At 72.5% G+C, this 113,193-nt stretch carries 105 protein-coding genes (2 of these 105 running past the window's edge); 66 read left to right on the forward strand and 39 right to left on the reverse strand.

Annotated features, from left to right (window positions below):
• Positions 1–1,062 carry the 3' portion of a glycosyltransferase family 2 protein gene (locus BMZ30_RS02815; RefSeq protein ID WP_093374846.1) on the forward strand. Its footprint begins 357 nt before the window's first position, so 1,062 of the gene's 1,419 nt are visible here — the last part of the coding sequence; its start codon lies beyond the left edge, outside the window; the stop codon is at positions 1,060–1,062.
• A gap of 9 nt (positions 1,063–1,071) precedes the next feature.
• Here the strand turns inward: BMZ30_RS02815 and BMZ30_RS02820 are convergent, their stop codons facing one another.
• From BMZ30_RS02820 to BMZ30_RS02840, 6 genes are all read right to left on the reverse strand, one after another.
• Positions 1,072–2,124 carry a glucose 1-dehydrogenase gene (locus BMZ30_RS02820; protein WP_093374848.1) on the reverse strand — a complete coding sequence of 351 codons (1,053 nt, stop codon included), beginning with the start codon at positions 2,122–2,124 and terminating at the stop codon, positions 1,072–1,074.
• 7 nt (positions 2,125–2,131) lie between these two features.
• Entirely contained in the window at positions 2,132–2,299 is a 168-nt protein-coding gene (locus tag BMZ30_RS13660; RefSeq protein ID WP_177191254.1) for a hypothetical protein, read from the reverse strand.
• Positions 2,300–2,353: 54 nt separating this feature from the next.
• Positions 2,354–4,603, reverse strand: coding sequence for an LLM class flavin-dependent oxidoreductase (locus BMZ30_RS02825; protein WP_093374850.1), 2,250 nt, complete (start codon positions 4,601–4,603; stop codon positions 2,354–2,356).
• An 80-nt stretch (positions 4,604–4,683) separates the two neighbouring features.
• Positions 4,684–6,360, reverse strand: coding sequence for a carbohydrate-binding domain-containing protein (locus tag BMZ30_RS02830; RefSeq protein WP_093374852.1), 1,677 nt, complete (start codon positions 6,358–6,360; stop codon positions 4,684–4,686).
• Positions 6,357–7,190, reverse strand: coding sequence for a polyphosphate polymerase domain-containing protein (locus tag BMZ30_RS02835; RefSeq protein ID WP_093374854.1), 834 nt, complete (start codon positions 7,188–7,190; stop codon positions 6,357–6,359). The genes BMZ30_RS02830 and BMZ30_RS02835 overlap by 4 nt, the downstream gene beginning before the upstream one ends.
• A complete protein-coding gene (locus tag BMZ30_RS02840; protein WP_093374856.1) occupies positions 7,187–7,759 on the reverse strand; it encodes a DUF4956 domain-containing protein in 573 nt (190 codons plus the stop codon). Before BMZ30_RS02840 ends, BMZ30_RS02835 begins: the two co-directional genes overlap by 4 nt.
• A gap of 159 nt (positions 7,760–7,918) precedes the next feature.
• On the opposite strand from BMZ30_RS02840, the gene BMZ30_RS02845 reads away from it, so the two are divergent.
• From BMZ30_RS02845 to BMZ30_RS02865, 5 genes are all read left to right on the forward strand, one after another.
• On the forward strand, positions 7,919–8,656 hold the full coding sequence (locus BMZ30_RS02845; protein ID WP_093374858.1) for a response regulator transcription factor: 738 nt from the start codon (positions 7,919–7,921) through the stop codon (positions 8,654–8,656).
• Positions 8,653–10,119, forward strand: coding sequence for a sensor histidine kinase (locus BMZ30_RS02850; RefSeq protein ID WP_229828294.1), 1,467 nt, complete (start codon positions 8,653–8,655; stop codon positions 10,117–10,119). The genes BMZ30_RS02845 and BMZ30_RS02850 overlap by 4 nt, the downstream gene beginning before the upstream one ends.
• A gap of 115 nt (positions 10,120–10,234) precedes the next feature.
• Positions 10,235–11,788 (forward strand): GAF domain-containing protein, encoded by a 1,554-nt coding sequence (locus tag BMZ30_RS02855; protein WP_280513579.1) that lies wholly within the window; start codon positions 10,235–10,237, stop codon positions 11,786–11,788.
• Between the two features lie 113 nt (positions 11,789–11,901).
• Positions 11,902–12,390 carry a hypothetical protein gene (locus BMZ30_RS02860; RefSeq protein ID WP_093374860.1) on the forward strand — a complete coding sequence of 163 codons (489 nt, stop codon included), beginning with the start codon at positions 11,902–11,904 and terminating at the stop codon, positions 12,388–12,390.
• Positions 12,391–12,445: 55 nt separating this feature from the next.
• On the forward strand, positions 12,446–13,066 hold the full coding sequence (locus BMZ30_RS02865; RefSeq protein WP_093374862.1) for an L-threonylcarbamoyladenylate synthase: 621 nt from the start codon (positions 12,446–12,448) through the stop codon (positions 13,064–13,066).
• A gap of 14 nt (positions 13,067–13,080) precedes the next feature.
• Here the strand turns inward: BMZ30_RS02865 and BMZ30_RS02870 are convergent, their stop codons facing one another.
• Positions 13,081–13,539, reverse strand: coding sequence for a cupredoxin domain-containing protein (locus tag BMZ30_RS02870; protein ID WP_143073115.1), 459 nt, complete (start codon positions 13,537–13,539; stop codon positions 13,081–13,083).
• A gap of 59 nt (positions 13,540–13,598) precedes the next feature.
• Between BMZ30_RS02870 and BMZ30_RS02875 the strand changes: the two genes are divergently transcribed.
• Both BMZ30_RS02875 and BMZ30_RS02880 read left to right on the forward strand, forming a co-directional pair.
• Positions 13,599–14,669, forward strand: a complete 1,071-nt coding sequence (locus BMZ30_RS02875) for a Gfo/Idh/MocA family protein (RefSeq protein WP_093374866.1) — start codon at positions 13,599–13,601, stop codon at positions 14,667–14,669.
• On the forward strand, positions 14,666–15,196 hold the full coding sequence (locus BMZ30_RS02880; protein ID WP_093374868.1) for a heme-degrading domain-containing protein: 531 nt from the start codon (positions 14,666–14,668) through the stop codon (positions 15,194–15,196). The genes BMZ30_RS02875 and BMZ30_RS02880 overlap by 4 nt, the downstream gene beginning before the upstream one ends.
• A gap of 31 nt (positions 15,197–15,227) precedes the next feature.
• On the opposite strand, the gene BMZ30_RS02885 is transcribed toward BMZ30_RS02880, so the two are convergent.
• The 3 genes from BMZ30_RS02885 to BMZ30_RS02895 form a co-directional block, all read right to left on the reverse strand.
• Positions 15,228–16,544 (reverse strand): MFS transporter, encoded by a 1,317-nt coding sequence (locus BMZ30_RS02885; protein ID WP_093374870.1) that lies wholly within the window; start codon positions 16,542–16,544, stop codon positions 15,228–15,230.
• A complete protein-coding gene (locus BMZ30_RS02890; protein ID WP_093375699.1) occupies positions 16,541–19,195 on the reverse strand; it encodes a phosphoenolpyruvate carboxylase in 2,655 nt (884 codons plus the stop codon). The genes BMZ30_RS02885 and BMZ30_RS02890 overlap by 4 nt, the downstream gene beginning before the upstream one ends.
• A gap of 110 nt (positions 19,196–19,305) precedes the next feature.
• A complete protein-coding gene (locus BMZ30_RS02895) occupies positions 19,306–19,758 on the reverse strand; it encodes an HIT family protein (protein WP_093374872.1) in 453 nt (150 codons plus the stop codon).
• 79 nt (positions 19,759–19,837) lie between these two features.
• Here BMZ30_RS02895 and BMZ30_RS02900 point away from each other — a divergent pair, with 79 nt between their 5' ends.
• The 3 genes from BMZ30_RS02900 (at position 19,838) to BMZ30_RS02910 (ending at position 22,680) form a co-directional block, all read left to right on the forward strand.
• Positions 19,838–21,403 (forward strand): AAA family ATPase, encoded by a 1,566-nt coding sequence (locus tag BMZ30_RS02900; protein ID WP_093374874.1) that lies wholly within the window; start codon positions 19,838–19,840, stop codon positions 21,401–21,403.
• On the forward strand, positions 21,400–22,050 hold the full coding sequence (locus BMZ30_RS02905) for a hypothetical protein (protein WP_143073116.1): 651 nt from the start codon (positions 21,400–21,402) through the stop codon (positions 22,048–22,050). Before BMZ30_RS02900 ends, BMZ30_RS02905 begins: the two co-directional genes overlap by 4 nt.
• 135 nt (positions 22,051–22,185) lie before the next feature.
• Positions 22,186–22,680, forward strand: coding sequence for a flavodoxin domain-containing protein (locus BMZ30_RS02910; protein ID WP_093374878.1), 495 nt, complete (start codon positions 22,186–22,188; stop codon positions 22,678–22,680).
• A gap of 97 nt (positions 22,681–22,777) precedes the next feature.
• On the opposite strand, the gene BMZ30_RS02915 is transcribed toward BMZ30_RS02910, so the two are convergent.
• Together BMZ30_RS02915 and BMZ30_RS02920 are read right to left on the reverse strand one after the other, a co-directional pair.
• Positions 22,778–24,211, reverse strand: a complete 1,434-nt coding sequence (locus BMZ30_RS02915; protein ID WP_093374880.1) for a class II fumarate hydratase — start codon at positions 24,209–24,211, stop codon at positions 22,778–22,780.
• 15 nt (positions 24,212–24,226) lie between these two features.
• Positions 24,227–24,862 carry a carbonic anhydrase gene (locus BMZ30_RS02920; RefSeq protein ID WP_093374882.1) on the reverse strand — a complete coding sequence of 212 codons (636 nt, stop codon included), beginning with the start codon at positions 24,860–24,862 and terminating at the stop codon, positions 24,227–24,229.
• Between the two features lie 121 nt (positions 24,863–24,983).
• On the opposite strand from BMZ30_RS02920, the gene BMZ30_RS02925 reads away from it, so the two are divergent.
• The 4 genes from BMZ30_RS02925 (at position 24,984) to BMZ30_RS02940 (ending at position 29,479) form a co-directional block, all read left to right on the forward strand.
• Complete coding sequence (locus tag BMZ30_RS02925; protein ID WP_093374884.1) at positions 24,984–26,312, forward strand: extracellular solute-binding protein; 1,329 nt, start codon at positions 24,984–24,986, stop codon at positions 26,310–26,312.
• The gene (locus BMZ30_RS02930; protein WP_229828292.1) at positions 26,309–27,289 is read left to right on the forward strand and encodes a carbohydrate ABC transporter permease; all 981 of its coding nucleotides are present in this window, start codon (positions 26,309–26,311) and stop codon (positions 27,287–27,289) included. Before BMZ30_RS02925 ends, BMZ30_RS02930 begins: the two co-directional genes overlap by 4 nt.
• A complete protein-coding gene (locus BMZ30_RS02935; protein ID WP_093374886.1) occupies positions 27,286–28,134 on the forward strand; it encodes a carbohydrate ABC transporter permease in 849 nt (282 codons plus the stop codon). The genes BMZ30_RS02930 and BMZ30_RS02935 overlap by 4 nt, the downstream gene beginning before the upstream one ends.
• A 79-nt stretch (positions 28,135–28,213) precedes the next feature.
• Positions 28,214–29,479: an ABC transporter ATP-binding protein gene (locus tag BMZ30_RS02940; protein ID WP_093374888.1), complete on the forward strand. Its 1,266-nt coding sequence runs from the start codon at positions 28,214–28,216 to the stop codon at positions 29,477–29,479.
• A 4-nt stretch (positions 29,480–29,483) separates the two neighbouring features.
• Here BMZ30_RS02940 and BMZ30_RS02945 read toward each other — a convergent pair whose 3' ends face one another.
• From BMZ30_RS02945 to xseA, 3 genes are read right to left on the reverse strand one after another with little or no spacing between them, the layout of a single operon-like run.
• Positions 29,484–30,422 (reverse strand): carbohydrate kinase family protein, encoded by a 939-nt coding sequence (locus BMZ30_RS02945; RefSeq protein ID WP_093374890.1) that lies wholly within the window; start codon positions 30,420–30,422, stop codon positions 29,484–29,486.
• Positions 30,415–30,678 carry an exodeoxyribonuclease VII small subunit gene (locus BMZ30_RS02950; RefSeq protein WP_093374892.1) on the reverse strand — a complete coding sequence of 88 codons (264 nt, stop codon included), beginning with the start codon at positions 30,676–30,678 and terminating at the stop codon, positions 30,415–30,417. Before BMZ30_RS02950 ends, BMZ30_RS02945 begins: the two co-directional genes overlap by 8 nt.
• Positions 30,679–30,687: 9 nt before the next feature.
• Entirely contained in the window at positions 30,688–31,935 is a 1,248-nt protein-coding gene (xseA, locus tag BMZ30_RS02955) for an exodeoxyribonuclease VII large subunit (RefSeq protein ID WP_229828290.1), read from the reverse strand.
• Positions 31,936–32,127: 192 nt separating this feature from the next.
• Here xseA and BMZ30_RS02960 point away from each other — a divergent pair, with 192 nt between their 5' ends.
• Positions 32,128–33,150: a 4-hydroxy-3-methylbut-2-enyl diphosphate reductase gene (locus BMZ30_RS02960; RefSeq protein WP_093374894.1), complete on the forward strand. Its 1,023-nt coding sequence runs from the start codon at positions 32,128–32,130 to the stop codon at positions 33,148–33,150.
• Between the two features lie 50 nt (positions 33,151–33,200).
• On the opposite strand, the gene cysM is transcribed toward BMZ30_RS02960, so the two are convergent.
• Both cysM and BMZ30_RS02970 read right to left on the reverse strand, forming a co-directional pair.
• Positions 33,201–34,106 carry a cysteine synthase CysM gene (gene cysM, locus BMZ30_RS02965; RefSeq protein ID WP_093374896.1) on the reverse strand — a complete coding sequence of 302 codons (906 nt, stop codon included), beginning with the start codon at positions 34,104–34,106 and terminating at the stop codon, positions 33,201–33,203.
• Positions 34,103–35,407 (reverse strand): DNA recombination protein RmuC, encoded by a 1,305-nt coding sequence (locus BMZ30_RS02970; RefSeq protein ID WP_093374898.1) that lies wholly within the window; start codon positions 35,405–35,407, stop codon positions 34,103–34,105. Before BMZ30_RS02970 ends, cysM begins: the two co-directional genes overlap by 4 nt.
• Before the next feature lie 215 nt (positions 35,408–35,622).
• Here BMZ30_RS02970 and BMZ30_RS02975 point away from each other — a divergent pair, with 215 nt between their 5' ends.
• Positions 35,623–36,465: an ABC transporter ATP-binding protein gene (locus BMZ30_RS02975; RefSeq protein WP_093374900.1), complete on the forward strand. Its 843-nt coding sequence runs from the start codon at positions 35,623–35,625 to the stop codon at positions 36,463–36,465.
• Positions 36,447–38,012, forward strand: coding sequence for a hypothetical protein (locus BMZ30_RS02980; protein WP_093374902.1), 1,566 nt, complete (start codon positions 36,447–36,449; stop codon positions 38,010–38,012). Before BMZ30_RS02975 ends, BMZ30_RS02980 begins: the two co-directional genes overlap by 19 nt.
• On the opposite strand, the gene BMZ30_RS02985 is transcribed toward BMZ30_RS02980, so the two are convergent.
• Both BMZ30_RS02985 and BMZ30_RS02990 read right to left on the reverse strand, forming a co-directional pair.
• Positions 37,984–39,438, reverse strand: a complete 1,455-nt coding sequence (locus BMZ30_RS02985; protein WP_093374904.1) for an MFS transporter — start codon at positions 39,436–39,438, stop codon at positions 37,984–37,986. The genes BMZ30_RS02980 and BMZ30_RS02985 overlap by 29 nt on opposite strands.
• Positions 39,351–41,309, reverse strand: a complete 1,959-nt coding sequence (locus BMZ30_RS02990) for an HNH endonuclease signature motif containing protein (RefSeq protein ID WP_143073117.1) — start codon at positions 41,307–41,309, stop codon at positions 39,351–39,353. The genes BMZ30_RS02985 and BMZ30_RS02990 overlap by 88 nt, the downstream gene beginning before the upstream one ends.
• Before the next feature lie 112 nt (positions 41,310–41,421).
• On the opposite strand from BMZ30_RS02990, the gene ychF reads away from it, so the two are divergent.
• Positions 41,422–42,507: a redox-regulated ATPase YchF gene (ychF, locus tag BMZ30_RS02995; RefSeq protein ID WP_093375705.1), complete on the forward strand. Its 1,086-nt coding sequence runs from the start codon at positions 41,422–41,424 to the stop codon at positions 42,505–42,507.
• A gap of 6 nt (positions 42,508–42,513) precedes the next feature.
• Here ychF and BMZ30_RS03000 read toward each other — a convergent pair whose 3' ends face one another.
• From BMZ30_RS03000 to BMZ30_RS03015, 4 genes are read right to left on the reverse strand one after another with little or no spacing between them, the layout of a single operon-like run.
• On the reverse strand, positions 42,514–43,281 hold the full coding sequence (locus BMZ30_RS03000; RefSeq protein ID WP_093374908.1) for an SCO1664 family protein: 768 nt from the start codon (positions 43,279–43,281) through the stop codon (positions 42,514–42,516).
• Positions 43,281–43,835, reverse strand: a complete 555-nt coding sequence (locus BMZ30_RS03005; RefSeq protein ID WP_093374910.1) for a DUF3090 domain-containing protein — start codon at positions 43,833–43,835, stop codon at positions 43,281–43,283. The genes BMZ30_RS03000 and BMZ30_RS03005 overlap by 1 nt, the downstream gene beginning before the upstream one ends.
• Before the next feature lie 9 nt (positions 43,836–43,844).
• Positions 43,845–44,552 carry an MSMEG_4193 family putative phosphomutase gene (locus BMZ30_RS03010; protein ID WP_093374912.1) on the reverse strand — a complete coding sequence of 236 codons (708 nt, stop codon included), beginning with the start codon at positions 44,550–44,552 and terminating at the stop codon, positions 43,845–43,847.
• A 22-nt stretch (positions 44,553–44,574) separates the two neighbouring features.
• Complete coding sequence (locus BMZ30_RS03015) at positions 44,575–45,219, reverse strand: DUF1294 domain-containing protein (RefSeq protein WP_219810173.1); 645 nt, start codon at positions 45,217–45,219, stop codon at positions 44,575–44,577.
• A gap of 442 nt (positions 45,220–45,661) precedes the next feature.
• On the opposite strand from BMZ30_RS03015, the gene BMZ30_RS03020 reads away from it, so the two are divergent.
• The 8 genes from BMZ30_RS03020 to BMZ30_RS03055 all read left to right on the forward strand — a co-directional run bounded on the left by BMZ30_RS03020 (position 45,662) and on the right by BMZ30_RS03055 (position 59,253).
• Positions 45,662–47,479 (forward strand): ABC transporter family substrate-binding protein, encoded by a 1,818-nt coding sequence (locus BMZ30_RS03020; RefSeq protein WP_093374914.1) that lies wholly within the window; start codon positions 45,662–45,664, stop codon positions 47,477–47,479.
• A gap of 219 nt (positions 47,480–47,698) precedes the next feature.
• The gene (locus tag BMZ30_RS03025) at positions 47,699–49,216 is read left to right on the forward strand and encodes an ABC transporter permease (RefSeq protein ID WP_093374916.1); all 1,518 of its coding nucleotides are present in this window, start codon (positions 47,699–47,701) and stop codon (positions 49,214–49,216) included.
• 147 nt (positions 49,217–49,363) lie between these two features.
• Positions 49,364–50,305 (forward strand): ABC transporter permease, encoded by a 942-nt coding sequence (locus tag BMZ30_RS03030; protein ID WP_229828444.1) that lies wholly within the window; start codon positions 49,364–49,366, stop codon positions 50,303–50,305.
• Positions 50,305–52,020: an ABC transporter ATP-binding protein gene (locus tag BMZ30_RS03035; protein WP_093374920.1), complete on the forward strand. Its 1,716-nt coding sequence runs from the start codon at positions 50,305–50,307 to the stop codon at positions 52,018–52,020. Before BMZ30_RS03030 ends, BMZ30_RS03035 begins: the two co-directional genes overlap by 1 nt.
• 12 nt (positions 52,021–52,032) lie before the next feature.
• Positions 52,033–55,068, forward strand: coding sequence for an FtsX-like permease family protein (locus BMZ30_RS03040; protein WP_093374922.1), 3,036 nt, complete (start codon positions 52,033–52,035; stop codon positions 55,066–55,068).
• Entirely contained in the window at positions 55,065–57,665 is a 2,601-nt protein-coding gene (locus tag BMZ30_RS03045; RefSeq protein ID WP_093374924.1) for an FtsX-like permease family protein, read from the forward strand. Before BMZ30_RS03040 ends, BMZ30_RS03045 begins: the two co-directional genes overlap by 4 nt.
• Positions 57,662–58,582 (forward strand): ABC transporter ATP-binding protein, encoded by a 921-nt coding sequence (locus BMZ30_RS03050; protein WP_093374926.1) that lies wholly within the window; start codon positions 57,662–57,664, stop codon positions 58,580–58,582. Before BMZ30_RS03045 ends, BMZ30_RS03050 begins: the two co-directional genes overlap by 4 nt.
• Complete coding sequence (locus BMZ30_RS03055) at positions 58,579–59,253, forward strand: ABC transporter ATP-binding protein (protein WP_093375709.1); 675 nt, start codon at positions 58,579–58,581, stop codon at positions 59,251–59,253. The genes BMZ30_RS03050 and BMZ30_RS03055 overlap by 4 nt, the downstream gene beginning before the upstream one ends.
• On the opposite strand, the gene BMZ30_RS03060 is transcribed toward BMZ30_RS03055, so the two are convergent.
• Positions 59,250–60,206, reverse strand: a complete 957-nt coding sequence (locus BMZ30_RS03060; RefSeq protein ID WP_093374928.1) for an SDR family oxidoreductase — start codon at positions 60,204–60,206, stop codon at positions 59,250–59,252. The genes BMZ30_RS03055 and BMZ30_RS03060 overlap by 4 nt on opposite strands.
• Before the next feature lie 282 nt (positions 60,207–60,488).
• Between BMZ30_RS03060 and BMZ30_RS03065 the strand changes: the two genes are divergently transcribed.
• The 4 genes from BMZ30_RS03065 (at position 60,489) to BMZ30_RS03080 (ending at position 65,902) form a co-directional block, all read left to right on the forward strand.
• Positions 60,489–62,108, forward strand: a complete 1,620-nt coding sequence (locus tag BMZ30_RS03065; RefSeq protein WP_093374930.1) for a peptide ABC transporter substrate-binding protein — start codon at positions 60,489–60,491, stop codon at positions 62,106–62,108.
• 176 nt (positions 62,109–62,284) lie between these two features.
• Positions 62,285–63,211: an ABC transporter permease gene (locus BMZ30_RS03070; protein ID WP_093374932.1), complete on the forward strand. Its 927-nt coding sequence runs from the start codon at positions 62,285–62,287 to the stop codon at positions 63,209–63,211.
• Entirely contained in the window at positions 63,204–64,187 is a 984-nt protein-coding gene (locus BMZ30_RS03075) for an ABC transporter permease (RefSeq protein WP_093374934.1), read from the forward strand. Before BMZ30_RS03070 ends, BMZ30_RS03075 begins: the two co-directional genes overlap by 8 nt.
• The gene (locus BMZ30_RS03080; RefSeq protein ID WP_093374936.1) at positions 64,184–65,902 is read left to right on the forward strand and encodes a dipeptide ABC transporter ATP-binding protein; all 1,719 of its coding nucleotides are present in this window, start codon (positions 64,184–64,186) and stop codon (positions 65,900–65,902) included. Before BMZ30_RS03075 ends, BMZ30_RS03080 begins: the two co-directional genes overlap by 4 nt.
• An 11-nt stretch (positions 65,903–65,913) precedes the next feature.
• Here BMZ30_RS03080 and BMZ30_RS03085 read toward each other — a convergent pair whose 3' ends face one another.
• A complete protein-coding gene (locus tag BMZ30_RS03085) occupies positions 65,914–66,513 on the reverse strand; it encodes a PH domain-containing protein (protein ID WP_093374938.1) in 600 nt (199 codons plus the stop codon).
• 177 nt (positions 66,514–66,690) lie between these two features.
• On the opposite strand from BMZ30_RS03085, the gene typA reads away from it, so the two are divergent.
• From typA to BMZ30_RS03120, 7 genes are all read left to right on the forward strand, one after another.
• Positions 66,691–68,601, forward strand: coding sequence for a translational GTPase TypA (gene typA / locus BMZ30_RS03090; protein ID WP_093374940.1), 1,911 nt, complete (start codon positions 66,691–66,693; stop codon positions 68,599–68,601).
• Between the two features lie 9 nt (positions 68,602–68,610).
• Positions 68,611–69,558, forward strand: a complete 948-nt coding sequence (locus BMZ30_RS03095; RefSeq protein ID WP_093374942.1) for a PIG-L family deacetylase — start codon at positions 68,611–68,613, stop codon at positions 69,556–69,558.
• Complete coding sequence (locus tag BMZ30_RS03100; protein ID WP_143073118.1) at positions 69,555–69,995, forward strand: DUF6113 family protein; 441 nt, start codon at positions 69,555–69,557, stop codon at positions 69,993–69,995. Before BMZ30_RS03095 ends, BMZ30_RS03100 begins: the two co-directional genes overlap by 4 nt.
• Entirely contained in the window at positions 69,995–71,764 is a 1,770-nt protein-coding gene (locus BMZ30_RS03105) for a VanW family protein (protein WP_093374946.1), read from the forward strand. The genes BMZ30_RS03100 and BMZ30_RS03105 overlap by 1 nt, the downstream gene beginning before the upstream one ends.
• 62 nt (positions 71,765–71,826) lie before the next feature.
• A complete protein-coding gene (locus BMZ30_RS03110) occupies positions 71,827–72,687 on the forward strand; it encodes a hypothetical protein (RefSeq protein WP_093374948.1) in 861 nt (286 codons plus the stop codon).
• The gene (locus tag BMZ30_RS03115; RefSeq protein WP_229828288.1) at positions 72,684–73,613 is read left to right on the forward strand and encodes a prephenate dehydratase; all 930 of its coding nucleotides are present in this window, start codon (positions 72,684–72,686) and stop codon (positions 73,611–73,613) included. The genes BMZ30_RS03110 and BMZ30_RS03115 overlap by 4 nt, the downstream gene beginning before the upstream one ends.
• Complete coding sequence (locus BMZ30_RS03120) at positions 73,610–74,587, forward strand: prephenate dehydrogenase (protein ID WP_093374952.1); 978 nt, start codon at positions 73,610–73,612, stop codon at positions 74,585–74,587. The genes BMZ30_RS03115 and BMZ30_RS03120 overlap by 4 nt, the downstream gene beginning before the upstream one ends.
• Here BMZ30_RS03120 and BMZ30_RS03125 read toward each other — a convergent pair.
• Genes BMZ30_RS03125 through BMZ30_RS03155 form a run of 7 tightly spaced genes read right to left on the reverse strand, consistent with a single transcriptional unit; the run spans position 74,574 to position 81,054 of the window.
• Positions 74,574–74,867 (reverse strand): putative acetyltransferase, encoded by a 294-nt coding sequence (locus BMZ30_RS03125; protein WP_177191255.1) that lies wholly within the window; start codon positions 74,865–74,867, stop codon positions 74,574–74,576. The two genes, BMZ30_RS03120 and BMZ30_RS03125, sit on opposite strands and share 14 nt — an antisense overlap.
• A gap of 16 nt (positions 74,868–74,883) precedes the next feature.
• Positions 74,884–75,132 carry a lipopolysaccharide assembly protein LapA domain-containing protein gene (locus BMZ30_RS03130; protein ID WP_093374954.1) on the reverse strand — a complete coding sequence of 83 codons (249 nt, stop codon included), beginning with the start codon at positions 75,130–75,132 and terminating at the stop codon, positions 74,884–74,886.
• Positions 75,133–75,172: 40 nt separating this feature from the next.
• Positions 75,173–76,300 (reverse strand): uroporphyrinogen-III C-methyltransferase, encoded by a 1,128-nt coding sequence (gene cobA / locus BMZ30_RS03135; protein ID WP_093374956.1) that lies wholly within the window; start codon positions 76,298–76,300, stop codon positions 75,173–75,175.
• 11 nt (positions 76,301–76,311) lie between these two features.
• Complete coding sequence (locus BMZ30_RS03140; protein WP_093374958.1) at positions 76,312–77,619, reverse strand: sulfate adenylyltransferase subunit 1; 1,308 nt, start codon at positions 77,617–77,619, stop codon at positions 76,312–76,314.
• The gene (gene cysD / locus BMZ30_RS03145; protein ID WP_093374960.1) at positions 77,619–78,575 is read right to left on the reverse strand and encodes a sulfate adenylyltransferase subunit CysD; all 957 of its coding nucleotides are present in this window, start codon (positions 78,573–78,575) and stop codon (positions 77,619–77,621) included. The genes BMZ30_RS03140 and cysD overlap by 1 nt, the downstream gene beginning before the upstream one ends.
• Complete coding sequence (locus BMZ30_RS03150) at positions 78,572–79,372, reverse strand: phosphoadenylyl-sulfate reductase (protein ID WP_093374962.1); 801 nt, start codon at positions 79,370–79,372, stop codon at positions 78,572–78,574. The genes cysD and BMZ30_RS03150 overlap by 4 nt, the downstream gene beginning before the upstream one ends.
• Complete coding sequence (locus tag BMZ30_RS03155; protein WP_280513580.1) at positions 79,369–81,054, reverse strand: nitrite/sulfite reductase; 1,686 nt, start codon at positions 81,052–81,054, stop codon at positions 79,369–79,371. Before BMZ30_RS03155 ends, BMZ30_RS03150 begins: the two co-directional genes overlap by 4 nt.
• 202 nt (positions 81,055–81,256) lie before the next feature.
• Here BMZ30_RS03155 and fdxA point away from each other — a divergent pair, with 202 nt between their 5' ends.
• The 3 genes from fdxA (at position 81,257) to BMZ30_RS03170 (ending at position 84,218) form a co-directional block, all read left to right on the forward strand.
• Positions 81,257–81,577, forward strand: a complete 321-nt coding sequence (fdxA, locus tag BMZ30_RS03160; RefSeq protein WP_093374966.1) for a ferredoxin — start codon at positions 81,257–81,259, stop codon at positions 81,575–81,577.
• 3 nt (positions 81,578–81,580) lie between these two features.
• Positions 81,581–82,693, forward strand: a complete 1,113-nt coding sequence (gene dapC, locus BMZ30_RS03165; RefSeq protein WP_093374968.1) for a succinyldiaminopimelate transaminase — start codon at positions 81,581–81,583, stop codon at positions 82,691–82,693.
• Between the two features lie 226 nt (positions 82,694–82,919).
• Positions 82,920–84,218: a citrate synthase gene (locus BMZ30_RS03170; RefSeq protein WP_093374970.1), complete on the forward strand. Its 1,299-nt coding sequence runs from the start codon at positions 82,920–82,922 to the stop codon at positions 84,216–84,218.
• Positions 84,219–84,289: 71 nt separating this feature from the next.
• Here the strand turns inward: BMZ30_RS03170 and BMZ30_RS03175 are convergent, their stop codons facing one another.
• Together BMZ30_RS03175 and dapD are read right to left on the reverse strand one after the other, a co-directional pair.
• Complete coding sequence (locus tag BMZ30_RS03175) at positions 84,290–85,201, reverse strand: hypothetical protein (protein WP_229828286.1); 912 nt, start codon at positions 85,199–85,201, stop codon at positions 84,290–84,292.
• A 17-nt stretch (positions 85,202–85,218) separates the two neighbouring features.
• The gene (gene dapD / locus BMZ30_RS03180; RefSeq protein ID WP_093374972.1) at positions 85,219–86,166 is read right to left on the reverse strand and encodes a 2,3,4,5-tetrahydropyridine-2,6-dicarboxylate N-succinyltransferase; all 948 of its coding nucleotides are present in this window, start codon (positions 86,164–86,166) and stop codon (positions 85,219–85,221) included.
• A 105-nt stretch (positions 86,167–86,271) separates the two neighbouring features.
• Between dapD and dapE the strand changes: the two genes are divergently transcribed.
• From dapE to BMZ30_RS03205, 5 genes are all read left to right on the forward strand, one after another.
• Positions 86,272–87,366, forward strand: coding sequence for a succinyl-diaminopimelate desuccinylase (gene dapE / locus BMZ30_RS03185; RefSeq protein ID WP_093374974.1), 1,095 nt, complete (start codon positions 86,272–86,274; stop codon positions 87,364–87,366).
• Positions 87,367–87,405: 39 nt separating this feature from the next.
• Entirely contained in the window at positions 87,406–88,242 is an 837-nt protein-coding gene (locus BMZ30_RS03190) for an LOG family protein (RefSeq protein ID WP_093374976.1), read from the forward strand.
• Complete coding sequence (folP, locus tag BMZ30_RS03195; protein WP_177191256.1) at positions 88,242–89,162, forward strand: dihydropteroate synthase; 921 nt, start codon at positions 88,242–88,244, stop codon at positions 89,160–89,162. The genes BMZ30_RS03190 and folP overlap by 1 nt, the downstream gene beginning before the upstream one ends.
• A gap of 119 nt (positions 89,163–89,281) precedes the next feature.
• On the forward strand, positions 89,282–89,449 hold the full coding sequence (locus tag BMZ30_RS03200; RefSeq protein ID WP_093374978.1) for a DUF3117 domain-containing protein: 168 nt from the start codon (positions 89,282–89,284) through the stop codon (positions 89,447–89,449).
• Between the two features lie 3 nt (positions 89,450–89,452).
• On the forward strand, positions 89,453–91,051 hold the full coding sequence (locus BMZ30_RS03205) for a leucyl aminopeptidase family protein (RefSeq protein WP_229828284.1): 1,599 nt from the start codon (positions 89,453–89,455) through the stop codon (positions 91,049–91,051).
• Between the two features lie 4 nt (positions 91,052–91,055).
• On the opposite strand, the gene BMZ30_RS03210 is transcribed toward BMZ30_RS03205, so the two are convergent.
• Positions 91,056–91,688 carry an O-methyltransferase gene (locus BMZ30_RS03210; RefSeq protein WP_229828440.1) on the reverse strand — a complete coding sequence of 211 codons (633 nt, stop codon included), beginning with the start codon at positions 91,686–91,688 and terminating at the stop codon, positions 91,056–91,058.
• A gap of 99 nt (positions 91,689–91,787) precedes the next feature.
• Between BMZ30_RS03210 and sigE the strand changes: the two genes are divergently transcribed.
• The 7 genes from sigE to BMZ30_RS03245 are packed head-to-tail and all read left to right on the forward strand — an operon-like array spanning position 91,788 to position 97,122.
• Complete coding sequence (sigE, locus tag BMZ30_RS03215; protein WP_093374982.1) at positions 91,788–92,378, forward strand: RNA polymerase sigma factor SigE; 591 nt, start codon at positions 91,788–91,790, stop codon at positions 92,376–92,378.
• Complete coding sequence (locus BMZ30_RS03220) at positions 92,375–93,142, forward strand: anti-sigma factor family protein (protein WP_093374984.1); 768 nt, start codon at positions 92,375–92,377, stop codon at positions 93,140–93,142. The genes sigE and BMZ30_RS03220 overlap by 4 nt, the downstream gene beginning before the upstream one ends.
• On the forward strand, positions 93,135–94,421 hold the full coding sequence (locus BMZ30_RS03225; protein ID WP_093374986.1) for a S1C family serine protease: 1,287 nt from the start codon (positions 93,135–93,137) through the stop codon (positions 94,419–94,421). Before BMZ30_RS03220 ends, BMZ30_RS03225 begins: the two co-directional genes overlap by 8 nt.
• Positions 94,422–94,472: 51 nt before the next feature.
• Complete coding sequence (locus tag BMZ30_RS03230) at positions 94,473–94,835, forward strand: twin-arginine translocase TatA/TatE family subunit (protein WP_093374988.1); 363 nt, start codon at positions 94,473–94,475, stop codon at positions 94,833–94,835.
• A gap of 59 nt (positions 94,836–94,894) precedes the next feature.
• Entirely contained in the window at positions 94,895–95,917 is a 1,023-nt protein-coding gene (gene trpS / locus BMZ30_RS03235; protein WP_093374990.1) for a tryptophan--tRNA ligase, read from the forward strand.
• A complete protein-coding gene (locus tag BMZ30_RS03240) occupies positions 95,914–96,459 on the forward strand; it encodes a 2'-5' RNA ligase family protein (protein WP_093374992.1) in 546 nt (181 codons plus the stop codon). The genes trpS and BMZ30_RS03240 overlap by 4 nt, the downstream gene beginning before the upstream one ends.
• A 54-nt stretch (positions 96,460–96,513) precedes the next feature.
• Entirely contained in the window at positions 96,514–97,122 is a 609-nt protein-coding gene (locus BMZ30_RS03245) for an FMN-binding negative transcriptional regulator (RefSeq protein WP_093374995.1), read from the forward strand.
• A gap of 65 nt (positions 97,123–97,187) precedes the next feature.
• Here the strand turns inward: BMZ30_RS03245 and BMZ30_RS03250 are convergent, their stop codons facing one another.
• From BMZ30_RS03250 to sdhC, 4 genes are read right to left on the reverse strand one after another with little or no spacing between them, the layout of a single operon-like run.
• Entirely contained in the window at positions 97,188–97,955 is a 768-nt protein-coding gene (locus BMZ30_RS03250; protein WP_093374997.1) for a succinate dehydrogenase iron-sulfur subunit, read from the reverse strand.
• Complete coding sequence (gene sdhA / locus BMZ30_RS03255; RefSeq protein ID WP_093374999.1) at positions 97,955–99,757, reverse strand: succinate dehydrogenase flavoprotein subunit; 1,803 nt, start codon at positions 99,755–99,757, stop codon at positions 97,955–97,957. Before sdhA ends, BMZ30_RS03250 begins: the two co-directional genes overlap by 1 nt.
• Positions 99,758–99,790: 33 nt before the next feature.
• Entirely contained in the window at positions 99,791–100,237 is a 447-nt protein-coding gene (locus BMZ30_RS03260; protein ID WP_093375001.1) for a succinate dehydrogenase hydrophobic membrane anchor subunit, read from the reverse strand.
• Positions 100,238–100,242: 5 nt separating this feature from the next.
• Positions 100,243–100,620 (reverse strand): succinate dehydrogenase, cytochrome b556 subunit, encoded by a 378-nt coding sequence (gene sdhC, locus BMZ30_RS03265; protein WP_093375003.1) that lies wholly within the window; start codon positions 100,618–100,620, stop codon positions 100,243–100,245.
• Between the two features lie 202 nt (positions 100,621–100,822).
• Here sdhC and BMZ30_RS03270 point away from each other — a divergent pair, with 202 nt between their 5' ends.
• From BMZ30_RS03270 to BMZ30_RS03330, 13 genes are all read left to right on the forward strand, one after another.
• Positions 100,823–101,947, forward strand: coding sequence for a mannose-1-phosphate guanylyltransferase (locus BMZ30_RS03270; protein ID WP_229828282.1), 1,125 nt, complete (start codon positions 100,823–100,825; stop codon positions 101,945–101,947).
• Positions 101,944–103,182, forward strand: a complete 1,239-nt coding sequence (locus tag BMZ30_RS03275) for an amidohydrolase (protein WP_093375007.1) — start codon at positions 101,944–101,946, stop codon at positions 103,180–103,182. The genes BMZ30_RS03270 and BMZ30_RS03275 overlap by 4 nt, the downstream gene beginning before the upstream one ends.
• Before the next feature lie 246 nt (positions 103,183–103,428).
• On the forward strand, positions 103,429–104,553 hold the full coding sequence (locus tag BMZ30_RS03280; protein ID WP_177191257.1) for a BMP family lipoprotein: 1,125 nt from the start codon (positions 103,429–103,431) through the stop codon (positions 104,551–104,553).
• A 76-nt stretch (positions 104,554–104,629) separates the two neighbouring features.
• Positions 104,630–106,147: an ABC transporter ATP-binding protein gene (locus BMZ30_RS03285; RefSeq protein WP_093375009.1), complete on the forward strand. Its 1,518-nt coding sequence runs from the start codon at positions 104,630–104,632 to the stop codon at positions 106,145–106,147.
• Positions 106,144–107,460, forward strand: a complete 1,317-nt coding sequence (locus BMZ30_RS03290) for an ABC transporter permease (protein WP_093375011.1) — start codon at positions 106,144–106,146, stop codon at positions 107,458–107,460. The genes BMZ30_RS03285 and BMZ30_RS03290 overlap by 4 nt, the downstream gene beginning before the upstream one ends.
• Entirely contained in the window at positions 107,457–108,755 is a 1,299-nt protein-coding gene (locus BMZ30_RS03295; protein WP_093375013.1) for an ABC transporter permease, read from the forward strand. Before BMZ30_RS03290 ends, BMZ30_RS03295 begins: the two co-directional genes overlap by 4 nt.
• A 2-nt stretch (positions 108,756–108,757) precedes the next feature.
• Entirely contained in the window at positions 108,758–109,159 is a 402-nt protein-coding gene (locus BMZ30_RS03300) for a cytidine deaminase (protein ID WP_093375015.1), read from the forward strand.
• 22 nt (positions 109,160–109,181) lie between these two features.
• Positions 109,182–110,486 carry a thymidine phosphorylase gene (locus BMZ30_RS03305; RefSeq protein ID WP_093375017.1) on the forward strand — a complete coding sequence of 435 codons (1,305 nt, stop codon included), beginning with the start codon at positions 109,182–109,184 and terminating at the stop codon, positions 110,484–110,486.
• Positions 110,486–110,854 carry a YidH family protein gene (locus BMZ30_RS03310; protein WP_093375019.1) on the forward strand — a complete coding sequence of 123 codons (369 nt, stop codon included), beginning with the start codon at positions 110,486–110,488 and terminating at the stop codon, positions 110,852–110,854. Before BMZ30_RS03305 ends, BMZ30_RS03310 begins: the two co-directional genes overlap by 1 nt.
• A gap of 3 nt (positions 110,855–110,857) precedes the next feature.
• A complete protein-coding gene (locus BMZ30_RS03315) occupies positions 110,858–111,244 on the forward strand; it encodes a DUF202 domain-containing protein (protein WP_219810174.1) in 387 nt (128 codons plus the stop codon).
• Positions 111,241–112,095 carry a hypothetical protein gene (locus BMZ30_RS03320; RefSeq protein WP_093375021.1) on the forward strand — a complete coding sequence of 285 codons (855 nt, stop codon included), beginning with the start codon at positions 111,241–111,243 and terminating at the stop codon, positions 112,093–112,095. The genes BMZ30_RS03315 and BMZ30_RS03320 overlap by 4 nt, the downstream gene beginning before the upstream one ends.
• Positions 112,096–112,158: 63 nt before the next feature.
• Positions 112,159–112,458 carry a hypothetical protein gene (locus BMZ30_RS03325; RefSeq protein WP_177191258.1) on the forward strand — a complete coding sequence of 100 codons (300 nt, stop codon included), beginning with the start codon at positions 112,159–112,161 and terminating at the stop codon, positions 112,456–112,458.
• Positions 112,459–112,496: 38 nt separating this feature from the next.
• Positions 112,497–113,193, forward strand: partial view of an adenosine deaminase gene (locus tag BMZ30_RS03330; protein WP_093375023.1) — the 5' portion only. 455 nt of this gene lie beyond the right edge of the window; only the first 697 of its 1,152 coding nucleotides appear in the window; the start codon lies at positions 112,497–112,499; its stop codon lies beyond the right edge, outside the window.

Below are 113,193 nucleotides of genomic sequence, written 5' to 3' on the forward strand. Positions count from 1 at the left end.
AACGGCGACGTCGAGCAGGAGGGTGCGACGTTCGCGACGCTGCGCTCGTCGCGGCACCCGGGGCTCGTGCTCGTGCGCAAGGAGAGCGTGGGGCGGCGCTCCGACGCGGTCAACGCCGCGCTGCGCGTGAGCTCGCACGAGCTCGTCTGCATGATCGACGCCGACTCGCTGCTCGAGCCGGACGCGCTGCTGCACGTGGTCCAGCCGTTCATCGACGACGACCGCGTGGTCGCGGCGGGCGGCGTCGTGCTGCCGTCGAACGGCGCGAGCGTGCACCGCGGGCGGATCGTCTCGACGCGCATCCCGCGGCACCTGGTGGTCCGGACGCAGGTGCTCGAGTACCTGCGGGCGTTCCTCGTCGGGCGCTCGGGCTGGTCGAGCATGAACGGCCTGCTGATCATCTCCGGAGCGTTCGGGCTGTTCCGCCGGCAGGCGGTCCTCGACCTCGGCGGTCTCGACCCGACGTCGCTCGCCGAGGACGCGGACCTCGTCGTCGGCGTGCACAAGATGATGCGGGACCGGGGCGAGGCGTTCCGCGTCGTGTTCCTGCCGGAGCCGGTCTGCTGGACCGAGGTGCCCTCGACGCTCAAGGTGCTCGCCAAGCAGCGCAAGCGCTGGTCGCAGGGCCTGGGCGAGCTGCTGTGGAAGTACCGCGGGATGATCGGCCGGCCGCGCTACGGCGTCCTCGGCCTCGTGACCATGCCCTACTTCCTGATGTTCGAGCTCGTCGGACCGTTCATCGAGGTGATCGGGCTCGCGACGGTGGCGATCGGCTTCGCCACCGGTGTGCTGCCCCTGCCGCTGCTGGCGATCTACGTCGGGGCGTCGGTGCTGCTCGCGGTGCTCGGCTCGCTCGCCGCGGTGCTCGTCGAGGAGGTGTCGTTCGCGCGCTACCCGCGCCGACGCGACGTCCTGGCGCTCGTCGTGGCCGCGATCGCGGAGCCGTTCTGGTTCCACTTCCTGCACTCGTGGTGGCGGACCGTCGGGCTGGTGCGCGCGCTGCGGCGCACCGAGTCCGGCTGGGGCGAGATGACCCGGGCGGGCTTCACCGAGGAGGCGTGACGATCTCCCTCAGGCGGTGAGGTCGACGACCACCTTGACGTCGTCGTCGTGCGGCTCGAACGCCTCGAGCGCCCGGCCCAAGGGGACGCGGCGCGTGATCAGTTGCTCGAGCCAGTCGGCCTCGGCACTCACGAGGGCCTGTGCTGCGTCGGCCCAGTGCTCGAGCCCGGCGTTCACCGAGCCGATCACCACGTCGTTGTCCAGCACCAGCTCGTGGTTGAGGGTGTTGGCGTCCACCGGGATGCGCCGGCGGTGCGTCGAGGTGCCCGTGAGGCAGACGATCCCGTACGGCGCCGTGCCGCCCATCGCGCCCATGACGACCGAGCCGACGCCGGTCGCCTCGACGATCACGTCGGGCTGGAGGTGCTTCGCCACGTCGGCGACGGGCTCGGAGTGGTAGGTGGCGCCGAGGGCGCGCACGAGCTCGGGCTTGAGGCCGTCCGTCACCAGGTCGAGGACGTGGACGTCGAGGCCGCGCTGCGTGCCGAGCAGCGCGGCGAGGAGCCCGATCGGCCCCGCACCGGTGACGAGCACGCGCTTCGGCTCGAACCACGAGCGGTTGCCGACGAGCTCGATCTGGTCCCACGCCTTGGCGACGACGCTCGCGGGCTCGAGCAGCACGCCCGTGCTGGCCAGCGCGGGGTCGAGATGCACCGCGTAGTCCGGCTCGATCCGCCAGCGCTCGCTGCCGAAGCCGTCGATCTCCTTGATGCCGCGCTCGGTGTACTCACCGTTGCGGCACATGTCGAAGCGCCCGCGGGCGCACGCGCCGCACGGCACGGGGTCGGGGCGACGCACGACACCGGCCACGAGGTCACCGGAAGCGAGGCCGCTGCCGGCCGGTGCCTCGAGGACCCGGCCGAGCGACTCGTGACCGATCACGAGCCGGTCCCGGCCGTGCGGGGCCCAGCCGTACGCGCCGTCGGCGATCTCACGGTCCGTGCCGCAGACGCCGAGCGCGAGTCCCTCGACGAGCACCGCGCCGTCTCGCTCGTCCGGTTCGGGCACGTCCGTCAGGGCGAGCGAGCCCTCCTCGAGCGGGGTGACGGTCAGGGCGCGCATGGGGCCCTCACACGCGATCCCGGCCGGAGGCCTTGAGCTTGAACCAGCCCCACACGGCGGTCAGGACGAGCAGCACGAGGCCGATCCCGGCGAGCCAGAGCAGGCCCTCGATGATGGCCCCCAGCAGGGACAGGGCGAGCCAGATGACGATCAGTGCGATGACGAGTGCCTTCATCCGTCCACCCTGTCAGCCTCCCGGCACCCGCGCACGTCGGCTTTGCGACCCGCCTCACCCCGCGGGGGAGATCCGGACGTTCGCGCGGAAGACGTTCTCCGGGTCATAGGTGGACTTGAGGGCGCGCAGGCGGTCGAGCGCGTCGGCCGGGAACACGCGGGCGAGGTCGTGGTCGTCCGTCTGGAAGCTCAGGTACACGCCCTGCGCCGCCAGCGCGTCCCACTCGTTAGGTGCCCCCGCGCCCGCCCGGACGTAGCCGAGCAGCGAGAACGCGGCGGTCCGGTGACCGTATGCCATGGCGTCGGCCGGCACGTCGTTGACGGCGCCGCCCACGGACCGGACCTGGACCATCTGCAGCCGGCCCGATCCCACGAGCGACGCGACACGCCCAGCGGTCGCGGGGTCGAGGTGGTCCACCATCGCGGACACCGACGTCATCCGGGCCTGCCCCGCGTGCCGGTTGTGGTGCGGGGCGACCACGGCGGCGTACGGCGCGAGCTGCGCCTGCTGCTGGGCGACCGGCGCGAGCCCGAGGAAGGGCTCGATCGCCGCGACGGCCGCGTCGGGGTCGTCGCCCGCCCACACGTGGTAGGCCTGGGCGACGGCCGGCTGGGTCGGTCCGCCGCCCGCGATCGTCAGGAACGGCGTCAGCTCGCGCGGGCTGCGCTCGACGAGGTCGCCCCAGGCGACGAGGAACTCCGCGAGGTCGGTCGGCTGCTGCACGAGCACCGCGAAGACGACGTCGCCCAGCTCGGTGGCCTCGATGTCGAACGACGTGACGATGCCGAGGTTCCCGCCGGCCCCGCGCAGGCCCCAGAACAGGTCGGGGTGCTCCGTCGCGTCGGCCCGCACCTGGCGACCGTCGGCGAGCACGACGTCGGCGCCCACCACGTGGTCGATGGTCAGGCCGTACGAGCGGGCGAGGAAGCCCTGGCCGCCCGCGGTGGCGAGCCCACCGACGCCGACGTCGCCGTAGTCGCCCGAGCTGATCGCCAGGCCGTGGGGTGCCAGGGCTGCGGCCACGTCGCCCCAGACGGCGCCCGCGCCGACGCGGACGATCCGGCGCTCGCGGTCGAGCACCTCGACGTGATCGATGCCGCGCACGTCGATGACGATCCCGCCGTTGTTGGTCGAGCGCCCGCTGATGCCGTGGCCGCCGCTGCGCACCGCGATCGGCACGCCCTGGCGGCGCGCGAAGGCGAGGGCCGAGGTGACCTCGTCGGGCGTCGTCGGGCGCAGGACCAGCCCGGGCGCACCCCGCCAGACGTACGACGAGCGCACCTGGGCGTACTCGCGGTCGCCGGGCTCGACGGCGCGGGCCGCGAGCGCCGGGGGGACGGCGTCGTAGTCGATGTCCGGGAGGCGGGCGGCGAGCGCGCGGGCGGAGCGTCCGGTCGCCGCGGCTGCGTCCGCGCCACCGGATCCGCGGTGAGCGCGTTCGGCCGCCACCATCTCGCGGAGCGCTGGCGCGACCTCGGCGCCGAACCTGTCGATCAGCCGGGCGTCGTCGGTGCCGAGGATGAACGTGCCGATGCCGTCGTCGAGCGCGAGGCCCAGGAGCTGGTCGGCCCAGTCGCCCGGGTCGCCCAGCAGACCCTCGCCGCCCGGCGTGAGGTTGAGCAACCGGCGGACCTCCCGCGGGTCGCGCCCCGCCGCCGCTGCGGCCTCGTCGATCACGGCGTTCCCGCGCGCCAGGTCGCCGGGCTTCAGGTAGCCCATGGACGGCAGCCACCCGTCGGCCTTGGTCCCGACCAGCCGCAGCATGCGGGGCTTGTACGCACCGAGCCAGAGGGGCACGTCGTGCGCGGGTGCCGGGCCTCGCTTCGCCCCGACGACGCGATGATGGTCGCCCTCGACGCGCACCACGCCGGTGGCGCTCGCGTCCCACAGCGCGCGGATCACGTCGATGCCCTCGCTGAGCGCAGTGACGCCCTCGCCGGGGCTCAGGCGCGGTCCTCCCATGGCGGCGATGCCGTCCCAGAACGCGCCGGCGCCGAGGCCCAGCGCGGCGCGGCCGCCCGAGAGCAGGTCGAGGCTCGCGACCGCCCGGGCGAGCACGGCCGGCGGGCGCAGGGGGAGGTTGAGGACGTTGCCCGCGACGTGCACGCGCGACGTGCGCGCCGCGACCCACGTCAGGAGCGTCCACGTGTCGAGGAAGCTCGGCTGGTACGGGTGGTCCTGGAACGTCACGAGGTCGAAGCCCGCCTGCTCGGAGCGAACCGCGAGATCCACGACCGCCTCGGGGCGGGCGTTGCTCGGGGTCAGGAACGTGCCGACCTGCAGGTCGTGGCCGTAGTCCGGCATGGGAGGGATCCTCTCGAGGGCGCGTGCCCCGCCTGCGCGGGTCTTCCACGTCAAGCAGGCGGGGCGGACGGGCATTCCCGTCAGGACCCGGTGGCGGTGGTGGTGCCGACCTCGGAGCCGTCGATCGACGCGGTGTAGTCCTCGCCGGCCGTCACCTCGGGGCTCGAGACGACGACGGACCCGAGCTCCTTGGCGGCCTCGAGCGTCACGACCTCGTTGCCGTCGGCGTCGACGACCGTGACTACGCTGCCCGCGGGCTGGGTGTCGAGGGCGAACGCGACGACGCCCTGCGTGGAGGAATCGTCGGGCTTCTCGGCCATGCCGGCGCTGCCGACGGCCACGAGCGTGCCACCGGAGATCGTGAAGGTGCCGTTGACGTCGATCGCGCCGTTGCCGTTGTTCGTGGGGCCCTGCACGACGACGGAGCCGCCGGTCATGTCGACGGTGCCGTTGGAGTCGAGGCCGTCGCCGCCCGCGTCGATCAGGAGCGTGCCGCCGCTGATGGTCAGGTGGTAGTCGCCGACGGCGGAGTCGCCGCCGCCGCCGGGACCGCCGCCCGAGCCGCGCTCCGGCATCGTGCCGTCCGTGGCGCCCTCGGGGCGTGCGGGGCGCGTGGCGTCGGTGGGCCTGTCGGTGGGTGGGCCCTCGGGCATCTCGTCCGCCGCGTGCGCGTCGCCGTCGCCAGCGGTGTCCGCAGGGGCGTCGGCGGCCTGGTCGGTGGCCGCGTCCGTCGCGCCGCCGGCGACGTTCACGCCGTCGTCGGAGGCGACCACCGAGATGTCGCCGCCCGAGATGGCCATCTGCGCCGCCTCGAGGCCCTCGGAGGAACGGGTCACTGCGACGCTGCCCGCGGAGATGGCGAGCTCGACGTCGGCGTGGATGCCGTCGTCGTCGGCGGCGACGGTGAGCTCGCCGCCGGTGACCGTGACGTCCGTGGCGGCGTCGATCCCGTCGACCCCGGCGGTCACGTCGAGGGTCCCGCCCGTGAGGCGGACGTAGCCCAGGGCGGCGTCGTCGGCGTTGTCCGCCTTGAGCCCGTCGCCGCCCGCGGTGACGGCGAGGGTCCCGCCGGCGACCACGAGGTAGTCCTTGCCGCGGATGCCGTCGTCGAGCGCGTCGACCGTGATCGTGCCGCCGAGGATGACGAGCCCGTCCTTGGCGGCGATCGCGTCGTTGGACCGGCCCGTCACCGTGAGTGCACCGTCGCCGCCGATCGTGAGGTTGGCAGTCGAGAACAGCGCGGCGTTCGGCTCGTCGGTCTCGGCGTCGGGGTACACGTAGGTGACGGCGTCCGTGAGCGTGCTCGACGAGCCTTCGGGCAGGACGACGATGACCTCGTCGGCCTCGGTCACGACGAGCGGCGCGGACGTCGAGCTCGCGAGGTCGACGCTGTCGAGGACGAGGCGCACGACGCCGTCGGCGGCAGAGTCGACCACCACCTGGCCGTCGGTGAGGGAGCCGCTGAGCCGGTAGGTGCCCGGGGCGGTGACGGTGACGGTCGAGCCGTCCACCTCCACGCTGTCGCCGTCGACCTGGGCGGTGTCGCCGTCGAGCACCACGGCGGTCTCGGCTGCGGTGTCCCAGGTCAGAGCGTCTGTCGTGTCGTGAGGCTCCGACTGCTCGGTCGTGGCGGCCGTGGCCGCGGCGGGCGACGAGCTCGCGCTCGGGGTCGTGGACCCCGAGCAGGCGGTGAGCCCGACGACGAGCGCGGCCGCGGCGGCGGCGGTGGGCAGGGTGCGGGGGCGGTGCAAGGTCATCGTGTGCTCCAGAGGGTGGGCGCGAGACGCGCGGTGGTGGACGAGGCAGTGGTGGACGAGGCGGAGGTGAGCGGGACGAAGGGGTTGCGGTCGAGGACCCGGTGCCACCGGGCGGCGGGGAGGCCGGGGTCGAGCGCGGCGAGGCCGGTGCCGTACTTGGAGATCCGGGAGGGCCGGTGCCCGGCGCGCCACAGCAGGTGGTCGACGGTGCTGGGGTGCCCGGTCGTCTTGGTCTCGACCACCACGCGGTCGGGCAGGTGCGCCGCGGCGTCACCCCGGCGGCACGTCAGGCGGGTGTCGAGCGTCGCGCGGCTTCCGTCGCCCGGCAGGAGGAGCGTCGCGCGCTGGTAGTGCGTGGAGAGCACCGGCGCGAACGTGAGGGCGCGGGCATCGATACCGACGTCGGCGAGGGTGGCCACGACGTACTCGCGGCCCGCGGTCGTCAGGCGTGCGTGGTCCGCCAGCGCGTACGGCAGCCGCTGCTTGACGGTGCTGCCCCGGCGGTCGCGCGTCTTGACCTCGAGCCAGCACGTCCCGGTGTCCAGGTAGGTGCGGGTGCGTACCTTGAACCGTGCCGGACGCCGGCGGGCGGCCTGCAGGTAGCAGGTGAGCTCGGGGGTGTCGAAGTACACGGACTCGTACGCGAGCTGGCGCGCGCCGTCGATCTCGAGCGCGAGGGCGTCCGCGTAGCCGACCACACGGGCGGCAGCGGCGCGGGGCACGACGTACTTGCGGTCGACCCGGGACATCAGGGCCGCCTGGGCCGTGAGGGCCTCGAGGCTGACCGGGCGGATGCGCGCGAGCGCGTCGGCCAGGAGGTCGGCCGTCATCGGGCCACCGCCGCCGTCGCACGCGCGCTGGAGAACCGGACGTCCACGAGTGTCGTGTCCTGCACCAGGTCGACCTTCTGCACGGTGGCCTGGTGGACGGTGCCGCCGAGCAGCTGCTCAAGGTGCGCCACGAGGGCGCCATGATCGAGGTAGGCGCGGTCGACGACGACGACCTGGGCACGGTAGCGGGCGAGCAGACGCGGGTGGTCCCCGACGTGCACGACGAGCAGGACGAGGGCGCACAACGCGGCTGCGGACCACAGCGGCAGGCCGGGCAGGCCGCACAGCAGGCCGAGCGCGAGCGCGGAGAAGTAGTAGGCGACCTCGTGCTGGCCGAGCTCGGTGGACCGCAGCCGGATGATGGACAGCACACCGAACAGCCCGAGGCCGAGGCCGGCTCCGATGGCGCTCTCCGCGAGGGCCGCGCACACGGCGAGGACGCCGACGTTCACGCCGAGGTAGGCGACGACGAGCTCGCGTCGACGGTGCCGGGGGAAGTAGAGGCCGAAGGTGAGGATCGAGACCGCGACGAGGTCGAGGCCGTAGGCGAGCAGCGTGCTGGGGGTCATGGTGTCTCTCCGAGGGGTTCGTGGTGTGCACCGAACTCTGGGAGACCGGACTGTGCGGATCCTTCGCCGTACCTGTGAGCCGGATGTGATCCGGCGGCTCACACGCCACGCACAGGAAACCCTCAGCGGCCTCGTAGCCGTGGGCAGCAGACTGCTTCCATGACCAGCATTACGCCTCCGCCCGTGCGGGCCCTCGTCGTCGACGACGAGCCCTCCCTCGGCGACCTGCTCTCGACCGTCCTGCGCTACGAAGGCTGGGACGTCGACACCGCGCTCACCGGCGCGGCGGCGGTCCAGCTCGCGCGCACCTCGCCGCCGGACGTGATCGTGCTCGACATGATGCTCCCCGACATGACCGGGCTGGAGGTGCTGCGGCGCATCAGGACGACGATGCCCCACGTCCCGGTCCTGTTCCTCACGGCCAAGGACGCCGTCGAGGACCGCGTGGCCGGTCTGACCGCCGGGGGCGACGACTACGTGACGAAGCCGTTCAGCCTCGAGGAGGTCGTCGCGCGGCTGCGGGGCCTGCTGCGCCGCACGGGCGTCGTCGAGTCGGCGGAGGACTCCGCGCTCGTCGTGGGCGACCTCGTGCTGGACGAGGACGCCCACGAGGTCTCGCGCGCCGGCACCGAGATCCACCTGACCGCGACCGAGTTCGAGCTGCTCCGGTTCTTCATGCGCAACCCCCGCCGCGTGCTGTCCAAGGCGCAGATCCTCGACCGGGTGTGGCAGTACGACTTCGGCGGGCAGGCGAACATCGTCGAGCTGTACGTGTCCTACCTGCGCAAGAAGATCGACGCCGGGCGCGAGCCGATGATCCACACGCTGCGCGGCGTCGGCTACATCCTCAAACCGGTCGAGGGCGCCGAGGTGCGAACCGCCCCGGGCGCGCCGTGACACCCCGGCGCTGGACCCTGCGACGCCGGGTCACCGCGCTCGTGATCGCCCTCGTCGCGCTGGTCGCCGCGACGATGGGCACGGTCTCGACCTACGCGCTCCAGGGCTCGCTCGTCGACCAGCTCGACGAGCGGCTCGTGGCGACGAGCGACCGCGGCATGAACGCCGCACGGCCGCCGCGGGGCGAGGACCGCGACGAGCCGCCTCCTGCCCTCAGCGTGCCCGGGCAGGGCGCGGGCACCCTGACCCTCACGGTCGACGGCGCCCAGACCGTCGCCGGCTACCTCGACGACGACGGCACGTTCGAGCCGCTCACGATCGAGCAGCAGGACGCCCTCACCGAGGCGGCCGCCGACGGCGAGGTGCGGACCGTCGCGGTCCCCGGACTGGGGGACTTCCGCGTGCTTGCCCGCACGGACCCCGACGGCGTGCTTCTCGTCACCGGCCTGTCGCTCGCCGACGTGCAGCACACCGTGCGCGACTACCTCCTCGCCGAGGGCGCGGTGGCGCTCGCGGGCATGGCGCTGGCCGCGCTCGGCGCGGGCATCCTCGTCCGCCGCGAGATGCGTCCCCTCGAGCGCGTCGCCCGGACCGCCACGCGGGTCGCAGAGCTGCCGCTGCACTCGGGTGCGGTGAGCCTCGCGGAGCGGGTCCCTGAGGCAGACACCGACCCGGCGACGGAGGTCGGCCAGGTGGGTGCCGCGCTCAACCGCATGCTCGGGCACGTGGAGGACGCGCTCGCGGCCCGGCACGACAGCGAGACCCAGGTGCGCCAGTTCGTCGCGGACGCCAGCCATGAGCTGCGCACCCCGCTCGCCTCGATCCGCGGCTACGCCGAGCTGGTGCGGCGGCGTCCCGAGGGCGTCCCGGACGAGGCGCAGCACGCGATGGCACGGGTCGAGTCGGAGTCCCGGCGGATGACGACGCTCGTCGAGGACATGCTCCTGCTCGCGCGCCTCGACGCCGGGCGGCCGCTCGCGCGCGCCGAGGTCGACCTCGTCGTCCTCGCCGTCGAGGCCGTCGCGGACGCGCACGCCGCCAGCCCGGCCCACCGCTGGCGTCTGGACGTGCCCGACGACGGCGCGACGGTCGTGGTGGACGAGGACCGGCTGCGGCAGGTGCTCGTGAACCTGCTCGCGAACGCCCGCGTGCACACGCCGGCGGGCACGACCGTGGACCTCGCGGTCCGGCGCGGTGCCGGCTCGGTGGTCGTCGAGGTGCGCGACGACGGTCCCGGTGTGCCGGACGATCTGCGTCCACGCCTGTTCCAGCGGTTCACGCGCGGCGACGAGGGACGGACGCGCCGTCCGGCCGGCGCTGAGCCGTCGACCGGGCTGGGGCTGGCGATCGTGGACTCGGTGGTGCGTGCCCACGGCGGCACGATCGTGCTCGCGGAGTCGAAGTCGGGGTCCGGTGCGGCCTTCGTGGTGACGCTGCCGGGCGCGGTCTCCGGGAGCGGGTGAACCTGGCGCGACCTGCACCCTCAGCCCGTGCGCGCCTCATGACACGGCGCACCCGGCCGATGAGTCGCACACACCTGTGTGGGTGTCCGGGGGGCACCTGATACGAGGAGAGACCATGCGGAGCAAGAACTCAGCGGTGGCAGGGATGGATGCGGTGCGCGGTGAGCTGGCGCAAGCACAGACCGGGCTGCGCGCCGTCGAGCTGGTGCAGGAGCGGCTGGCGACCACGACCGACGCCTCGGCTGCCGCGACGGCCGCCCTCGAGGTGGTCCGCTCGACGTTCGGCTGGGCGTACGGCTCCTACTGGGCCGTCGGCGAGGACGACACGCTGCGGTTCGTGGCGGAGTCTGGCGCTGCGTCCGAGGAGTTCCGGGAGGTAACCCGGGGCGCGTCCTTCGCGCGCGGTGTCGGCCTCAGCGGGCGCGCCTGGGCGGCTGATGAGATGGTCACCGTGCCCGACCTGGGCCAGCTCACGGACTGTGTCCGGGCGCCCGCGGCGCAGCGCGCCGGCATCCGCTCCGGCGTGTGCTTCCCGCTGCGGGTCGACGGCCGCGTGATCGGCACCATGGACTTCTTCACCGACGAGGTGCTCACGCTGTCGCCGGTCCGCCACCAGGCGCTGGAAGTGATCGGAATCCTCGTCTCCCGTGCGCTCGAGCGGGTCGTGCACGACGCGTGCCAGGCGGCGGCAGCGCAGGACACCGCGGCGACGTCGGCGGTCCTGCGCGCGGTGATGTCCGCCGGGACGCGCGGCGAGGCGCTCGGCCGGGCGCTGAGCACGATCCGCGAGGGCTTCGGTTGGGCGTACGGCTCGTACTGGGCGATCGACGAGGCGGACCAGAAGCTGCACTTCGTCCAGGAGTCTGGCACGGTGAGCCCGGCCTTCCGCGAGGTGACGCACGCGGCGTCGTTCGCGCAGGGCGTCGGCCTGAGCGGCCGCGCGTGGCAGCGCCGCGACCTGGTGTTCGTCCCGGACCTCGCGGACGTCACCGACTGCGTCCGGGCGCCGGTCGCCCGCCGGGAGGGCGTGAAGTCCGGCGTGTGCCTCCCGGTGGTCGTCGACGGCGCCGTGGTCGGGACGATGGACTTCTTCGCCACGACCCGGCTCACCCTGAGCGAGGGCCGCCAGGCGGCGCTGCGGGACACGGTGTTCCTGATCGGTCAGACGTTGCAGCGGTTCGCCGACGCCGACCGGCTGACGAGCGCTGCGCAGGAGCTCGTGACGTCGATCGAGGAGGTCGAGCGCAACGTCGTCGCTGCGACCGGCGTCGCCACGGAGGGGCAGCGGCTGGCCGTCGAGGCAGACCAGGGCATCGGGCGGCTGCGGGTGTCGAGCGAGGAGATCGGGGACGTCGTCAAGACGATCCAGACGATCGCCGCGCAGACGAACCTGCTCGCGCTCAACGCGACCATCGAGGCCGCGCGCGCCGGTGAGGCAGGGCGGGGGTTCGCCGTCGTGGCCGGTGAGGTCAAGGACCTCGCCAACGAGACGGCGCGCGCGACGACCCAGGTGCAGGAGCGCGTCGAGGCGATCCAGAGCCAGGCGCAGGAGGCGGTGTCCTCGCTCGCCCAGATCCGGGACGCCGTCGAGCGCATCAACGAGACGCAGGAGGTCATCGGGTCCGTCCTGACCGAGCAGGTCTCGGTGACGCGCGCGATCCTGGGCTGAGCGGGTCGACACCACAGGAGCCCGAGGATGCCGGGGGCGCGCCACCGATCGCCGTGCCACCGATGCGCTAGGTTCAGCCGCAGGGGGCGCGCCCGCGCCACGGAGGAGTCACCATGAACTACCGCGCCGACGGATCGTACGACCCCTATGGCCAGCCGACCGGCGCTCCGCGTGGGGGATCCTGGCAGGCGGGCGGCCAGCAGCACGACGCGTACCAGGCGGCGCACGTCCAGGCCGGCGCGCAGTACCCGACCGGCCACCAGCCGGACGGCCAGGGCGCGTCCAGCTACGGGCAGCAGCCCACCTACTCGGGCGGCATGCAGCACACCAACCCGTACGGCGGTCAGCAGCCCGGGGTGTCCTCGCGGGTGCAGGACGAGACCTACGTGGCGTCGTCGGGCTACGGCGTCGCGCCGGACCTGTTCGCCCCGCGACGCCGCGGCGGGCGTGTGCTGGCATGGCTGCTCGCGCTCGGCCTCGCCTTCGGTGCCGGACTCGCCGTCGGGCGCGCGAGCGCCGACGACGGCGCGACGGCCGGCAGTACCACGCTCGAGGAGCTGCCCTGGGGCGGCGTCGTCGACTGGCACGTCGAGGGCGACTGACCGCGGAGGGCGGCGACTCTCGCGCGCTGTCGGCCTCCCGGCCTATCCTCGGCCCATGGCCAAATACGTGGACGTGCACCCGCAGGACCCGCAGCCGCGCGCCATCGCGCAGGTCGTGCAGATGCTGCGCGACGACGCCGTGATCGCCTACCCGACCGACTCGGGGTACGCGCTCGGCAGCCGCATGGACAACCACGGTGGCGCCGACCGCATCCGGTCGATCCGGCACCTCGGGGCGGACCACCATTTCACGCTCGTGTGCTCGGACTTCGCCCAGCTGGGCCAGCTCGTGATCGTCGACAACACCGCGTTCCGCGAGATCAAGGCGGCGACGCCCGGGCCGTACACGTTCATCCTGCCCGCTACCAAGGAGGTACCGCGCCGGCTCGCGCACGCCAAGAAGAAGACCGTCGGCGTGCGCATCCCCGAGCATCCCGTGGTGCGCGCGCTGCTGCGCGAGCTCGGTGAGCCGCTCCTGAGCTCGACGCTCATCCTGCCCGGTCAGGATCGCCCGCTCACCGAGGGCTGGGTGGTCAAGGAGGAGCTCGACCACCAGCTTGACGCGATCATCGACGCCGACGAGTGCGGGGCTGACCCCACGACCGTCATCGATTTCTCCTCGGGCGAGCCCGAGGTCGTGCGCCTCGGCGCGGGCGACGCGAGCCGGTTCGAGTAGCTCGTCGACTCCGTTCAGCCCGCGCGCACGTCCAGCACCATGCCCGCCTCGCGGTGCCCGACGACGCTGCACCAGCCTGCGACGTCGTCCGCCACGACGACGGTGAGGGAAGCCGACTCGCCGCGGGACAGCAGCGGTGTCGCGGAGCCGTCGTCGAGCACGAGGTCGTGCGGCATGCCGTCCTCGTTCGTCACCACGATCTCGAGCGTGGCGCCGCCGGGCACCGTGACCTCCGCGGGCACGAACGCCATGTCGCGCATCACGACCTCGGCTCGGTAGGTGCCGTCCTCCTGGAGTGCGGGACCCGACGGCGTGGGTTCTGTCGGAGCGCCGCCGCACCCGGCGAGCAGCCCGAGGACGAGCGCGGCGGCGACCACGCCGCGGGCACGGACGCCGGCCGGGCGACGGACGGCGGCCGACCGGGGAGCCGCCACGAGGTGGGCATCGGGGCGGGCGGGACGTGGACGGGTCATGGGACGAGCCTAGGCGCGCGGGCATACTGGCCCGAGCGCTCGACGACGAGGAGGAACGGATGACGAAGGCACCGCTGCGGGTGGGACTGATCGGCTACGGCCTGGCCGGGGAGGTGTTCCACGCGCCGGTGATCGCGGCGACGCCCGGCCTCGAGCTCGTCGGCGTCGTGACGCGCCGCCCGGAGGCCGCCGCGAAGGTCGCCCAGCGCTACCCGGACGCGACCGTCGTCGCGAGCGCGGAGGCGCTGCTGGCGGGCGAGGCGGGCCCGCTCGACCTCGTCGTGGTCGCGACGACCAACGACTCCCACGTCCCGCTCGCCCGTGCGGCGATCGAGGCGGGCGTCGCGTGCGTCGTCGACAAGCCCGTCGCGCCCGACGCCGCGTCGGCCCGTGAGCTGGACGCCCTCGCCCAGGAGCGTGGCGTGCCGCTGAGCGTCTTCCAGAACCGCCGCTGGGACGGTGACTTCCTCACCCTCCGCGCGCTGCTCGACGACGGCACGCTCGGTGAGGTCCGCCGCCTCGAGTCCCGGTTCGAGGTCTACAAGGCCGGTGCGACCGGGAACTGGCGCGAGTCCGCCGACCCGGCGATGGTCGGCGGTGTCCTGTTCGACCTCGGGGCGCACCTGGTCGACCAGGCGCTCGAGCTCTGCGGGCCGGTCACCCACGTGTACGCCGAGGTCGACACGCGCCGCGACGGCGTCGGGGCCGACGACGACGCGTTCGTCGCCCTCACGCACGCGTGCGGCGCGCGGTCGCACCTGTGGATGAGCACGGTCGTGGGGGAGTCCGGGCCGCGGTTCCGGGTGCTCGGCTCGAAGGCCGCGTTCACCAGCTGGGGTCTGGACGCGCAGGAGCCGGCGCTCAAGGACGGGCGCACGCCGGACGAGGACGGCTGGGGGCTCTCGGAGCGTCCTGCCATCCTCACGCAAGGCACCGAGCGTACGGAGCTCCCGCTCCTGGCTGGGCAGTACCGCGAGCTCTACGCGCAGATGGCCGCCGCGGTCCGCGGCGAAGGTCCGGTGCCCGTGACGGTCGAGAGCACCGCCCAGGCCCTCGACGTCCTCGAGGCGGCCCGCACGTCCGCCCGCACGGGCACCGTCGTCGAGCTCGTCGCCGAGGAGGAGAAGTGAACCAGTCCGCCGGACCGCAGTACCCCACACCGGGCTACCCGGAGTCGCACGAGGACCTGCAGCGCTGGGTCGACCAGCTCGACGCGGAGGCCGCCGAGCTGGAGCTCGTGTCGTTCACGGCCGACGACGCGCGCCGCCTGGGCATGATCCTCGTCGCCCTCGCGGAGGAGCGCGTGCTCCCCGTCGCGATCGACGTCACCCGTGGCATGCAGGTGCAGTTCCACGTCGCGATGCCGGGGGCGACCGCGGACAACGACGACTGGGTGCGCCGCAAGGTCCGCACGGTCGTCCGCCACGGCGAGCCGTCGCTGCTCGTCGGGATGCGCCCGCGGCTGCGGGGCAAGCGCATCGAGGACGATCCCTGGTTCGACGAGCGTCGGTATGCGGCCCACGGCGGCTGCGTGCCCGTGTGCGTCCGCGGCGCCGGGATGGTGGCCACCGCGACCGTGTCCGGGCTGCCGCAGGTCGACGACCACCGGCTGGTCGTCGAGGCGCTGCGCACGCTGCGCGCCGAGCAGCGCGCCTGAGCCGGTCTCCGACGCGGCCGACGTCGTCCTCTCAGTGGACGGGGTCGGCCGCGCGGTAGGCGCTCCAGTGGCGCCGGATCATCGCCAGCCCGAGGACCCACAGGGGGACCTGCGCGGCCCAGGCGAGCGCGAACCCGCCGCGCGTGTAGAGGTCCGGGCTGGTCTGACCGAGGATGTCGAGGACGAGGCCGACGAGCAGCACGCTGGTCAGCGACGCGACGAACCCGCCCGCGTTGACCATGCCCGTCGCGAGCCCGAGGTTCGAGGGCCGGTTGGTGTCCCGCGCGAAGTCGAACCCGAGCAGCGAGCTGGGTCCGCCCGCGGAGAGCGCCAGCGCGAGGCCCACGGCGACGGCCACGGGGACCCGGCCCGGCCAGACCAGGACGACGACCCACGAGCCGACGTGGAGGGCGACGACGGCGAGGACGATCCGGATGCGGTGCCGGGGGTGGCGGCTCGAGAGGATGCCGACCACGGGGCCCATGGCGAGGCACGCGATCACGTAGGCGCTGAGCACCCCGAGCGCGGTGGGCTCGGCGAGACCGAGGCCTTCCGTGAGGTAGGCGTGCCCCCACAGCAGCGCGAACGCGTACGCGGTGAACGGCGAGACGAAGTGCACCCAGAATCCCACCCGGGTGCCGGGGCTGCGCCAGGTGGCCCGGAGCGCGGACTCCCGGACCGGAACTTCGTGCTGCTCCACCGCTGACGCACCGGCGGCCTCGGCCCCAGGGCTCGCCGCCGCCGTCGTTCCGGTGAGCACGTGGACGTCGGAGCGGTCACCGTCGCGCACCAGCAGCAGCACGAGGGCGGCGAGGACCACGAGCAGCGCCCCCGCGGCGACGAACGCGGTGGTCCAGCCCTCGGCGTGCACGAGCCCGACCAGCGGGCCGAGGCTCAGCAGCTGCCCGAGCTGCCCGGTGATGCCGGCGATCTGGGTCACGAACGGCACCGTGCGGCGCGGGAACCAGGCGGGGATCAGCCGCACGACGCTGATGAACACGAAGGCGTCGCCGGTCCCGACGAGAACCCGGGCGCCGACCGCCTCGGGCGCGGTGTCGGCGAAACCCAGCGCGAGCTGGCCGAGGCCGATCAGGACGCACCCGAGCGCGATGGCCTTGCGCGCGCCGATCCGGTCGAGGACCGCACCCGCGGGAACCTGCATCGCGGCGTAGACCGCGAGCTGCAGCACGGTGAAGAGCGACAGGATCGACGACGACGCCCCGAACCGCAGGGCCGCATCGACCCCGGTCGCGGACAGCGAGGTGCGGGCGAAGATCGCCGACGCGTACGCGAGGACGGCCACCACCCACACGACCACCGCCCGCGACGTGACGGTGGCCGGTGTCATCCGGTGTTCTGCAGCCCGGCGGCCACGCCGTTGAGCGTGATCAGCAGGAGTCGCTGCAGCTTGGCCACGCGCTCGTCGGCCGCCTGCTGGGCCTCGGCGTCGAGCGTGGTGTCCGGCTCCGCGGGCCGGCGCAGGCCGCGCAGGGCGCGAATCTGGATGAGGGAGAGCGCGTCGACGTACGGGCTGCGCATCTGCACCGCGCGGCCGAGGACGCGCATGTTGGCGAGCATGCGCTCCTTGCCGGTGACGATCAGCACCCACTCGCGGGTCAGGGCCATCTCCTCGAGCACCAGCGCGTCGAGGTCGGGGCGGTCACCGAGCGCGAGGTAGCGGCGGGCGATGCGGTCGTCGGTCTTGGCGAGCGACATCTCGACGTTGTCGATCATCGTGGCGAACAGCGGCCACCGCGCGTACGCCCGGCGCAGCTGCTCGACGTCGCCGACGGCGCGCAGCGCGGTGCCGAGGCCGAACCAGCCCGTCAGGTTGATGCGCGCCTGCGACCACGCGAACACCCACGGGATGGCGCGCAGGTCGTCGAGCGAGTTGATGCTCAGGCCGCGCTTTGCCGGGCGCGAGCCGAGCGGCAGCAGACCGATCTCCTCCTGCGGGGTCACCTGAGCGAACCACTGCGGGAAGCCGGGCGACTTCACGAGGGCGAAGAAGCGCTCGCGCGAGACCTCGTCCATGCGCTCCGCCATGGCCGCGAACTCCTCGGCGGCGCCGGAGTTGCGGGCCTCGATGCTGGGGGCCGACGCGAGCAGCGTCGCGCCCGCGACCTGGTCGATGTGCCGGGCGGCGATCACCGGGTGGCCGTAGCGCGCCGCGATGACCTCGCCCTGCTCCGTCAGCTTGAAGCGCCCGTCCACCGAGTGCGGCGGCTGGGCGAGGATGGCGCGGTTCGCGGGGCCGCCGCCGCGACCGAGCGCACCGCCGCGGCCGTGGAACAGCGTCAGGGTGAGGGCGTTGTCCCGCGCCCACTGCGCGATGCGGCTCTGCGCGTCGTACAGCGCGAGCGTCGCCGAGACCGGGCCGACGTCCTTGGACGAGTCGGAGTACCCGAGCATGACCTCGAGGCGACGGTCCGTCTGCGCGAGGCGCTCCTGGACGAGGGGGTGCGTGATCGCCGCGTCGAGGACGTCGACGCTCGCCTGGAGGTCGGCGAACGTCTCGAACAGGGGGATGACGTCGAGCACGGGCAGCGGGGCCTCGGGGCCCATGGCGTGCCGGGCCAGGGTGTAGACGTTCGCGAGGTCCTCGGCCGACGTCGTGAACGACACGATGTACCGGCGCGCGGCCGCGACGCCGTACCGCGCCTGCACCGAAGCCATGGCGCGGAAGACCTCGAGCACCTCGCGGGAGCGCTCCGAGAGGTCGTCTAGGCTGTCGACCTCGGCGATCTCGGCGAGGGTCTCGCGGTGCACCTGGGAGTGCTGGCGGACCTCGAGCTCGGCGAGGTGGAACCCGAAGGTCTCGACCTGCCAGATCAGCTGCTGCAGGTCCGCGAACGCGGCACGGGCGGCTCCGGCCGCGACGAGCGACTCCTGGACGACGCGGAGGTCGGCGAGGAGGTCGTCCGCGAGGTCGTAGGCGAGGTCCGCGTTGCGCAGGCGCGTGGCCTTGATGCGCTCGGCGATGACGAGCAGGACCCGGCGGTACGGCTCGTTCGGGGAGCGCTGGGCGATCTCGTCCGTGACGTCCTCGGCCAGCAGACGCTGCGACTGCCACAGAGCCTCGAGCGCGGAGGAGCCCGGCGTCGTGCTCGCGTCGAGGGTCAGGGCGCGACCCAGGCGCAGGGCGACTGCCTCGAGGGCGTGCAGGGCGTGCTCGCTGGCGATCGCGGCGGCCTGCTTGGTCAGGCTGGCGGTGACGTTCGGGTTGCCGTCGCGGTCGCCCCCGATCCAGGAGCCGAGCCGCACGAAGGACGGCACGCGCGGCGGGACGAGCCCGGCGTCGTCGCCGGCGAGCCAGTCGTCGAAGCGCCGGTAGACCTCCGGGAAGACCTCGAACAGCGTCTGGTCGAACGTGGCCATGGCCGTGCGCACCTCGTCGAGCGGCGAGGGCTTGGTGGACCGCAGGGGCGAGGTGCGCCACAGGCCGTCGACCTCGGCGAGCAGCTGGCGCTTGTTGTCCGCGAGCGTGATGCCGCCCAGGCGGGCGTCGCGCTCGGCGAGCAGGTTCGTGATGCGCCGGATCGCCGCGGCGACCGCACGACGACGGGCTTCGGTCGGGTGGGCGGTCAGGACGGGGCGGAACTCGAGCCCGGCGATGCGGCGGGCCGTCTCCTCCTCGCCGACCTCCTGGCGAAGGGTCTCGACCGCGTGCTGGATCGAGTCCGTCGGCGCGGCGTCGGGGGAGGCCTCGGCCTCGCGCCGGTGCAGCACGCGGACGCGGTGGTGCTCCTCGGCGAGGTTGACCAGGTGGAAGTAGCAGCTGAACGCCCGGGCGACCTCCTCCGCGCGCTCCACGGTGAAGGTGTCGATCAGCGCCTCGGCGGCCTCGATCGCGTCGGACCCGTCCTCCTCGTAGGCGGCGATGGTCAGCGCGCGCAGGTGCTCGACGTCCTCGAGCAGGTCCGCACCGACGGACTCGGTCAGGACGCGGCCGAGCACCTCGCCGAGGAGTCGCACGTCCGCGCGCAGCTCGTCCGGCATCTCGTGGCGGGCGCGACCGCGGTCGGCGTCGGGCTGGGGGGTGGTGTTCGCAAGGCTCACTCGCCGAACTGTAGTTCGTCGGTCCCCGCGGGGCCTGGCGCGTCCGAATGTCAGGCGCGCAGGTGCGGGCTCCCCAGGTCCGCGGGGACGTGTGCGCCGTCGCCCTGGGCGACGAGGGCGGCGCGCAGGGTCTGGGCCGCGGCGTCGAGCTCGGCGGCGGGCACGTCGTCCTTGGCGTTGGCGAAGCTGAGCTCCGCCTCGCCCCAGGCGGGCAGCACGTGCAGGTGGAGATGGGGCACCTCGAACCCGGCGACGACGAGCGCGGCCCGCGGTGCGTCGAACGCGGACTCCTGCGCGAGCCCGATGCGCTTGGCGACGCGGACCAGGTGGCTCAGCAGGTCGTCGTCGGCCGCGGTGAACCGGTCCACCTCCGCGCGCGGCACGACGAGGACGTGCCCGGGGGAGATCGGGGCGATCGTGGCGAACGCGACGGCGCGCTCGTCGGCCCAGACGAACCGCCCGGGGATCTGGCCCTCGATGATCTTGCTGAAGACAGAGGTCATGGTGGCAATCTATCGCCGTGGGATAGGTTGTCCGCCAGTGCGCGCTGCCTGCGCGCCGCACTGAGCCGGGGGAGGTCGGATGGGCACGACGGCGGGCTTCCGCGAGACGGTGATCGACCTCATCCGGGCTCGGCACCCCATCCTCCTGGTGGAGACGCACGAGGCCGAGCGCGTCATGGCGACCGTCTCCTCGGTGGCCGCGGACCCCTACGCGTTCCGCAGCCCGCGCCAGGTGATGGCCTTCACGCTCAGCCGAGGGCTGCACGTGCCGGGCGACCCGGGACGTGGACAGACGCCCGAGGCTGCCCTCGCCGCAGCCATGAACGTCACGCGTCCGACGATCTTCGTGTTCTTCGACCTGCACCACTTCCTCGGTGGGGACGGTGGGCAGGGACCAGACCCGATCCTCGTGCGCGCGCTGCTCGACGTCGCGACCGCGTTCAAGAGCGGCCCGATCGCCCACTCCCTCGTGATCGTCGCGCCCGGCCTCGCGCTGCCGCCCGACCTCGAGAAGGTCGTCTCCGTGGTGGACCTCCCGCTGCCGGACGCCGAGGAGATCGACGAGGTGCTGGCTGCGATCATCGACGCCAACGCCGACGGCATCCGCGTGACGCTCGGGCCGGGCGAGCGCGAGCGTCTCGTCCAGGCGGCACGCGGCCTGACCCGCTGGGAGGCGGAGAACGCCTTCGCTCGCGCGATCGCCGGCGACCGACGACTGGACGCGAGCGACATCGCGCGGGTCGTCGACGAGAAGCGCCAGACCATCCGCAAGTCCGAGCTGCTCGAGTTCATCGCGCCCGCCGGATCGATCGACGACATCGGCGGACTCGACAACCTCAAGCAGTGGCTGGTGAAGCGCAACGGCTCCTGGTTGCCCGAGGCCGCGCGGTGGGGGATCGGGTCGCCCAAGGGAATCCTGATCACCGGGGTGCCCGGCTGCGGGAAGTCGCTGACCGCCAAGTGCATGTCGAGCCTGTGGGGGCTGCCGCTGCTGCGTCTCGACGTCGGCAAGGTGTTCTCGGGGCTCGTGGGCTCGAGCGAGCAGAACATGCGGGCCGCGCTGCGCCTCGCCGAGGCCGTGGCACCGTCGATCCTCTGGATCGACGAGATCGAGAAGGGCTTCGGCTCGGCGACGAGCTCGAGCTCGGGCGACTCGGGGACGAGCCAGCGCGTGTTCGGCACGTTCCTGACCTGGCTGCAGGAGAAGACCTCGCCGGTGTTCGTGATCGCCACGGCCAACAAGATCGACGCGCTCCCCCCGGAGTTCCTCCGCAAGGGCCGGTTCGACGAGATCTTCTTCGTCGACCTGCCGACCCCTGCCGAGCGCGAGGAGATCTGGGCGCTGCACCTGCGCCGTCGGCTCGCGGCTGGTGAGGCCCTGGGCTCGCACGTCCCGCCCACGCCCGAGGTCGTCGCCGAGCTCGCGCGGCGCACCGACGGGTTCTCGGGCGCGGAGATCGAGCAGGCGGTCGTCAGCGCCTGCTTCGACGCGTTCGCCGAGCGTCGTCCGCTCGGGTGGACGGACCTCGAACACGCCGTGCGCAGCACGGTCCCGCTCTCGGTGACGCAGGCGGAGCAGGTCGACACGATTCGGCGCTGGGCGGCCACGCGCGCCGTCGGTGCGACCGCGCAGGCCACCGCGTGACGACGCCGAGGTCGATGGCCTGGTCGCTCGACCCGAACCAGCGGCTGGCCGACCCCGCGTGGCGGCGCCGGCACGGGTGGTCCGTGCTGATCGCGGTGGGCACGCTCGGGATCGGCACGGCCGCCTGGTTCGCGCTGATCTCGCTGCGCCCCGGGGTGAGCGGTCGGTACAAGTTCTGGGCGTGGTTCTGGGGGGTCTTCACCGGGATGACCTACAGCCTGCTCGGGCCAGCGTTCTTCGTGCCGGTTGCCGACGACGCGACCGCCGTCGGGACGATCGTCGTCGTCTGGATGCTGCGGCTGCTGTCCGTGGTGCAGGCCGTCGTGATGAACCGGGTGCTGCTGCGAGAGCGTGCCGTGGCCGAGGTCCAGCGCGAGGCCGCGCTGCTCTCCGTCGGCCTCGGGCGTGGGGGCCCGGGGGCGTTCGGCTCGGCGCCGGCGCCGGGATCGCCCTTCGGTGCCCCCGCGGCGGCGCGTCCGTCGTGGCCGTCGGCGGCCCCTGGGACACTCGGTCCGCCGGTCGCGTCCGGTGGACGGGTGCTCGACCCTGGTCCGCTCGCGCCGCCGGTCACGCCGGGACCCGCGCGGCCGTCGTGGCAGCCGGCTCCTGCGGACGGCACGGGCGAGGGACGACGACTCGACCTCTGAGCGTGCTGCTCGGGCGGAGCGCGTCGGGTGCTGCGCGGCCGGGGGACCTCCGGCCCACGCCGAGCGACGCCGCACGTAGCACCATGGTCGAAAGGGGTGCGAGGGGTCGTATCCACCCGGATGAGGAGTTCACCGATGAGAGCAGTGGTCGTGGTCGCGTCCCGCCATGGGGGCACGCGTGAGATCGGTGAGGTGATCGCCAGCACCTTGGCCGAGGTCGGTATCGAGAGCGACGTGCGCTCGCCCGACGACGAGTTCGACCTGGAGCCCTACGACGTCGTCGTCGTCGGGTCCCCGATCTACACCGGCCGTTGGCTGCCGGAAGCACGGGAGTACGTCGACGCGAACGTCGAGGCCCTGCGCGCGCGCAAGGTGTGGCTGTTCTCCTCGGGGCTCTCGGACGCGCCGGCGAAGGCGTCCAACCGCCCGGCGGAGACGCAGGAGCGGCTCGGCCTGGTGGGCGCTGTGGCCCACCGGCACTTCTCGGGCCGGCTGGACCTCAACGTCCTGAACTTCGCCGAGCGGGCGATCATCGCCGCCGCTCGGGGCAAGCAGGGCGACCGTCGCGACATGGACGCGGTGCGCGCCTGGGCCCGGGACGTCGCCGCGCGGGTCGGGGCGAGCGCGTAGCGCGAGGCGAACAGCCTCGCCCGAGTACGACATCACCGGCTCGACGCCGGACCGCCCAGGGGACGGTCCGGCGTCGGCGTACGGGGGTGCGTGCGGGTCAGGCCTGCGGCGGACGCGTCATCGACAGGACGTCGAGCGCCTGGTCGAGCTGGGCCTCGGTGACCTCGCCGCGCTCGACGAAGCCGAGGGCGACGACGGACTCGCGGACCGTGAGTCCGTTCGCGACCGAGTGCTTGGCGACCTTGGCGGCGGCCTCGTAGCCGATCACGCGGTTCAGCGGCGTGACGATCGACGGCGAGGACTCCGCGTAGGCGCGCGCCTTGCTCTCGTTCGCCGTGATCCCCGCGATCGTCTTGTCGGCGAGCACGCGCGAGGACGTCGCCAGCAGGCGGATCGACTCGAGCACGCCCGCGGCGATGACAGGGATCTGCACGTTGAGCTCGAACGAGCCGGACGCACCGGCCCAGGCGACCGTCGCGTCGTTGCCCACGACCCGCGCGGCGACCATGAGCACGGCCTCGGGCACGACCGGGTTGACCTTGCCCGGCATGATCGAGGAGCCGGGCTGCAGGTCCGGGATGAAGATCTCGCCGAGGCCCGTGTTGGGGCCTGACCCCATCCAGCGCAGGTCGTTGCAGATCTTCGTGATCGAGACCGCGATCGTGCGCAGCACGCCGGAGAGCTCGACGAGGCCGTCGCGCGAGCTCTGCGCCTCGAAGTGGTCCCGCGCCTCGGTGATCGGCAGGCCCGTGTCCTGCACCAGCAGCTCGATCACACGCTGGGGGAAGCCGGCGGGGGTGTTGATGCCGGTGCCGACGGCGGTGCCGCCGAGGGGGACCTCGGCCGCGCGGGGCAGCGCTGCCTCGAGTCGCTCGATGCCGTAGCGGACGGCCGCGGCGTAGCCGCCGAACTCCTGGCCGAGGGTCACGGGGGTCGCGTCCATCAGGTGCGTCCGCCCGGACTTCACGACGTGCGCGAACGCCCGGGCCTTGGCCTCGAGCGCCTCGGCGAGGTGGCACAGCGCGGGCTCGAGGTCGCGCACGACCCCCGAGGTCGCGGCGACGTGCACCGACGTCGGGAAGACGTCGTTGGACGACTGCGACGCGTTGACGTGGTCGTTGGGGTGTACCTCGCGGCCGAGGGCGCGCGTGGCGAGCGTCGCGAGCACCTCGTTGGTGTTCATGTTCGACGACGTCCCGGAGCCGGTCTGGTAGACGTCGACCGGGAAGTGCTCGTCGTGGATGCCGGAGGCGACCTCGTCGGCCGCGGCCACGATGGCGTCGGCGATGTCCTGGTCGAGGACGCCGAGCTCCGCGTTGGCCCGGGCTGCGGCCTTCTTCACGCGCGCGAGCGCCTCGATGTGCCCGCGCTCGAGGCCCGTCCCGGAGATCGGGAAGTTCTCGACGGCGCGCTGCGTCTGGGCACGGTAGAGCGCGGCCGCGGGAACGCGGACCTCTCCCATCGTGTCGTGCTCGATCCGGTACTCGGACGTGTCGGTGTTCGGCGTGGAGCCGACGGCGTTGTCAGTCATGACAACCATCGTGCCTCACTGCGCGGGTGTCTCGCCCACGTCGCCGATGACCTCGACGAGCGACGCGGCGCCCTCGGCGAGCGCGTACTCGACGCCGACGATCGCGCACCGGCCCTCGGCCACGGCCTGAGCCAGACCTGCGGAGTAGCCGTGCAGCATGTCGACCGTGTGGCGGACGTGCTCGCGGCGCAGGACGTCCGGGTCGACCGCACCGCCTGTGCTCGTGATGCGCACGATCGACGGGATCACGCGGTCGACAACGGCGCGGACGAAACCGTCCGCCTGCTCGCCGGTCGCAAGGGTGTGCGCGGCCGCGGCGATGGCGCCACAGCTGTCATGGCCCAGGACGACGACGAGTGGCGTGCTGAGGATGTCCACCCCGTACTCGATCGAGCCGATCACGGTCGTGTCGAGGACATGGCCAGCGGTCCGCACGACGAACACGTCGCCGAGGCCCTGGTCGAAGATCAGCTCGGCGGCGACGCGTGAGTCGGAGCAGCCGAAGATCACCGCGTGCGGGTGCTGGGCGACGCTCAGCTCGGCACGACGGTCGAAGCCCTGGGCGGGGTGCTCGGGCGTGTCGGTGACGAATCGGGCGTTGCCCGCGCGCAGGGCGGCCCACGCTTGTGCTGGGGTCCTCGTGGTTGGCATGACGGCATCATCCCTCCTGCGCGGCTGGTCGGGCGGGCGGCGTCCACGATCAGAACACCGGCGCTCCGGACTGCTCCCCGGGTGCGAGATGTCCGGACTTGCGGTACTCCTGAGCAAGGTGATGACGAGGTCGCCGCAGAGCCGAAGGGGTGGGCGCGTGCGCAGAACCAGCAGAGCCGGAGCCGTCGTGGCATCGATGAGCCTGCTCGCGCTCACCGCCTGCGCCGGCGGTGACGAGGGCACCCCGACGCTGTCCTGGTACACGAACCCGGACGCAGGCGGCCAGGCCGCCATCGCGGCGTCCTGCACCGAGGCGGCCGACGGCGCCTACCGGATCGAGACGGTGTCCCTGCCGCGCGAGGCCGCGTCGCAGCGCGAGCAGCTCGCGCGGCGGCTCGCGGCGAAGGACGCGTCGATCGACCTCATGAGCCTCGACCCGCCGTACATCCCCGAGCTTGCGGAGGCCGGGTTCCTCGCACCGATCCCGGAGGACAAGGTCGAGGTCTTCAGCGAGGGTGTGCTGGAGGGCGCGCTCGCGGGCGCCTCGTGGCGCGACGAGCTCGTCACCGCACCGTTCTGGGCGAACACCCAGCTGCTCTGGTACCGCGTGTCCGTCGCGGAGGAGGCCGGCCTCGACCTGGAGTCCGGCGCCGTGACGTGGGAGCAGCTCATCGAGGCCGCGACCGAGCAGGACAAGCTGCTCGCGGTGCAGGGCGCCAAGGCGGAGTCGTTCATGGTGTGGGTCAACGCCCTGGTGGCCTCGGCCGGCGGTCAGATCGTGACCGACCCCGCGGCGGACTCGGAGACGCTCCAGCTCGGGCTCGACTCCGAGGCCGGTCGCGCAGCGGCGGAGATCGTCGGGCGGATCGGCTCGGAGGGCCTCGGCGGCCCGGGCATGGCGACCGCGGACGAGAACGCGAACCTGTCGACGTTCCAGTCGGACTCCGGGAGCTTCATGGTCAACTGGCCGTTCGTCTGGCCGGCCACGGTCTCGGCCGTCGAGGGTGGCACGCTCGAGGAGCCGCTCCTCGACGACATCGGCTGGGCGCTGTACCCCCGGGTGACCGAGGACGCTGAGCCCGCACCGCCGCTCGGCGGCATCAACCTGGGCGTCGGGGCGTTCAGCGAGCACACCGACCTGGCCTACGAGGCCCTCGAGTGCATCGTGGCACCGGAGAACCAGGTGGAGTACTTCATCAGCGACGGCAACCCGCCGTCGAACGAGGCGGCCTACGACGACCCCCAGCTCGCCGAGGAGTTCCCGATGGCCGAGACCATCCGTGAGTCGCTCGAGCTCGCCGTGCCGCGACCGCAGACGCCCTACTACAACGAGCTGTCGATCGGGTTGCAGGAGACCTGGTACCCGGCGAGCTCGGTCGATCCCGAGACGACGCCGGTCGAGGCGACCGACAAGATCCTCTCGGTCCTGAGAGGGGAGGCCCTGCTGTGAGCGGCGGACGAGGCAGGGGAGCGGCGGTCGCCGCGGAGCAGGACAGCGGCCGGGACGAGGCGGCCACCGCGGCGCGCAGCGACCGGGCGAAGGCGGAGGCACGGCTGGGCTGGATGCTCGCCGGTCCAGCGTTCGTCGTCATGCTGGCGGTGACGCTCTACCCGATCCTCCAGGCGGTCTACGAGTCGCTGTTCAAGTTCCGTCTCACGGCCCCCGACGAACGTTCGTTCGTCGGGCTCGGGAACTACGGCGTCGTGCTCTCGGACCCGGTCTTCCTGCGGTCTCTGGCGGTCACGACGGGGATCATGATCGTCACGGTCGTGATCGAGGTCGTGCTGGGCTTCGCGCTCGCGCTCGTGATGCACCGCGCCATCAAGTCGCTGCGGGGCGTGCTGCGCACCGCGATCCTCGTGCCCTACGGGATCATCACGGTCGTCTCGGCGTTCGCGTGGTTCTACGCCTTCGACATCAACTCCGGGTTCGTGAACAGCTGGTTCGACTGGGTGCCCGGCATCGACGAGAACCTCAACTGGTTCGCCGACACGTGGACCAGCCTCGCGGTGATCATCGCGAGCGAGGTCTGGAAGACGACCCCGTTCATCTCGCTGCTGCTGCTCGCCGGCCTCGCGCAGATCCCGACGGAGCTCGAGGAGGCTGCGTCCGTCGACGGCGCGACCTGGTGGCAGCGCATGCGCCGCGTCGTCATCCCCAACATGAAGGCCGCGATCATGGTCGCGGTGCTCTTCCGGGCCCTCGACGCGTTCCGGATCTTCGACAACGTCTTCATCATGACCAACGGCGCGCACGGGACCGAGGTGCTGTCGTTGCTCGCGTACAAGACGTCCATCGGGCGCCTCGAGATCGGCATGGGGTCGGCGATCTCCGTGCTGCTGTTCCTCTGCGTGATCGTCATCTGCGTGATCGCCATCAAGCTCTTCAAGGTCGATCTGGCCGGCGCGAGAGGGGAGCAGAAGTGACCGCGCTCAACCGCAAGCAGAAGATCTGGTGGGCCGTCATCACCGTCGCGGTGCTGCTCTACGCCCTGTTCCCGGTCGCGTCGATCTTCGCGACGTCGTTCAAGACGCCCGCGGAGCTCAACCAGGGCGGGTTCCTCCCGGACACCTGGACGACCGAGAACTACGAGTCGATCCTTGCGCCGGACGGCGCCGCCCGGGACCTGTTCCTCTCGGCCCTGCGCAACTCTGTGGGCATCTCGCTGATCGCCACGGCCGTCGCCGTGGTCCTCGCGACGCTGGCTGCCTACGCGATCGCGCGCCTGGACTTCCCGGGCAAGCGCGCCATCCTGACGACCGCGCTCGGGGTGTCGATCTTCCCGGTGATCTCGATCGTGACGCCGCTGTTCAACCTGTGGCGCTCGATCGGCCTGTACGACACCTGGCTCGGACTGATAATCCCGTACCTGTCGTTGACGCTGCCGATCTCGATCTGGACGCTCGCGGCCTTCTTCCGGCAGATCCCCTGGGAGCTCGAGCAGGCCGCCCAGGTGGACGGCGCGACGACGTGGCAGGCGTTCCGCAAGGCGATCGTGCCGCTCGCGGCGCCCGGGGTCTTCACGACGGCCCTGATCGCGTTCTTCATCGCGTGGAACGACTTCGTGTACGGCATCTCCCTGACGTCGACCGACGCCGCGCGGCCGGTGCCTGCGGCGCTCGCGTTCTTCACGGGCGCGTCCCAGTTCGAGGAGCCCACCGGGGCGATCTCGGCCGCAGCGATCGTCGTGACCATCCCCGTCGTGATCCTCGTGCTGGCCTTCCAGCGCCAGATCGTCGCCGGCCTGACCCAGGGGGCGGTGAAGGGATGACTACCCCAGCACGGCGCTCCCGCCGCACGCCCGTGACACCGCAGCACCCCCGCCCCACGCCCGACCGAGGAGACCAGTGATGGCATCGATCACGCTCGACAACATCGTCAAGAAGTACGGGGACGGGTTCCCGGCGGTCAACGGCGTCAGCCTGGACATCGCCGACGGCGAGTTCGTCATCCTCGTCGGTCCTTCGGGGTGCGGGAAGTCCACGTTGCTGCGGATGATCGTGGGGCTCGAGGACATCACGTCCGGCGACCTGCAGATCGGCGGCAAGCGTGTGAACGAGAAGGCGCCGCGCGACCGCAACCTCGCGATGGTGTTCCAGAACTACGCCTTGTACCCGCACCTCACCGTCGCCGAGAACATCGCGTTCCCGCTGCGGCTCGACAAGGGCAAGCTGAACGAGGAGCAGATCCAGGAGAAGATCCACCTCGCCGCGGACACGCTCGAGCTGCGCGAGCACCTGGACCGCAAGCCGGCGAACCTGTCGGGCGGGCAGCGGCAGCGCGTCGCGATGGGCCGTGCGATCGTGCGGGAGGCCGACGCGTTCCTGTTCGACGAGCCGTTGTCGAACCTCGACGCCAAGCTCCGCGGGCAGATGCGCACGGAGATCGCACGCATGCAGCGGCGCCTGGGCACGACCACCGTCTACGTCACGCACGACCAGACGGAGGCGATGACCCTCGGCGACCGGGTGGCGGTGCTCCGAAAGGGAGAGCTGCAGCAGGTGGCGAGCCCGCGCGCGCTGTACGAGCAGCCCGTCAACCTCTTCGTCGCCGGGTTCATCGGCTCGCCGCCCATGAACTTCATGCCCGGCGAGGTCGAGGGTGGCACCATCAAGCTGCCGTTCGGCACGTTCGACCTGCCGGAGCGCACCGCGAAGGTGATCGGTGACCGCTCGCTGGTGATCGTCGGCCTCCGCCCCGAGCACTTCGAGGACGCGCGGCTCGTCGACGAGACGAAGAAGGACCGCGGGTACACGTTCGACGCGGACGTCGACGTGACCGAGTGGCTGGGCTCCGAGCTGTACGCGTACGTCCCGTTCGACACGCACGAGTCCGTCGCGGCGAAGCTCGAGGAGCTCGACCGCGAGCTCGACGGCGAGGGCATGCGCACGCAGTTCGTCGTGGCGCTCGACTCGGCGTCACGGGTTCGGGACGGCGACTCCACCACCCTGTGGTTCGACCCGACGAAGATGATGGTGTTCGACCCGGAGACCAGCGAGAACCTTACGCGGGACGACGAGGAGGCCGCACGCCTGGACGCCGAGAACGAGGAGGACCGCAAGGCGAGTCTGGAGCGGTCGCAGCGGGCCGAGGGGAAGGCGGCGTCGAAGCGGTAGGCCGTCAGACCCCGAGCTCGTTGAGCCGCGGCGGGTTGGCGCCCGCGCGGGACACCGTGATCGCCGCGACGCGCGCGCTCTGCTCGAGGATGCCGCGCATGGTCGGCTCGTCAATGTTGCGCAGCGCCTCGCGGCGCGCCGCACCCAGCAGCCCGGCCTGGGCGAGCCCGTGCAGCAGGGCGCCCATGAAGGAGTCCCCGGCCCCGACGGTGTCCACCACCGTCACGTCCACGCCGGCGACCTCGACGGTGCCCGCGCGGGTCCAGGCGATCGCACCATCCTTGCCGCGCGTCATGACGACCGGCACGCCGCTGCGCTTGTGCCACAGCGCGCCGCTGACCTCGGGTCGGCGGTGCGGGTAGAGCCACGCGAGGTCCTCGTCGCTGACCTTCACGACGTCGGACGCCATCATGATCGCCTCGACCTTGGGCGCGACCGTGAGGTGGCGGCCCATGAGGGAGGGCCGGATGTTGGGGTCGTACGAGATCGTCGCGGTCGCGTGAGCGCGCTGCAGCAGCTCCAGCACGTCGTCGCCGCCGGGCGGGACGACCGCCGCGATCGAGCCGGTGTGCACCGCGACCGCTGGCGGCAGCGCGGGCTCGCGCGGCAGGCGCCACTCCAGGTCGAACTCGTACTCGGCTGCGCCCGTGGCGTCGAGGCGCGCGACGGCGACGGACGTCTTCGCCGCCGAGGTGCTCTGGGGCACGAGGTTCACTCCCGAGGACCGCAGCCAGCGGCGGAGCACGGAGCCGTAGGCGTCCTCGCCGAACCAGGTCAGCAGGTGGGCGTCCTGGCCGAGGCGCGCGAGCGTGAGCGCGACGTTGGCGGGGCTCCCGCCGGGGTGCTCGTCAACCGTGCCGTCCGCCGCGTGGACGATGTCGATGAGCGCCTCGCCGACGACGAGGATCGCGGTGGGCACCGGGGCGGGGGCGGTCTCAGGCATCGTCCTCGTCCCCGTCCGGTGCCGGCTGGCCCTGGGCGACCTGGCCTTGGGTCACCTGACCCTGCGCGACCGCGAGGCGCTCGCGGGCGCCGTCGAGCCACTGCTGGCAGCGCGCGGCGAGGGCCTCGCCGCGCTCCCACAGGTCGAGGCTGCGCTCGAGCGGCTCGCCGCCCGCCTCGAGCCGGGCGACCACGTCGACGAGCTCGTCGCGGGCCGCCTCGTAGGACAGGGTGGGGACGTCGGAGTTGTCAGGCACGACGCCAGCCTAATGACTGTCGCCGGTGGTGGGGACGCTGGTGACGGCCCCGATCTCCCCCTCGGCCAGCCGGATCCGCAGTGCGTCGCCGGAGGTGACGTCGTCCGGAGCCCTGACCACGCTGCCGTCCGGGCCGTGCACGACCGCATAGCCACGGGCGAGCGTGGAGGCGGGGGAGAGGGCGCGTACCTGGGCGCGGAGGGTGGAGACGTCGGACGCGGCGTGGAGCAACGTCGTCGAGAACGCGCGGCGCAGCCGATCGAGCCCGCGGTCGACGTCGTCGGCGCGGCGGGAGACCAGCACCGCCGGATCCCGCAGGACCGGCCGCGAGCGCAGGGCTGCGATTCCGTGCTCCTCGCGGGTCAGGCGCGCCTCGACGGCCGCAGCCATCCGGCGACGCCCCTGGGTGATCCGGAGCCGTTCCTCGGCGACGTCCGGGACGATCCGCTTGGCGGCGTCGGTCGGGGTGGACGCGCGGACGTCCGCGACGAGGTCGAGCAGCGGCGCGTCGGTCTCGTGCCCGATGGCGCTGACCACGGGGGTGCGGCAGGCCGCGACCGCGCGCACCAGGGCCTCGTTGCTGAACGGCAGGAGGTCCTCGACCGCCCCGCCTCCGCGGGCGACGACGATGACCTCGACGCGCGGGTCGGCGTCGAGCTCCGCGACCGCGGCGCTGACCTCAGACACGGCGGACGCGCCCTGGACGGCGACCTCGCGGATCTCGAACCGGACCTGCGGCCAGCGCGCACGGGCGTTTACCACGACGTCGTGCTCGGCCTTGGACTCGCGACCGCACACGAGGCCCACGACGGCCGGCAGGAACGGCAGCGGTCGTTTGCGGGCGAGCTCGAAGAGCCCCTCGGCCGCGAGGAGCTTCTTGAGGTGCTCGATGCGCGCGAGCAGGTCACCGACGCCGACAGCGCGGATATCGTCCGCCTGCATCTGGAACGACCCGCGCCCCTTCCAGAACACCGGCTTGGCGTGCACGACGACGTGGGCCCCCTCGGTCAGGGGGGCGGGGGTGAGCGCGAGCACGCGGGCGTTCATCGCGACGGGCAGGGAGGTGTCGGCGTCGGTGTCGCGCAGCGTGAGGAACGCCATGGAGGCGCCGGGGCGGCGATTGAGCTGGACGATCTGCCCCTCGATCCAGACCGGCGACATCTTGTCGATGTAGTCGGCGATCTTGGCGCTGAGCAGCCGGACGGGCCACGGCTGCTCAGGCGTGGTCTGGTTGGCGCGTTCCGGCAGCGTGCTCACGCGGTCGATCCTCTCAGGCCGAGCGGTGCGTGCCCACCGGGTCCCGCTGTGCTGCTGTCCTGCTGTGTCGCTGTGGCCATCGCGCTCGCTGTGCCCGCTCTGCCCACGCTGCTCGTCCCTTCCGCGCACGGCGTGGGGCACGTCTCCTCGCCCGGCTGACCCGGAAGGTGCCCCGTCGCCTAGACTGAGGCGGTGAATCCCGAGCTGAGTACCAAGCGCGTCCTGGTCGCCGCCCCGCGCGGCTACTGCGCCGGTGTCGACCGCGCGGTGATCGCGGTGGAGAAGGCCCTCGACCACTACGGCGCCCCCGTCTACGTCCGCAAGGAGATCGTCCACAACAAGTACGTCGTGGAGACGCTCACCGACCGCGGCGCGGTCTTCGTCGACGAGACCGACGAGGTGCCTGAGGGCGCCCGGGTCGTGTTCTCCGCCCATGGGGTGTCCCCGGCCGTGCACGCCGCTGCGGCTGAGCGCTCGCTGCAGACCATCGACGCGACCTGCCCCCTGGTGACCAAGGTCCACAAGGAGGCCGTGCGCTTCGCGTCGGACGACTACGACATCCTGCTGATCGGGCACACCGGTCACGAGGAGGTCGAGGGCACCGCGGGTGAGGCACCGGACCACATCCAGATCGTCAACTCGCCCGACGACGTCGAGAACGTCGTGGTGCGGGACCCGGACAAGGTCGTGTGGATCTCGCAGACCACGCTCTCGGTCGACGAGACCATGGAGACGGTGCGTCGGCTGCGCGAGAAGTTCCCGACGCTGCAGGACCCGCCCAGCGACGACATCTGCTACGCCACGCAGAACCGGCAGGTCGCGGTGAAGAAGATCGCGCCGGCCTGCGACCTGGTGATCGTGGTCGGCTCGACGAACTCCTCGAACTCCGTGCGCCTGGTCGAGGTCGCCCTCGACGCCGGTGCCCGCGCGTCGTACCTGGTGGACTACGCAAAGGAGATCCAGGAGGAGTGGCTCGAGGGTGTGCGCACCGTCGGCATCTCCTCGGGTGCCTCCGTCCCGGAGATCCTCGTCGACGACGTGCTGAAGTTCCTCGCAGCCCGCGGCTTCGGGGACGTCGAGGAGGTGCGCACCGCGACGGAGGACCTCATGTTCTCGCTGCCGCGCGAGCTGCGCGCCGACCTCAAGAAGTCCGGCGAGCAGGTTGCGCGACCGCGCCGCGACGGGCGCACAGCCTTGTCGGTGCTGACGTCCTGACGGCCCGGCGCCCCTGACGTCCTGTCGCCGGAGGCCGCGGGCGCTGTGGCTCAGTCCGGGAACACACCGGTCGACAGGTAGCGGTCGCCGCGGTCGGCGACGACGAACACGATCGTCGCGTCCGTGACGTCCGCCGCGAGCCGCAGGGCGACGTGGGCGGCACCGCCGGACGACACCCCGGCGAAGATGCCCTCCTGGCGGGCGAGGTCCCGCGTCGTCTGCTCCGCCTCGTCCTGGGTGACGTGGCGGATCTCGTCGACGACGCTCGGGTCGTACACGCGGGGGAGGTACGCCTCAGGCCAGGCGCGGATGCCGGGTATGCGCGCCCCGTCGGTGGGCTGGACCCCGACGACGCGGACGTCGGCAGACCGGTCCTTGAGGTAGCGGCCGGTGCCGGTGATGGTGCCCGTGGTGCCCATCGAGCTGACGAGGTGCGTCAGCCGGCCGCCGGTCGCCTCCCACAGCTCCGGACCGGTCGAGGCGACGTGCGCAGCGGGGTTGTCGGGGTTGCCGAACTGGTCGAGCACGTAGCCCTGGCCTGCCGCGACGAGCTCCGCCGCGAGGTCGCGGGCGTGCTCCATGCCCTGCGCGGCAGGGGTGAGCACGAGCTCCGCGCCGTACGCGCGCATGGTGCGGCGGCGCTCGACGGAGAGGTCGTCGGGCATCACGAGCACCAGGCGGTAGCCCTTGATCGCGGCGACCATGGCGAGAGCGATCCCGGTGTTGCCGCTCGTGGCCTCGATCAAGGTGTCGCCCGGCGCGATCGCACCGCGGCGCTCGGCGCGCTCGATCATGCTGAGGGCCGCGCGGTCCTTGACGGAGCCCGCAGGGTTGGTGCCCTCGAACTTGGCGAGCACCACCGTGCCCGGCGCCGCGCCTGCGGCGAGCCGCTGCAGCCGCACGAGCGGGGTGCCGCCGATCGTCGACTCGATCGTCGGGTAGTCGGGGGCGCTCATGGGATCCTCGTCGGCACCGCCTCAGCGTACGAGTCGTCGAGCAGCTCGGGGGCACTGAGGGCGCTCAGCTGTGGGTTGGTCGGCGGTGGGGTCTCGAGCTCCTGGTCGACGACGCCGAGGTCGCGGAACCGCCGCGCGGTGACGAGCACGCGGGTCTCGAGCGACGCGACCGTCTGGTTGTAGGCGCCGGCGGCAGAGTCCAGGGAGCGACCCAGGCGCGCCAGGTGGCTGGTGAGCGTCGAGATCCGGCCGTGCAGCTCCTTGCCCAGGGTGAGCACCTGCTGGGCGTTCGCCGCGAGGGTGTCCTGGCGCCACGCGTAGGCGACGGTGCGCAGGAGCGCGAGGAGCGTCATGGGTGTCGCGATCACGACGTTGCGCTCCATGGCGTACTCGAACAGCGTGCCGTCCTGCTCGAGGGCGGCGTGGTAGAACGCCTCCGCCGGGATGAACATGACGACGAACTCCGGCGCGGGGGCGAACTGGTCCCAGTAGCGCTTGCCCGCGAGGTCGTCGACGTGCTTCTTGACGTGGCGTGCGTGCGCCGCCATCCGTTCGGCCCGGACGGCCTCGTCGGTGGCCTGGTGCGCCTCGAGGTAGCCGAGGAACGCGACCTTGGCGTCGACGACCACCCGCTTGCCGCCGGCGAGCCGGACGATCATGTCGGGCCGCAGCGCGCCGTCGTCGGTGCGGACCTGGGCCTGCTCGACGAAGTCGACGCGCTCCAGCATGCCGGCAGCCTCGACGACGCGCCGCAGCTGCATCTCGCCCCACCGACCGCGTACCTGCGAGGACCGGAGCGCCGTGACCAGGCGCTGGGTCTCGGACCGCAGATGCTCGGAGGACTCGCGCATCGCGCGCAGCTGCTCGGTGAGGGCAGCACCTCCCGCGAGCCGGGCCTCCTCCGCCGCGGTGACCTGCGCGGCGAGCTCGCCCAGCGTCCGCTGCACCGGCGCGACGAGTCCTTGGACCGCCAGCTCGCGGCGCTCCATGTCCGCCTGGCCGGCAACCTGGGTGGCACGCAGCCGTTGCTCGGCCAGCCCGAGGAACTGCTCGTTGTTGGCGGCGAGCGCCTGGGCGGCGAGCGCCTGGAACTCGTGCCGCATGCGCTCACGCTCGGCGGTGACGTCACGCTCCCTCGCGCGCGCGGCGTCGTCGGCCGCCGCGAGGCGTGCCTCGAGCTGGGCGGTGCGCACGACCGCACGGTCGCGCTGGCGCCCCGTGCGCACGACGGCGGTGAGGTAGCCGACCGCGCCCGCGACCAGCGCGACGACGACCAGGAGCAGAACCTCGGCAAGAGTCATGACGCAGAGCCTGGCACGGCCGTCTGACACGGCCGTCTGACACGGCCGCCTCGCACGGGCATAGGACGCGTTCGTCTCATGCGGGTGCCCGGCACAGGCAGCGGCGCAGGCGCCCGTCGCGCGTCCTGGTCACCGGTCGCCCGCAGCGCGATCCCACCTGCCGCTCACCCGGCGCCCACCCTGCCGGGCCGTGGCCCAGGCCCTAGGCTCGGCCCATGGAAGCACGGCGCGTTGCCCCGCACCCGGAACCGCCGGTGGCACTCACCGTGCCTCCGCCGCCTGGCCCGGCGGCCGCGGCTCCTGTCCCGGCACTCGCGCTCCGTGGCCTGTGGAAGTCGTTCGGGCCGAAGGTCGCGGTCGGCGGGATCGACCTCACGGTGCCGGCCGGCTCGTTCTACGGGCTCGTCGGCCCCAACGGCGCGGGCAAGACCACGACGCTCTCGATGGCGACCGGGCTCCTGCGGCCCGACGCCGGCGAGGTGCGGGTGCACGGCGTCGACCTCTGGGCGGACCCGACCGCGGGCAAGCGGATCATCGGCGTGCTGCCGGACGGCCTGCGGCTGTTCGACCGCCTCACGGGGCTCCAGCTGGTGACCTACGCAGGCCTCCTGCGGGGAATGGACCGCGACATGGTGGCGAGCCGCGCCCGCGAGCTGCTCGCGGCTCTCGACCTCGAGGCATCCCAGGACCAGCTCGTCGTCGACTACTCCGCGGGCATGACCAAGAAGGTCGCGTTCGCCGCGGCGATCATCCACGCGCCGCGCCTGATGGTCCTGGACGAGCCGTTCGAGTCAGTGGACCCGGTGTCGGCGAGCAACATCCGGGCGATCCTGCGCGAGTACGTCGGGGGCGGCGGCACCGTGATCGTCTCCTCGCACGTGATGGACCTCGTCCAGCGCATGTGCGACCACGTCGCGGTCGTCGCCGACGGTCATGTGCTGGCCGCCGGGACGGTCGACGAGGTCCGTGGTGGCCGCACGCTCGAGGACACCTTCGTCGACCTGGTCGGCGGTCGTCGGACCGGGATGCAGGGGCTCGAGTGGTTGCGCACCTGCTGAGGCTCAAGCTGCAGCTGCTCGGCAACGGTCTGCGGCGCAGCACCTGGCAGGTCGTCGGGCTGCTGCTCGGCCTGCTCAACACGGTAGTGCTCCTCGGGCTCACGTCGCTGGGCCTGCTCGCGACGCGGCGGGTGTCGCTCGAGCTCTGGGAGATCACGGTCGTCTTCGGTGGGTCCGTGCTCGTGCTGGCGTGGTGGCTGCTGCCCCTGCTCGCCTTCGGGGTGGACTCCACGCTCGACCCGTACCGGTTCGCGACCTTCGCCGTGCCGCGCCGCACGCTGCTGCTGGGCCTCGGGCTCGCTGCGCTCGTCGGCATGCCGGGCATCGCGACGGTCGTCGTCGTGCTCCTGCCCGTGGCGCTGTGGGTGCCGGATCTGGCCGCAGCCGCGGCGGCGGCCCTGATGGCCCCCGTCGTCGTCGCGACCTGCGTCGCGGGATCTCGGGCGACGACGACGGCACTCGCACCGATCATGGACTCGCGCCGCTTCCGCGAGGTCGCCGGAGTCATCGCGCTGCTGCCCGTGCTGCTCCTCGGACCCGTCCTCATCCAGATCGGCCGGGCAGCGGCCGTCGGGCGCGACGCGATCCCGGGGCTCGTCGAGGTGGTCTCGTGGACGCCGGTCGGCGCTGCGTGGGCCGTGAGCGTCGACGTGTCCCGCGGCGACTGGGCGCGGGCCGGCGGGCACCTCGTCGTCGCCCTCGGCACGCTCGCCGCGCTCGTCGCCGTCTGGCACCACTTCCTGGGCCGCGCCCTCGTGACACCGCCCTCAGGCGCGGGAGGCGCGAGGCGCGCGCTCGGCGTCGGCCTCCTGGGCAGCGCGGGCGGCGCGACCAGCGCCGTGGCGGCGCGGTGCCTGACCTACTGGCTGCGTGACCCGCGGTACGTCGGGAGCCTCACGCTCATCCCGGTGCTCCCCGTCGTGCTCGGGATCGTGTCGGGCGGGAACGACCTCGTGGTGCTCTTGACGATCGCGCCGCTGTGCGCGTTCCTGGTGGCGTGGACGATCTCGGCGGACGTCGCGTACGACAGCACGGCGTTCTGGCTGCACGCGGCGACCGGGCTCCCCGGCGCGGCTGATCGCGCGGGCCGAGCGCTCGCGGCCGTGGCCGTGGGTGGCCCGATCCTCACCGTCCTCGTGCTCGGGGCGGTCGCCTGGACCGGTCGGTGGGACGCGCTCCCGGCAGCTGCGGGTCTGACCGTGGGGATCTTCGCGACGACGTTGGGCCTATCGAGCGCCATCTCGGCACGCTTCCTGTACGCGGTGCCGAAACCTGGTGACGGCCCGTTCAACGCGCCGCAGGGATCCGCGACCGCCAACCTCGTGGTGCAGGGCATCGGTTGGCTGGTGCTCGTCGTGCTCGTTGCTCCGGAGGCGGTGCTGGCGCTCGTAGCGGTGCATGCGCAGTCGGAGCCGGTCGGGTGGGCCGCACTCGTGGCGGGCGTCGGCATCGGTGGCGTGGTGCTCACCTCCGGGGTGCGTCTCGGGGCGCGGTGGTACGACGCACGCACCCCCGAGCTCATGCAGTCGTTGCGCGAGCTGGACTGACGCCGTCGTCGCCGCTCGCGTGCGGTTGGATGCGTCCAGAGACGAGACCGGCCACGACCGCCAGCGCGACGGAGAGCCCGAACCCGGCGAGGTACCCCGTGCTGCCGAGGCGCGCGACGAGCGGGGTGATGAGCGCGCCGGCCAGCGCGAGGGCGAACGCCGTGGACAGCGCGTCGGAGGTCTGCAAGGCCGACATGCCCGCACCCTGCTCGCCGGGGCGCGCGATCTCGAAGACGAGCAGCGAGAGCGTGGGGTAGACCATGCCCACGCCGAGCCCGGCGAGTGCCCACCCGGTCCAGGCCACGGCCGTCGGCGCCGGCGCCCAGGTGAGGAACGCAACGACGACGACGCCGGTCGCGACGAGAGCGGACCCGAGCCGGAGGAACGCGGTGCTCGACCAGGCTGAGCGTGATCGTGCCGCCGACCCGAGCGCCCATGTCACCGCGCCGACCGTGAGGATCGTCCCGGCGCGCGCGGGACTGAGGCCACGCTCGTGCTGGAGGATCAGCGGCAGGTAGACCTCGGCGCCGAAGAATGCCGCCGCCATGAGGCCGCGCACCCCGACGAGCGCGGGCAGGCCCGGGCGGGCGGTGAGCGTGCCCGCAGGCAGGAGCCGCAGGCCGAGGACAGCGACGACGACGGCGCCCACGGCGAGCCCGACGGCGCGGCCTGGGCCTGTGGTCGAGGAAGCCACCGACATCACTGCGACGCCGGCGCCCGCGCCCGCGGCGAGCGCTAGCCGGACGAGCATCGCGGCCCGCGGGGTGCGCGGGGCCTCGACTGCGCTCGGGGTCTCGACCGTGCTCTCCGCCGCCACGCTCGGGATGTGGATCGTGCTCTGTGTCTCGGCCTGGGCCCGATCCTCACCGTGCCGAGCTGCCCACAGGATGAGGAGCGCTGAGGGCACGGCCAGGAGAGCAACGCCGTGGAAGACCCACCGCCAGCCGAGCGCCTCGACGACGACGCCCGCGATGACTGGCCCGATCAGCGACGGCAGCACCCATGCGGCGGAGAACATGGCGAGGACGCGGGGGCGGCGAGCGGGGGAGAACACCTCGCCGACCATGACGTAGAGCGCGATGACATAGGCACCGGCGCCGAGCCCTTGCAGGGCGCGACCGGCGAGCAGGGCCCACATCGACCCGGCGGCGCCGGCGACGAGCAGCCCGCCGACGAAGACCCCGCCGCCGCCGAGCAGCGTGTACAGCGGGCGCGAGCGGTCCGTGAAGTAGCCAGCGAGCACCATCCCGACGACGGACGTCGCCAGCGTGACGGCGAACGCGGGGGCGTAGAGATGCAGCCCGTCGAGCGCGGCGGCGATCGTGGGCATCGCGGTCGCTACGGCGAGCGACTCGAACGCGCCGAGCGACACGAGCGCGAGCATGCCGACGAGGACAGCGTTCTCCGATGCGCGCGTCTGAGCCACAGGCGCATCGTAGGGCTGGGCGTGGAGCAGTGCCCGTGACCGTGATCAGTACGGCGGTTCGCCAGCCCCGTTCGGCCGATCCTCATGGCGTGGAGCCGGATCCTGACCCGGCGCGGGGTCCTGCTCCACCACCGGATGCTCCTCCGCCACCGGACCTTGCCCCGGCGCTGGATGCTGCCCCGGTGGGGGAGCGCCGGGGCGGTACGCATAGCGATGCCCGGTCGGGGTGCGCCAGACGTACTGCCCGGCGCTTCCTGGGCCAGCGCGAAGCCCCCGTCGGTCTTGATCTGGTGATCCCGCCGGCAGAGCGGTCCGAGGTTGTCGTGACTCGTCGTGCCGCCCGCGCGGTGAAACTCGACGGTGTGGTCCAGCTCGGCGGTGTGCGCGCTCGCGGAGCAGCCGGGACGCGCGCAGGCCCGGTCGCGGTGGCGGACGTAGTCGGCGAGGTCCGCTGGCGGGCGGTAGCGCGTGCGTCCGACGTCGAGCACCGCTCCGGAACGGGGATCCGTGATGATCCGGCGCCACGTCCCCTCGCTGGCGAGGCGACGGGCGGTCGCAGGGTCGATCGGACCGTATCCCGCGAGCTCGGCCGGCTCGTCGGCGAGTCCGAGCAGGGTGGTCAGGGAGACCGTCACGTTGATCTGCGACCGCCGCGCACGGGCCCGTGGCCGGCTGACCACGTCGAGGTCAGCAGGCGTGGCCTCGCCAACGGGCGCACCAGCGTCGCCAGGCAGTCCGAGGGGCTGGCCAGGCAGGCCGGGAGTCGCGCCAGGCAACCCGAGGGCTTCGGCAGACAGCCCAAGGGATTGGCCAGCCAGCGCCGGCGGGACGATCTGCGGTCGTGCTGTGCACGTCGGGCTACCGACGCCGAGGAGGGTCCCGGCGAAGAGGTCGGCACGCAGCTGGTCGAGGGTGCGTGGGTCTCCGGCGGCGCGCAGCGTCCGCGCGCGGGCGTCGAGCTCGCCGTCGACCGCGAGCGCCTCGGGAGCGGGCAGCACAGCCCAGATCCCGGCCATGCCGTGCGGCAGCGCGCGCGGGCGTTCGACGCGCCGCCCTCGCGCGGCCTGCGCCACGCGGCCAGCGGCACCGCCGGGGTCGAGCGCGATCAGAGCACGCTGCACGTCGCCCGTGAGCTGAGCGGGCGTGCGCACCGGAGCCCGGTCGAGGAGAGCGTCCTGCACGTCCAGGCAGCCCGCCACGGGGACGTCGTGCAGCCCGCGGTGGATCGCCGTCGTCTGAGCGATGTCGAGCTCACCGCGCTCGAGCAGCTCGGCGGTCGGCGTGAGCGGGCCGTCGAGCGCGCGAGCGAGGTCGACGAACGCGTCCGCCGCGCGGCGCGACCGACCGAGGCGCATGGCGAGCTCCTCTCCCGTCACGTTGGGACGGGCCACGTTACCCGCGCTCGCTGGCCAGAGGGGGTTCATGGCGTCCCGCTTGGCGAGCGTCGCCACGGCCTGCAGCTGGCGAGCGGCGACCCACGACGCGACGCGGTCCCAGGCCGCGACCACCTCGACGACGTCGTAGTCGTCCAGGTCGCCGAGAGCGACGTCGTCGAGCGCCGCGACGAGGTGGGCTGACGGGCGCGCCGCGACGAGCTCGCGCCCGCTGAGCGGCGCGGCCTTCGCCCGGGCAGGCGCGTCGTCGACGTCGTCCTCGAACCACTCCGCAGGGGGCTCGGGCGGGCACCGCAGCGCTTCCGCGTCCCGCCACGCCCACACCGACTCGCAGGCGTCGCACACGGTGAACCCGGTGCCGGCGCAGCGGCCGAGACCTGCGAGGCTCGCCGGGCACCGGGGGAGGACAGTCGTCACCGCAGAGAGAGCGTCCCCTGTCCCGCCCTGTGCGACCTGTCCGTCCTGTGCCCCTGCCATGCCCACGACGCTAGACAGAGCCACTGACACGACAACGATCGGGACCATGGATCCGGGCCGCTCCTCCCGCCCCCGCCGCCCCGAGCGCGCGTGCGCCCTAGACTGGTCGACCGTGGCCCTCACTATCGGAATCGCTGGACTGCCCAACGTCGGCAAGTCGACCCTCTTCAACGCCCTGACCCGCGCGCAGGTGCTCGCCGCGAACTACCCGTTCGCGACGATCGAGCCCAACGTCGGCGTCGTGCCGTTGCCGGATCCGCGCCTCGATGTGCTCGCCGGGATCTTCGGCTCGGAGCGCATCCTGCCCGCGACCGTGTCGTTCGTCGACATCGCGGGCATCGTCCGCGGCGCCAGCGAGGGGGAGGGGCTCGGCAACAAGTTCCTCGCCAACATCCGCGAGGCTGACGCAATCTGCCAGGTGACGCGCGCGTTCGCCGACCCCGACGTCGTGCACGTCGACGGCAAGGTCTCGCCCAAGGACGACATCGAGACGATCAACACCGAGCTGATCCTCGCGGACCTCCAGACGCTCGAGAAGACGGTGCCCCGCCTCGAGAAGGAGGTCAAGATCAAGAAGGGCGACGCCGCCCTCCTCGAGGCCGCCAAGGGCGCGCAGGCGCTGCTCGAGTCCGGGCAGACGCTCTTCGCGGGAGCCGCCGCCGCGAAGCTCGACCTCGCGCAGCTCTCCGCGCTGCAGCTGATGACGGCCAAGCCATTCATCTACGTCTTCAACACGGACGACGCCGGTCTGGCGGACGAGGCCTTCCAGGCCGAGCTTCGCGAGCTCGTCGCCCCGGCCGACGCCATCTTCCTGGACGCCAAGTTCGAGTCCGAGCTCGTCGAGCTCGAGCCGGACGAGGCCAAGGAGATGCTCGCGGAGAACGGCCAGGAGCAGGCCGGGCTCGACCAGCTCGCGAACGTCGGCTTCCACACGCTCGGCCTGCAGACGTACCTGACGGCCGGCCCCAAGGAGTCGCGCGCCTGGACGATCCGCCGCGGCTGGACCGCCCCGCAGGCTGCGGGCGTCATCCACACCGACTTCGAGCGAGGCTTCATCAAGGCTGAGGTCATCGGCTTCGAGGACCTGGTCGAGGCCGGGTCCGTCGCGGCCGCCCGTGCTGCAGGCAAGGCGCGTATCGAGGGCAAGGACTACGTCATGCAGGACGGCGACGTCGTCGAGTTCCGCTTCAACGTGTAGGCGAGCTCAGAACAGCGGCCAGGGAACCGCCGGCATCTCACCGGCGGGAGCCGGGAACCGACCTCCCGTCCGCAACCTGGAGCAGCGAGCGGCGAGCGCTTCGATCTCTGGGGCGCTGAGCAAGTCCGCCAGACTGCTTCCCAGGTCTTGGCGCAGCTCCTCGCTGAGCCGGTCGAGCCCGTCGCGCTCCTCCGCGCTCAGAGCGTCTCCCAGCCATCCCCAGAGGACCGTGCGCAGCTTGTGGTCACGGTGGAAGGTGAGTCCGTGGTCTACGCCGTGCCGGTGGCCGTCCGCCATGGCAAGGATGTGGTTGCCCTTGCGGTCGGCGTTGTTGACGACGATGTCGAACACGGCCATGCGCCGGAGCGCCGGGGAGTCCTCATGGACCAGGGTGACGGACCGTCCGTGCTCGTCCCGTCCCTCGAGCACGTGTCGCCAGCCCGCGCTCGGCACGTCGTGGGTCGCGACCAGGTCGACGGCACCGTGGTCCGGGTCTGGCTCCTGCCACAGCTGGACCATTCCTTCGCCGAGCGGACCGTCGCGCAGCCAGGTGTGCGGCACCACGCCCCAGCCGAGGGCCTGCGAGACCAGGTAGGCGGCCACCTCCCGGTGCGCCAGGGTGCCGTCGGGAAAGTCCCACAGCGGGCTCTCGCCGGCTATCGGCTTGTAGACGACGGTCGTCTCTCCGATCGCGCCGAGGAACGTGGCGTTGGAAGCCGTCGTGATGCGGCCGGCGATCGTCAGCTCGGCGGTCACCAGGTCCGTCGCCGACATCAGTCCTCGGGAAGTATGCAGGTGTGCCCGTCGGCATCGATGGGGTAGCCGCAGAACGGGCAGGCCGGGCGCCCGGCGCCCACGACCTCGCGGGTGCGCTGGGCGAAAGCGCGGGCGGTGCCTACCGGCATCCGCAGCACGAGCATCTCGGTCTCGGGAGCGCCGTCCTCGTCGGGCATCTCATCGATGCCGTCAGCATCGACCTCCGTGACGGGGTAGGCCTCGAGGACGACCTGGGCCGTGGTCGGGTCCCAGCCCAGGCTCATCGCACCGGTGCGGAAATGCTCCTCGACGGCCTCGAGATCGTCGTTGTCGACGAGCTGCGGGGGCGTGCTCGTGGGAACACTGAAGCGGTTGCCCTCGACGGTGATGAGCTGGTCGAGGATCTCGTCGATCTTCTCCGCGAGCAGAGCCGACTGCTGCTTCTCGAGGGCGATGCTCACCACCCGCGTCCCGGAGCGCACCTGGAGATAGAAGGTGCGCGCCCCCGGAAGGCCGATGGTGCCGATGACGGCCCGATCAGGCCAGTCGAACTCGTGAACGCGTGCAGGCATCTCAACACTCTAGGCGTCGTCGGTCGAGGGTGCCTCGTGCCCTGCGCCGCCGCCCACCGGCGCATCGCCCGCGTGGATGCCCTTCGACAGCCACGACAGATCACCCGCGTCGGTGTTGGTCGCGTGGACGCTCGGCCGGCTGGCGCCGTAGCGCACGACCGACACGGATGCGGGGCCGACGTTGATGCGCTGGAACAGGTCGAGGTGCATGCCGAGCGCGTCGGCGAGGATCGACTTGATGATGTCGCCATGGCTGACCGCGACCCACACCGCCTCGGGCCCGTGCTCGGCCTCGACGGCTGCATCGTGGCGACGGATCGCTGCCACCGCCCGAGCCTGCATCGCGGCCATCGACTCGCCGCCGGGAAAGACGACGGCAGACGGCTGCGACTGCACCCGCGGCCACAGCTCCTCGGTCGCGAGCTCGGTGAGCCTGCGGCCCTGCCACTGCCCGTAGTCGCACTCGGTGAGATCGAGATCGACGGACGCGTACGGAGTGCCCACCTGGCGGTCGAGGATGTGCTGGGCGGTCTGCTGACAACGCTCGAGCGGGCTCGACACCACCGCGACCAGGGGGACGGCCGCGAGCCGGGCTCCGGCCAGAGCTGCTTGCTCACGCCCGATCTCGTCCAGGGTGACGCCGACAGCCCGACCGGCCAGCAGCCCGGTGGCATTTGCTGTGGTGCGGCCGTGCCGCACGAGGAGAGCCGTTGCCATCCCACGAGCCTAGCCACCGGTGCTACCCCAACGGCGCTGCGTGGACGAGCCACGCCACAGCTGCGCAGTTGACGACCACCGTGAGCCAGAAGACGGTGACGAACGGCTGCTTCCTCGTCTTGTGGCGGAAGAGGGGGCGGGCCACCAGGGCGCCCGGCCAACCGCCCAGGAGGCCGATCAGGTGCAGGGTCGACTCGGGCGTGCGCCATCGGCCCTGCTGCGCGGCAGCCTTGTCGGCGCGGTAGGCGGCGAGCGCCACGACGCTCAGGCCGCCGTAGGCGCCGACGACGAGCGCGGGGAGCTGGTCCCGCGCGAGGAGCGCGAGCAGCACCGAGGCGAACACTCCGACGACGACGAGGGCGGGCCAGGTGCGTCCGGGCCCGCGTTCGCCCCCGCCCCCGCGTCCGACCCGACGGCCGCGTCCGGGACCTGCGGTCGGCTGCCGCAGGTACTGCACCCGGTACGCCCGCGGGCGCCCGCGCTCTCCTACCCCCTCGGCGTAGGACACGGCACAGCCGCGAGAAGGGCGTCGGCCACGGGGGAACGCGCTGACATGGACGAACACGCTCGGACCGCCCGTCGCTGGCGCGATGAAGCCGAAGCCGCGCTCGTCGTTCCAGTCCGCGAGGGTGCCCTCGAGGCGCGTGCTGAGCCGGTCGATCGCCACGTCCGGTCTCCTCTGCTCGCGATGGACGCGCAGATGTTACAGGAAGTTAACCGTCCATACAGTGAGACGTAAGTCGGGTGACAGGCGCTCATGGGACGAGAAACGTCCGGATTGCGCTCGCAGGTGTGGTCCGCGTCTCGTTCAGTTCTGCTTATGCGGCGGACCGACGGTGTCCAGCAGGCGAGACCGACGGTGCGTGATCGGCTCTGGTCCAGGCCTGCTGACATCTTCGGCTCGACGCTCCGTGACCTTTCCGTGACATTCCGGGTTGGTAACGATTGCCTTCCTAAAAGGCGCGAACTGGCCGAGGGCAAGGGATTTGCTGTGTAACGTCCTCCACAACCAAGGTTGGTTCCCATCACCACACCGTGGACGCCGGACGTCGATGGCTGTCGATGTCGACGGCGACACCGGGAAGCTGCCAGCCCTATGAGGAGGAACATTGAACATCAGGAGAATGGCCGCGCCGGTCGCTCTGCTCGCGAGCGGTGCGCTCGTGCTGAGCGCCTGCACCGCGTCCGAGGACCCCGAGACGCCCAACACGTCGTCCACCACGAGCGAGACCGGTGGCACGGGTGGCGTCGAGCCGACCGACACCGGCAAGGCCGACCTCGGTGAGGTCGTCACCGCTGACGACACGATCTACTACACGCTCGGTGGCGAGGAGTGGCTCGGGTACAACGGCAACACGCCGGAGACCTACTCCACGTACAACTCGGTCATCAACGACCGGATGTTCTCGGGCTTCATGTACTTCGGTACCGACGGCGCGATCTACCAGGACGAGGAGTACGGCACCTTCGAGGTGACCTCCGAGGACCCGATGGTCGTCGAGTACACGCTGAACGACGCCGCGGCCTGGTCCGACGGCGAGCCCATCAAGTACGAGGACTACCTCCTCGAGTGGGCCGCGCGCTCGATCGCCGACGGCGAGACCGAGGAGGGCGACCCCAAGCCGCTCTTCAACCACGTCTCTGGTCTCGACATGGCAGAGCTCGTCCCGGCCGGCCCCACGGGCGAGGCCGGCGGCAAGACGTTCTCCTTCGAGTACAGCGCGCCGAACCCGGACTACCAGATCCAGATCTCGGCTGCCTTCCCGGCGCACGTCGTCGCGGAGCAGGCTGGCATGTCGCTCGAGGAGCTCGTCACCGCGATCCAGGAGAAGGACGTCGAGGCCCTGCGCCCCGCGGCCGAGTTCTGGAACACCGGCTGGCTGTCCCCGAACGCCGGCGAGCTGCCCGACCCGGAGATCACTCCGGTGTCTGGCCCGTACAAGCTGTCTGCGTGGGAGGCCGGCCAGTCCGTCACCCTCGTGGCGAACGAGAACTACTGGGGCACCCCGCCCGCGACCAAGACGCTCGTCTACCGGTTCGTGGCCCCCGAGGCCCAGGTGCAGGCCCTGCAGAACGGTGACCTCAACATCATCGAGCCGCAGGCCACCGTCGACACGGTCCAGCAGATCGAGGGCCTCGGCGACGCGGTCTCGCTCCTCACGGGCGAGTCGCTGACCTGGGAGCACCTGGACTTCAACTTCAACTCCGGCGTGTTCGCGGACTCGCTCGAGCTGCGTGAGGCGTTCGCCATGTGCGTGCCGCGTCAGCAGATCATCGACAACCTGATCAAGCCGATCGACCCGAACGCGACCGTGATGAACGCTCGCGAGGTGTTCCCCTTCCAGGACAACTACGACGAGGTCGTCTCGGCCGCGTACGACGGTCGTTACGACGAGGTCGACATCGAGGGTGCCAAGGCCAAGATCGCCGAGGCCGGCGTCGAGTCGCCCGTCAAGGTGCGCATCGGCTACTCCGCCCCGAACCAGCGTCGTACCGAAGAGGTCGCCCTCATCAAGTCCAGCTGCGACCAGGCTGGCTTCGAGATCGAGGACGTCGGCAACGCTGACTTCTTCGCGGTGACCCTGCCGGACGGCGACTACGAGGTTGCGCTGTTCGCCTGGGCTGGCTCCGGCCAGATCACCTCGGGTCAGAACATCTACGCGAGCACCGGTGGCCAGAACTACGGTGGCTTCAAGTCCGACACGGTCGACGCCGCCTGGGACACCCTGGTCGGGACGCTCGACGAGTCGGTCCACCTGGAGCAGACGAAGGTCATCGAGAAGGCCCTCTGGGACGAGCTGTTCGGCATCCCGCTGTTCGCTCACCCGGGCGTCGTCGCGTACGACTCCACGATCCAGAACGTCCGTGACACCGCCACGCAGAACACGGTGGCGTGGAACGCGGAGCAGTGGGTCCGCGCGTCCTGATCGACGCTGGTGCGTGAGCACCGCAGCAGTACCTCGGTGACGGGCCCGACCCGGCGCTGAGAGCAAGACCGCTGGGGTGGGGGCGAGAGCCTCCACCCCAGCGGCGCGATGACGGTCTCTTGCCCAACCCGTGGCATCATTGCGTGGTTTACGGCGACGCCCCACCCGGTCTAGCTGGCCATCTTCGACCGACGTAAAGAACTTGAAGGGTTGAGTTCGTTGACCAAGTTCATCCTGCGCAGGATGGGAATCTCCTTCCTCGTCCTGCTCGGCGGATCGTTGCTCCTCTTCGTCCTCACGATCAACTCAGGCGATCCCATCGAGGACCTTCGTGAGAGCAACGCCGACAACCGTGACTACCTGATCCGCCAGCGCACCGCCTACATGGGGCTCGATCAGCCCTGGTACTCGCGCTACTGGGAATGGCTCACCGGCGCCGCCAAATGCGTCACCCTGAACTGCGACCTCGGCACCAACCGCAACGGCGTGGAGGTGACGAGCCTCCTGGGCAACGCTGCCTCGTCGACGCTCCGCCTCGTCGTCCTCGCCACGGTGCTCGCCATCGTCATCGGCATCACGGTCGGCATCCTCACTGCGATCCGCCAGTACTCCGGCTTCGACTACGTCGTGACGTTCCTGGCCTTCCTCTTCTTCTCGCTGCCGGTGTTCTGGGCCGCGGTGCTCCTCAAGGAGTACGGCGCCATCCGGTTCAACGACTGGATCGTCGAGCCGACGTTCACACCCCTGCAGATACTCGTGACCGCCGGTCTCCTCGGCATCGCGGTCCAGGCCGTCATGGGCGGTGACCTCAAGCGACGCGCGCTCACCGCCGGCGCCACCCTCGTCTTCGTCGGCGCGGTCATGTACTACTTCTCCGCGGTCGAGTGGTTCCGGCGCCCCGCGTTCGGCGCCGTCCTGATCCTCGTCGTCGGCGTGGCCGCAGCGGTCGGGATCACGGCCCTGCTCGCCGGCCTCAAGAACCGCAAGGTGATGTGGTCAGCGCTGACCACGGTCGGGGCGGGCCTCGCCGTCTACTTCGCGTTCCTCCCCGTCCTGCGGGAGCCCACCTGGCTGTCGCTCCTCGCGATCCTGGCTCTCGTCGTCGTCCTCGGTGCGGTCAGCGGGTGGTTCTGGGGCGGCTACTCGCGGCGGTTGGCCATGGGCGTCTCCGTCGCCGTCGGTGTGGTCATGGCGTTCCTCATCGTCGTGGACCGCGCCGTCGCCGGCTGGATGGGCCTGCTGTCCCTCAAGAGCCGCCCGATCTCGACGATCGGCTCGCAGACCCCGAACTTCACCGGCGACTTCTGGGAGTCGTTCCTGGACAAGGGCGTGCAGATCATCCTGCCGACCATCGTCCTGACGCTCGTGTCGGTCGCCTCCTACACGAGGTACACGCGGTCGTCGATGCTCGAGGTGCTCGAGCAGGACTACGTGCGCACCGCGCGGTCGAAGGGCCTCTCGGAGCGTGTCGTGATCGTCAAGCACGCGTTCCGCAACGCCTTGATCCCCATCACGACGATCGTCGCCTTCGACTTCGCAGGTCTCATCGGCGGCGCGATCATCACCGAGCAGGTGTTCGGCTGGAAGGGCATGGGTGAGCTCTTCCAGACCGGGCTCAAGACCGTGGACCCGGCCCCGGTCATGGCGTTCTTCCTGGTCACCGGAACCGCCGCGGTGCTCATGAACCTCGCGGCCGACCTCGCTTACGCGGGGCTCGACCCGCGGATCCGGCGGTGATCGGCATGATCGTCCTGACCAGCGCGACCAGCCCCACGTGCGTGGGCGCGACCGACAGCGGAGAGCGCAATGACTGACCCGAACACCCCCCACCGGCCCGAGAAGGTCCCGACCCCGGCAGGGGGAGGGATCAACCCGGAGACGTCGATGATGGAGCCCGCGACGGGCACCACCACCACGACCGAGCAGAAGTCCTACAGCCAGAACCAGCTCGTGCTGCGCCGCTTCCTGCGGCACAAGGGCGCCATGGCGTCCATGATCGTCCTCGTCTTCGTCACGATCCTCGCGATCAGCTCGATCGGCGTCGGCCCCATCCCGGGATGGTGGGACAAGGACTACACGCGCGCGGCGAACGTGATCAACGGCGGGAGCCCCACGCTCAGCCTCTTCCCGTTCACCCTCGGGGAGCACCCGTTCGGGCAGGACTCGACCGGCAAGGACTACTTCGCGCTCGTGATGCGCGGGACCCAGATCTCCCTGCTGATCGCGTTCGTCGTCGGCCTGCTGTCCACCGTCATCGGCACGATCATCGGCGGCCTCGCCGGGTTCTACCGCGGGTGGGTGGAGTCGGTGCTGATGCGCCTGACCGACCTCGTCATCGTGATCCCGCTGCTCGTGCTCGCCGCCGTGCTCGGCAAGATCGCTGCGAGCTGGGGCGTGTGGGGCCTTGCGCTCATGCTCGCCCTCGTGACGTGGACCGGGCTCGCCCGCCTTGTGCGTGGCGAGGTGCTGTCTCTGCGTGAACGCGAGTTCGTCGCCTCGGCACGCGCCATCGGTACGGGATCGCGGCGCATCATCTTCAAGCACATCCTGCCGAACACCGTCGGCGTGATCATCGTGTCGGCGACGCTGTCCATCGCGTCCGCGATCCTGCTGGAGACGGCGCTCAGCTTCCTCGGCTTCGGGGTCCGCCCGCCGGACGTGTCGCTCGGCTCGCTCATCAGCCAGTACCAGAACGCGTTCACGACGCGTCCGTGGCTCTTCTGGTGGCCGGGTCTCTTCATCCTCGCCATCGCCCTCACGGTGAACTTCATCGGCGACGGTCTGCGCGACGCGTTCGACCCGCGTCAGAACAGGAACAAGGACTGATGACGATCTCCATGCCCGGCACCGAGCCGGTCCTGTCCTTCACCGACCTCGACGTCAAGTTCGGCACCGAGTTCGGCACCGTGCATGCCGTCAAGGGCATCTCCATCGAGGTGCGCCCCGGTGAGGTGCTCGCACTCGTCGGCGAGTCCGGCTCCGGCAAGTCCGTGACGTCCATGACGGCGCTCGGCCTGCTGCCCAAGAACGCCCGCGTCACGGGCACCATTACCGTGGGTGACCAGGTGATCGGCGAGCTCGACGAGAAGGGCCTGCGCACCATGCGCGGCAACGACGTCGCGATGGTGTTCCAGGAGCCCATGACGGCGCTCAACCCCGTCCTCACGATCGGCACCCAGCTCACCGAGGCCCTCGAGCTGCACGGCATCGCGTTCGGCAAGGACGCGGACGCCCGCGCCGTCGAGCTGCTGCGCATGGTGGGCATCCCCGAGCCGGAGCGCCGCGTCAAGCAGTACCCGCACGAGATGTCGGGCGGCCAGCGCCAGCGCGTGGTGATCGCGATGGCGATCAGCTGCAACCCCAAGGTGATCATCGCCGACGAGCCGACGACGGCGCTCGACGTCACCGTGCAGGCCGACATCCTCGACCTGCTCCGCTCGCTCAAGGACAAGCTGGACACCGGCATCCTCCTGATCACCCACAACATGGGCGTCGTCGCCGACATGGCCGACCGCGTCGCGGTGATGCTCAAGGGTGAGATCGTCGAGACCGGCACGGCCGACGAGGTCCTGACCCGTCCCCAGCACGAGTACACCCGGCGCCTGCTCGGCTCCGTCCCGCACCTCGGGCAGGGCCCGGGGCAGTTCGGCACCGCCCCGGTCGACCAGGAGGTCCTGCCCGAGGGCGAGGTGCCGGCGCTCGAGGTGAACAAGCTCGTCGTCGAGTACAAGCGGCTCGGCAAGGCTCCCTTCCGTGCGGTCGACGAGGTCTCCTTCACCGTCAACGCCGGGGAGATCGTCGGCCTCGTCGGCGAGTCCGGCTCTGGCAAGTCGACGATCGCGCGCTGCGCGCTGGGCCTCATCCCGGCCGAGAGTGGCGACGTCAAGATCTTCGGTCACAGCTTCGACGGGATGCGCGGCAAGGACGCCAAGGCGCTGCGCAAGCGCATCGGCGTCGTCTTCCAGGACCCCGCGTCCTCGCTGAACCCGCGCTTCCCGATCGGCGAGTGCATCGCCGAGCCGCTGCAGGTGCACCAGGTGGGTGACCGCCGTTCGCGCGACGCCAAGGTGCTCGAGCTGCTCGACGCCGTCGAGCTGCCGCGCTCGGCCCTCAACCGCTACCCGCACGAGCTCTCTGGTGGTCAGCGACAGCGTGTGAGCATCGCGCGCGCCCTGACGCTCGACCCCGAGCTCCTGGTCGCGGACGAGCCGACCTCGGCTCTCGACGTGTCCGTCCAGGCGAGCGTGCTCGCGATGTTCACGGCGCTGCAGGAGCGGTACCGGTTCGGCTGCATCTTCGTCAGCCACGACCTCGCGGTGATCGACCTGCTCGCGCACCGCGTCGTCGTGCTGCAGGACGGCCGCGTCGTCGAGCAGGGCAAGCGCGAGGACGTCCTGCTGAACCCGAGCGAGGAGTACACCAAGCGCCTGCTCGCCGCGGCGCCGGTGCCCGAGCCGGCCGAGCAGCGTCGCCGCCGCGACGCGCGTCACGAGCTCCTCGCCCAGCTGGGTGACGAGATCGTGGAGCTCCACGTCAACTAGGGCTCGACACCGATGCCGAGGGTCACGGGACTGGTAGCTGCGCGCCTGCGCGCGTACCGGGCCGTGGCCCTCGGCGTCGTGCTGCTCGCAGCGCTCGTGACGACCGCGCTCGGAGGGTCGGCGTCGGCGGTGGCGCAGCGAGCGGCCACCGACGTGCAGGGGTCGGTCCGGCTCGCAACCGAGACCTGGCAGGTCGACACACGGCTGGCCGACGACCCCGCGGGCCAGGACGCGACCGTGCGGCACCACCTCGCAGGGGGCCCCGACGGCGCCGCTCTCGTCGTCGAGCGGGGCCTGAGGTCCGAGCCGCGCGACGGGGTGCGCCTCGTGTCCGGACCGACGAACGACGCGGCGCTCACGTCGGGACGGTGGCCGAGCGCGCCCGCAGAGGCGGTGGTCCCGGAAGGCTCCGCCGCGACGGTCGGCGCGTCGTACGCGTTCGGAGACACGACGCTCGAGGTCGTCGGCACCTGGGCACCGGGCGGCACCCCCTGGTGGACCGCGCGGGACGAGGCTGCCCTCGTGGTCACCGATGACGCCGTCCTGGCGAGCGGGACCCCGTTCGTCCGGTGGTCCGTCGCGGTGCGGCCTGGGGCGCTGACGCCGGAGCGGGCCGTTGCCCTGGGGGCCCACCTCGACGGTCTGCACGGCGTCCTCAACGCGTCGGACGTGAACCGGCGCGGCCTGGTTTCCGCGGGCGACCTGCCCGCCAGCCTGCGCGCGGTGGGTGAGCAGGCGCTCACCACCCGAGCGGTGGCTCTCGTGCCGGTGAGCATCGTCGGCCTGGTCGGCCTCGCGGCCCTCGTGCAGGTCGTCCGTCTGGTGGTGGCGCTGCGTCTGGACGAGGAGACGATGCTGGAGGCGCGGGGCCTGTCCACCGTGCAGACGACGATCTTGGGCACGGCCGAGGGTGCCGTCGTGGGTCTGACCGGAGCAGGCATCGGCTCGGCCGCGACGGCGGCGTTCCTGCGCGCGTCAGGGGCGGGCGCGGGCATCGACGCCGGCCCGCTCCTCGGGGCGGCCGCGCTCGTCTGGGGTGCGGTCACCGTCGCGTACGGCGTGGTGACCGCCGCCGGTGCGTGGCGCCTCGCGCGCCAGGGGAGCGCCCACGTGCGGGCGCGTCGGGTCGTCGGGCTCGCTGCGGGGGCAGGTCTGCTCGGCGTCGGTGGGTTTGCCGCCTGGCGCCTGTGGCTCGCGCGCGCCGGCACCACCGTGTCCGACGCCGCACCGTCCGCGGCCGAGGCGGAGCTCTTCGCCGTGCTCGCCCCCGCGGCGCTCCTGCTCGTCGGCGTCCTGCTGCTCGCGCTCGTGCTCGCCCCCGCGCTGCACCTGGCGGCCGCGGCCGCCGCCGGCAGGCGTGGGCTCGGGCTCGTCCTCACGGTGCGCAACGTGGCCCGGCGTTCGACCGCGTACGGCGTTCCCGTCGTGCTGCTCGGGCTCGCGTCCGGCGCGGTGGTCCTCGCGGGCACCTACGGTGCGACGACGACGGCGCTCGCCGACCAGGGCGCGGAGATCTCTGCGGGAGCCGACGTGCGGGCGCAGACCGGTACGAGCGGACCGGTGTCGCCCCGGACGGACCTCACCGCGGCCGAGGCGGCGCGCGCCGCGGGCGGCGCTGCCACGCTCGCGCTCGTCAGCGACGTGGCGCTGGGCGAGCAGGAGGCGACGCTCACGGCGCTTCCGGCCCGCGCGGGCGCCCTGCTGCGCGCGGGCAGCGCCACGCCCGACCTGCTGGCCGCGATCGGTGCCAGCAGCGAGGAGAACTCAGACGGCGCGGTCGGGGGCGGGGCGCTGCCGGGCGCCGCGCTCCCGAATGGCGCTACGACGCTCGAGGTCGTCGCGCGGGTCCGCTCCGGCGAGGCCGAGCACGACCTCGCGTGGCTCGACGACGAGTCCGCGGCGGGCGCCGCGCAGAAGGTCGCGATGGTCGTCTGGCTGGCTGACCAGGGCGGGGCCATGGTCCAGCGTCCCGCTGGACACGCCATGGCCGTCGTCGCACCGGACGTCGCGAGAGCCGGCTGGCACACCGTCCAGGCGCAGGTCGAGCTGCCCGCGCCGGTCGGGAGCTGGCGGGTGGTCGCGGTCGACATCGAGCCGGCGAGCCTGGGCGTGCCGACGCGGGTCGAGGCCGCGGTCGACGGCCTGACCAGCGCGGGAACCGAGGTGGAGCTCGCGCCGTGGCGGGTCGTGACGGAGCTTCCGTCGGGGGTCGGCGACGTCGCGGTGGGCGACCGCCAGGTCCTCGGCGCCACCGTCGAGCCGGTGTACTCCTCGAGCGCGACGCAGCTCGTCCGCCTCCGTCCGGGCCCCGCAGCAGGACCCGTCCCCGTGGCGCTCTCGAGCACGCTGCGCTCGCGTCTCGCGCTCGAGGTCGGCAGCACGACGCAGCTCACGATCGGCGGCGGCCGGGTCGACCTCGTGGTCACCGCGGTCGAGGACTTCCTCCCGGTCTCCGTCGGGGCGCCCGGGCTGCTCGCCGACCTCGACGCCCTGCGCTCGGCCGAGCTGGAGCGCCGGCCCGCGCCCCAGGTCGCCGACGAGGTCTGGCTCGACGGCGGCGACACCGCGGGGCTCGCCGCCCTGGGGCTCGGCGAGGTCGAGGTGCGTCAGGCCGCCGGCGCCGGCGTCGCTCCCGTGTTCTGGGCCGCGGCAGGTGCGGCCGCGGTGCTCGCCCTCGTCGGCACGTGGTCGGTGGTGGCCGCGCTCGATCGCACGCGGCGCAGCGAGGTGGCGGCGCTGCGGGCGACCGGGCTCGGGGCCCACGAGCAGGCCCGCAGCCGCGCGGGTGAGCTCCTGCTGGTCGGAGCGCTGGCCGTCGCGTGTGGCGTCGCGGCCGGGGCGCTGGTCAGCATCGGGTCGGCCGGCTACCTGGCGAGCCTGAGCATCGGCCTGCCCGCCGGCGTCGGCGGCAGCCCGAGCGTCCACCTGTGCGCCGTGGCGGGTGCCCTGGCCGTCCTGGCGGCTGGTCTGGTGGTGCTGGCCGCCGCGCGAGGGCGTGGCGTCGCAGCCCAGGCCCGGGATACGAGCCACCGCGAGGAGGCACGATGACCCGGCGACCAGCGGCGGGGGCGCTCCGGCGGACGCTCCTGCACACGCCGCGCGCCGGCGCGCTCCTCGCCGTCGTCGCGTTCCTCGCGGCCCTGCTCGTGACAGCGACGCCGCGGGTGCTCGACCAGGTCGGGGACGACGTGCTCGCGCACCGCCTCGGCACGCTCACGCCGACGACGTCGGCGCTCGTGGCTGAGGCCGTCGGGCGGCCGACGGGCGAGGACGCCATGTCCGGCCTGCTGGCGGATCTCCAGCAGGTCCGTGCGCGCGCCGGCGAGCCGGTGCGCGACCTGCTCGGTGAGCCCCAGGCGCGGGTGGTGGGCACGGACATGGCGCTCGACCAGGTGCCAGAGCACGACGTCCGGTTCCCGACGCTCCGGCTGGCGCACGCGCCAGCCCTGCCCGAGCACGTCGACCTGGTCGAGGGACGGTGGCCGGACGCGGCGGTGACGGCTGCCGAGCACGCCGCGGGCGCGCCGGTCGAGGTGGTGCTCTCACAGGCGGGCGCGCAGCGGCTCGCATGGCCGGTCGGCACGGACCGCGAGGCGGCGGAGCTCCGCGTCTGGGGTCTGCCGACCGCCGTCCGCCTCGTCGGCACCTACGTCGCACGCGACCCGGCCTCGACCTTCTGGGCGCACGCGTCGGCGTCGGCGGCCCCCCAGGTCGTCGAGGACCTCGACGCCGGCACCACCGTGCTCGCCGCCGGGTACACGTCGCCCGAGGTCGCCCTCGGGCTGGCGCAGCGCACGGAGGTCTGGCTCGACCTCGCGGGCGCCGCAGACCTGCGCATCGCCGAGGCGGAGCTCGCCGCCGGCCAGCTGCGCGGGCTCACGGCCGCCGGTCAGCCCGCCGGCGGGCTGACGGTGCGTCTGGCGACCGGCGCGCTGGAACCGATCGAGAGCGCGGTGGCCGACGTGGCGACCCTGCGGGTGGTCGGCGGGTTCGTCCTTGCCGGTCCGCTCGCGGCCCTGGGTGCGGCGCTCGTCGTGGCGTCGCGGCTCGTGCTGCAGCGGCGCGCGCAGGTTCTCGACGTGATGCGCGCCCGCGGTGCGTCCGGCTGGCAGCGCCGGAGCCTCATGGCGCTGCACGGGCTCGTGCTCGCCCTCCCCGGTGGGGCGCTGGGCGTCGCGGCAGGCGTCGCCCTGACGCCCGACGCCGCTGCGCTGCCCCTCGCCGCACCCGTGCTCACCACGCTCGCCGTGCCCGCGGTGCTGGCCGGCTCGGTCGGCGGCCGCCCGGACGGACGCCTCCGCCTGGTCCTCGAGCTCGCCGCTCTCGCCCTGGCGGCCCTCGCGACGTTCCTGGTGCTGCAGCGTGGTCTGCGCGACGACCCGCTGCTCCTGGCGACCCCGGCGCTCCTCGCGCTGGCCGTCGGGATCGTCGCGACCCGCGTCGCGCCGGTGCCCCTGCGTGGGGTGCTCGCGCTCGCGCGGCGACGGACGGACGCCGCGCCGGTCCTCGGGGCCGCCGGTGCCGCGCGCGAGACCACACTGGCGCCGCTCCTCGGGATGAGCGTAGGGGTCGGCGTCGCGATCCTCGCGGTCAGCCTGCTCGCCAGCGTCCGGGCGGGCATCGAGGAGCAGTCCTGGTTCGCGACGGGCGCGGACCTGCGCGTCAGCGGCCCTGTGATGTCCCCCGAGGCGCTCGACGCCGTCGGCGACGTGCCGGGAGTCACGGCCCTCGCGGCCGTCTCCGAGGTCAACCCGGCCCAGGTGGCGTCGCCCACGGCGCAGGTGCAGGCGCGGGCGGTCCTGGTCGACGGCGAGGCGCTCGCACAGGTGCAGTCAGGCTTCGACGGCTGGTCGGTGCCCGCGTCGCTCGGGCGCTCGGACGGACCGGTCGCCGCGGTGCTCGCGCAAGCGCTCGAGCGCACCACGGGCGCGGGCACGCTGCGCCTCGTCGTCGACGGGGGAGAGGTCGACGTCGAGGTCGCCGACGTCGTCGCTGCCGTGCCCGGGGTGACCCGCACCACCAACTTCGTCGTCGTCGACCGCGACCGGCTCGTCGAGGCCACAGGAGTCGCGGAGGCTCCCCGGGTGCTCCTCGTCGACCTCGACGACGACCTGTCCGCCACCGCGCGCCACGCCGCGACGGCCGGCGTGCTCGCCGCGACGGGGGCGGTCGCGCACGACCTGCGCCAGGACGTCGTCGAGCGACGCCTCGCGGACCCGACCGTCGACGGCCTGCGGACCCTCCTGCTCGTCTCGTTGGCCACCGGCGTGCTCGGCGCGGTCGTCACGGTTGCGGCCGCGCAGGTCGTGGCGGCCGCCCGCACGGAGCGGACCCTGACGGTCCTGGCCGTGCTCGGCGGACGGCGCGGTGACGCGTGGCGCGTGGCCGCGTGGGAGCTGGTCGGTCCGGCCGCCCTGGGGCTCGTGGCCGGAGGCGCGCTGGGAGTCGGGCTGGCGACGCTGGCCACGCGAGCGATCGACCTGGGCGGCTTCGTGGGAGGCTCGGGGGCGACGGCCCCCGCCCTCGGCGGCGGGACGGGCGCCGTCGTCGTCGGATTCGTGCTCGCCGTCGTGGCGAGCGTGGCGGTCTCGGGCGTGCGCGCGAGCCGGGTGGACGTCACCGCGATGCTTCGGGAGGAACAGTGAGCACGGCAGTCCTCGAGGTCCCGGCGCAGGCAGGCATCCACTGCCGCGACCTGGTCCGCATCTTCGTCACCGAGGGCCTCGAGGTCCAGGCGCTCCAAGGGCTCAACCTGACCGTCGACGCCGGGGAGGTCGTCGCCGTCGTCGGGGCCAGCGGGTCGGGCAAGTCCACGCTGCTGTCCATCCTCTCGGGCCTCGACCGGGCGACCGGCGGCACGGCGCGCGTGGCCGGCCACGACCTGCTCGCGATGGGGCGCAAGGAGCGGGTGCGCTACCAGCGGCACACCGTGGGGTTCGTCTGGCAGCAGACGGCGCGGAACCTGCTCCCGTACCTGACGGGCGCCCAGAACGTCGCCGTGCCGCTGGCCATCAGCCGAGCGCCCGGACGCGACGCGCGCGTCCGCGAGCTGCTCGACCTGCTCGAGGTCAGCCACTGCGCCGACCGTCTGCCCGCACAGATGTCCGGCGGCGAGCAGCAGCGGGTGGCGATCGCCGTCGCCGTCGCGAACGGTCCGCGCGTGCTCTTCGCGGACGAGCCGACCGGCGAGCTCGACGAGGCCACGTCGGTGCAGGTGCTCGAGATGATGCGCGCGGTCAACGCCGAGCTGGGGACGACGATCCTGATCGTCACACACGACCCCGCGGTGTCCGACCACGTGGCCCGGACCGTGCAGATCCGTGACGGCCGGACGTCCACCGAGGTGCTCCGGCGCACGGAGACCGACGCGTACGGTGCACAGCGACACGTCGTGGAGGAGTTCGCCGTGCTCGACCGCGTCGGCAGGCTCCAGCTCCCGCCCGACGTCGTGGCTCAGCTCGGCCTGCGTGACCGGGTACGCCTCGGGCTCGAGACCGACCACGTGACCGTGTGGCCGGACGGCACGTCGAGACCGACGGCCGACGACGGAAGGACCCCATGACTCATCCCAGGCTCGCTGCGCACGCGGTGACCCGGTCGTTCCCCACGCCCGCCGGCGAGGTGACGGCCGTCGCCGGCGTCGACCTCGAGGTCGCGGCCGGCGAGCTCCTCGTGGTGCGCGGCCGTTCCGGCTCGGGCAAGACGACGCTCCTCAACCTGCTCGCCGGCCTCGACCGCCCGACGTCGGGCAGCGTCACGCTCGACGGCGTCGACGTCGCCGGGATGGACGCCGCCCAGCGCCGCGCCATGCGGCATCGCGTGGGCTACGTCCTGCAGTCGTTCGGCCTGGTCGACGTGCTGTCGGCCGCCGAGAACGTCGAGGTGCCGCTGCGCCTGCAGCGCGTCGCCGCGGGGGAGCGGACGCGACGGGTCGCCGCCGCGCTCGAGGCGGTGGGCCTGGGTGCGCACGGGCACCAGCGGCCGGCCGAGCTGTCAGGCGGGCAGCGTCAGCGCGTGGGGATCGCGCGAGCGTTGGTGGCCGAGCCGACCGTGCTGCTCGCGGACGAGCCCACGGGGCAGCTCGACTCCGGCACGGCCGCCACCGTCATGGACCTCCTGCACGCGCTCGCGCGGGAGCGGTCCGTCGCGATGGTCGTCACGACGCACGACCCGGTGCTGGTCGCGCGCGCCGACCGGGTCCTCACGCTGCACGACGGCCGCGTGGGCGCCTAGGCGCGCCTGCGCCGGAGCGCGAGGACCGCCGCGCCGACCAGCGCCGCGCGGCGGAGGTTCTGGCGCGCGCGGCCGTGGTACCCCCCGCTCACCGCGCGCGGGCCGTCGCCCGGAGTGTGCAGGGCGCCACGCGTCTGCGGCGCCGGGTGGCCGGCGACCTGCACCTTGTCCACCATGAGCGCCATCGTGCGCTCAGTCACCCGGGGGGCCAGCGCGCTGCCGGCCATGATGACGCGCCCGACGCGGCCGGCATAGACCTCGCGGCGCGGCCGGCGCAGCACCGACAGGATCGCCCTGGCCACGCGCTCGGCCGGGTAGACCGGCGGGATCGGTCGCAGGCGGCCGCCGGTGTCGTTGGCGGCGTTGCGGTAGAACGGCGTGTCGATCGACGCCGGCAGCACGGTGCACACGTGCACGTCGCGCGCGCCGTCGAGAAACAGTTCCTGGCGCAGGCTCGTGGACAGCGCCCGCACGGCCGCCTTCGACATCGCGTAGGTGTGCGCGTAGGGCATGGTCGCGCCGGAGACGATCGAGGAGACGTTGACGAGCGTGCCGTGCCCCTGCTCGTGGAAGACCGGGAGCGCGGCCCGGGCGCCGTGCACGTAGCCCATGACGTTGACGTCCATGACGCGGCGCAGGTCTTTCAGGGGTATGCGCAGGAACGGCGCGTAGGACGCGACGGCGACGTTGTTCACCCACGCGTCGAGGCGCCCGAACCTGCCGACGGCCTGCCGCGCGAGATCCTCCACCTGCTCGGGGTCGGTCACGTCGGTGGGCAGCACCACGACCGCGGCGCCGGCGGCCTCGCACAGCCGGGCGACCTCGGTCAGTGCGTCCTCGCGGCGTGCCGCGAGCACCAGCGAGGCGCCCTTGCGGGCGAGGAGCAGCGCGGTCGCGCGACCGATACCGCTTGACGCGCCGGTGATCACGACGACGGATCCGCGGACTCGCATGGGGCCTCCTCGGGCGGTGGGAACCCGACCACGGTGGCACGCGTCACGTCTCCTCGCACGGCGAGCCCGGCACGTTTCGAGCGTGCGACGGGGAGGTCACGATTCGGTGATCACCGGTGCCCTTATGTCATGAGCACATATCAGCGTGTGTAACGTGGTCACATCCATGGTGTCTGCACCTGGGCCAGCACACGAACATCTCGCCGCGGTGGCTGCCGCGCGGGGCGTCGGGCCCTGTCGCAGATCGACCATCTCTGAGGAGGAACATTGAAGAACAGGCGCATGGCGGCTCTCGCCGCAACGATCCTGGCCGGCTCCCTGGTGCTCACGGCGTGCGCGAGCGAGAGCGGTGAGGACCCGACCACGTCGGGTACCGGCTCCAGCGGCCCCACGACCGGCATCGTCACGGTCAACGGCAACGAGCCGCAGAACCCGCTGATCCCGACCATGACCAACGAGACGGGCGGCGGCAAGATCGTCGACCAGCTCTTCGCCGGTCTGGTGCGCTACGACGCTGAGGGCGCCGTGCACAACGAGGTCGCCGAGTCGATCGAGACCGAGGACAACCAGACCTTCACCATCACGCTCGAGGACGGCTGGACGTTCTCCGACGGCACGCCCGTCACGGCGCAGAGCTTCGTCGACGCGTGGAACTACGGCGCGCTCCTGAGCAACGCGCAGCCCAACAGCTACTTCTTCGAGAGCATCGAGGGCTTCTCCTACGACGAGGACTCCGAGCTCACGGGCCTCGAGGTTGTCGACGAGTCGACGTTCACGGTGACCCTGAAGCAGCCCGAGTCCGACTTCCCGCTGCGCCTGGGCTACACGGCGTTCTCGCCGCTGCCCGCCTCCGCGTTCGAGGACATGAAGGCGTTCGGCGAGAACCCGGTCGGCAACGGTCCGTACATGCTCGACGGCGAGGGTGCCTGGGTGCACAACGTCGAGGCCAAGCTGGTCCCCAACCCGGAGTACAAGGGCGACCGCGTGCCGCAGAACGGCGGCGTGACCGTCCGCTTCTACGACAACGAGGACGCCGCCTACGCCGACCTGCTCTCAGGGGCGCTCGACATCATCGACAACATCCCGGCGTCGTCCTTCGCGACGTTCGAGCAGGAGCTCGGTGACCGCGCCACGAACCAGCCCGCCGCCGTGATCCAGGTGCTCACCGTTCCCGAGTACCTCCCGCAGTTCGAGGGCGAGGCCGGCAACCTGCGTCGCCAGGCCATCTCCATGGCGATCAACCGCGAGGAGATCACGGAGGCCATCTTCAACGGCACCCGCACCCCTGCCAAGGACTTCACCTCCCCGACGATCGACGGCTGGTCCGACTCGATCCCCGGCAACGAGGTCCTCACGTACGACGCCGAGAAGGCCAAGGACCTGTGGGCGCAGGCCGAGGCCATCGAGCCGTGGGGCGACCAGACGCTCACGATCTCGTCCAACGCGGACAGCGACCACCAGGCATGGATCGACGCGGTCGCCAACTCGATCCGCAACGTGCTCGGCATCGAGGCGGAGTTCGAGCCCTACCCGCAGTTCTCCGAGTTCCTCGACGCGCGCGACAACGAGGCCATCACCGGCGTGTTCCGTTCCGGCTGGCAGGCCGACTACCCGGCGCTGAACAACTTCCTCGCCCCGATCTACTTCACGGGTGCGGGCTCGAACGACGGTGGCTACTCGAGCGAGGAGTTCGACTCCCTGGTCACGCAGGCCAACGGCGCCGAGTCCATCGAGGACGCGAACGCGCTGCTGCAGCAGGCGCAGGAGGTCCTGTTCCAGGACCTGCCCGGCATCCCGCTGTGGTACCAGAACGTGACCGGCGGCCACGCCGACACGGTCGAGAACGTCGAGTTCTCCTGGAACAGCCTGCCGCTGCTCTACCAGGTGACGAAGTCCGAGTGACCTCGGCCACCTACCGCTGACGGACGGAGGCGGGACCTGCGGGTCCCGCCTCCGCTCGTGTGCGGTGTTCTTCGCACCACCGGTCCTGCGCGCTCGAGCGCCGGACGAGGACTATCGTCGTGTGTCGTGCCCGTGGGGCGCACGCCAGCGGCACCAATGATCGAGGAGGAGACCTGATGCTCCGGTACGTCGGGCGCAGGGTCCTGCAGGTGATCCCCGTCTTCCTGGGGGCCACGCTGCTCATCTACACGATGGTGTTCGCCCTGCCCGGCGACCCCGTCGCCGCCCTCGGAGGTGAGCGCGGGCTGCCCGAGGCGGTCCAGGCGCAGATCCGCGAGCAGTACAACCTGGACGAGCCGTTCCTGGTGCAGTACCTGCTCTACCTCAAGGGCATCTTCACGTTCGACTTCGGCGTGACGTTCTCCGGCCGCGACGTGTTCGACGTCATCAAGGAAGCCTTCCCGGTCACGATCCGCCTCGCCTTCATGGCGCTCGCGTTCGAGGCGATCTTCGGTGTCCTGCTCGGTCTGATCGCCGGGCTGCGCAAGGGCAAGCTGTTCGACGGCACCGTCCTCGTGCTCAGCACGATGATCATCGCGGTGCCGACCTTCGTCATCGGCTTCGTCATGCAGTTCTTCATCGGCGTGAAGCTCGGCTGGCTGCCGACCACCGCCGGGTCCGACCCCGGTTTCATGAACCTCCTGATGCCCGCGATCGTGCTCGGCGCCGTGTCGCTGGCGTACGTGCTGCGCCTGACGCGCACGTCGGTCGCGGAGAACCTCAGCGCCGACTACGTGCGCACCGCGACCGCCAAGGGCCTGTCCCGCGGCCGCGTCGTCGTCGTGCACGTGCTCCGCAACTCCCTGATCCCCGTGGTGACGTTCCTCGGGGCCGACCTGGGAGCGCTCATGGGCGGCGCGATCGTCACCGAGGGCATCTTCAACATCAGCGGCGTGGGCGGGCTGCTGTTCCGCAGCATCCAGCAGGGCGAGAGCGCGACGGTCGTGTCGCTGACCACCGTGCTCGTGCTCGTCTACATCGTGGCCAACCTGATCGTGGACCTGCTCTACGCGGCCCTGGACCCGAGGATCCGATATGCCTGACCACACAGCTCCGGACCGTCCCGGTCAGAACCCGGCGAATGTCCGGCTCCACCAGGAGCACTTCTTCGCGTCGGTCGACGAGACCGGCCTCGGCGCCGTCGACGCCGTCGCCGACTCGGGCGCGCCGTCGAGCATGTTCAGTGAGGCGTGGCAGAAGCTGCGGCGCCGGCCCATGTTCTGGATCTCCTCCCTGATCATCCTGCTCGTCATCACGGTGGCCGCCTTCCCGTCCCTGTTCACCTCGCTGGACCCGCGGTTCTGCCAGCTGGGCAACAGCCTCGACGGCCCGACCGCCGGCCACCCGTTCGGGTTCGACCGCCAGGGCTGCGACATCTACTCGCGCGTGATCTACGGCGCACGCCCGTCGGTGCTCGTCGGCGTGCTCACCACGATCGCCGTGGTGCTGATCGGGACGGTCGTCGGCTCGATCGCCGGGTTCTTCGGCGGCTGGTTCGACGCGATCCTGTCGCGCCTGACGGACGTCTTCTTCGCGGTGCCCCTGGTGCTCGCGGCGATCGTCATCATGTCCCTGTTCTCGCAGAGCAGGTCGGCGATCACGGTCGTGGGGGTGCTGGCGGCGTTCGGCTGGACGCAGATCGCCCGCATCACCCGCGGGTCCGTCATGAGCGTCAAGAACAACGACTACGTCACGGCGGCGACGTCCCTCGGCGTCGGCCGCGGCGCGACGCTCGTGCGGCACATCCTGCCCAACGCCGCCGCGCCGATCATCGTCTACGCGACGGTCGCGCTCGGGACGTTCATCGTCACGGAGGCCACCCTGAGCTTCCTCGGCATCGGCCTCCCGCCGTCGGTCGTGTCCTGGGGCGGGGACATCGACGCCGCGCAGGCGTCCCTACGCGTCGAGCCGATGGTGCTCTTCTACCCGGCCGCAGCACTCGGCCTCACGGTGCTCGGCTTCATCATGATGGGCGACGTCGTACGCGACGCCCTCGACCCGAAGGTGCGCAAGCGATGAGCGCGACGATGCCCGAGTTCGTCCCCATGGACGCTCCCGACCTCGACCCGAACGCGCCTCTGCTGGAGATCCGCGACCTCGAGGTCGCGTTCCAGTCCAGCACCGGCATGGTGCCCGCCGTGCGCGGCGCCAACCTAACGATCTACCCGGGGCAGTCCGTGGCGATCGTGGGGGAGTCCGGCTCCGGGAAGTCCACCACCGCGCACGCGATCATCAACCTGCTGCCGGGCACCGGCAAGGTCACCGGCGGCACCATCCGGTTCGCGGGCCAGGACATCACGCACGCGCCCCGCAAGGTGTTCGAGCAGCTGCGCGGCAAGGAGATCGGCCTCGTCCCGCAGGACCCGATGTCCAACCTGAACCCGGTGTGGAAGATCGGCTTCCAGGTCAAGGAGACGCTCGTCGCGAACGGCGTCGCCCAGGGCAAGGAGCTCAAGGACGCCGTCGCGCGCGTGCTCGCCGACGCTGGCCTGCCCGACGCCGAGCACCGCGCCAAGCAGTACCCGCACGAGTTCTCCGGCGGCATGCGCCAGCGGGCGCTCATCGGCATCGGGCTGGCGGGCAAGCCGCGCCTCCTGATCGCGGACGAGCCGACGTCGGCCCTCGACGTCACGGTGCAGCGCCAGATCCTCGACCACCTGGAGCACCTCACGCAGGACCGCGGCGTCGCCGTGCTGTTCATCACGCACGACCTCGGTCTCGCCGCCGAGCGGGCCGAGCATCTCGTGGTGATGCACCGCGGGCGCGTCGTCGAGTCCGGCCCCGCCCGGCAGATCCTGACGACGCCGCAGCACCCCTACACGCAGCGGCTGGTGGCATCGGCCCCGTCGCTCACGTCGCGGCGCATCCAGTCCGCCAAGGAGCGCGGCGTCGAGTCCACCGAGCTGCTCGCCCGCACGGACATCGACGAGAGCCGGCCGATCGTCGAGGTCGAGCACCTCACCAAGGAGTTCCACCTGCGTGGCGCGCTGCCCGGCGCCGGCTCGACCTTCAAGGCGGTCGACGACGTCTCGTTCTCGATCGCGCGGGGGTCGACGACGGCGCTCGTGGGGGAGTCGGGGTCCGGGAAGTCGACGGTCGCCAACGTCATGCTGAACCTGCTCGAGCCGACGTCGGGACGCGTCGTCTTCGAGGGCACCGAGGTCGGCTCGCTCAGCAAGTCCGAGCTGTTCGACTTCCGCCGCCAGGTGCAGCCGATCTTCCAGAACCCGTACGGGTCGCTGGACCCCATGTACTCGATCTTCCGCACGATCGAGGAGCCGCTGCGGGTGCACGGCGTGGGCAGCAAGAAGACGCGGTCCAAGCGCGTCGCCGAGCTGCTCGACATGGTGTCCCTGCCGACGTCGGCCATGCGCCGCTATCCCAACGAGCTGTCGGGCGGCCAGCGGCAGCGTGTGGCGATCGCCCGGGCGCTCGCGCTCGAGCCCAAGCTGATCGTGTGCGACGAGGCCGTGTCCGCGCTCGACGTGCTGGTGCAGGCGCAGGTGCTGACGCTGCTCAACGACCTGCAGGCCGAGCTGGGCCTCACGTACCTGTTCATCACGCACGACCTCGCGGTGGTCCGGCAGATCGCCGACCACGTCGCGGTCATGCAGCGGGGCAAGATCGTCGAGCTCGCGACCACGGACGAGGTGTTCGAGTCGCCTCGCGAGGCCTACACGCGTGAGCTGCTCGCGGCGATCCCCGGGTCGAGCCTCGAGGTCGGCGGCGCCTGACGCGACGGCCGTCAGGTCGTCAGCGCGACGACCAGGAGCGTGAGCGAACCGACGAGCAGCGCGACCTCGCGGACGTTCGTGCTCCTGGTCACGCGCGCTGCCTGTCCGAGGGGCGTGGCGGGCAGGGCTCGGCGACGCAGGTCCACGACGTCGGCGACGAGCCCGGCGTCGGACCGGTGCCGCACCGGTCCGGTCGCCCGGGTCGAGGTGAGCGCCTCGGGGATCGTCGGGGGTAGGCCGTCGGAGTGGCGGCGCGCGCGCCGACGCGCGAAGGCGCTGCGTGCCGGCGCCCCCCACGCGTCGACAGCCCCGTCGGCGGTCAGCAGGCGCAGGCCCCACCGGGTCTCCATCGACTCGATGAGCGGGTAGGGAACCGTGATGGTGCGCAGCACGTTGGCGACGACGACGTGGTCGGCCTCGATCCGGACGAACGGCCGCCACAGCACCGCCCAGGCGAACGCCGCGATCACGAGCGGGAAGGCGACGAGCGCGAGGACCGAGCTCACGTCGTCGGCGAGGACGGTGCCGACGAGGAGGACGAGGGCGACGACCCACGCGAAGACGGCGGACGCCTGGCTGGAGGTCGGGCGGAAGACGACGACGGGTCCCATGTCCCCATCCTTGCGGACGACCCGGGGCGCGGCGCCGGTCCTCGGCCGCGCAGCGCCCGTCTTGTGGCGTCCGCCACGGTTCGCGGCGCTCGAATTGATCCCGCGATAGGATGCAACCTTGCGCCGTGGAATGGCCCGCGCGCGAATCCTCATCCTCTCCCTGAAATGAGTACCTGTATGTCTGTGCGCTCCGACCTGCGCAACGTGGCGATCGTCGCCCACGTCGACCACGGCAAGACGACCCTCGTCGACGCGATGCTGCACCAGTCCGGAGCGTTCGGCGCGCACGCGCACGTCGACGAGCGTGCGATGGACTCGGGTGACCTCGAGCGCGAGAAGGGGATCACGATCCTCGCGAAGAACACCGCGGTGCACTACGCGGGCCCGGCGGCGGTCGCCGCCGGCGAGACCGGTGGCATCACGATCAACGTCATCGACACCCCGGGCCACGCGGACTTCGGTGGCGAGGTCGAGCGCGGCCTGTCGATGGTCGACGGCGTCGTGCTGCTGGTCGACGCGTCCGAGGGCCCGCTGCCCCAGACACGCTTCGTGCTGCGCAAGGCCCTCGTCGCCAAGCTCCCCGTGATCCTCGTGGTCAACAAGGTCGACCGCCCCGACTCCCGGATCTCCGAGGTCGTCGCCGAGGCGACCGACCTGCTGCTGGGCCTCGCCTCCGACCTGCACGAGGAGGTCCCGGACCTCGACCTCGACGCGATCCTCGACGTGCCCGTCGTGTACGCCGCCGCCAAGGCCGGCCGCGCCTCGGTGACCCAGCCCGCGGACGGGGAGCTCCCCGACTCCGAGGACCTCGAGCCGCTGTTCAAGATGATCCTGGACAAGATTCCGGCGCCGACGTACGACGAGGACCACCCGCTCCAGGCGCACGTGACGAACCTCGACGCCTCGCCGTTCCTCGGCCGCCTCGCCCTGCTGCGCGTGTTCAACGGCACGATCCGCAAGGGCCAGACGGTCGCGTGGATCCGCGCCAACGGCACCACGCAGAACGTGAAGATCACCGAGCTGCTCGAGACCCGGGCGCTCGACCGCGTGCCGACCGAGTCGGCTGGCCCCGGCGACATCGTCGCCGTCGCGGGCATCGCGGACATCACGATCGGCGAGACGCTCACGGACCCGGACGACCCGCGTCCGCTGCCGCTGATCACGGTCGACGACCCCGCGATCTCGATGACGATCGGTATCAACACCTCCCCGCTCGCGGGCAAGGGCGGGAAGGGCCACAAGGTCACCGCGCGCCAGGTCAAGGACCGGCTCGACAAGGAGCTCATCGGCAACGTCTCGCTCCGTGTCCTGCCGACCGAGCGCCCGGACGCGTGGGAGGTCCAGGGCCGTGGTGAGCTCGCGCTGGCCATCCTGGTCGAGCAGATGCGTCGCGAGGGCTTCGAGCTCACGGTCGGCAAGCCGCAGGTCGTCACGAAGAAGATCGACGGCAAGACCTGCGAGCCGATGGAGCGCCAGACCATCGACGTGCCCGAGGAGTACCTCGGTGCTGTCACGCAGCTCCTCGCCCAGCGCAAGGGCCGCATGGAGACGATGTCCAACCACGGCACCGGCTGGGTGCGCATGGAGTTCGTCGTGCCCGCCCGCGGGCTCATCGGCTTCCGCACGCGCTTCCTGACGGACACGCGCGGCACCGGCATCTCGAGCTCGATCGCCGAGGGCTACGAGCCGTGGGCCGGTCCCATCGAGACCCGCGTCAACGGGTCCCTGGTCGCTGACCGCGCCGGTGTCGTGACGCCGTTCGCCATGATCAACCTGCAGGAGCGTGGCTCCTTCTTCGTCGACCCCACGCAGGAGGTCTACGAGGGCATGATCGTCGGCGAGAACTCGCGCAACGAGGACATGGACGTCAACATCACCAAGGAGAAGAAGCTCACGAACATGCGCGCTGCGAGCAGCGACACGTTCGAGAACCTCACGCCGCCGAAGCACCTGACCCTCGAGGAGAGCCTCGAGTTCGCCCGCGAGGACGAGTGCGTCGAGGTCACCCCCGAGGTCGTGCGCATCCGCAAGGTGATCCTCGACCAGACGGAGCGGGCTCGCGCCTTCTCGCGCGCCAAGAAGGCCTGACGACCGCTGGTGACCTCGCCGACCGCGCTGCCGGGGCTGCTCGCTGTGCACGCCCACCCCGATGACGAGACGCTCTCCTCCGGAGCGCTGCTCGCCACGTGGGCGCGCGCCGGCGGCGAGGTCACCGTGGTGACCTGCACCCGTGGCGAGCGGGGCGAGGTCATCGGCCCGGATCCCGACGGGCTCGAGGGCGACGGGCCCCGGCTGGCCGCTCACCGGGAGACCGAGCTCGCCCGGGCGCTCGGCTCGCTCGGCGTCCGGGACCACGTGTTCCTCGACCAGGTGCCCGCGCCGGACGACGACGGGGCGTCCGACGACGACGGCGCGCCCGCGCGCTACGAGGACTCAGGCATGGCCTGGGTGGCGGGGTCGAGCGGCACGGCCCGGCTGGGCGCCGACGTACCTCCCGGCGCGTTCGTCCGGGTACCGCTCGACGAGGCCGCAGCGCGGCTGGCGACGGTGCTCACCGACCGGCGCCCCGGCGTCGTCGTCACCTACGAGGCGGGCGGCGGCTACGGCCACCCCGACCACGTGCGGGCGCACGAGGTCACCGTGCGGGCCATCGAGCTCGCCGGCCTCGACGTCGCGCTGTGGCACCCCAGCGCGACGTCGGACGACGTGGCGGCGGCGACCGCCGCGCTCGAGGACGACTGGGCACAGGCCGCCGGCCTCCCGGTCGGCCCGACCGAGCCGGCGCCGTCGTACGTGAGCGACGACCGCCCCGTCGTCGTGCGGGTGCCGGTGGAGCCGGTGGCGGACGCCGTGCTCGGCGCGCTGCGCGCGCACCGCACCCAGGTGCAGGCCGTCACGCGCGCACCCCACGGGTCCGACGTCGTCGGGTGCTATGCGCTGTCCAACGATCTGCTCGCGCCCCTGCGTGCGCACGAGACCTACACCGCTTCCGACCAGCGCGGCATCGTCGTCCCGCCTCGGGTCCAGGTAGCGTGGCCGCGATGAGATCGTCGTCCCTCCTGCGCGTGCTCGCAGCCGTCCCCGTCGGCATCCTCGTGGGCCTCGTCGGGACGTTCATGCACCGCTCCGTCGAGCCGCTGGGCCTCGTGCTCGCGCTCGCCACCGTGCTCGCCGCGGGCATGTTCACCCGCGCCAACGCCGGGCTCTCGGGCGCGGTCGCGTACACCGTGACGTGGGCCGTCGTCGTGCAGGTGCTCTCGCTCGAGGGCCCGGGCGGAGACGTGATCGTCCCGGCCGCGACCGTCGGCTACGTGTGGACGTACGGCGGCCTCGTCGCCGCGCTCGCGCCGCTGCTGCTCCCCGCGCGCTGGTTCGTCGACGACGTCCGGACCCCGCGGCACGACCACGACCGCTCCGCGGTCGACCCCCTCGACTCCCGCCCCCGCGCGGGCACGACCGACCAGCACGAGATGAGGCGCTGATGTCCACGCGCGACGATTCCCCCGCCGAGACCACCGACCTGCTCGGCCAGTTCGACGCCCCGCCCGCGCCGAGCCGCGTGCCCCGCGTGCTCATGTGGAGCGCGGTCACCGTGGTCGTGCTCGGCGGCGCGTACGTGGGCGCCCAGTGGGCGGTGGCCGACCAGGTCGCTGCGAGCACCACGGTCGCGGGGATCGACATCGGCGGGATGTCGCGGACCGACGCCGTCGAGGCGCTCGAGGACGGCCTGCCCGAGGTCATGGCCCGGCCCCTGGAGGTCAAGGCCGGCGAGAAGACGGGCACGGTCGACCCCGTGGCCGCCGGTCTCGCGGTGGACGTGCCCGCGACCGTGGACGAGCTCACGGGCTTCGACCTGGCCCCGATGCACCTCTGGGACGCCGCGTTCGGCGGGGGCGAGGCGGACCCCGTCGTCACGGTCGACGCCCAGGCGCTGTCCGCCGAGGTCGAGCTGCTGGCGGAGACGCTCGCCGTCCCGCCCGTGGACGGCACCGTGGTCTTCGCCGACGGCGAGGCGTACGCCACACCGGCCCAGAACGGGTACACCGTGGACACCGACGAGGCCCAGCGGCGGATCGCCGAGGGTTGGCTGGTCGCCCCGGAGCCGATCGACCTGCCGGTCGGAGCCACGCGGCCCGCCGTGACCCAGGACATGACGGACGCCGCGCTCGCCCAGGCCGAGGCGCTCGTCTCGGCCCCCATCAGCGTCGAGGTCGAGGGGCAGGTCGTCCAGCTGCCGACCGACGTCGTCGCCGACGCCGCCTCGTTCACGCCGGTCGACGGCCAGCTCACGCTCGCGCTCGCGCCCGACGCGATGGCCGAGGCCGTCCGCGACCGGACGAAGGACCTGGAGACCGAGGCCAGCAACGCTCGCTTCGTGTTCAAGGACGGCAAGCCGGTGATCCGAGGCGGCGAGCCCGGCAAGGTCATCGACGGGGACGCGATCGCGGCCGCCGTCGTCGAGGTGGGCACGACTGCCGGTGCCCAGCGCACCGCGACCGTCGCCCTCGCCGAGGCGCCGGCCGAGAGCAGCCGCGAGGCGCTCGAGAAGCTGGGCGTCAACGAGGTCGTCGCCGAGTTCTCGACGCCGCTCGGCGCGAGCAACGCCGCCCGCATCCACAACCTCGAGCTGGGCACGTCCAAGGTCAACGGCCAGCTCGTGCTGCCCGGCGAGACCTGGTCGCTGATCGACACGCTCTCGCCCATCACGGCGGAGAACGGGTACCTCGGCGCTGGCATCGTCTCGAACGGCTCGCTCACCGAGGGTGTCGGCGGCGGGCTCTCGCAGCTCGCCACCACCACCTACAACGTGGGCTATCTGCTGGGCTACGACGACGTGGAGCACCGCCAGCACAGCTACTACTTCAGTCGGTACCCCGAGGGGCGTGAGGCCACGATCTTCGTCGGCTCGATCGACATGCGCTTCAAGAACGACACTCCGTACGGCATGCTGCTGCAGTCCTACGTCCGCAACGGTGAGGTCACCGTCCGGGCCTGGAGCACCGAGCACTACAAGGTCGAGTCCTCGACGACCGGACGCTCGAACGTGCGCCAGCCGACCACGGTCTACGACACGGGGGCGGGCTGCATCGCCCAGCCCGCCGGCAACCCGGGATTCTCGGTCGTCGTCACGCGCCGGGTGCTCCTGGACGGCAAGGTCGTCAAGGAGGAGCAGGACCCGTGGACGTACCAGCCGCAGAACGCCGTCGTCTGCAAGGCCGCCCCGAAGAAGGACGACAAGAAGGACGACTGACCTCCGCCGCCGTGGCCCGCGGCTAGACTCTCGCCAGCCCCAACCCCCCGACGGAGGTCGAGATGCTCGGCAGGACCGAACGCGAGTCGGCGACGCACGCCCGCCTGGCCGCGGAGCTGGGCGGCTGGGACCGCCCCGAGAACCGCGACGAGGTCAGCGACCTCCTCGACCTCGGCGCGATGACCGCGACGCTCGCGACGGTCTCCCGGATCGGCGACCTGTCCGCGGTGGTGCACCTGGGGCACCCGGCCCAGCCGGACCCCGACCTCGAGCGCAACCTGCTGGCCGGTGCGACGTCCCTGTGCCTGACGTCCGCCGTCGCCGTGCCGCCGCGCTGGACGTGGGTGGGCCGTGCGCCCCAGGTGGACGGCCGCGTCGTGGTCGACGAGGCCGGCATGCGCGACTGCCGGCACGCCCTGCGCGCGATGGGTGCGAGCCCGCACCTGGTGCCCGCGCGCACCCCGCTCGCCGACCGGCTCGCGATCGCCGGTGAGCACGGGTCGATCGTGCTCGAGCAGGACCTCGTCCCGCCCGGCTACCACGAGCTGCCCGGCTCGACGCGGCTGCGGGAGCGCGCGCCCCTCTGGTACGGCCGGGTGCAGGCGACGGCGAGCACCCCCGCGTTCGACGCCGCGCAGGTGTGGCTGGCGTTCGGTCCGCGCGACGAGTTCCGCGGCTCCCTGCAGGAGTCGCTCGGGGTGATCGCCGCGGCCGGGATCGACCTGCAGCATCTGCGGTCCCAGCAGGCCGACGGGGGCCCGCACGTGTTCTTCGCCGCGTTCCGCTGCGCGTCGCCGGTGCTCGCGACCCTGCTGCGCGACTTCGACGAGCGTGGCGTGGCCCGCCGCGTCCTCGCCGTGCTGCCCGACGACGACGCCGGGCTCGGGCCGACGGCCGTCACTCCGCAGTGGTCGAGGCCGTGAGCTCGCTCGCCTACCTCGGCCCCGAGGGGACCTTCACGCACGCGGCAGCCCTGACCTGGGCCGACGACGCGAGCCCGGTTCCGCTCGCCACGGTCGAGGAGGTGTACCGGGCGGTCGGGACCGGGGAAGTCGACCGGGGCGTGGTGGCGATCGAGAGCTCGGTCGAGGGCTACGTCGTGCCGTCGCTCGACGCGCTCGTGGCCGCCGACGACGTCGTCGCGGTCGACGAGGTCGCCCTGGCGATCGCCTTCGACGCCTTCACGCTCGCCGACGGCGCGGCGGAGGAGAGCGTCGAGCTCGCGGAGGTGTCCGCGCACCCGCACGGGTTGGCCCAGTGCCGGGCGTTCGTGACGGCGAGCGGGCTGCGGCCGGTGCCGGCGACGTCCAACGCCGCCGCGTGCCGCGACCTCGCGCCCGGACGCGTGGCCCTGGGACCCCGGTTGTGCGGCGAGCTGTACGGCCTGACGACGCTGGCCACCGACGTGCAGGACTTCGCGGGCGCACGCACCCGGTTCCTGCTCGTCGCGCGCCGCAGCGAGGCACCCGGGCTGCTCGCGGCGTCGGACGAGCCGCGGTGGCGCTCGATGGTCGCGATCACGCCGGCGGTGATCGGGCCCGGGGTGCTCGCTCGCATCACGACCGCCTTCGGCGAGCGTGGTGTGAACATGTCGAGCCTCATCACGCGCCCGCTCAAGGCCCAGGAGGGGACGTACGTTTTCGTCGTGACGTTCGACGGCGCCCCGTGGGAGCCGGAGGTGCGCGGCCTGCTCGCCCAGCTCCTCGCCGCCGGGGACTGGCTCAAGACCCTCGGCGTCGTGCCGGTCCGGGACCCTGCGGACCCCGAGCCGGACCTCGCGGGCGTGCCCGTCGGCAGCGTCCGGACCGACGCGTCGCACGACGCGCTCACGGCGGGGCTGCTCTGGTGAGCGCGCCGCGCAGCCTCGGCGTCGTCGGCCTCGGGCTGATCGGCGGGTCGATCGCGCGACGCGCGGTCGCCCAGGGGGTGCGCGTGCACGCGTGGAACCCGTCGACCGACGTCCTCGACGCCGCCGCCGCGCACGGGATCGAGCCGGCCGGCAGCATCGCCGAACTGTGCGAGCGCGGTCCCGATGTCCTCGTGCTGGCCACCCCGCTGCGCGCGATGGCGCAGGTCGTCGCCGAGGTCGCCGCGCGTCTGCTGCCGGGGACGGTCCTGACCGACGTCGGGAGCGTCAAGGGCCCGATCAGCGAGCTCGTCGCCGCGGCGGGCGTCGCGGGCCAGTTCGTCGGTGCGCACCCGATGGCCGGGACGGAGCGCAGCGGCTACGCTGCGGCGGACCCTGGCCTGCTCGAGGCTGCTCGCTGGGCGCTGGCCGTGGAGCCGACGACGGCGCCCGAGCACCTCGTGCGGATCGTCGCGCTGGTGACCGACGTGCTCGGCGGAGTCGTGCTCCCGGTCGACCCCGAGGTGCACGACGAGGCCGTCGCGCTCGTCAGCCACCTGCCGCACGTGGTCGCGACGGAGCTGCTCAACCTCGTCGGCCGGTCGCGCGTGCGCAGCCTCGCGCTCAACCTCGCCGCGGGGAGCTTCCGGGACGGCACGCGCGTCGGGGGCACCAACCCGCGGCGGACGGAGGCGATGGTCGCGGAGAACCCCTGGTTGGTGCCGGCGCTCCGGCTGGCCGTCCGGGACCTCGAGCGGCTCGCGGACGAGCTCGAGGAGACCGGGGCAGCCCCGGCGTTCTTCGACCAGGCGACCGCGGTCGCCGACCCCGCGTCCCGCCGGACGACGCCCGACGCGGAGCCCGGCTCCGTCCCGCTCGAGGGCGCGTGGCGCGAGGCGCTCGTCGCGGCCGGCCTGCGCGGTGCGCTCGTGACCGGGGTGTCCGCGGACGGCACCGCGCTGCTCACTGCGGGCTGAGGCCCGCCGCGTCGTCGCCCGTCTCGTCGTCGTGGTCCATGCCCGCCGGGGCCGCACGCGGGCGGCGCACGGGCGCGGGCGGCACGACCTTGCCGGTCGCGATCACGTCCGCGGGCACGGTGACCTCCTCGCCGTGGCGGGTGCGCAGCACGAGGCCGTCGTGGTCGCGGTGCACGACCTCACCGATCACGTCGGAGTAGCGGAAGTCGTCGTCCTCGATCCGGCGCCGCACCATCACACGCGTGCCCACGGACCAGCTGCGCCAGGCGGAGAAGGACATGGGGAGAGTCTCCCACTCAGCGGGCGCGGTTGCGGCGGACGAGCGCCCCGACGAGCCAGCCGACCGCGAAGACGACGAGCAGGATGAGCCACAGCGGGGACCGCAGCGTCATCCAGAAGAGCTCGACCGTCACGGTGCCCTGGTTCTGCAGCACGAACACGACTGCGACGACCGCGATCGCGAGCCCCACCCACGTCCCGGCAGGCACGGCCCGGAGCCGGGCGAGGAAGGAGCGGCTCGATCCCTCGCGCGTCTGCTTGCTCACGCTGCTGCTCCTCCCGTGCCGGACGCTGCCCGACGCGACGTCAGGCTCTGTCCTCTGCACGATAGGCGGGTGCACCGGCCAGAGCCAGCGCGGGCTCGACGGCGCAGGCCCACGCAGGGCTGCGGCGCACGACGTCTCCGACCACCGCGACCGCGGGCGGACGCACGCCCATCTCGCGCGCCCGGGCGGCGATCGTGGCGAGCGTGGCCACCGTGGTGCGCTGGCGCGGACCGAAGCCGTCCTCGATCACAGCCGCGGGGCAGTGCGGGTCGTGCCCGCGGGCGATCAGCTCCGCGCACGTGCGCTCGAGGCGCGCCAGGCCCATGAGCAGGACGAGCGTGTGGTCGCCCGAGGTCGGGACGCGCCCGGCGTCGTCGTGCCCGGTGAGGACGGAGAAGCCGCGGGCCAGACCGCGGTGCGTGACGGGGATCCCGGCAGCGGCGGGTACCGACACGGCGCTCGTGACGCCTGGGACGACCTCGACGGGCACACCGGCGCCGACGCAGGCGTCGTGCTCCTCACCGCCGCGCCCGAACACGTATGGGTCCCCACCCTTGAGGCGGACCACGCGCTTGCCGGCGAGCGCGCGGTCCACGAGGACGGCGTTGATCTCGTGCTGGGGGACGGGGTGGTCGCCGGCGCTCTTGCCCACGTCGACGATCTCGACGTCGGGGGAGAGGTCGTCGAGCAGCGTCCGCGGGGCGAGGCGGTCCACCACGACGACGTCGGCCTCGGTGAGCAGGGCGAGCCCTCGCACGGTGATCATGTCCGCGGCGCCGGGCCCGCCGCCGACGAGCGCCACCCGTCCGCTCGCGCGGCCCGGGGCTGCGGTCGTACGGTCGTGCGGCGGTGGTTCGACGACGCACCACGTCCCGACGCGCTCGGCGTCGGACGCGACGAGCGCGTCGACCTCGGGGGAGCCGGTCGCGGCGTGCACGAGCCAGGCGTCGGCGGCGTCGCCGCTCCGGTACGGTCGCGCGACCCAGTCGAGCAGGCCGGCCGACGCGGCCGCGCGCACCTCGGGCGACGCATCCGGCGCGACGACCAGCACGGCGGCGCCGGCTGCGAGCAGTCGGCGCGTGATCCGGGTCCCGGCGGCGCCCGCCCCGACGACGACCACGCGGCGGCCGGCGACGGGCAGGCTCAGCGTGTAGGCCTCGTGCGGCATGGTCGGTCTCCTCAGATCGAGTACTGCACGGGCCGGTCGCCGGGCTCGCGTGCCGCGGACAGGGCGTCGCCCACCATGCCGGCGGCGAGGGTCGCGCCGTCGTGGGGGTCGATCAGGAGGAACGATCCCGTGGTGCGCGAGACGAGGTACTCCTCGGCCGCGATCGGCGACGCGAGCCGGAGCGTGACCCGCCCGATGTCGTTGAGGGTGAGCTCGTCGGCTGGCACGAGGTGCGCGGCATCGAGGTCCAGGCGCCCGACGACGTCGCGCACCACGGCCTGCACCACCCGGGTGGTGTGCTTGAGCAGCAGCCGGGTGCCTGCCCGCAGGGGGCGGTCGGACAGCCAGGCGAGCGTGCCGACGACGTCCTGCGTCACCTCGGGGGCGTCCGCGGCGCTCGCGACGAGGTCGCCCCGGGCCACGTCGACGTCGTCGCCGAGCCGCAGGGTGACCGACTGGCCCGCGCGGGCCCGGTCGAGGGGGCCGTCCGCCGTGTCGATGCCGACCACGGTCGTGCGGGTCCCCGCGGGCAGCACGACGACGTCCTCGCCGACCGCGAGCGTGCCGGCCGCGACCTGCCCCGCGTAACCGCGGTAGTCGCGGAACTCCGGGCCGGCGGACCCCTGCGGGCGGATGACGAGCTGCACCGGGAACCGCCCGGGGCCCTGGTCGCCCGCGGCCGGCGGCAGCTCCTCGAGCAGGCCGAGCAGGGTCGGACCCGGGTACCAGGGCGTCCGCGTGGAGGCGTCCACGACGTTGTCGCCCTCGAGCGCGCTCACAGGAACCGTGTGGACCTGGGCGACGCCCAGCTCCCGGGCGACGCGGGCGACGTCGTCGGACACCGCGGCGTAGCGCTCGGCGGAGAAGTCGACCAGGTCGATCTTGTTCACCGCGACGACGACGTGCGGCACCCGTAGCAGCGACGCGACCGCCAGGTGCCGACGGGTCTGCTCCACCACGCCCTTGCGGGCGTCGACAAGAAGCACGACAACGTCAGCGGTCGACGCGCCCGTGACCGTGTTGCGCGTGTACTGGACGTGCCCCGGGCAGTCGGCGAGCACGAACGAGCGCCGGGCGGTCGCGAAGTAGCGGTACGCCACGTCGATCGTGATGCCCTGCTCCCGCTCGGCGCGCAGGCCGTCCGTGAGCAACGCGAGGTCGGCGCCGGCGAACCCGCGCTCGCGGCTGACGCGCTCCACGGCGTCGAGCTGGTCGGCGAGGATCGCCTTGGAGTCGAACAGCAGGCGGCCGACGAGCGTCGACTTCCCGTCGTCCACGGACCCGGCCGTGGCCAGGCGGAGCAGCTGGGGGCTGGTCATCAGAAGTACCCTTCCTTCTTGCGGTCTTCCATGGCCGCCTCGGAGATGCGGTCGTCGGCGCGGGTGGCGCCGCGTTCGGTCAGGCGGGTCGCGGCGACCTCGGCGACCACGTCGCTCACGTGGGTCGCGTCGCTCTCGACCGCCCCCGTGCAGGACATGTCGCCGACCGTCCGGTAGCGCACCCGGACGGTGCGCACGTCCGCGGCCTCGGCCGGCTGGCTGTAGGGCCCGACGGCGAGGAGCATCCCGTCGCGCTCGAACACCTCGCGGTCGTGGGCGTAGTAGAGGCTCGGCAGCTCGATCGCCTCGCGCTCGATGTACCGCCAGATGTCCAGCTCGGTCCAGTTCGACAGCGGGAACGCGCGGACGTGCTCGCCGGGGCGGTGCCGACCGTTGTAGAGGTTCCACAGCTCAGGGCGCTGGTTGCGCGGGTCCCACTGACCGAACTCGTCGCGCAGGGACAGCACCCGCTCCTTGGCGCGCGCCTTCTCCTCGTCGCGGCGCGCCCCGCCGAACAGGACGCCGAACCGGTGCTCGGCGATCGCGTCGAGCAGAGGCAGGGTCTGCAGCGGGTTGCGCGTGCCGTCGGCCCGCTCGCGCAGGCGGCCGTCGTCGAGGTAGTCCTGCACGCTCGCGACGACCAGACGTGCGCCGAGCCGCGCGACCTGGGCGTCGCGGAACTCGAGGACCTCGGGGAAGTTGTGGCCGGTGTCGATGTGCAGCAGCGGGAACGGCAGCGGTGCCGGCCAGAACGCCTTCGCGGCGAGGTGGGCGAGCACCACGGAGTCCTTACCCCCGCTGAACAGCAGCGCGGGACGCTCGAGCTCGGCGACCACCTCGCGGATGATGTGGATCGCCTCGTTCTCGAGCGCGTCGAGCGCGTCGAGACTCTCGCGCTGTCCCGGAGCGTGGGACGGCGTGGTCGGCGCTGTGGCGCGCGCGTCGGTGGTCGTCATGTGTGGAGCCCGCATTCGGTCTTGTCGAGCCCGGCCCAGCGGCCGGAACGGGGGTCGGCGCCGGGGGCGACCCGGCTGGTGCAGGGGGCGCAGCCGATCGACGGGTAGCCGTCGGCGAGCAGGGGGTTGGCGGGCAGCTGGTGGGCGCTCGCGTAGGCGAGCACCTCGTCGAAGCTCCAGGCCGCGAGCGGGTTGATCTTGACTAGGCCGTTCTTCGCGTCCCAGGTCACCAGGGGCGTGCCCGCCCGCGTGGGTCCCTCGTCGCGACGGACGCCGGTCACCCACGCCTCGTAGCCGCCGAGCGCCCGGGCGAGCGGCTCGACCTTCCGCAGCCGGCAGCAGGTGGCGGGGTCTCGGTCGTGCAGACGCGCCCCGTACGCCGCATCCTGCTCGGCCACGCTCAGCTCGGCGCGCACGTCGACGATCGTGGCGCGCAGAGCGAGCGCGGAGGCGTCACGCGTCCCGAGGGTCTCGGGGAAGTGGTAGCCGGTGTCCAGGAAGAGGACGTCGACCCACGGGGAGTGCTCGGCCACCACGTGGGGGAGCACGGTGTCGGCCATCGAGCACGCGACCGCGAGGAGGTCGCCGAACTCGGCGGCGGCCCAGCGCAGCACGACGCTCGCGTCGGTCTCGTCGGCGAAGCGGGCGGAGGCGTCGCGGGCGACGGCCTCGAGTTCCGTGGCGGACCGACGCGCCTGTCCCCGTGCGGCGCGCGCCGCGGCGTGGGCCTCCCGCTCGGCGGCGTGGGCGCGGGCGCGCTCGCGACCGGCGGCCAGCGCGGTCGTCAGGTCGCTCATCGCAGTGCCTCCTCGTCGGCGCGCTGGGCCCAGGCCGCGAACGGCTCGTCGGCCTCGGCGTCAGCCTCGTAACGGCGCACGACCCGCTCGACGTAGTCGCTCAGGCCGTCGGCGGTGACCTTGAGGCCGCGGACGGTCCTGCCCATGCCCGCCTCGCCACGCTCGGTGCTCGCCAGGCCGCCGCCGAGGTGCACCTGGAAGCCCGGGCTCTGGTTCCCGTCCTCGTCCGTGACCAGCTGCCCCTTGAGCCCGATGTCGGCAGTCTGGACGCGTGCGCAGGAGTTCGGGCAGCCGTTCACGTGCAGGGTGATGGGGCGCAACCGGCCGAGGTCGCCGAGGCGGCGCTCGAGCTCGTCCACCGTGCGGGTCGCGGTCTCCTTGGTCTCGACGATCGCGAGCTTGCAGTACTCGATCCCGGTGCAGGCGATCGTGGAGCGGCGCCACGGGCTCGGGTCGGCCTCGAGACCCAGCACCCGCAGCCCGGTCACGACGTCGTCCACGGCGTCGGCGGGGATGTCAAGGACGAGCAGCTTCTGGTGCGGGGTGAGCCGGACGCGGGAGGAGCCATGGCGCTCGGCGAGGTCGGCGACGCCCTGCAGGATGGTGCCGCTGACGCGGCCCACGTACGGAGCGGCGCCGATGTAGAACCGGCCGTCGGCCTGCTCGTGCACCCCGACGTGGTCCCCGGGGACCACCGGGCGCGGTGCGGGCGGGCCGTCGGCCAGCGCGTGACCGAGGTACTCGGTCTCGAGGACCTCACGGAACCGGGCCGGTCCCCAGTCCGCGAGCAGGAACTTCAGCCGTGCCTTGTTGCGCAGCCGCCGGTAGCCGTAGTCGCGGAAGATCTGCACCACGCCGTGCCAGACGTCGGGCACCTGGTCGGGACGCACGAACGCGCCCAGCCGCTCGCCGAGCCGCGGGTTGGCGCTCAGGCCGCCGCCGACCCAGAGGTCGAACCCGATCCCGAGCTCGGGGTGCTTGAGCGCGACGAACGCGACGTCGTTGATCTCGTGCACGACGTCCTGGCTCGGGTGCCCCGTGAGGGCGGTCTTGAACTTGCGGGGGAGGTTCGCGAGCTCGGGGATGCCGATGTAGCGGCGGGTGATCTCCTCGATCATCGGGCTGGGGTCGATGAGCTCGTCCTTGGCGACGCCCGCGACAGGGCTGCCGAGGACCACGCGCGGGACGTCGCCGCACGCCTCGGTGGTCTGCAGGCCCACCGCCTCGAGCCGGCGCCAGATCTCGGGGACGTCCTCGACCTCGACCCAGTGCAGCTGGATGTTCTGGCGGTCGGTGATGTCCGCGGTGTCGCGGCCGAACTCGGTCGAGATCTCGGCCACCACGCGCAGCTGCTCCGTGGTGAGCGCACCGCCGTCGATCCGGACGCGGAGCATGAAGTAGCGGTCCTCGAGCTCGTGCGGCTCCAGCTGGGCCGTGCGCCCTCCGTCGATGCCCGGCTTGCGCTGGGTGTACAGGCCCCACCAGCGGAAGCGGCCGTGCAGGTCGTCGTCGGTGATCGAGTCGAACCCGTCGCGGGAGTACACCTGCTCGATGCGCTCGCGCACGCTCAGGCCACCGTCAGCCTGCTTCCACGCCTCGTTGGCGTTGAGCGGGGCGGTGCCGTCCACCTTCCACTGCCCGGCCGGTCGGGGCGCGCGGGTCGCGGTCCTGTTCGTCGTCACCTGGGGTCCTTCGTGGTCGCTTGCGTGAGCCGTGAACGTAGGCACGGCGCGGGAGAGGGTCAACGGGATGGCCACGGCGTCCGCATGGTGGAACTCGTCCGGGTCGTGGACCGAGCGTGGCCTGGGGGAGTGGTTGGGTGAGGACCTGCTGGGGGGACGTACAGTTGCCCTAGACCCCGGAAGCCGTGTGGAAGGACAGATCGTGACGTACGTGATCGCGCAGCCCTGCGTCGACGTCAAGGACCGCGCCTGCGTCGAGGAGTGCCCGGTCGACTGCATCTACGAGGGCAAGCGGTCGCTCTATATCCACCCGGACGAGTGCGTCGACTGCGGCGCCTGCGAGCCGGTATGCCCCGTCGAGGCGATCTACTACGAGGACGACGTCCCCGAGCAGTGGACGGACTACTACAAGGCGAACGTCGAGTTCTTCGACGACCTGGGCTCCCCGGGCGGTGCCGCGAAGATGGGCATCATCGACAAGGACCATCCGATCATCGCCGAGCTCCCGCCCCAGGCCGAGTGAGGCGTGGGCCTCGAGAGCCTCGCCGGCCTGGACTTCCCGTGGGACGTCCTCGCGCCCTACGGCGAGCGGGCCGCCGCGCACCCTGACGGGCGCATCGACCTCTCGGTCGGCACGCCCGTCGACCCCACGCCTGCCGTCGTGCAGTCCGCTCTCGTGGCCGCGGCGGACGCCCACGCCTACCCGCTGACGGCGGGGACGCCCGACCTGCGCGACGCCGTCGTGCGCTGGTTCGCCCGGCGCCGCGGTGTGCGCGGCCTGGAGCCGGCGGGGGTGCTCCCGACGATCGGCTCGAAGGAGCTGGTCGGGCTGCTGCCCGCGATGCTCGGCCTCGGGCGCGACGACGTCGTCGTGCACCCGGAGATCGCCTATCCCACCTACGCGGTCGGTGCGCGCCTCGCCGGAGCCCGCGCCCTCGCGGCGGACGACCCCGCCGCGTGGGCGGACACGCCCGGCGTGCGGCTGGTGTGGGTGAACTCCCCGGCGAACCCGCACGGCAGGGTCACCGACGTCGCCGAGCTGCGCGACGTCGTCGCGGCGGCCCGGGCGGTGGGCGCCGTGGTGGTGAGCGACGAGTGCTACGCCGAGCTGACGTGGGGCGCCGCCGTCGCCCCGAGCCTGCTCGATCCCGCCGTCACGGGCGGCGACCTCACCGGCCTGCTGGTCACGTACTCCTTGTCCAAGCAGTCGTCCATGGCCGGCTACCGGGCGGCGTTCGTCGCAGGTGACCCGGCGCTCGTCGGGCAGCTCCTCGCGCTGCGCAAGCAGATCGGCATGATCGTGCCGGCTCCCGTGCAGGCCGCGATGATCGCCGCCCTCGACGACGACGCGCACGTCGCCGAGCAGCGGGCGCGGTACGGCCGCCGTCGCGCCGTGCTCGTGCGTGCCTTCGCGGACGCCGGCTACGAGATCGACCACTCCGAGGCCGGGCTGTACCTGTGGGTGCGGCCCGCGACGCCGCAGGGCTGCTGGGACACGGTCGGTGACCTCGCGGAACTCGGGATCCTCGTCGCGCCCGGCGAGTTCTACGGCCCGGCCGGGGCCGGGCACGTGCGCGTGGCCCTCACGGCGTCCGACGACGACGTCGCTCACGCGGCCGCGCGGCTCGTGCCAGCGTGAACGTCGGCGCGGAGCGACCGCCGTCGTCGACAGCCCTCTGTGACCCGCATCACAGTGCGGCTCCGGCGACCTTTCCTGATTCGCCGGGCAGCCGCCGCCGCAGGTACCTTCGTCCCAGACGGTCGGCGCTGCCCGTGGTAACGGCGACCTGTTCCACCCCGCGACGCAGTCGCACACAGTGCCGGGGGCGCCTCACCGGGCGCGCCGGCCTCGAAGGAAGGACGCCATGACGGACACCGCTGCCGCGCAGCCCACCCTGACGGTCGACGGGACCAGCCTCGAGCTGCCGGTCGTCCCTGCGACGGAGGGCAACTCCGGTCTCAACGTCTCGACGCTGCTGCGCTCGACCGGCAAGGTCACGCTCGACCCGGGGTTCATGAACACCGCCTCGTGCGAGTCGAAGATCACCTACATCGACGGCGACGCCGGCATCCTGCGCTACCGCGGCTACCCGATCGAGCAGCTCGCAGCGGGTTCGTCGTTCCTCGAGGTCGCCTACCTGCTGCTCAAGGGCGAGCTGCCGAGCGCGGCCGAGTTCGAGGCGTTCGAGAGCCGCGTCAACCGGCACACGTTCGTGCACGAGGACTTCCGCACGTTCATGGGGACCTTCCCGCGCAACGGCCACCCGATGGCCGTGCTCGCCTCGGCGATCAACGCGCTCGCGACCTTCTACCCCGAGTCGCTCGACCCGCACGACGACGACACCGTCGAGCTCGCGACCGTCCTGCTGCTCGCCAAGACGCGCACCATCACGTCGTACCTGCACCGTCGCGCGGCCGGCGAGCCGCTGCTGTACCCGGACTACTCGCGCGGCTACGTCGACGACTTCCTGCGCATGACGTTCGCCGTGCCCTACATGGCCTACGAGTCGGACCCGGTCGTGGTCAAGGCGCTCGACACGCTGCTCATCCTGCACGCCGACCACGAGCAGAACTGCTCGACCTCGACCGTCCGCATGGTCGGCTCCAGCAACGCGAACCTGTACGCGTCCGTGGCCGCGGGCGTCAACGCCCTGTCCGGTCCGTCGCACGGCGGCGCCAACGAGGCCGTGCTCGCGATGCTCACCGAGATCCAGGCCGGCGGCGGCGACGCCACCGAGTTCATGCGCCGCGTCAAGGACAAGGAGGACGGGGTCCGCCTCATGGGCTTCGGCCACCGGGTCTACAAGAACTACGACCCGCGCGCCGCGATCGTCAAGGACAGCGCGCACGAGGTCCTCGAGGCCCTCGGGGTCGAGGACGAGATGCTCGACATCGCGATGAAGCTCGAGGAGATCGCGCTCAACGACGACTATTTCATCGAGCGCAAGCTGTACCCGAACGTCGACTTCTACACCGGCCTCATCTACAAGGCGATGGGCTTCTCTCCGCAGATGTTCACGCCGCTCTTCGCCCTCGGCCGCATGCCGGGCTGGATCGCGCAGTGGCGCGAGATGATGAAGGACCCGGCCATGAAGATCGGCCGTCCGCGCCAGATCTACACCGGTTACACCGAGCGCGACTACGTGCCGGTCGCCCAGCGCTGACGCGCCTCGCACCGACGCGCCTCGCACCGACGCCGGGCCCCGCCTCCTCGTGAGGTCGGGGACCGGCGGCGTCAGTCTGCGAGGTCGACCTGGACGAGGCCGTCCGGGAGCGTGACGTCACCGGCGGTCCACGTGTTGTCCGCCCGGCTCCACACCTGGTCGCCCACGCCGACGGCGGTGGCGCCGTGCGCGTGGGCGACCGCGACCGCCCAGGCCGCGACGGCGGTCCCGGCGCGCGCGGGGGTGTCGATCCCGCCGTCGCCGGCCAGCGGCACGGCATCGATGCTCACGCGGGTGGGCGTGGCCTCGATGCCGACGGTGGGAAGGTCGCGTGCGACGCGCGCAGCCAGCGCGTCGGGGGAGCCCGGCGCGTCCGGGGCTGCGAGCGCGCACGTCACGGCCCCTTCGGCATACCCCGCGAGCGCGTTGGCCCACGCGCGGGAGCGGCCCTCGTGCTGCGCGTAGGCGTCGGGGAACCCGGAGCGCTGCACGGCCTGCGCGGCGACCGTGATCTCCATGTCCTCGTAGCCGTCGACCTTGATCAGTGCGTCGTAGAACGCGCCCGTGGCGTACACGGGGTCCATCAGCTGCTCGACCTCGCCCCAGCCCTGGGACGGGCGCTGCTGGAACAGGCCCACGGAGTCCCGGTCGCCGTAGTCGATGTTGGTGAGCTTTGACTCCTGCAGCCCGGTGGCGATCGCGAGGGTGACCGCGCGTGCCGGCAGGTCGCGCTCGTGCGCCATCGCCGCGAAGAGGGCCGCGTGCTGGGCCTGGTCCGGGGTGAGGTACCACTGCGTCCCGTCGAGGTCGGCCGCGCAGCGCTCGGTCAGAGGCTCGTCCGGGATCATCCGGTCGATCGCCGCGACGACGCCGGTGACGCCGAGCGCGAGCACGCCGAGCCCCGCGGCGACGACCGCCGCGGCCCGGGCCAGGGCGCGGCCGGGCGAGCGTCGGACGCGCCGTCGGGTCCGGGGACGGTTCACGGGATCGGGGTGCCCGTTCAGTTCGCGTGCAGCGCGGCGTTGAGCTCGATGCCCGTGCCCGCGCGCGCCACGACCTCGACCGCGCCGGTCACCGAGTTGCGGCGGAACAGCAGGTTGTCGTGCCCGGCGAGCTCGCGGGCCTTGACGACGACGGGCTCGGCGTCGGCGTCGCCCACGACGGTAACCTTGGTGCCCGCGGTGACGTAGAGGCCGGCCTCGACGACGCAGTCGTCGCCCAGCGGGATGCCCAGCCCCGAGTTCGCCCCCAGCAGCGACCGCTCGCCGATCGTGACGACGTGGGTTCCCCCGCCCGAGAGCGTGCCCATGATCGAGGCACCGCCACCGATGTCGGAACCGTCGCCGACCGTCACGCCGGCGGAGATCCGTCCCTCGACCATGGAGGTGCCAAGCGTCCCGGCGTTGAAGTTCACGAACCCCTCGTGCATGACGGTCGTGCCCGGCGCGAGGTGCGCGCCCAGGCGCACGCGGTCGGCGTCCGCGATGCGCACGCCGGAGGGGACGACGTAGTCCACCATGCGCGGGAACTTGTCCACGCCGTGCACCGTGACCTGGCCGCGGCGCGCGAGCCGCACCCGCGTGCGCTCGAAGCCCTCGGGTGAGCAGGGGCCGTGGCTCGTCCACACGACGTTGGCGAGGACCCCGAACAGACCGTCGAGGTTCTGCCCCCGGGGGGCGACCAGGCGGTGCGAGAGCAGGTGCAGGCGGAGGTAGGCGTCGACGGCGTCGGCGGGCGGCGCGTCGAGGTCGATCTCGCGCGTGACGACCTCGCGGACGACCTCACGGTCCGCGTCCGGGCCGGCGAGCGCCTCCAGGTCGGCCAGCAGCGCGGCGTCGTCCGCCGAGCGTGAGCCCAGCGCGGGCGCGGGGAACCAGGTGTCGAGCACCGTGCCGCCGGTCGTGGTGGTCGTCAGTCCATGGCCCCAGGCTGTCCGCGAAGAAGTCATGGCTCCAGAGTAGGGGCGTGCGGGTGGCGGGCGAGCCGCGGTCCGCGTGTCGGGCGCGGTGGACAGCCGGTGCGGCGCGGCTGGGGTGCGCGGTACCGTCGGCCTATGGCTGCCGACCTCGATCCCTGGTCCGACCCCGTCGAGCTCACCCGGGCGCTGTGCGACCTCCCGTCCGTCTCCGGCGACGAGCGCGCGATCGCCGACGCGGTCGAGGGTGCGCTCGCGCCGCTCGCGCACCTCGAGGTGCTGCGCGACGGCGACGCGGTGGTCGCGCGCACGAGGCTCGGGCGCGAGCGGCGCGTGGTCATCGCCGGACACCTCGACACGGTCCCGCTCACCGACCCCCCGAACCTGCCGACCGAGCTCCGCGACGGACCGGACGGCCCGGAGCTGTGGGGGCGCGGGACCGTCGACATGAAGGGTGGCGTGGGAGTCATGCTCGCCCTCGCGGCGCGCCTGGACGCGCCCCGGTGGGACGTGACGTGGGTGTTCTACGACCACGAGGAGGTCGCCAGCGCGCTCAACGGCCTCGGCCGGCTCGTCGCCCAGCACCCGGACTGGGTGCAGGGAGACTTCGCGGTCCTCGGCGAGCCGACGGCAGGAGGGATCGAGGGCGGCTGCAACGGCACCCTGCGGGTGGACGTGCGCGTGCCCGGCGTCACCGCGCACTCGGCGCGCTCCTGGATGGGGGACAACGCGATCCACCGCGCGAGCGAGGTGCTGGCCAGGCTCGACCGCTACGAGCCGCGGTCCGTGGAGGTCGACGGGCTGACCTACCGCGAGGGGCTCAACGCCGTGGGCATCCGCGGCGGTCACGCGACCAACGTCATCCCGGACGAGTGCGTCGTCACGGTGAACTACCGCTTCGCCCCGCACCAGGACCCGGCGGCCGCCGAGGCGCACGTGCGCGAGGTGTTCGCGGGCTTCGACGTCGTGGTCACGGACGCCGCACCGGGCGCGCGGCCAGGCCTGGACGATCCCCTGGCGGCCGCCTTCGTCGAGGCCGTGCTGGCCCGCACCGGCGGCGAGGTCGCGCCCAAGTTCGGCTGGACCGACGTCGCGCGCTTCTCGGCGCTGGGCGTCCCGGCGGTGAACTTCGGCCCTGGTGACCCGCTGCTCGCGCACAAGGACGACGAGCGCTGCCCGACGGCGCAGATCACCACCTGTTTCGACGCTCTTCACTTCTGGCTCGCGTCGTAGCCGCGCTGGGGCGACACCCTCGCTACTAGGGTGGGAGGTATGACGGACGACGGAGTTGCTCAGCCCGGGACCGGCTACCGCAAGGGTCCGGTGCTGCTGCGCCGCGGGCAGATCCCCGCGCAGACCACCGACCAGCGCCTGCTCGCCAAGGGCGGTGAGACGGACTGGCTGCACGGCGACCCGTGGCGCGTCATGCGCATCCAGAGCGAGTTTGTCGAGGGTTTCGGGGCGCTCGCGGAGCTCGGCGCGGCCGTCAGCGTGTTCGGGTCCGCGCGCACCAAGCCCGACCACCCCGACTACGCGCTGGGTGAGCAGCTCGGTGCGGCGCTCGTGGACGCCGGGTACGCGGTGATCACCGGCGGCGGGCCGGGCATCATGGAGGCGGCCAACAAGGGTGCGAGCGAGGCCGGCGGGGTGTCGGTGGGCCTCGGCATCGAGCTGCCCTTCGAGCAGGGCATGAACCAGTGGGTCGACCTGGGCGTGAACTTCCGGTACTTCTTCGCCCGCAAGACGATGTTCGTCAAGTACGCCGAGGGCTTCGTCGTGCTCCCGGGGGGCTTCGGCACCTTCGACGAGCTGTTCGAGGCGATCACGCTCGTGCAGACGCACAAGGTCACCGAGTTTCCCATCGTCCTCGTCGACTCCGGCTACTGGGGACCGATGCTGTCGTGGCTGCGGGACTGCGTGCTCGAGCGCGGCATGATCAACGAGGTCGACCTGGACCTGCTGGTCATGGTGGACACCGCAGAGGAAGCCGTCGCGCACGTGGTCGAGAAGGGCGCTGAGCTGCGCGCCCGGGAGGACGCCGCCGCGCGGGGCAACGCCGCCGAGCAGCAGGAGGCCGCGCGGGAGACCGCGGGGGAGACCTCCCCCTGATGCTGGGCGACGTTCCTCCAGGCGCTCCCGACCTGGAGCTCCGGGGCGCTGCGCTCAGGGGCGGCGTCGTGATGGCGATCGTCAACCGGACCACGGACTCGTTCTACGCGCCCGCGCGCTTCCCCGACGACGCTGCCGCGCTCGACGCCGTCGCGCGGGCGGCGGACGACGGCGCGCAGATCGTCGACGTCGGCGGCGTGCGGGCGGGCGTGGGACCGGAGATCAGCGTCGCCGAGGAGATCGACCGTGTGGTCCCGTTCGTCGCGCAGGTCCGCGCGCAGGTTCCCGACATCCTCGTGAGCGTGGACACCTGGCGTTCCGAGGTCGCCGCTGCAGCCGTGTCCGCCGGCGCGGACCTGCTCAACGACACGTGGGCCGGCCACGACCCGGCGCTGGTCGAGGTCGCCGGCCGGCACGGCGTGGGCGTCGTCTGCTCGCACACCGGGGGGCTTCCCCCGCGGACCGACCCGCACCACGTCTCCTTCCCGCTCCCCGCGGACGCCCCGGCCGGGACGGACCCGCAGGACGGCGTCGTCCTCGACGTCCTGCAGACGCTGCGCCGCGCGGCCGAGCGGGCCGTGGCCTGCGGCGTGCCGTCCGCGTCCGTGCTCGTGGACCCGACGCACGACTTCGGCAAGACCACCGCGAACTCGCTGCGCCTGGTGCGGAGGGCGGACGCCCTCGTGGCGCTGGGCTACCCGGTGCTGATGGCGCTGTCCCGCAAGGACTTCGTCGGAGAGACCCTCGACCTCCCGGCCGACCTGCGGCTGGAGGGCACCCTCGCGGCGACGGCCGTGGCCGCGTGGCTCGGCGTCCGGGTCTTCCGCACGCACGACGTGCTCGCCACGCGGCGCACGCTGGACCTCGTGGCGGCGGTCCGCGGTGAGCTGGCGCCGCGCGCGCCGAGGCGCGGGCTGTGAGCGGGCGCCTGACGTCGGTGGATGAACCGTCCATTGCCGGGTCGGGGGCGAGTCTTCACGCGTGCATGAACTAGACTGACCCCCGGACATCCAGTGTGCGACGAGAGGGAGTGCCACTCATGGCTGCTATGAAGCCGAGGACCGGCGACGGGCCGCTCGAGGTGACGAAGGAAGGCCGCGGCATCGTCATGCGCGTTCCCCTCGAAGGCGGTGGCCGCCTCGTGGTCGAGCTGACCGCGGCCGAGGCCGGCGAGCTGGGTGAGGCGCTCCACGGCGTCGTGGGCTGAGCTTTGCCACGATCCGCGAAGGCCCTGGCCAGAGCCGCCCGCGTCTGGGACGGGGAGACCGTCCTGCCGGAGGTCGTCGTCGCGCGCGGGAGCGTCGCTGACTCGCCCCTCCTGACAGCGGACCACGTCGACGTGCTTGCCGTCCCGGTCGCGCCTGCGCCCGAGGAGGGCGACGGCCTCGAGCCGCGTGCCGGCACGGTCGACGCTGCCGTGCGCTACGGCATCGACCTGGCCGAGCTCGCCGAGCGTGGCCGGGCGACCGGTGCCCCCGGAGACGCACACGTCGTCGACCTCCCGCGAGCCCACGGCCGCCGGGAGATGCCGTGGAGCGGGCTCCCGGAGCGGGTGATCCTGCTCGGCGTAGGCGACGGCACCCCTGCGGACCTGCGCAAGGCCGGGGCTGCTCTCGCCCGGGCCACCCGGGGAGCGAGCCGTGTGCTCACCCCCGTGGCGGGCCACGGCGGCGCCGAGGACGCGGCGGCATTCGTCGAGGGGTACGCGCTCGCGGCCTACCGCATTCCTTCGGGTCAGACCTCGGCCCCCGAGCCGGGCCCTGCTGACCAGTTGGTGCTGCTCGGCGAGCACCCCGAGTCCGCCGTCGTGGACGCGCTCCGTGGCGCACGCGCCACCTGGCTCACGCGCGACCTCACGAACGCACCGGCCAACATCAAGGACCCGGCCTGGTTCGCGGCCCGCGCCACGGCGCTGGCCGACGACGCCGGGCTCGTCTCACGCACGTGGGACCTCGCCGACCTCACGGCTGACGGCTTCGGCGGGATCCTGGCGGTCGGCGCCGGCTCGGCGAGCGAGCCGCGCCTCGTCACCGTCACGTACGACCCCGTGGGACCCGACGGCGAGCCCCGCAGCGACGCCCGGCACGTGGTCCTGGTGGGCAAGGGCATCACCTATGACACGGGCGGGATCTCCATCAAGCCCCGCGAGGCGATGGTGCCCATGAAGACGGACATGGCTGGTGCCGCCGTCGCGCTCGCGGCCGTGCTCGGTGCCGCGTCGGCCGAGCTGCCGGTCCGCGTCACCGCGGTCCTGCCACTCGCCGAGAACCACTTCTCGGGCACCTCCTACCGCCCCGGCGACGTCCTGCGGGTGCACGGCGGCACCACCGTCGAGGTGTCGAACACCGACGCCGAGGGGCGCCTGGTCCTGGCCGACGCCCTCGCGTACGCCGACGCCGAGCTCGAGCCGGACGTCCTGATCGACGTCGCGACCCTCACCGGCGCGGCGAGCATGGGGCTCGGGCCGCTCCACGGCGCTCTGTACAGCGCGGACCCGGAGCTCGTGCGCGTGCTCGAGGCCGCCGGGCGTGCCACGGGCGAGCCGGTGTGGCACATGCCGCTCGTCGAGGACTACGCCAGCGCGCTGGACTCGTCGATCGCCGACGTCAGCCACGTGCCGCTCGTGAACCACGGCGGCGGCTCCATCACGGCTGCGCTGTTCCTGCGCACCTTCGTGGGCGAGCGGCGCTGGGCTCACCTGGACATCGCCGGTCCGGCCCGCTCGGGCAAGGACCGCGACGAGGTCGTGGCCGGGGCGACCGGCTACGGCGCGCGCCTGCTGCTGGCGGCGCTGCGCGACCTCGCGTAGACGCTCAGCGCCGGACGGCGAGCAGGAGGCCGTTGCCCGACGGGACGAGCGCAGGCACGACGCGGTCGTCGTGGGCGAGCGACCGGCCCACCTCGCGGACCGTCGTGGTGACCTCGTCACGTCGCGCCGGGTCAGCGACGCGGTCGTGCCACAGGGCGTCGTCGACCGCGAGCACCCCGCCGGGGCGCAGGAGCCGCAGGGCCTGCTCGACGTAGTCCGGCAGGCCGTCCTTGTCTGCGCTGACGAGCACGAGGTCGTAGGCAGCGTCCGCGAGCCGCGGCAGCACGTCACCGGCGCGCCCGCAGATGGCGCGGGTACGGGTGCTGCGCACCCCCTCGGCCGCGAAGGCGGCCTTGGCCGCGGTCAGGTGCTCGGCCTCGATGTCGATCGTCGTGAGGACCCCGTCGGGGGCCATCCCGCGCAGCAGCCAGAGCGAGGCGACGCCCGTGCCGGTGCCCACCTCGACGACGGACCGTGCGCGCAGCGTGGCAGCGAGCAGCCGGAGCACGGCGCCGGCGCCCGGGGCGATGACGGAGCAGCCCAGCTGGCCCGCGCGCTCGCGGGCGGCGAGCAGCACATCGTCCTCGGGGACGAAGTCCTCGCTGTACGCCCAGCTCTGGGCCTTGTCGCTGGAGATGATGGCCTCCTGGGTCGATGGGTCGTCGAGTCGAATGCTACCGCCCACGTGCTGGGCGTCGGCTCGGTGGCGCAGGAAGGCATCTGAGACCATGGGGGCATGGATGCGCACCCGACCCCCACGTGGGAGGAGATCGTGCGGGAGCACTCGGGCCGGGTCTACCGGCTCGCGTACCGGCTCACGGGCAACCGGCACGACGCCGAGGACCTCACCCAGGACGTGTTCGTCCGGGTGTTCCGCTCGTTGTCCAGCTACACGCCAGGAACGTTCGAGGGTTGGCTGCACCGCATCACGACCAACCTGTTCCTGGACTCGGTCCGGCGGCGCCAGCGCCAGCGCACCGAGCCCGCCGGGGACCGGACCGACGACGTCGTCGGCTCGCGCGAGGACGTCCCGGAACGCCGGTTCGAGCACGCCAACCTCGACCACGACGTGCAGCAGGCGCTCAACGGGCTTCGCCCCGACTATCGCGCTGCCGTGGTGCTGTGCGACATCGAGGGCCTCAGCTATGAGGAGATCGCTGCCACCCTCGGGGTCAAGATGGGCACCGTGCGCTCCAGGATCCACCGCGGCCGGGCTCAGCTGCGGACCAGCCTCGCGGACCGGTCGCCCCGGCGGGGTGCGGACCTCGACGCCCATGTCGCCGGCGCCCATGTCGTCGACGCCAGCGGCACCGAGGTGGCGTCGTGACCGGCGTGCGCCACCACTTCGGTGCGTGGCTGTGCGCGTACGTCGACGGTGAGCTCACCGGCCCGCAGGCCTCCCGCGTGCACTCCCACCTCGCGACGTGCGCAGCGTGCAGCGCCGAGGTCGCGGCGCAGCTGGACGCCCGCCAGATCGTCGCGGCAGCGCCGGTCGAGCCTGCTCCGGACCTGGCGGACCGGATCCTCGCCGCGGTGCCCCGTGAGCCCGTCGGCGCTGGCGACCGGCCGGCCCGCCGTGCGCCGGGGGAGCGCGCCACCCCGCACGCGCGCAGCCGGCAGTGGCGGCGGACCACGGCGCTCGGGCTCTCGGCCGCTGCGGCCGGCGTGACCGGCGTGCTGGTGCTGGGGGGCTCGGACGGCTATCGCCCCGACACCTCGCGGGGGGCTTCGCTCCAGGTGATCGCGGGCGCCCCGACCACGGTCGCGCGGACCGACCTCGTGGCGGGCGGCGACTGGGTGATGCCCACCCGGATGAACGTCGCGGGTGCCTCCTTCGCGGACGGCGACCGCAGGCTCGTCCTCCGGCTCGAGAGCTCCGCCGGGCACGTCGTGGTGGAGGAGCGGCGCGGGCGGCTGGACGCGGCGGCGCTCGCGGGTGCCAGCGTGCTGCAGGTCGGCGACGTCGCGGTGCACGTCCTCGAGTCCGACCCGTGGCACGCGGTGTGGGAGATCGACGGCACGATCATCGAGGCGTACGGCGACGAGGACGTCCGGATCCGTGACGTGGTGGAGGGACTCACCCATGACTGACCCCCACGACCCGTACCGTCCGGGGCGCCCGGACCAGGCGTGGGTGCCGCCGGCGCCGGAGCCGCCGGGACCCGCCCTCCCGTGGCCCAGCACGTCCGCGCCTGCCGCGGCCCCGGGTGACGCGGCCTACCCGAGCGCGATCGGCCTGCACGGACTGTGGGACGACAAGCCCGCTCGGTTGCCCGAGCGCCGCCGCCGCGGGGTGGGCGCGATCGCGACGCTCGGGCTCGTCCTCGTCGCGCTCGCCGCCGGCGCTCTCGGTGGCGCCGCCTATCCCTACCTCACGCGGGCCCAGGTCGTGGAGATCGAGGTGGCCGCGGACGCCGAGCGCGACACCCTCGTGGCCGGGAGCATCGCGGCGACCGCGGACGAGGTGATCCGCTCGGTCGTCTCGCTCGAGGTCCGCGGGCAGACCGGCGTCTCGACCGGGTCGGGCTTCGTGCTCAGCGCGGACGGCTACATCCTCACCAACAACCACGTCGTGTCCGAGGCCGACTCCGGCGCGGTCGTCACGGTGATCCTGTGGGACGGTAGCGAGCACGTCGGCGAGCTCGTGGGGCGGACCGTCAACTACGACCTCGCCGTGCTTCGCATCGACCGGGACGACCTCGACGCGCTCGTCCTGGGCGACTCCGACGCGGTCGTCGTCGGCGACGCCGTCATCGCGGTCGGCGCGCCGCTCGGGCTGGACGGGACCGTCACCACGGGCATCGTCAGCGCAAAGAACCGCCCGGTCGTGGCGGGCGGGCAGGCGGAGCAGGCGTTCATCAACGCCATCCAGACGGACGCCGCGATCAACCCCGGCAACTCGGGCGGCCCGCTCGTGAACACCGCGGGCGAGGTCATCGGCATCAACTCCGCGATTGCGCAGCCGCCGGGGCGCACGGAGGCGACGGGAAGCGTGGGACTCGGTTTCGCCATCCCCTCCAACCAGGTCCGGCGCACGGCCGCGGAGCTGATCGAGACCGGCACGGCGACGTACCCCGTCATCGGTGTCCTGCTCGACACCTCGTACGTCGGCGAGGGCGTCCAGGTGGTCACGGGCGCGGACGCCACCGACGGGCCCGCTGTGAGCCCGGACGGCCCTGCGGACCGCGCCGGCATCCGCCCCGGCGACGTGATCCTCGCGATCGACGGGCGTCCCGTGACGCAGCCCGACGAGCTGATCGTCGCCATCCGTGCCAAGGCGCCGGGCGACGCGGTCCTGCTCACGGTCCGCAGCGGCACCGGTGACGCCCGCGAGCTCCGGATGGAGCTCGACGAGGCGGTCAGCAACTGAGCAGGACGCCCGCCGGACCGGCGCCGCGCACGGCGCCAGTAGGCTGAGGGCATGTTCGGCATCAACGGGGGAGAGGCCCTCGTCCTGCTCCTCGTGATCGCCATCGTGGTCGGTCCCGAGCGCCTGCCGCAGTACACCGAACAGCTGGCCAACGGCGCGCGGACCGCCAAGCGTCTCCTGACGGAGACCAAGGAACGCATGAGCGACCAGGCGCCCGACGTCGACTGGGCCGCCATCGACCCACGTCGCTACGACCCGCGCAGGATCGTCCGGGACGCGCTCCTCGAGGACGACGATGCGGACGCACGCGAGTCCGTCGGTGCCGGGCGCGCCAGCCAGGGTGCCGGCGCGGGCGATGCCCTCGGGGGGCTCGCGCCGGGCGCGCCGGCGCCGTACGACGACGAGGCCACCTGAGGGGTCGCGCGGGGGTGCGTGCATTCGGAGCACCCGCCCTGGACTGGCACAATGGCGGGATGGTTGAGCACGGCGGACGCCCTCGGATCTTCTCGGCGATGCAGCCCACGAACGACTCGCTGCACCTCGGCAACTACATCGGCGCCCTGACGCAGTGGGTCGCGCTGCAGGACTCGCACGACGCGCTCTACTGCGTCGTCGACCTGCACGCGCTCACGGTGAACCCGGACCCGGCGCGCCTGCGCGACCGCACCCGCCGGACGGCCGCCCAGTACCTCGCCGCGGGCGTGGACCCGGCGCGCTCCACCCTGTTCGTGCAGTCGCACGTGCACGAGCACTCCGAGCTCGCCTGGTTGCTGGGCTGCCAGACCGGGTTCGGCGAGGCCAGCCGCATGACGCAGTTCAAGGACAAGTCCGCCAAGCGTGGTGCGGAGGGCACGACCGTCGGTCTGTTCACCTACCCGGTCCTGATGGCCGCGGACATCCTGCTGTACGACACGGCGCTCGTCCCTGTCGGGGAAGACCAGCGCCAGCACCTCGAGCTCGCCCGCGACCTCGCGGAGCGCATGAACTCGAGGTTCGGCGACGGCACCTGCGTGGTCCCCGAGCCGCACATCATGGCGGCGGGCGCGCGGATCCAGGACCTGCAGGACCCGGCCCGCAAGATGAGCAAGGAGGACGGGAACAAGGGCGCCGTCTTCCTCCTGGACGACCCCAAGCGCGCTGCCAAGAACATCAAGGCGGCGGTGACCGACGACGGCACCGAGATCCGCTACGACCCGGCGACCAAGCCGGGAGTCGCCAACCTCCTGACGATGCTCTCCGTGCTGACGAGCACGCCCGTCGCGGACCTCGAGCGCGCGTACGAGGGCAAGATGTACGGCCACCTCAAGGTCGACCTGGCCGAGGCCGTCGTCGAGCTCCTGACCCCGCTGCAGCGGGTCGCCAACGAGTACCTGGACGACCCGGCCGAGCTCGACCGCGTGCTCGCCGCCGGCGCGGACCGGGCCCGCGAGCTCGGCGCGGCGACGCTCGACCGGATCCGGGACCGTATGGGTCTCGTGCCGGCGGCGCGGCGGTGAGGCTTCCTGAGCGGGGTGCTGGGCAGACCAGGATCGGCGTCGCCGTCCGGGTGCCCGAGCCGTTCGCGGCGGTCCTCGAGGACGCTCGCCGACGCTCCGGGGACCCCTTCGCGGACGTGATCCCGCCGCACGTCACCCTGCTCGGCCCGACGGTCGTAGACATCGCCCGGCTGGACGACGTGCACGCCCACCTGGCGGGAGTGGCAGCGCACGCCGCGCCGTTCAACATGCTCCTGCGGGGCAGCGGCACGTTCCGACCGGTCTCGCCGGTCGTGTTCGTGCAGGTCGCGGCCGGTATTGCCGAGTGCGAGCGCCTCGAGCAGGCGATCCGCACCGGCCCGCTCGACCAGGACCTGCGGTTCAACTACCACCCGCACGTGACGGTGGCGCACGAGGTCCCGGACAACGCGCTCGACGCCGCCTTCGAGGACATGGCCGGCTTCGAGGCCGCGTTCCGCGTCACGGCGGTGGACCTGTTCGAGCACGGCGACGACGGTGTGTGGCGCACGGTCCAGACGTTCGGGCTCCGAGCGACCGCCTAGCACCATCTGCGCGGGCTGCGCCGCGCGCACCCGCCTCGACCCGAGGAGCAGCTCGTGAGACACAGTCCCCGGTACCTGATGGACGATCCTGACGAGGTCAGGCGCCTCGTCGAACGACACCCCTGGGCGACGTTCGTCACCGCGACCAGCCAGGGCCTAGTCGCCTCGCACTACCCGATCCTCCTCGACGACTCCGCCCCGGACCTGACGATCCTGAGCCACTTCGGCCGCCCGGACGACGAGCTGCACGAGCTCGGGCAGCACCAGGTGCTCGTGATCGTCCAAGGACCGCACGACTACGTCTCACCCAGCTGGTACGCCCCCGGCGAGGTCATCCCGACGTGGAACCACGTCACCGCGCACCTCTACGGGACCCCCGTCCTCCTCGGTGAGGAGGAGAACTTCGGGGTGCTGGCCCGGTTGACCGACCAGTTCGAGCAGCACCACCCGCACGGCCGGGCGCTCGCCGACGACGAGGCCCGCGCGCGACGGGTCGCCAAGGGTACCGTCGGCCTGCGGATGCGCGTCGACCGCTTCGACGCCAGGGCGAAGCTCAGCCAGGACAAGCCGCCTGCCACCCGCGACAACGTCGCCGCGCACCTCGCCGCCACGAACCCCGCGCTGGCCGACGAGATGCGCAGGCGCCGGGACCCGGACGCGTGACCAGCGCAGCGAAGCCCGCGCGGTCGTGAGGACCGCGCGGGCTTCGTCGCTGCTCGAGGCTCGCGTCAGAAGGCGCGGGTGATCATCGCCCGCTTGACCTCCTGGATCGCCTTGGTGACCTCGATGCCGCGCGGGCAGGCCTCGGTGCAGTTGAAGGCGGTGCGGCAGCGCCACACGCCCTCCTTGTCGTTCAGGATCTCCAGGCGCTGGGTGGCACCGTCGTCGCGGCTGTCGAAGATGAACCGGTGCGCGTTGACGATCGCGGCCGGGCCGAAGTACTGACCGTCGGTCCAGAAGACGGGGCAGGACGTCGTGCACGCGGCGCACAGGATGCACTTGGTGGTGTCGTCGAACCGCTCGCGCTGCTCGGCGGACTGCAGACGCTCCTGCGAGGGCTCGTTCCCCGAAGTGATGAGGAACGGCATGATCTCGCGGTACGACGCGAAGAAGGGCTCCATGTCGACCACGAGGTCCTTGATCACGGGCAGGCCCTTGATGGGCTCGACGGTGATGGGCTTGCCCGGGTTGAGGTCCTTGAGCAGGGCCTTGCACGCGAGCCGGTTGCGCCCGTTGATGCGCATGGCGTCGGAACCGCAGATGCCGTGCGCGCACGAGCGGCGGAAGGTGAGCGAGCCGTCGGTCTCCCACTTGATCTTGTGCAGGGCGTCGAGCACCCGGTCGGTCGCCAGCATGGTGAGCTGGTGGTCCTCCCAGTACGACTCCTCACCGTGGGTGGACTCGGGCAGGTAGCGCCGCACGCGGAGCGTGATGTCAAAGGTGGGGATCGCGCCGGCCTTCTCGGAGGTCCGGGTCTCCTCGGTTGTGGCAGTCATCAGTACTTACGCTCCATCGGCTGATAGCGGGTCACCACGACCGGCTTGGTGTCGAGCCTGGTCTCGTGCGGCGGGATGCCCGCCGCGTCGACGTCGGCGCCGTCGGTCCGGCGGCGGTACGCCATGGTGTGCGACATGAAGTTGGCGTCGTCCCGGTCGGGGAAGTCCTCACGGAAGTGCCCGCCGCGGGACTCCTCACGGGAGAGCGCGCCGACGACGACGACCTCGGCGATGTCGAGCAGGAACCCGAGCTCGACGGCCTCGAGGAGGTCGGTGTTGAACATCTTGCCCTTGTCCTGGACGCTGACGCGCGAGAAGCGCTCCTGCAGGCCCTGGATCACGGTGAGGGTCTCGGTCAGGGACTCCGACGTGCGGAACACCTGTGCTCCCCGGTCCATCGTCTCCTGCAGCTCGCGGCGAAGGTCCGCCACGCGCTCGCCGTCGGGACGCTGGCGCATCGCCTCGAGCTGGGCGACCACCGCGGAGGTCGCGTTCTCGGGCATCTCGACGATCGTGGCGCCCGCGGCGTACTCGGCCGCCGCCACGCCGGCGCGCTTGCCGAAGACGTTGATGTCGAGGAGCGAGTTCGTGCCGAGGCGGTTGGAGCCGTGCACGCTGACGCACGCGACCTCGCCGGCGGCGAACAGACCCTTGACGACGTCCGTGTTGTTCCGCAGCACCTCGGTCGTGATGTTGGTCGGCACGCCACCCATCGCGTAGTGCGCGGTGGGGTAGACGGGCACGGGCTCGGTGTACGGCTCGATGCCCAGGTAGGTGCGGGCGAACTCCGTGATGTCCGGGAGCTTGGCGTCGATGTGCGCAGGCTCGAGGTGCGTGAGGTCGAGCAGGACGTAGTCCTTGTTCGGCCCGGCTCCGCGGCCCTCGCGGACCTCGTTGGCCATGGACCGCGCGACGATGTCGCGGGGCGCGAGGTCCTTGATGGTGGGGGCGTAGCGCTCCATGAAGCGCTCGCCGTCGCCGTTGCGGAGGATCCCGCCCTCACCGCGGGCGGCCTCCGACAGCAGGATGCCGAGCCCGGCGAGGCCCGTCGGGTGGAACTGGAAGAACTCCATGTCCTCGAGCGGCAGGCCGCGCCGCAGCGCGAGAGCCATGCCGTCGCCCGTGAGGGTGTGCGCGTTGGACGTCGTCTTGAAGATCTTTCCGGCACCGCCGGTGGCCAGCACGACCGACTTGGCGCGGAAGACGTGGATCTCGCCCGAGGCGAGGTCGTAGGCGACGACGCCCGCGACGGCGACCTCTTCACCCTCCGGGACGTCCTCGATCGCGAGGTCCTTGTCGAGGATGAGGTCGAGGACGTAGAACTCGTTGAAGAACTCCACGTCCTGCTTGACGCAGTTCTGGTAGAGCGTCTGCAGGATCATGTGGCCGGTGCGGTCCGCGGCGTAGCACGCGCGGCGCACGGCGGCCTCGCCGTGGTTGCGCGTGTGCCCGCCGAAGCGGCGCTGGTCGATCTTGCCCTCGGGCGTGCGGTTGAACGGCAGGCCCATCTTCTCGAGGTCGAGGACGGCGTCGATCGCCTCCTTCGCCATGACCTCGGCGGCGTCCTGGTCGACCAGGTAGTCACCGCCCTTGACCGTGTCGAACGTGTGCCACTCCCAGTTGTCCTCCTCGACGTTCGCGAGGGCGGCGCACATGCCGCCCTGCGCGGCGCCCGTGTGGGAGCGCGTCGGGTACAGCTTGGAGATCACGGCGGTGCGGGCGCGCGTCGAGGACTCGAGCGCCGCGCGCATCCCTGCGCCGCCGGCGCCGACGATGATGACGTCGTACTGGTGGGTCTGCATCGGGGTCGATGCCTCCTGGGCGTAGGTGGTAGGTCAGGCGGGGCAGAAGGACGCGAGCAGCTCGCGCGGGGCGTCCGTGGGGCACGGGTCGAAGGTGAAGATCACCAGGGTGCCGAGGACCACGACGATCGTGTAGGCGGTGTACAGCGCCACCTTCAGGACGCCGCGCGTGACGTCGCGCTCGGCGTAGTCGTTGATGATCGTGCGCACGCCGATCGTGCCGTGGGTCATGGCGAGCCAGAGCATCAGCAGGTCCCACATCTGCCACAGCGGGGAGGCCCACTTGCCGCCGACGAAGGCGAAGTCGATCGCGCTGATGCCCTCGCCGGACACGAGGTTCATGAACAGGTGCCCGAAGATCAGGACGACCAGGAGCACGCCGGAGGCGCGCATGAAGATCCAGCCGTAGAGCTCGAAGTTCGAGCGGCTGGTCTTGCGGCGGGCGTAGGGGGAGCGGGGCGCCGGGATGGTGGTGGTCATCGTCGTCAGCCTCCGAAGACGTGGGACAGGTGACGGGGCGCGAAGCCGGCCATCGTCACGACGAACAGACCGATGACGACCCAGAGCATCGTGCGCTGGTAGCGCGGGCCCTTGGACCAGAAGTCGACGGCGATGATCCGGAGCCCGTTGAAGGCGTGGAACGCGATCGCCGCGACGAGCCCCAGCTCGCCGATGCCCATGATCGGGTTCTGGTAGGTGCCGATCACCGCGTTGTAGGCCTCGGGAGAGACCCGGACCAGGGCGGTGTCCAGCACGTGCACGAGCAGGAAGAAGAAGATGGCGACACCGGTCACGCGGTGCGCGACCCAGGACCACATGCCTTCACGGCCGCGGTACAAGGTGCCTGCGGGGGCCTTGGGCACGTCGGGAGCCTCCTGTGGCAGTTCGTGCGGTGGACGTCGTCGTCCCTGGCTGACCGGTGGCTTACCCGGTCTCAGGCTCTCACTGTAGTGACTTTGCGTCCGGAAGCCGGACGGTGCGGGGGTCGTGACGGCCCGTCAGCATCGAATTGTGACAGATCCCACAGGGCGACCAGGCCTTTTGCCCCTCGCTAGGATGGCGGTCATGAGCCCCCTCGACGAGCCCGTGCCGGACTTCTACGCCGTCATCCCGGCGGGAGGGGCGGGGACCCGGCTGTGGCCCCTCTCACGGCGCCGCAGCCCCAAGTTCCTGCACGACCTCACGGGCTCCGGACGGACGCTGCTGCAGGCGACGGTCGACCGCCTCGCCGCGGTCGCGCCGGCCGACCAGGTGCTGGTGGTGACGGGCGGCAGCCACGTGAGCGCCGTGACGGAGCAGCTTCCTGGCGTGCTCGACGACAACATCCTGGCCGAGCCCTCCCCCCGGGACTCCATGGCGGCGATCGGGCTCGCGGCCGCCGTGCTGCACGCCCGGCACGGCGACGTGGTGCTCGGCTCGTTCGCCGCTGACCAGGTGATCACGAGCACGCCGACCTTCGTGCGCGCGGTCCGCGAGGGCATCGCGGCCGCGCGCGCCGGGTACGTGACCACGATCGGCATCGCGGCCTCACGGCCGTCGGTGGCCTTCGGCTACGTACGCTCGGGCGAGCCCCTCGGCATCGACGGCGCCCCGAGCGTCCGCACGGTCCTGGGCTTCACGGAGAAGCCCGACGCCGCCACCGCGCGCGAGTACCTGGCCACGGGGGAGTACCGGTGGAACGCGGGGATGTTCCTCGTGCGCACCGGCGTGCTGCTCGAGCACCTCGAGCGCGAGCACCCGGACCTGGCGGCCGGCCTGAGCGCGATCGCTCTCGCCTGGGACACCCCGCAGCGCGCCGAGGTGCTCACGGCGCTGTGGCCGACGCTCGACAAGATCGCGATCGACCACGCGATCGCCGAGCCCGTCGCCGCCCGGGGCGGGGTCGCGATGGTCCCCGGGGACTTCGGCTGGGACGACGTCGGCGACTTCAACTCCCTCGCCGGGCTGCTGCCCGCGGTCGACGACCGCGGCTCGAAGGTGCTGGGACCGGCGGACAGCGTGGTGCGGCTCGACAGCGCGGGTTCCGTGGTCATCCCGGCGGGTGGACGCACCGTGACCATCCTGGGGCTCGACGACGTCGTCGTCGTCGACACCCCCGACGCGCTCCTGGTCACGACCCGTGCTCGCGCGCAGCAGGTCAAGTCGATCGTGGACGCGGTGCGCGAGCGCGGCCTCGACGACCTGCTGTGAGCGCGCCGATCCCCGTGGCGGCCCGGATCGCCGAGCTCGCGGCGGAGCTCGACGCCGAGGTCGTCGAGCTCCGCCGGGACCTGCACGCGCACCCCGAGCTCGCCCGCACCGAGGTGCGCACCACGCGGGTGGTCGCCGAGCGCCTCCGGGCCGCGGGCCTCGCGCCGCGCCTGCTGCCCGGGACGGGGCTCGTCTGCGACCTGGGCGTGCGCGGCCCGTCAGACACCCGCCGTCGGGTCGCGCTCCGTGCCGACCTCGACGCGCTGCCGGTGCAGGAGACGACCGGCCTGCCGTACGCCTCGACCCAGCCCGGCGTGGCGCACGCGTGCGGTCACGACCTGCACACCGCGATGCTCGTCGGGGCGGGCCTCGTGCTGGGCGCGCTCGAGTCGGAAGGGCGCCTGCCCGCCCCGGTGCGCCTCGTGTTCCAGCCCGCGGAGGAGGTCCAGCCGGGTGGCGCGACGGACCTGATCGCCGCGGGCGTGATGGACGGCGTCGACCGCATCTTCGCGCTGCACTGCGACCCCAAGCTCGACGTCGGCCGCGTGGGGACCCGCATCGGCCCCATCACCTCGGCCTCGGACGAGGTGACCGTGACCCTCACCTCACGGGGTGGCCACACGTCGCGGCCGCACCTCACCGGCGACCTCGTCTTCACGATGGGCCAGGTCATCACGCAGGTCCCGGCGATCCTGGGGCGTCGGCTGGACCCGCGCTCGGGCGTGAACCTCACCTGGGGCGCTGTGTCTGCCGGCCGCGCGCACAACGCGATCCCGGCGGTCGGGACTCTGCGCGGGACGTTGCGCTGCCTCGACGTGCGCGCCTGGTCCCACGCGGCCGGTGTGCTGCAGGAGGCCGTCCGGCAGGTCGTGGCCCCGTACGACGTCGAGGTCGAGGTCCAGCACACCCGGGGCGTGCCGCCGGTCGAGAACGACGCGGCGTGCACCGCAGAGCTCGAGGCGGCCGCGCACGACATGCTCGGCCCCGGCGCGGTGGCGCTCACCGAGCAGTCCCTCGGCGGTGAGGACTTCGCCTGGTACCTGACGAAGGTGCACGGCGCGATGGCCCGCCTCGGCACACGCACGCCCGGGGCTCGGACCTTCGACATCCATCAGGGTGACTACCGTGCCGACGAGCGGGCGCTCGGCGTGGGCGTGCGTCTGCTCGCGCGTCTCGGCGCCGGTGGGCAGGGCGCGTCTGACGACGCCGGGTCGCGCGACGACGGGCGCGACTGACGCACCTTCTTGCCGTTCCGGCATCTCGGCGTCCGCGCCTCGGACGCGAGTGTCCTAGGCGTGACACGTCTGGTGACGACTCCATAACGAAGGCCCGAGAAGGGGCCTGGTTTACCTGGACGACACTTCGTGCTGAGTACAGTAGCCAGTCCGATGGGCGTCCAGCCCTGACACGGGCCGCGCGACGGCGCACGGTCCGCCCGGAACCGCGGGCGCGCAGCCCGTACAGCCGAGTAGGAGAACTCAGTGAAGAAGACGTTCCAGATGGCCGCGGTCGGTGCCGCGGCAGCGCTGCTGCTCGCAGCATGTGGCGAGGCCCCGGAAGAGACCACGACGGCGACGCCCGGTGCCTCCGACACGAGCGCGGCGCCCGAGGCCACGTCCAAGGCCGTCGAGGGGTTCAAGCCCTGCATCGTCTCCGATGCTGGTGGCTTCGACGACAAGAGCTTCAACCAGCTCTCCTTCGAGGGCCTCCAGACGGCGGCGCTCGAGTACGGCGTCGAGTTCGGTCAGGTCCAGTCGCAGTCCGACTCCGACTTCAAGACGAACCTCGAGTCGCTCGTCTCGACCGACTGCACCGCCATCGTGTCGGTCGGCTTCGCGCTCTCGGCCGCGACGGTCGAGTCGGCGACGGCCAACCCCGACATCAACTACATCCTCGTGGACGACGCGGCCGACAACGACTTCGACGGCACGAAGGACGCGGAGAACATCAAGCCGCTCCTGTATGACACCGCCCAGGCGGCGTTCCTCGCGGGCTACCTCTCGGCGGGCTACTCCGAGGCGGGCAAGGTCGGCACGTACGGCGGCCAGCCCTACCCGACCGTGACGATCTTCATGGACGGCTTCAAGCAGGGCGTCGAGCACTACAACGAGGTCAACGGGACCGACGTCCAGGTCATCGGCTTCGAGGGCGGCGACAAGGGCGTCTTCACCGGTGGCTTCGAGAACAACCAGGACGCGCGCAACGCGGCCGACTCGATCATCGAGCAGGGCGTCGACGTGATCCTGCCCGTGGGTGGCCCGATCTACCAGGCTGCGCTCGACTCGATCGCTGCGGCTGACCGGGACATCGCCCTGATCGGTGCTGACGCCGACCTCTACGAGAGCGACCCGAAGACGCAGGACGTCATCCTCACCTCGATCCAGAAGAAGATGAACGCGTCCACCTACGACGCCATCTCCTCGGCCGCGATCGGTGAGTTCGACTCCGAGGCCTACATCGGCACCCTCGAGAACGACGGCGTCGGCATCGCGCCGCTGCACAACTTCGAGGGCAAGGTCGACGAGGCCCTGCTCGCCGAGGTCGAGGCTCTGAAGGCCGACATCATCTCCGGTGAGATCAAGGTCACGTCCTACCTCCAGCAGTGACACCCCGCACGCCCCCTCCAGCGAGCCCCAGGCTCGCTGGAGGGGGCGTGCGCGCCCCGACCCCAAGGAACGGTCCATGAAGCTTGAGCTGCGTGGCATCACGAAGCGCTTCGGCGCTCTGGTGGCCAACGACCACATCGACCTCACGGTCGAGCCCGGCGAGATCCACTGCCTGCTGGGTGAGAACGGCGCCGGCAAGTCGACGCTGATGAACGTTCTCTACGGCCTGTACACGGCCGACGAGGGACAGGTGCTCCTCGACGGCGAGGCGGTGGCCTTCGCCGGGCCGGGCGACGCGATGGCGGCGGGCATCGGGATGGTGCACCAGCACTTCATGCTGGTCCCCGTCTTCACCGTCGCAGAGAACGTCATGCTGGGGCACGAGGCGACGAAGGCCGGCGGGCTGCTCGACCTCGACGCCGCGCGTCGCAAGGTCCGTGAGATCGCCGACCGGTTCGGCTTCCACGTGGACCCCGACGCGGTGGTCGAGGACCTTCCGGTCGGTGTGCAGCAGCGTGTCGAGATCATCAAGGCGCTCTCGCGCGACGCCAAGGTCCTCGTGTTCGACGAGCCCACGGCCGTGCTGACGCCGCAGGAGACCGACGAGCTCATGGGCATCATGCGCCAGCTCAAGGACGACGGCGCGGCGATCGTCTTCATCACCCACAAGCTGCGAGAGGTCCGCGCCGTCGCCGACCGCATCACGGTCATGCGCCGCGGCGCCGTCGTCGGTCAGGCGGAGCCGGGCTCGAGCGACGCCGAGCTGGCCTCGCTCATGGTCGGACGCGCGGTCGAGCTGACGGTGCGCAAGGGCGCGCCGACGTACTCGGACGCGCTGCTCGCCGTCGAGAACCTGGAGATCCGTGACGCCGACGGGCTCGTGCTCGTCGACGACGTCAGCTTCACCGTCCGCGGCGGCGAGGTGCTCGTGGTCGCCGGCGTGCAGGGCAACGGACAGACGGAGCTCGCCGACGCGCTCCTCGGGCTCGTGACCCCGGCGAGCGGGAGCATCGCGCTCGACGGCACCAACCTCGTCGGCCGCAGCGTCCGCGACTTCCTGGACGCCGGTATCGGGTTCGTCCCCGAGGACCGCGGCCACGACGGGCTGGTCGGCACGTTCACCGTCGCCGAGAACCTCATCCTCAACCGCACCGACGGCGCTCCCTTCGTGCGTGCCGGCTCTCTGCAGCTGGGCGAGCGTGACCGCTTCGCACGGGCGAAGGTCGAGGAGTTCGACATCCGCACCCAGAGCATCGAGACTCCTGCGGGGCGCCTCTCCGGAGGCAACCAGCAGAAGGTCGTGCTCGCGCGCGAGCTCTCGCGCGACCTCAAGCTGTTCGTCGCCTGCCAGCCCACGCGCGGCGTCGACGTCGGCTCCATCGAGTTCATCCACAAGCGCATCATCGAGACGCGGGACGCCGGCGTCCCCGTCGTCGTGGTCGCGACCGAGCTCGACGAGGCTGTCGCGCTCGCCGACCGGATCCTCGTCATGTACCGCGGGCGCATCGTCGGCATCGTGCCGGCCGACACCCCGCGCGACGTGCTGGGTCTGATGATGGCCGGCATCTCGGCAGAAGGGCACGAAGCCGCATGAGCACGACCCCAGACCCGCAGCGCGAGACCGGCGACGCCGTCGGCCCCACGACCGACGGGGCGCTCGCGCCCACCGCACCGGCCACCCCCGCTGCCGCAGGAGGGCCCACCGACCGCCGGTGGTCCAACGCCGTGCGTGAGATCGTCGGCGGCTCGTGGGCGGTCTCGGCCGGAGCCGTGATCCTTGCCCTGATCGCCGGATCCATCATGATCGTGGCCACCGACGAGACCGTCCGCGGCACCGCCGCGTACTTCTTCACCCGACCGACCGACATGCTCTCCGCCGCCTGGGAAGCGATCCGCGACGCGTACGTCGCGCTCTTCCGTGGCGCGGTGTGGGACTACAAGGCCGACACCTTTGCCGAGGGCATCCGGCCGATCACCGTCTCGCTGAACTACGCGACGCCGCTCATCGGGGCGGGCCTCGGCCTCGCCGTGGGCTTCCGCGCCGGTCTGTTCAACATCGGTGGTCAGGGACAGATCATCTTCGCCGCGATCGGCGCCGGGTGGATCGGCTTCGCCGTCGACATGCCGTGGCCGCTGCACATGCTCGTCGCGATCGTCGCGGGCATCGCCGCGGGCGCCCTGTGGGCCGGCATCGCCGGTGTGCTGAAGGCGTTCACGGGGGCGCACGAGGTCATCACGACCATCATGCTCAACAACATCGCGTACTACCTGCTGTTCTTCATGCTGGCGACGCCGGGCCTGCTGCAGGCCCCGGGATCGGCGAACCCGAAGACGCCCGCGATGGCCGAGTCGGCGGAGATGCCGCGCCTCCTGGGTGAGGCATTCCCGCTGCACGCAGGTTTCCTGCTCGCTCTCGGGGCCGTCGCGGTGACGTGGTGGCTCCTCGAGCGCTCGCGTCTGGGCTTCGCGTTCCGTGCGGTCGGGGAGAACCCCGACGCCGCCCGCGTCGCGGGGATCGACGTCAGCCGCGTCACGATCTACGTCATGCTCGTCTCGGGCGGGCTCATCGGCGTTGCCGGGGTGTCCCAGGTGCTCGGACACTCGACGACCGGCTTCAGCGTCGACGTCGACGCGGGCATCGGGTTCGACGCGATCACGGTCGCGCTGCTCGGGCGCTCCTCACCGATCGGCGTCCTCGGCGCCGGCGTGCTCTTCGGTGCCTTCAAGGCGGGCGGTGCGCAGATGCAGGCCGCCGAGGCGATCCCCATCGAGATCGTCACCGTGATCCAGTCCCTGATCGTCCTTTTCATCGCGGCGCCTCCGCTCGTCCGCGCGATCTTCCGGCTTCCTGCGCCGGGATCCGCGTCGAAGGCCTCGCGTCGCAGCAACAAGGAGGTGGCAGCATGAGTGCGACGACCGCACCGGCTCCGTCCGAGCGACCGGTGTCCGAGCAGCTGCGCCACGTCGCCGTGGTGAGCAAGAAGTTCGCCGTCGTCCTCACCGCCATGACCGGGGTGCTGCTGGCGATCTGCCTGCTCGCCGCTCGGGAGGGGGACACCAACTTCCGCTTCTCCTCGCCCGGTGACCTGATCACGATCCCGGCCGTCACCGTGCCGGGCATGACCGTCGCCTGGATCGCCGTGGTGCTCATGGCGGGCCTCGCGGTCCTCTCGTGGGTGCTGTGGCGGGCAGGACGACGCACGCCGTGGTACATCGCTGCGGTGTTCGGCGTGCTGTTCCTCGCCGGGTTCCTCGCGTGGGCCGGGGCCGGGTCGGCGAGCGACTTCCCCGTCGTGCGCCTCATCAGCTCCTCGGTCCTGCTCGCCGTGCCGATCGTCTTCGGTGCGCTCGGCGGCGCCATCGGTGAGCGAGCCGGCGTCGTGAACATCGCGATCGAGGGTCAGCTGCTCGCCTCCGCCTTCGTGGCTGCGGTCGTCGGGACCATGACGGGCAGCCCGTGGGCCGGTCTCGTTGCCGCGCTGCTCGCCGGTGCGCTCGTGGGCCTCGTGCTCGGTGCGTTCACGATCACCTACCGCGTCAACCAGGTGATCGTCGGTGTCGTGCTCAACGTCCTCGTCCTCGGCCTCACGAGCTTCGTCTACTCGCAGGTGCTCGTGCCGCAGGCGGACCTGTACAACTCCACCACGCTGTTCCCGAAGGTCGCCGTGCCGCTGCTCGCGCACATCCCGATCGTGGGCCCCGCGCTGTTCGACCAGTCGGTGATCGTCTACCTGATGTACGTCACGGTGCCGACCGTGTGGTTCGCGATGTACCGCACCCGCTGGGGGCTGCGCCTGCGCGCGGTCGGCGAGCACCCGCTCGCTGCCGACACCGTGGGTATCAAGGTGGAGCGCGTGCGCTACCGCGCTCTGATGGTGGCCGGTGCCATCGTCGGCATGGGCGGCGCGTACTACACGCTCGTCTCCGTGTCGTCGTTCGGCAAGAACATGACCGCGGGAGCCGGCTTCATCGCCCTCGCAGCCGTGATCTTCGGCAAGTGGGACCCGATCAAGGCCACGCTGGCCGCGCTGCTCTTCGGGTTCGCCTCGGCGCTCGAGGGCGGGATGAGCGTGGTCGGGTCCCCGGTCCCGAGCCAGTTCATGCTGATGCTCCCGTACGTCGTGACGCTGCTGGCCGTGGCCGGCCTCGTCGGCCGCTCCCGCGCTCCTGCGGCGTCGGGCGTCGCCTACGTGAAGGAGTGAGGGTGGCCGAGATCGACTGGGCGCAGCTGCGAGAGGCGGCGCGCGAGGTCATGTCCCACGCGTACGTGCCGTACTCGAAGTTCGCCGTCGGGGCGGCCGCGCTCGTCGACGACGGTCGCATCGTCGTCGGCTGCAACGTCGAGAACGCGTCCTACGGGCTGGGGCTGTGCGCCGAGTGTGCGCTCGTCTCCGCCCTGCACGTGGGCGGGGGCGGCCGGTTGGTCGCCTTCACCTGCGTGGACGGCGCAGGCAACCACCTGATGCCGTGCGGGCGGTGCCGCCAGCTCCTGTGGGAGCACGGCGGGCCCGACCTGCTGGTCGAGATGGCCCGCGGGATCGTCCCGATGACGGAGGTCCTGCCCGAGGCGTTCGGCCCCGATGACCTGGTGACGCGCGCTCAGTGAGCGCGCGCAGAAGAGGAGAACCATGACTACCCCCACCACCGAGCCGTTCGACGCGGTCGACGTGATCGTCACCAAGCGCGACGGCAAGGTGCTCAGCGACGCCCAGATCGACTGGGTGATCGACGCCTACACCCGTGGCGTCGTCGCGGAGGAGCAGATGTCCGCCCTCAACATGGCGATCCTGCTCAACGGCATGACCCGCGCGGAGATCTCCCGCTGGACCGCGGCGATGATCGCCTCGGGCGAGCGGATGGACTTCTCGTCCCTGTCCCGCCCGACGTCGGACAAGCACTCGACCGGCGGCGTCGGCGACAAGATCACGCTGCCCCTCGCCCCGCTCGTCGCTGTCTTCGACGTGGCGGTCCCGCAGCTCTCCGGCCGTGGCCTCGGCCACACGGGCGGCACGCTCGACAAGCTCGAGTCGATCCCCGGGTGGCGCGCTGCGCTGTCGAACGAGGAGATGCTCGACCAGCTCGAGGACGTCGGCGCCGTGATCTGCCAGGCCGGTTCCGGCCTGGCGCCGGCCGACCGCAAGCTCTACGCGCTGCGCGACGTCACCGGCACGGTCGAGGCGATCCCCCTGATCGCCAGCTCGATCATGAGCAAGAAGATCGCCGAGGGCACGGGTGCGCTCGTGCTCGACGTCAAGGTCGGCACCGGCGCGTTCATGAAGGACATCGAGCGTGCCCGGGAGCTCGCCCGCACGATGGTCGACCTGGGCACTGACGCCGGGGTGAACACCGTCGCGCTCCTGACGGACATGTCGACGCCGCTGGGCCTCGCGGCCGGCAACGCTCTCGAGGTCCGCGAGTCCGTCGAGGTGCTCTCCGGCGGCGGCCCGGCCGACGTGGTCGACCTCACCGTCGCGCTCGCCGTTGAGATGCTTGCCGCCGCCGGGAAGCCCGTGCCGGAGGCGGAGGTCCGGGCGGCGCTGTCCGACGGGCGCGCGCTGGGCAAGTGGAACGACATGATCCGCGCCCAGGGCGGGGACCCCGACGCCGAGCTGCCGTGGGCCGCTCACACGCAGGACGTGCTCGCGGAGGCCGACGGTGTGATCACCGCGATGGACGCCTACGCCGTGGGCATCGCCGCCTGGCGCCTCGGTGCCGGACGGGCGCGGCGCGAGGACTCCGTCCAGGCCGGTGCTGGCGTGCAGCTGCTCGCCAAGCCGGGAGACACGGTCCGGGCCGGTGAGCCGATCATGGTGCTGCACACCGACACCCCGGAGCGGTTCGGGCGCGCGGTCGAGGCGCTCGAGGGAGCCGTCACCATCGGTGAGGCCTTCACGCCCGGGACCGTCGTGCTGGACCGCATCAGCGGATTCTGATGACCCGTCGACCCCGGTCGGTCTACGGCGTCGGCGAGGAGCCCGACGTCCGGTTCAGTCTCGCGAACGAGCGCACCGCGCTCGCGTGGGTGCGGACCGGGCTCGGGCTCGTCGCGGGCGGCATCGCCCTGACGAGCCTCGCGTCCCTCGCGGAGCTCCACCGGCTGATCGACGTGGTCGCGGCTGTGGCGTGTCTCGCGGGCGGCACGCTCGCGCTCTACTCGCTGCGGCGCTGGGCCGCCAGCGAGCGGGCCATCCGGCTGGGCGAGCCGCTGCCGGCGCCCGGCGCGCTCCCGGTGCTCGTGGTCAGCGTGGTGGTGATGGCCCTGCTGCTCGCGGGCTACGCGCTCGGGCAGCTGGTGGGCTGAGACGTGCCCGGGCAGGCCGTGAGCGGGCCGTCGGCGCGCGACCCCGGCCTGCAGCCGGAGCGCACGTCCCTCGCGTGGCAGCGGACGGTGGTGTCGGTGGCGCTCGCGAGCGTCGTGCTCGCGCTCGGCCAGCTGCGCGCCGGCGTCCCGGTCGTGGCGGTCGCGGCGGCCGCCCTCGCGGCGCTCGCCGTGGCACCCGGCGTGCTGCGGCCCCGGCGAGGACGCGGCCTCGTCGAGCAGCGCGGCGACGCGGGGACCGCGCCCCGCACGGCCGCCGCGGCTACCGCTCCCCGTGAGGTCTGGCCGCTGCTCGTGCGCACGACGGGGACCGTCGCCGCACTCGGCCTGCTGGGCGCCGTCGCGACCCTCGCCCATGTGGTGCGCGCATGAGGAGCGACCTGCGGCTCACGTCGGTGCTGCCCCACCTGCTGCCCTGGTGGACGCGCGTCGCTGAGCACCCGCCGCGGGTAGCGGCGTTCCGGCGCCCCCACGAGTCGCCAGCGCTGGAGGCCGCCCTCGCGCGTCTGCCGGCGCAGGCGCGCGCACGCGTGCTCCACCCCCTCGTGCCCGCCCCGGGCACACGCGAGCTGCGCTGGGGAAGCGCCGTCGCCCGCCAGCACGACGGGACGACGTGCGGCAGCGCGGTGCTGGCGATGACCGCGGCGGCCGGCGACCTGCGCCTGGCGTTGTGGCTCGAGACGGGGGAGCGGTGCGGCGGGCGCACCGGGCCGGTCGAGCTCACCGGCGTCGCGGCGACGACGCTCGACGGGCTCGGGGACGCGGAAGCACGGTTCGCCTTCCTGCAGCGCCGGCTGAAGACCATGTCGAACGGTCGCGCGGCCGCGGGGCTCCCGTGGCCCGCTGCCCTCGGCACCCCGCCCTGGGGTGCCGCCCGTGTCGCCCGCTGGGGCGCGGTGCGCTACCGGCACGCGATCGTGGGCGGGCCGCGCCAGAGCGACGTGCTCGCCGCCGTCGCGTCCTGGGGGCAGGCGGGCGTGCCCGTGCCGCTGTTCGCCGGCGGGGACCTCGCGCGCGGGGTCGCGACCGCGGTGCCGCGCCACGTCGTGCTCGTCACGGGCGTCGTCGGCCCGGTGTGGTCGGTGTATGAGCCCTCGTCGGGTGCCGTGCACGAGGTGACCCGCGGTGAGCTCGTCGCCGGCGGGCGGCTCGCGGCCCTCGGCGGCTGGAACCACCTCGCGTGGGCGCTCGTCCCGCGCGCCGGCGCCGCGGTGGCTGCCTGAGCGGTCGCGTTGCCGGCGGCTGAGGGCCACGATGGGGGACACGACGACACACAGGAGGTCACCATGAGCACCGTTCCCGGAGACGACGCCGCACGCGACGCAGGGCTGCTCGACCAGGAGCCGTCGAGCCTGATCGAGGCCGTCGAGGCCGTCGAGGCGGATCGCGCGACGGCCGGGTCTCCCCTCGGTAGCCGCGACGCCGAGGAGTACCAGCCTGCCCCGGCCCGCCCCGACCTCGCGGGCGAGGCCGACGAGGCGGACGTCGCCGAGCAGGCCGCGGTCGTACCGCTGCCGCCAGCCGGTGCGCTGGATGACGACGCCGCGGGTGAGATCGAGGACGAGGAGCTCGACGCGCCCGAGTAGCGCCGTCGGTGCGGCCGCGAGGCCCTATTGTGGGGCGCATGACGCTCTCCGAGACCTCGCGCCGCACGCCCTCCCTCGAGGAGATCATCGAGATCCCCAAGGTGGTGCTGCACGACCACCTCGACGGCGGCCTGCGGCCCGAGACCATCATCGAGCTCGCGGCGCAGATCGGCTACACGCTGCCGTCGACGGACGTCGAGGGCCTGCGCACCTGGTTCGTCGAGGCCGCCGACTCCGGCTCGCTGCCCCGCTACCTCGAGACGTTCGACCACACGATCGCGGTCATGCAGACGGCCGAGGCGCTGGAGCGCGTCGCGCGCGAGTCGGTCCTCGACCTGGCCGCCGACGGCGTCGTGTACGCCGAGCAGCGCTGGGCCCCCGAGCAGCACCTGCGGGAGGGCCTGAGCCTGCAGGACGCCGTCGAGGCCGTCGGCCGTGGCCTCGAGGCCGGCGAGCAGGAGGCCGCCGCGGCGGGCCGCCCGATCGTCACGCGCCAGCTCGTCACGGCGATGCGGCACGCGGACCGCAGCGACGAGATCGCTGCGCTCACCATCGCGAACCGCGGCAAGCACCGCGTGATCGGCTTCGACATCGCGGGCGCCGAGCTCGGGTTCCCCGCCTCCAACCACGCTTCCGCCTTCGACGCGCTGCACCGCGCGTACGTCCCCGCGACCGTGCACGCGGGCGAGGCGGACGGCGTCTCGTCGATCGCTGACGCGCTGCACGCCGGCCGCG

It is taken from the genome of Flavimobilis marinus (assembly GCF_900113055.1).
In the GTDB taxonomy this organism is placed as follows: domain Bacteria; phylum Actinomycetota; class Actinomycetes; order Actinomycetales; family Cellulomonadaceae; genus Flavimobilis; species Flavimobilis marinus.

Bases quoted from the DNA above. Each gene is read 5' to 3' on its own strand.
- BMZ30_RS02920 (WP_093374882.1), bottom strand. From the start codon at position 24,862: ATGCCAACCACGAGGACCCCAGCACAAGCGTGGGCCGCCCTGCGCGCG.
- BMZ30_RS02820 (WP_093374848.1), bottom strand. From the start codon at position 2,124: ATGCGCGCCCTGACCGTCACCCCGCTCGAGGAGGGCTCGCTCGCCCTG.
- cysD (WP_093374960.1), bottom strand. From the start codon at position 78,575: ATGACGACCACCGACGCGCGCGCCACAGCGCCGACCACGCCGTCCCAC.
- sdhA (WP_093374999.1), bottom strand. From the start codon at position 99,757: ATGCAGACCCACCAGTACGACGTCATCATCGTCGGCGCCGGCGGCGCA.
- dapE (WP_093374974.1), top strand. From the start codon at position 86,272: ATGGCTGCCGACCTCGATCCCTGGTCCGACCCCGTCGAGCTCACCCGG.
- BMZ30_RS03060 (WP_093374928.1), bottom strand. From the start codon at position 60,206: ATGCGAGTCCGCGGATCCGTCGTCGTGATCACCGGCGCGTCAAGCGGT.
- folP (WP_177191256.1), top strand. From the start codon at position 88,242: ATGCTGGGCGACGTTCCTCCAGGCGCTCCCGACCTGGAGCTCCGGGGC.
- BMZ30_RS03295 (WP_093375013.1), top strand. From the start codon at position 107,457: ATGAGTGCGACGACCGCACCGGCTCCGTCCGAGCGACCGGTGTCCGAG.
- sigE (WP_093374982.1), top strand. From the start codon at position 91,788: ATGGATGCGCACCCGACCCCCACGTGGGAGGAGATCGTGCGGGAGCAC.
- BMZ30_RS02855 (WP_280513579.1), top strand. From the start codon at position 10,235: ATGCGGAGCAAGAACTCAGCGGTGGCAGGGATGGATGCGGTGCGCGGT.
- BMZ30_RS03170 (WP_093374970.1), top strand. From the start codon at position 82,920: ATGACGGACACCGCTGCCGCGCAGCCCACCCTGACGGTCGACGGGACC.
- BMZ30_RS03085 (WP_093374938.1), bottom strand. From the start codon at position 66,513: ATGGGACCCGTCGTCGTCTTCCGCCCGACCTCCAGCCAGGCGTCCGCC.
- BMZ30_RS03125 (WP_177191255.1), bottom strand. From the start codon at position 74,867: ATGTCCTTCTCCGCCTGGCGCAGCTGGTCCGTGGGCACGCGTGTGATG.
- BMZ30_RS02835 (WP_093374854.1), bottom strand. From the start codon at position 7,190: ATGACGGCCGACCTCCTGGCCGACGCGCTCGCGCGCATCCGCCCGGTC.
- BMZ30_RS03110 (WP_093374948.1), top strand. From the start codon at position 71,827: ATGCTCGGCAGGACCGAACGCGAGTCGGCGACGCACGCCCGCCTGGCC.
- BMZ30_RS03070 (WP_093374932.1), top strand. From the start codon at position 62,285: ATGCTCCGGTACGTCGGGCGCAGGGTCCTGCAGGTGATCCCCGTCTTC.
- dapD (WP_093374972.1), bottom strand. From the start codon at position 86,166: ATGACTTCTTCGCGGACAGCCTGGGGCCATGGACTGACGACCACCACG.
- BMZ30_RS02925 (WP_093374884.1), top strand. From the start codon at position 24,984: ATGACGAGGTCGCCGCAGAGCCGAAGGGGTGGGCGCGTGCGCAGAACC.
- BMZ30_RS02870 (WP_143073115.1), bottom strand. From the start codon at position 13,539: ATGACCCGTCCACGTCCCGCCCGCCCCGATGCCCACCTCGTGGCGGCT.
- BMZ30_RS03230 (WP_093374988.1), top strand. From the start codon at position 94,473: ATGTTCGGCATCAACGGGGGAGAGGCCCTCGTCCTGCTCCTCGTGATC.
- BMZ30_RS03030 (WP_229828444.1), top strand. From the start codon at position 49,364: ATGATGGAGCCCGCGACGGGCACCACCACCACGACCGAGCAGAAGTCC.
- BMZ30_RS03010 (WP_093374912.1), bottom strand. From the start codon at position 44,552: ATGGCAACGGCTCTCCTCGTGCGGCACGGCCGCACCACAGCAAATGCC.
- BMZ30_RS03140 (WP_093374958.1), bottom strand. From the start codon at position 77,619: ATGACCAGCCCCCAGCTGCTCCGCCTGGCCACGGCCGGGTCCGTGGAC.
- BMZ30_RS02875 (WP_093374866.1), top strand. From the start codon at position 13,599: ATGACGAAGGCACCGCTGCGGGTGGGACTGATCGGCTACGGCCTGGCC.
- BMZ30_RS03260 (WP_093375001.1), bottom strand. From the start codon at position 100,237: ATGACCACCACCATCCCGGCGCCCCGCTCCCCCTACGCCCGCCGCAAG.
- BMZ30_RS02970 (WP_093374898.1), bottom strand. From the start codon at position 35,407: ATGACTCTTGCCGAGGTTCTGCTCCTGGTCGTCGTCGCGCTGGTCGCG.
- cobA (WP_093374956.1), bottom strand. From the start codon at position 76,300: ATGCCGCACGAGGCCTACACGCTGAGCCTGCCCGTCGCCGGCCGCCGC.
- BMZ30_RS03065 (WP_093374930.1), top strand. From the start codon at position 60,489: ATGGCGGCTCTCGCCGCAACGATCCTGGCCGGCTCCCTGGTGCTCACG.
- BMZ30_RS02860 (WP_093374860.1), top strand. From the start codon at position 11,902: ATGAACTACCGCGCCGACGGATCGTACGACCCCTATGGCCAGCCGACC.
- BMZ30_RS02890 (WP_093375699.1), bottom strand. From the start codon at position 19,195: ATGCCGGACGAGCTGCGCGCGGACGTGCGACTCCTCGGCGAGGTGCTC.
- BMZ30_RS03005 (WP_093374910.1), bottom strand. From the start codon at position 43,835: ATGCCTGCACGCGTTCACGAGTTCGACTGGCCTGATCGGGCCGTCATC.
- BMZ30_RS02945 (WP_093374890.1), bottom strand. From the start codon at position 30,422: ATGCCTGAGACCGCCCCCGCCCCGGTGCCCACCGCGATCCTCGTCGTC.
- BMZ30_RS02825 (WP_093374850.1), bottom strand. From the start codon at position 4,603: ATGCCGGACTACGGCCACGACCTGCAGGTCGGCACGTTCCTGACCCCG.
- BMZ30_RS03310 (WP_093375019.1), top strand. From the start codon at position 110,486: ATGACCCGTCGACCCCGGTCGGTCTACGGCGTCGGCGAGGAGCCCGAC.
- BMZ30_RS02975 (WP_093374900.1), top strand. From the start codon at position 35,623: ATGGAAGCACGGCGCGTTGCCCCGCACCCGGAACCGCCGGTGGCACTC.
- BMZ30_RS02990 (WP_143073117.1), bottom strand. From the start codon at position 41,309: ATGGCAGGGGCACAGGACGGACAGGTCGCACAGGGCGGGACAGGGGAC.
- BMZ30_RS02845 (WP_093374858.1), top strand. From the start codon at position 7,919: ATGACCAGCATTACGCCTCCGCCCGTGCGGGCCCTCGTCGTCGACGAC.
- BMZ30_RS03000 (WP_093374908.1), bottom strand. From the start codon at position 43,281: ATGTCGGCGACGGACCTGGTGACCGCCGAGCTGACGATCGCCGGCCGC.
- BMZ30_RS02915 (WP_093374880.1), bottom strand. From the start codon at position 24,211: ATGACTGACAACGCCGTCGGCTCCACGCCGAACACCGACACGTCCGAG.
- BMZ30_RS03035 (WP_093374920.1), top strand. From the start codon at position 50,305: ATGACGATCTCCATGCCCGGCACCGAGCCGGTCCTGTCCTTCACCGAC.
- BMZ30_RS03290 (WP_093375011.1), top strand. From the start codon at position 106,144: ATGAGCACGACCCCAGACCCGCAGCGCGAGACCGGCGACGCCGTCGGC.
- BMZ30_RS13660 (WP_177191254.1), bottom strand. From the start codon at position 2,299: ATGAAGGCACTCGTCATCGCACTGATCGTCATCTGGCTCGCCCTGTCC.
- trpS (WP_093374990.1), top strand. From the start codon at position 94,895: ATGGTTGAGCACGGCGGACGCCCTCGGATCTTCTCGGCGATGCAGCCC.
- BMZ30_RS02900 (WP_093374874.1), top strand. From the start codon at position 19,838: ATGGGCACGACGGCGGGCTTCCGCGAGACGGTGATCGACCTCATCCGG.
- BMZ30_RS02865 (WP_093374862.1), top strand. From the start codon at position 12,446: ATGGCCAAATACGTGGACGTGCACCCGCAGGACCCGCAGCCGCGCGCC.
- BMZ30_RS03045 (WP_093374924.1), top strand. From the start codon at position 55,065: ATGACCCGGCGACCAGCGGCGGGGGCGCTCCGGCGGACGCTCCTGCAC.
- BMZ30_RS03040 (WP_093374922.1), top strand. From the start codon at position 52,033: ATGCCGAGGGTCACGGGACTGGTAGCTGCGCGCCTGCGCGCGTACCGG.
- BMZ30_RS02885 (WP_093374870.1), bottom strand. From the start codon at position 16,544: ATGACACCGGCCACCGTCACGTCGCGGGCGGTGGTCGTGTGGGTGGTG.
- BMZ30_RS03270 (WP_229828282.1), top strand. From the start codon at position 100,823: ATGAGCCCCCTCGACGAGCCCGTGCCGGACTTCTACGCCGTCATCCCG.
- BMZ30_RS03225 (WP_093374986.1), top strand. From the start codon at position 93,135: ATGACTGACCCCCACGACCCGTACCGTCCGGGGCGCCCGGACCAGGCG.
- BMZ30_RS03055 (WP_093375709.1), top strand. From the start codon at position 58,579: ATGACTCATCCCAGGCTCGCTGCGCACGCGGTGACCCGGTCGTTCCCC.
- BMZ30_RS03320 (WP_093375021.1), top strand. From the start codon at position 111,241: ATGAGGAGCGACCTGCGGCTCACGTCGGTGCTGCCCCACCTGCTGCCC.
- BMZ30_RS03080 (WP_093374936.1), top strand. From the start codon at position 64,184: ATGAGCGCGACGATGCCCGAGTTCGTCCCCATGGACGCTCCCGACCTC.
- BMZ30_RS03105 (WP_093374946.1), top strand. From the start codon at position 69,995: ATGTCCACGCGCGACGATTCCCCCGCCGAGACCACCGACCTGCTCGGC.
- BMZ30_RS03150 (WP_093374962.1), bottom strand. From the start codon at position 79,372: ATGAGCGACCTGACGACCGCGCTGGCCGCCGGTCGCGAGCGCGCCCGC.
- BMZ30_RS02910 (WP_093374878.1), top strand. From the start codon at position 22,186: ATGAGAGCAGTGGTCGTGGTCGCGTCCCGCCATGGGGGCACGCGTGAG.
- cysM (WP_093374896.1), bottom strand. From the start codon at position 34,106: ATGAGCGCCCCCGACTACCCGACGATCGAGTCGACGATCGGCGGCACC.
- BMZ30_RS03100 (WP_143073118.1), top strand. From the start codon at position 69,555: ATGAGATCGTCGTCCCTCCTGCGCGTGCTCGCAGCCGTCCCCGTCGGC.
- typA (WP_093374940.1), top strand. From the start codon at position 66,691: ATGTCTGTGCGCTCCGACCTGCGCAACGTGGCGATCGTCGCCCACGTC.
- BMZ30_RS02940 (WP_093374888.1), top strand. From the start codon at position 28,214: ATGGCATCGATCACGCTCGACAACATCGTCAAGAAGTACGGGGACGGG.
- BMZ30_RS03190 (WP_093374976.1), top strand. From the start codon at position 87,406: ATGACGGACGACGGAGTTGCTCAGCCCGGGACCGGCTACCGCAAGGGT.
- BMZ30_RS02830 (WP_093374852.1), bottom strand. From the start codon at position 6,360: ATGACCTTGCACCGCCCCCGCACCCTGCCCACCGCCGCCGCCGCGGCC.
- BMZ30_RS02895 (WP_093374872.1), bottom strand. From the start codon at position 19,758: ATGACCTCTGTCTTCAGCAAGATCATCGAGGGCCAGATCCCCGGGCGG.
- BMZ30_RS03075 (WP_093374934.1), top strand. From the start codon at position 63,204: ATGCCTGACCACACAGCTCCGGACCGTCCCGGTCAGAACCCGGCGAAT.
- BMZ30_RS03285 (WP_093375009.1), top strand. From the start codon at position 104,630: ATGAAGCTTGAGCTGCGTGGCATCACGAAGCGCTTCGGCGCTCTGGTG.
- BMZ30_RS03250 (WP_093374997.1), bottom strand. From the start codon at position 97,955: ATGACTGCCACAACCGAGGAGACCCGGACCTCCGAGAAGGCCGGCGCG.
- BMZ30_RS03305 (WP_093375017.1), top strand. From the start codon at position 109,182: ATGACTACCCCCACCACCGAGCCGTTCGACGCGGTCGACGTGATCGTC.
- BMZ30_RS03325 (WP_177191258.1), top strand. From the start codon at position 112,159: ATGAGCACCGTTCCCGGAGACGACGCCGCACGCGACGCAGGGCTGCTC.
- BMZ30_RS02840 (WP_093374856.1), bottom strand. From the start codon at position 7,759: ATGACCCCCAGCACGCTGCTCGCCTACGGCCTCGACCTCGTCGCGGTC.
- BMZ30_RS03200 (WP_093374978.1), top strand. From the start codon at position 89,282: ATGGCTGCTATGAAGCCGAGGACCGGCGACGGGCCGCTCGAGGTGACG.